This window comes from Ruminococcus sp. HUN007 (assembly GCF_000712055.1).
GTDB lineage: Bacteria > Bacillota > Clostridia > Oscillospirales > Ruminococcaceae > HUN007.
On record NZ_JOOA01000002.1, the window covers coordinates 2249193 to 2364535 of the forward strand.

General features: G+C 42.7%; 102 protein-coding genes, 1 tRNA gene and 1 riboswitch (2 of these 104 cut by a window edge). Of the genes, 90 read left to right on the plus strand and 13 right to left on the minus strand.

Features of this window, described 5'->3' with window-relative positions:
- A protein-coding gene (locus CC97_RS19020; protein WP_156036919.1) for a helix-turn-helix domain-containing protein crosses the window boundary here: on the plus strand, positions 1 to 500 show its 3' portion. It extends 427 nt beyond the left edge of the window; 500 of the gene's 927 nt are visible here — the last part of the coding sequence; its start codon lies beyond the left edge, outside the window; its stop codon occupies positions 498 to 500.
- Between the two features lie 309 nt (positions 501 to 809).
- Here the strand turns inward: CC97_RS19020 and CC97_RS19025 are convergent, their stop codons facing one another.
- Together CC97_RS19025 and metG are read right to left on the minus strand one after the other, a co-directional pair.
- Entirely contained in the window at positions 810 to 1322 is a 513-nt protein-coding gene (locus CC97_RS19025) for a hypothetical protein (RefSeq protein ID WP_049962925.1), read from the minus strand.
- Positions 1323 to 1407: 85 nt separating this feature from the next.
- Positions 1408 to 3351, minus strand: a complete 1944-nt coding sequence (gene metG, locus CC97_RS14085) for a methionine--tRNA ligase (protein ID WP_044975634.1) — start codon at positions 3349 to 3351, stop codon at positions 1408 to 1410.
- A 324-nt stretch (positions 3352 to 3675) separates the two neighbouring features.
- On the opposite strand from metG, the gene CC97_RS14090 reads away from it, so the two are divergent.
- The 19 genes from CC97_RS14090 to secF all read left to right on the plus strand — a co-directional run bounded on the left by CC97_RS14090 (position 3676) and on the right by secF (position 23302).
- Positions 3676 to 4542 (plus strand): hypothetical protein, encoded by an 867-nt coding sequence (locus CC97_RS14090; RefSeq protein WP_044975635.1) that lies wholly within the window; start codon positions 3676 to 3678, stop codon positions 4540 to 4542.
- Between the two features lie 413 nt (positions 4543 to 4955).
- Positions 4956 to 6017: a hypothetical protein gene (locus tag CC97_RS20300; RefSeq protein WP_049962926.1), complete on the plus strand. Its 1062-nt coding sequence runs from the start codon at positions 4956 to 4958 to the stop codon at positions 6015 to 6017.
- 135 nt (positions 6018 to 6152) lie between these two features.
- Complete coding sequence (locus CC97_RS21375; protein ID WP_278245335.1) at positions 6153 to 6587, plus strand: RsmE family RNA methyltransferase; 435 nt, start codon at positions 6153 to 6155, stop codon at positions 6585 to 6587.
- Positions 6484 to 6876, plus strand: coding sequence for an RsmE family RNA methyltransferase (locus CC97_RS21380; protein ID WP_278245336.1), 393 nt, complete (start codon positions 6484 to 6486; stop codon positions 6874 to 6876). The genes CC97_RS21375 and CC97_RS21380 overlap by 104 nt, the downstream gene beginning before the upstream one ends.
- Before the next feature lie 189 nt (positions 6877 to 7065).
- Positions 7066 to 7407, plus strand: a complete 342-nt coding sequence (locus tag CC97_RS14105; RefSeq protein ID WP_197021869.1) for a hypothetical protein — start codon at positions 7066 to 7068, stop codon at positions 7405 to 7407.
- A 94-nt stretch (positions 7408 to 7501) separates the two neighbouring features.
- A complete protein-coding gene (gene recA, locus CC97_RS14110) occupies positions 7502 to 8677 on the plus strand; it encodes a recombinase RecA (protein WP_044975637.1) in 1176 nt (391 codons plus the stop codon).
- Positions 8674 to 9297: a regulatory protein RecX gene (locus tag CC97_RS14115; protein WP_044975638.1), complete on the plus strand. Its 624-nt coding sequence runs from the start codon at positions 8674 to 8676 to the stop codon at positions 9295 to 9297. The genes recA and CC97_RS14115 overlap by 4 nt, the downstream gene beginning before the upstream one ends.
- Before the next feature lie 101 nt (positions 9298 to 9398).
- Complete coding sequence (gene rimO / locus CC97_RS14120) at positions 9399 to 10742, plus strand: 30S ribosomal protein S12 methylthiotransferase RimO (RefSeq protein ID WP_044975641.1); 1344 nt, start codon at positions 9399 to 9401, stop codon at positions 10740 to 10742.
- On the plus strand, positions 10726 to 11274 hold the full coding sequence (pgsA, locus tag CC97_RS14125; RefSeq protein ID WP_044975642.1) for a CDP-diacylglycerol--glycerol-3-phosphate 3-phosphatidyltransferase: 549 nt from the start codon (positions 10726 to 10728) through the stop codon (positions 11272 to 11274). The genes rimO and pgsA overlap by 17 nt, the downstream gene beginning before the upstream one ends.
- 88 nt (positions 11275 to 11362) lie before the next feature.
- Complete coding sequence (gene cysS / locus CC97_RS14130) at positions 11363 to 12757, plus strand: cysteine--tRNA ligase (RefSeq protein ID WP_044975644.1); 1395 nt, start codon at positions 11363 to 11365, stop codon at positions 12755 to 12757.
- Between the two features lie 19 nt (positions 12758 to 12776).
- Entirely contained in the window at positions 12777 to 13625 is an 849-nt protein-coding gene (locus tag CC97_RS14135; RefSeq protein WP_049962927.1) for a peptidylprolyl isomerase, read from the plus strand.
- 327 nt (positions 13626 to 13952) lie between these two features.
- Positions 13953 to 14726: a peptidylprolyl isomerase gene (locus tag CC97_RS14140; RefSeq protein ID WP_278245337.1), complete on the plus strand. Its 774-nt coding sequence runs from the start codon at positions 13953 to 13955 to the stop codon at positions 14724 to 14726.
- A gap of 41 nt (positions 14727 to 14767) precedes the next feature.
- Positions 14768 to 16054 carry a UDP-N-acetylglucosamine 1-carboxyvinyltransferase gene (locus tag CC97_RS14145; protein ID WP_044975646.1) on the plus strand — a complete coding sequence of 429 codons (1287 nt, stop codon included), beginning with the start codon at positions 14768 to 14770 and terminating at the stop codon, positions 16052 to 16054.
- Positions 16055 to 16076: 22 nt separating this feature from the next.
- Complete coding sequence (locus CC97_RS14150) at positions 16077 to 16859, plus strand: MBL fold metallo-hydrolase (protein WP_044975647.1); 783 nt, start codon at positions 16077 to 16079, stop codon at positions 16857 to 16859.
- Position 16860: 1 nt separating this feature from the next.
- A complete protein-coding gene (rlmH, locus tag CC97_RS14155) occupies positions 16861 to 17337 on the plus strand; it encodes a 23S rRNA (pseudouridine(1915)-N(3))-methyltransferase RlmH (protein ID WP_044975649.1) in 477 nt (158 codons plus the stop codon).
- 158 nt (positions 17338 to 17495) lie between these two features.
- Positions 17496 to 19250, plus strand: a complete 1755-nt coding sequence (locus tag CC97_RS14160) for a dockerin type I domain-containing protein (protein ID WP_044975651.1) — start codon at positions 17496 to 17498, stop codon at positions 19248 to 19250.
- Between the two features lie 180 nt (positions 19251 to 19430).
- A complete protein-coding gene (gene purB / locus CC97_RS14165; RefSeq protein WP_044975653.1) occupies positions 19431 to 20861 on the plus strand; it encodes an adenylosuccinate lyase in 1431 nt (476 codons plus the stop codon).
- A gap of 78 nt (positions 20862 to 20939) precedes the next feature.
- Positions 20940 to 22349, plus strand: a complete 1410-nt coding sequence (locus CC97_RS14170; RefSeq protein ID WP_044975655.1) for a SecD/SecF family protein translocase subunit — start codon at positions 20940 to 20942, stop codon at positions 22347 to 22349.
- Positions 22346 to 23302: a protein translocase subunit SecF gene (gene secF, locus CC97_RS14175; protein ID WP_044975656.1), complete on the plus strand. Its 957-nt coding sequence runs from the start codon at positions 22346 to 22348 to the stop codon at positions 23300 to 23302. Before CC97_RS14170 ends, secF begins: the two co-directional genes overlap by 4 nt.
- Positions 23303 to 23385: 83 nt before the next feature.
- On the opposite strand, the gene CC97_RS14180 is transcribed toward secF, so the two are convergent.
- Positions 23386 to 23940 carry an alpha/beta hydrolase gene (locus CC97_RS14180; RefSeq protein WP_049962928.1) on the minus strand — a complete coding sequence of 185 codons (555 nt, stop codon included), beginning with the start codon at positions 23938 to 23940 and terminating at the stop codon, positions 23386 to 23388.
- A 217-nt stretch (positions 23941 to 24157) separates the two neighbouring features.
- Between CC97_RS14180 and CC97_RS14185 the strand changes: the two genes are divergently transcribed.
- The 39 genes from CC97_RS14185 (at position 24158) to CC97_RS14385 (ending at position 67455) form a co-directional block, all read left to right on the plus strand.
- Entirely contained in the window at positions 24158 to 24448 is a 291-nt protein-coding gene (locus tag CC97_RS14185; RefSeq protein WP_044975658.1) for a hypothetical protein, read from the plus strand.
- A gap of 20 nt (positions 24449 to 24468) precedes the next feature.
- Positions 24469 to 25383 carry an ATP-binding cassette domain-containing protein gene (locus CC97_RS14190; protein ID WP_044975660.1) on the plus strand — a complete coding sequence of 305 codons (915 nt, stop codon included), beginning with the start codon at positions 24469 to 24471 and terminating at the stop codon, positions 25381 to 25383.
- Positions 25367 to 26122, plus strand: coding sequence for a hypothetical protein (locus CC97_RS14195; protein WP_156036920.1), 756 nt, complete (start codon positions 25367 to 25369; stop codon positions 26120 to 26122). The genes CC97_RS14190 and CC97_RS14195 overlap by 17 nt, the downstream gene beginning before the upstream one ends.
- Before the next feature lie 77 nt (positions 26123 to 26199).
- Positions 26200 to 27006 carry a sugar phosphate isomerase/epimerase gene (locus CC97_RS14200; RefSeq protein ID WP_044975664.1) on the plus strand — a complete coding sequence of 269 codons (807 nt, stop codon included), beginning with the start codon at positions 26200 to 26202 and terminating at the stop codon, positions 27004 to 27006.
- The gene (gene nrdR, locus CC97_RS14205) at positions 27003 to 27449 is read left to right on the plus strand and encodes a transcriptional regulator NrdR (RefSeq protein WP_044975666.1); all 447 of its coding nucleotides are present in this window, start codon (positions 27003 to 27005) and stop codon (positions 27447 to 27449) included. The genes CC97_RS14200 and nrdR overlap by 4 nt, the downstream gene beginning before the upstream one ends.
- 395 nt (positions 27450 to 27844) lie before the next feature.
- Entirely contained in the window at positions 27845 to 28096 is a 252-nt protein-coding gene (locus CC97_RS14210; protein WP_044975667.1) for a hypothetical protein, read from the plus strand.
- 183 nt (positions 28097 to 28279) lie between these two features.
- Positions 28280 to 29287 (plus strand): aldose 1-epimerase, encoded by a 1008-nt coding sequence (locus tag CC97_RS14215; RefSeq protein ID WP_044975669.1) that lies wholly within the window; start codon positions 28280 to 28282, stop codon positions 29285 to 29287.
- Positions 29288 to 29469: 182 nt separating this feature from the next.
- The gene (locus tag CC97_RS14220) at positions 29470 to 31950 is read left to right on the plus strand and encodes a glycosyl transferase (RefSeq protein ID WP_044975670.1); all 2481 of its coding nucleotides are present in this window, start codon (positions 29470 to 29472) and stop codon (positions 31948 to 31950) included.
- A gap of 438 nt (positions 31951 to 32388) precedes the next feature.
- A complete protein-coding gene (locus CC97_RS14225; RefSeq protein ID WP_044975672.1) occupies positions 32389 to 33453 on the plus strand; it encodes a hypothetical protein in 1065 nt (354 codons plus the stop codon).
- Positions 33450 to 34697 (plus strand): CpaF family protein, encoded by a 1248-nt coding sequence (locus CC97_RS14230; protein WP_044975674.1) that lies wholly within the window; start codon positions 33450 to 33452, stop codon positions 34695 to 34697. The genes CC97_RS14225 and CC97_RS14230 overlap by 4 nt, the downstream gene beginning before the upstream one ends.
- Before the next feature lies 1 nt (position 34698).
- On the plus strand, positions 34699 to 35481 hold the full coding sequence (locus CC97_RS14235; protein WP_044975676.1) for a hypothetical protein: 783 nt from the start codon (positions 34699 to 34701) through the stop codon (positions 35479 to 35481).
- 9 nt (positions 35482 to 35490) lie between these two features.
- Positions 35491 to 36360: a type II secretion system F family protein gene (locus tag CC97_RS14240; protein ID WP_044975677.1), complete on the plus strand. Its 870-nt coding sequence runs from the start codon at positions 35491 to 35493 to the stop codon at positions 36358 to 36360.
- A 140-nt stretch (positions 36361 to 36500) separates the two neighbouring features.
- Complete coding sequence (locus CC97_RS14245; RefSeq protein WP_044975679.1) at positions 36501 to 36752, plus strand: Flp1 family type IVb pilin; 252 nt, start codon at positions 36501 to 36503, stop codon at positions 36750 to 36752.
- Positions 36736 to 37425: a TadE family protein gene (locus tag CC97_RS14250; RefSeq protein WP_197021870.1), complete on the plus strand. Its 690-nt coding sequence runs from the start codon at positions 36736 to 36738 to the stop codon at positions 37423 to 37425. The genes CC97_RS14245 and CC97_RS14250 overlap by 17 nt, the downstream gene beginning before the upstream one ends.
- The gene (locus CC97_RS14255; RefSeq protein ID WP_044975684.1) at positions 37422 to 38573 is read left to right on the plus strand and encodes a hypothetical protein; all 1152 of its coding nucleotides are present in this window, start codon (positions 37422 to 37424) and stop codon (positions 38571 to 38573) included. The genes CC97_RS14250 and CC97_RS14255 overlap by 4 nt, the downstream gene beginning before the upstream one ends.
- Positions 38574 to 38586: 13 nt before the next feature.
- Positions 38587 to 39225: an A24 family peptidase gene (locus tag CC97_RS19035; RefSeq protein ID WP_049962929.1), complete on the plus strand. Its 639-nt coding sequence runs from the start codon at positions 38587 to 38589 to the stop codon at positions 39223 to 39225.
- 10 nt (positions 39226 to 39235) lie between these two features.
- Complete coding sequence (locus CC97_RS14265; RefSeq protein WP_044975686.1) at positions 39236 to 40351, plus strand: WG repeat-containing protein; 1116 nt, start codon at positions 39236 to 39238, stop codon at positions 40349 to 40351.
- A gap of 193 nt (positions 40352 to 40544) precedes the next feature.
- A complete protein-coding gene (locus tag CC97_RS14270; RefSeq protein WP_156036922.1) occupies positions 40545 to 40856 on the plus strand; it encodes a BrnA antitoxin family protein in 312 nt (103 codons plus the stop codon).
- Between the two features lie 275 nt (positions 40857 to 41131).
- Positions 41132 to 42898: a hypothetical protein gene (locus CC97_RS14275; protein WP_044975690.1), complete on the plus strand. Its 1767-nt coding sequence runs from the start codon at positions 41132 to 41134 to the stop codon at positions 42896 to 42898.
- Between the two features lie 355 nt (positions 42899 to 43253).
- A complete protein-coding gene (locus CC97_RS14285; RefSeq protein WP_044975694.1) occupies positions 43254 to 44858 on the plus strand; it encodes a histidine kinase N-terminal 7TM domain-containing protein in 1605 nt (534 codons plus the stop codon).
- Positions 44855 to 45502, plus strand: a complete 648-nt coding sequence (locus CC97_RS14290; protein WP_044975695.1) for a response regulator transcription factor — start codon at positions 44855 to 44857, stop codon at positions 45500 to 45502. The genes CC97_RS14285 and CC97_RS14290 overlap by 4 nt, the downstream gene beginning before the upstream one ends.
- A 364-nt stretch (positions 45503 to 45866) precedes the next feature.
- On the plus strand, positions 45867 to 46991 hold the full coding sequence (locus CC97_RS14295) for a cysteine desulfurase family protein (protein ID WP_044975697.1): 1125 nt from the start codon (positions 45867 to 45869) through the stop codon (positions 46989 to 46991).
- A 106-nt stretch (positions 46992 to 47097) separates the two neighbouring features.
- Positions 47098 to 48270 (plus strand): tRNA uracil 4-sulfurtransferase ThiI, encoded by a 1173-nt coding sequence (gene thiI / locus CC97_RS14300; protein WP_044975699.1) that lies wholly within the window; start codon positions 47098 to 47100, stop codon positions 48268 to 48270.
- Between the two features lie 261 nt (positions 48271 to 48531).
- On the plus strand, positions 48532 to 49557 hold the full coding sequence (gene srtB / locus CC97_RS14305) for a class B sortase (RefSeq protein WP_044975700.1): 1026 nt from the start codon (positions 48532 to 48534) through the stop codon (positions 49555 to 49557).
- A 19-nt stretch (positions 49558 to 49576) separates the two neighbouring features.
- Positions 49577 to 50434 carry a class B sortase gene (locus tag CC97_RS14310; protein WP_044975702.1) on the plus strand — a complete coding sequence of 286 codons (858 nt, stop codon included), beginning with the start codon at positions 49577 to 49579 and terminating at the stop codon, positions 50432 to 50434.
- A 57-nt stretch (positions 50435 to 50491) separates the two neighbouring features.
- Positions 50492 to 51853, plus strand: a complete 1362-nt coding sequence (locus CC97_RS14315; protein WP_156036923.1) for a SpoIID/LytB domain-containing protein — start codon at positions 50492 to 50494, stop codon at positions 51851 to 51853.
- A gap of 153 nt (positions 51854 to 52006) precedes the next feature.
- Positions 52007 to 53308 carry a thymidine phosphorylase gene (locus CC97_RS14320; RefSeq protein ID WP_044975705.1) on the plus strand — a complete coding sequence of 434 codons (1302 nt, stop codon included), beginning with the start codon at positions 52007 to 52009 and terminating at the stop codon, positions 53306 to 53308.
- A gap of 145 nt (positions 53309 to 53453) precedes the next feature.
- Positions 53454 to 53906: a zinc ribbon domain-containing protein gene (locus tag CC97_RS14325; RefSeq protein ID WP_044975706.1), complete on the plus strand. Its 453-nt coding sequence runs from the start codon at positions 53454 to 53456 to the stop codon at positions 53904 to 53906.
- A gap of 42 nt (positions 53907 to 53948) precedes the next feature.
- Positions 53949 to 54068, plus strand: a riboswitch (FMN riboswitch).
- A gap of 97 nt (positions 54069 to 54165) precedes the next feature.
- The gene (ribD, locus tag CC97_RS14335; RefSeq protein WP_278245339.1) at positions 54166 to 55263 is read left to right on the plus strand and encodes a bifunctional diaminohydroxyphosphoribosylaminopyrimidine deaminase/5-amino-6-(5-phosphoribosylamino)uracil reductase RibD; all 1098 of its coding nucleotides are present in this window, start codon (positions 54166 to 54168) and stop codon (positions 55261 to 55263) included.
- A gap of 1 nt (position 55264) precedes the next feature.
- Positions 55265 to 55930, plus strand: coding sequence for a riboflavin synthase (ribE, locus tag CC97_RS14340; protein ID WP_044975709.1), 666 nt, complete (start codon positions 55265 to 55267; stop codon positions 55928 to 55930).
- 172 nt (positions 55931 to 56102) lie between these two features.
- Positions 56103 to 57302 (plus strand): bifunctional 3,4-dihydroxy-2-butanone-4-phosphate synthase/GTP cyclohydrolase II, encoded by a 1200-nt coding sequence (locus tag CC97_RS14345; RefSeq protein WP_044975710.1) that lies wholly within the window; start codon positions 56103 to 56105, stop codon positions 57300 to 57302.
- Positions 57303 to 57407: 105 nt separating this feature from the next.
- Positions 57408 to 57869 (plus strand): 6,7-dimethyl-8-ribityllumazine synthase, encoded by a 462-nt coding sequence (gene ribE, locus CC97_RS14350; RefSeq protein WP_044975711.1) that lies wholly within the window; start codon positions 57408 to 57410, stop codon positions 57867 to 57869.
- A 598-nt stretch (positions 57870 to 58467) separates the two neighbouring features.
- A complete protein-coding gene (locus tag CC97_RS14355) occupies positions 58468 to 60024 on the plus strand; it encodes a transposase (protein ID WP_044973606.1) in 1557 nt (518 codons plus the stop codon).
- A gap of 103 nt (positions 60025 to 60127) precedes the next feature.
- A complete protein-coding gene (locus tag CC97_RS14360) occupies positions 60128 to 61252 on the plus strand; it encodes a type II secretion system F family protein (protein ID WP_049962930.1) in 1125 nt (374 codons plus the stop codon).
- Between the two features lie 63 nt (positions 61253 to 61315).
- On the plus strand, positions 61316 to 62989 hold the full coding sequence (pilM, locus tag CC97_RS14365) for a pilus assembly protein PilM (protein WP_049962931.1): 1674 nt from the start codon (positions 61316 to 61318) through the stop codon (positions 62987 to 62989).
- Entirely contained in the window at positions 62989 to 63747 is a 759-nt protein-coding gene (locus CC97_RS14370; protein WP_044975713.1) for a hypothetical protein, read from the plus strand. Before pilM ends, CC97_RS14370 begins: the two co-directional genes overlap by 1 nt.
- Before the next feature lie 70 nt (positions 63748 to 63817).
- On the plus strand, positions 63818 to 66058 hold the full coding sequence (locus CC97_RS14375; RefSeq protein WP_044975715.1) for a hypothetical protein: 2241 nt from the start codon (positions 63818 to 63820) through the stop codon (positions 66056 to 66058).
- Between the two features lie 14 nt (positions 66059 to 66072).
- Positions 66073 to 66435, plus strand: coding sequence for a prepilin-type N-terminal cleavage/methylation domain-containing protein (locus tag CC97_RS14380; RefSeq protein WP_044975716.1), 363 nt, complete (start codon positions 66073 to 66075; stop codon positions 66433 to 66435).
- A gap of 21 nt (positions 66436 to 66456) precedes the next feature.
- Positions 66457 to 67455: a type II secretion system protein gene (locus CC97_RS14385; RefSeq protein ID WP_044975718.1), complete on the plus strand. Its 999-nt coding sequence runs from the start codon at positions 66457 to 66459 to the stop codon at positions 67453 to 67455.
- A 58-nt stretch (positions 67456 to 67513) separates the two neighbouring features.
- Here CC97_RS14385 and CC97_RS14390 read toward each other — a convergent pair whose 3' ends face one another.
- Positions 67514 to 68374 carry an A24 family peptidase gene (locus CC97_RS14390; protein ID WP_044975720.1) on the minus strand — a complete coding sequence of 287 codons (861 nt, stop codon included), beginning with the start codon at positions 68372 to 68374 and terminating at the stop codon, positions 67514 to 67516.
- 95 nt (positions 68375 to 68469) lie between these two features.
- Between CC97_RS14390 and CC97_RS14395 the strand changes: the two genes are divergently transcribed.
- Together CC97_RS14395 and CC97_RS14400 are read left to right on the plus strand one after the other, a co-directional pair.
- Positions 68470 to 70140 carry a GspE/PulE family protein gene (locus CC97_RS14395; RefSeq protein WP_044975721.1) on the plus strand — a complete coding sequence of 557 codons (1671 nt, stop codon included), beginning with the start codon at positions 68470 to 68472 and terminating at the stop codon, positions 70138 to 70140.
- Between the two features lie 23 nt (positions 70141 to 70163).
- Entirely contained in the window at positions 70164 to 71234 is a 1071-nt protein-coding gene (locus CC97_RS14400) for a type IV pilus twitching motility protein PilT (RefSeq protein WP_081850135.1), read from the plus strand.
- Between the two features lie 80 nt (positions 71235 to 71314).
- On the opposite strand, the gene CC97_RS20700 is transcribed toward CC97_RS14400, so the two are convergent.
- Together CC97_RS20700 and CC97_RS14405 are read right to left on the minus strand one after the other, a co-directional pair.
- Entirely contained in the window at positions 71315 to 71797 is a 483-nt protein-coding gene (locus tag CC97_RS20700; protein WP_207641353.1) for a DUF234 domain-containing protein, read from the minus strand.
- Positions 71719 to 72720: an ATP-binding protein gene (locus CC97_RS14405; protein WP_207641351.1), complete on the minus strand. Its 1002-nt coding sequence runs from the start codon at positions 72718 to 72720 to the stop codon at positions 71719 to 71721. The genes CC97_RS20700 and CC97_RS14405 overlap by 79 nt, the downstream gene beginning before the upstream one ends.
- A 261-nt stretch (positions 72721 to 72981) precedes the next feature.
- On the opposite strand from CC97_RS14405, the gene CC97_RS21385 reads away from it, so the two are divergent.
- The 22 genes from CC97_RS21385 (at position 72982) to CC97_RS14515 (ending at position 99646) form a co-directional block, all read left to right on the plus strand.
- Positions 72982 to 73488, plus strand: coding sequence for a prepilin-type N-terminal cleavage/methylation domain-containing protein (locus CC97_RS21385; RefSeq protein ID WP_049962932.1), 507 nt, complete (start codon positions 72982 to 72984; stop codon positions 73486 to 73488).
- A 244-nt stretch (positions 73489 to 73732) separates the two neighbouring features.
- Positions 73733 to 74224, plus strand: a complete 492-nt coding sequence (locus CC97_RS21390) for a type II secretion system protein (RefSeq protein WP_049962933.1) — start codon at positions 73733 to 73735, stop codon at positions 74222 to 74224.
- Between the two features lie 311 nt (positions 74225 to 74535).
- Complete coding sequence (locus CC97_RS14420) at positions 74536 to 74856, plus strand: DUF4258 domain-containing protein (protein WP_044975723.1); 321 nt, start codon at positions 74536 to 74538, stop codon at positions 74854 to 74856.
- The gene (locus CC97_RS14425; protein ID WP_044975725.1) at positions 74853 to 75083 is read left to right on the plus strand and encodes a type II toxin-antitoxin system MqsA family antitoxin; all 231 of its coding nucleotides are present in this window, start codon (positions 74853 to 74855) and stop codon (positions 75081 to 75083) included. Before CC97_RS14420 ends, CC97_RS14425 begins: the two co-directional genes overlap by 4 nt.
- A gap of 357 nt (positions 75084 to 75440) precedes the next feature.
- Positions 75441 to 75884, plus strand: coding sequence for a prepilin-type N-terminal cleavage/methylation domain-containing protein (locus CC97_RS21395; RefSeq protein ID WP_049962934.1), 444 nt, complete (start codon positions 75441 to 75443; stop codon positions 75882 to 75884).
- Positions 75885 to 76054: 170 nt separating this feature from the next.
- The gene (locus CC97_RS14435) at positions 76055 to 78439 is read left to right on the plus strand and encodes a YfhO family protein (RefSeq protein WP_278245358.1); all 2385 of its coding nucleotides are present in this window, start codon (positions 76055 to 76057) and stop codon (positions 78437 to 78439) included.
- Between the two features lie 608 nt (positions 78440 to 79047).
- Entirely contained in the window at positions 79048 to 80328 is a 1281-nt protein-coding gene (locus CC97_RS14440; protein ID WP_156036925.1) for a hypothetical protein, read from the plus strand.
- A gap of 96 nt (positions 80329 to 80424) precedes the next feature.
- Entirely contained in the window at positions 80425 to 82251 is a 1827-nt protein-coding gene (locus tag CC97_RS14445; protein ID WP_044975729.1) for a sulfatase-like hydrolase/transferase, read from the plus strand.
- A gap of 22 nt (positions 82252 to 82273) precedes the next feature.
- Complete coding sequence (locus tag CC97_RS14450; RefSeq protein ID WP_044975731.1) at positions 82274 to 82537, plus strand: hypothetical protein; 264 nt, start codon at positions 82274 to 82276, stop codon at positions 82535 to 82537.
- 5 nt (positions 82538 to 82542) lie between these two features.
- Positions 82543 to 83403, plus strand: a complete 861-nt coding sequence (yidC, locus tag CC97_RS19055) for a membrane protein insertase YidC (RefSeq protein WP_049962935.1) — start codon at positions 82543 to 82545, stop codon at positions 83401 to 83403.
- A complete protein-coding gene (locus CC97_RS14460) occupies positions 83400 to 84578 on the plus strand; it encodes a CDP-glycerol glycerophosphotransferase family protein (protein ID WP_044975733.1) in 1179 nt (392 codons plus the stop codon). The genes yidC and CC97_RS14460 overlap by 4 nt, the downstream gene beginning before the upstream one ends.
- Before the next feature lie 287 nt (positions 84579 to 84865).
- Positions 84866 to 85504 (plus strand): phosphocholine cytidylyltransferase family protein, encoded by a 639-nt coding sequence (locus CC97_RS21605; protein ID WP_347493704.1) that lies wholly within the window; start codon positions 84866 to 84868, stop codon positions 85502 to 85504.
- Positions 85497 to 86681, plus strand: coding sequence for a histidinol-phosphate transaminase (locus CC97_RS14465; protein WP_347493706.1), 1185 nt, complete (start codon positions 85497 to 85499; stop codon positions 86679 to 86681). The genes CC97_RS21605 and CC97_RS14465 overlap by 8 nt, the downstream gene beginning before the upstream one ends.
- A 2-nt stretch (positions 86682 to 86683) precedes the next feature.
- Positions 86684 to 87769, plus strand: coding sequence for an NAD/NADP-dependent octopine/nopaline dehydrogenase family protein (locus CC97_RS19735; protein ID WP_081850137.1), 1086 nt, complete (start codon positions 86684 to 86686; stop codon positions 87767 to 87769).
- 225 nt (positions 87770 to 87994) lie between these two features.
- The gene (locus tag CC97_RS14475) at positions 87995 to 91090 is read left to right on the plus strand and encodes a leucine-rich repeat protein (protein WP_044975735.1); all 3096 of its coding nucleotides are present in this window, start codon (positions 87995 to 87997) and stop codon (positions 91088 to 91090) included.
- A gap of 199 nt (positions 91091 to 91289) precedes the next feature.
- Complete coding sequence (rfbB, locus tag CC97_RS14480) at positions 91290 to 92318, plus strand: dTDP-glucose 4,6-dehydratase (RefSeq protein ID WP_044975737.1); 1029 nt, start codon at positions 91290 to 91292, stop codon at positions 92316 to 92318.
- A 319-nt stretch (positions 92319 to 92637) separates the two neighbouring features.
- On the plus strand, positions 92638 to 93696 hold the full coding sequence (locus CC97_RS14485) for an ATP-binding protein (RefSeq protein WP_081850138.1): 1059 nt from the start codon (positions 92638 to 92640) through the stop codon (positions 93694 to 93696).
- Positions 93696 to 94361, plus strand: a complete 666-nt coding sequence (locus CC97_RS14490) for a DUF3226 domain-containing protein (RefSeq protein ID WP_044975741.1) — start codon at positions 93696 to 93698, stop codon at positions 94359 to 94361. The genes CC97_RS14485 and CC97_RS14490 overlap by 1 nt, the downstream gene beginning before the upstream one ends.
- A 211-nt stretch (positions 94362 to 94572) precedes the next feature.
- Complete coding sequence (locus CC97_RS14495) at positions 94573 to 95940, plus strand: AAA family ATPase (RefSeq protein ID WP_049962936.1); 1368 nt, start codon at positions 94573 to 94575, stop codon at positions 95938 to 95940.
- Between the two features lie 276 nt (positions 95941 to 96216).
- Positions 96217 to 96762 (plus strand): rubrerythrin, encoded by a 546-nt coding sequence (rbr, locus tag CC97_RS14500; protein ID WP_044975742.1) that lies wholly within the window; start codon positions 96217 to 96219, stop codon positions 96760 to 96762.
- A gap of 286 nt (positions 96763 to 97048) precedes the next feature.
- Positions 97049 to 98809: a CAP domain-containing protein gene (locus tag CC97_RS14505; protein ID WP_044975744.1), complete on the plus strand. Its 1761-nt coding sequence runs from the start codon at positions 97049 to 97051 to the stop codon at positions 98807 to 98809.
- Between the two features lie 648 nt (positions 98810 to 99457).
- Positions 99458 to 99646, plus strand: coding sequence for a hypothetical protein (locus CC97_RS14515; RefSeq protein WP_044975747.1), 189 nt, complete (start codon positions 99458 to 99460; stop codon positions 99644 to 99646).
- Positions 99647 to 99712: 66 nt separating this feature from the next.
- On the opposite strand, the gene CC97_RS14520 is transcribed toward CC97_RS14515, so the two are convergent.
- From CC97_RS14520 to istA, 3 genes are read right to left on the minus strand one after another with little or no spacing between them, the layout of a single operon-like run.
- Positions 99713 to 99907, minus strand: a complete 195-nt coding sequence (locus tag CC97_RS14520; RefSeq protein WP_044975748.1) for a mobility-associated LCxxNW protein — start codon at positions 99905 to 99907, stop codon at positions 99713 to 99715.
- Entirely contained in the window at positions 99900 to 100682 is a 783-nt protein-coding gene (istB, locus tag CC97_RS14525) for an IS21-like element helper ATPase IstB (RefSeq protein WP_044974684.1), read from the minus strand. The genes CC97_RS14520 and istB overlap by 8 nt, the downstream gene beginning before the upstream one ends.
- A complete protein-coding gene (gene istA / locus CC97_RS14530) occupies positions 100682 to 102220 on the minus strand; it encodes an IS21 family transposase (protein WP_044975750.1) in 1539 nt (512 codons plus the stop codon). The genes istB and istA overlap by 1 nt, the downstream gene beginning before the upstream one ends.
- A 154-nt stretch (positions 102221 to 102374) precedes the next feature.
- On the opposite strand from istA, the gene CC97_RS14535 reads away from it, so the two are divergent.
- Entirely contained in the window at positions 102375 to 103676 is a 1302-nt protein-coding gene (locus CC97_RS14535; RefSeq protein WP_044975752.1) for a leucine-rich repeat protein, read from the plus strand.
- Between the two features lie 176 nt (positions 103677 to 103852).
- On the opposite strand, the gene CC97_RS14540 is transcribed toward CC97_RS14535, so the two are convergent.
- A complete protein-coding gene (locus CC97_RS14540) occupies positions 103853 to 104206 on the minus strand; it encodes a helix-turn-helix transcriptional regulator (protein ID WP_044975753.1) in 354 nt (117 codons plus the stop codon).
- Positions 104207 to 104475: 269 nt separating this feature from the next.
- Here CC97_RS14540 and CC97_RS14545 point away from each other — a divergent pair, with 269 nt between their 5' ends.
- Positions 104476 to 106107, plus strand: a complete 1632-nt coding sequence (locus CC97_RS14545) for a S41 family peptidase (protein ID WP_044975755.1) — start codon at positions 104476 to 104478, stop codon at positions 106105 to 106107.
- A 44-nt stretch (positions 106108 to 106151) separates the two neighbouring features.
- On the opposite strand, the gene CC97_RS14550 is transcribed toward CC97_RS14545, so the two are convergent.
- From CC97_RS14550 to CC97_RS14560, 3 genes are all read right to left on the minus strand, one after another.
- A complete protein-coding gene (locus CC97_RS14550; protein WP_347493713.1) occupies positions 106152 to 106868 on the minus strand; it encodes an aquaporin in 717 nt (238 codons plus the stop codon).
- A gap of 230 nt (positions 106869 to 107098) precedes the next feature.
- Positions 107099 to 108919 carry a dockerin type I domain-containing protein gene (locus tag CC97_RS14555; RefSeq protein ID WP_156036928.1) on the minus strand — a complete coding sequence of 607 codons (1821 nt, stop codon included), beginning with the start codon at positions 108917 to 108919 and terminating at the stop codon, positions 107099 to 107101.
- Between the two features lie 298 nt (positions 108920 to 109217).
- Positions 109218 to 109301 (minus strand) — tRNA-Leu (locus CC97_RS14560).
- 314 nt (positions 109302 to 109615) lie between these two features.
- Between CC97_RS14560 and CC97_RS14565 the strand changes: the two genes are divergently transcribed.
- The 5 genes from CC97_RS14565 to CC97_RS14585 form a co-directional block, all read left to right on the plus strand.
- On the plus strand, positions 109616 to 110989 hold the full coding sequence (locus tag CC97_RS14565; RefSeq protein WP_242848177.1) for an exopolysaccharide biosynthesis polyprenyl glycosylphosphotransferase: 1374 nt from the start codon (positions 109616 to 109618) through the stop codon (positions 110987 to 110989).
- A gap of 90 nt (positions 110990 to 111079) precedes the next feature.
- The gene (locus CC97_RS14570) at positions 111080 to 112156 is read left to right on the plus strand and encodes a mannose-1-phosphate guanylyltransferase (protein WP_044975757.1); all 1077 of its coding nucleotides are present in this window, start codon (positions 111080 to 111082) and stop codon (positions 112154 to 112156) included.
- A 186-nt stretch (positions 112157 to 112342) separates the two neighbouring features.
- On the plus strand, positions 112343 to 113377 hold the full coding sequence (gene gmd, locus CC97_RS14575) for a GDP-mannose 4,6-dehydratase (RefSeq protein WP_044975759.1): 1035 nt from the start codon (positions 112343 to 112345) through the stop codon (positions 113375 to 113377).
- Between the two features lies 1 nt (position 113378).
- Entirely contained in the window at positions 113379 to 114527 is a 1149-nt protein-coding gene (locus CC97_RS14580; protein WP_044975761.1) for a glycosyltransferase family 1 protein, read from the plus strand.
- Positions 114524 to 115343, plus strand: the 5' portion of a protein-coding gene (locus CC97_RS14585) for a glycosyltransferase (protein ID WP_044975763.1). It continues 296 nt past the right edge of the window; 820 of the gene's 1116 nt are visible here — the first part of the coding sequence; it begins with the start codon at positions 114524 to 114526; its stop codon lies off the right edge, out of view. Before CC97_RS14580 ends, CC97_RS14585 begins: the two co-directional genes overlap by 4 nt.

The window sequence follows — 115343 nt, forward strand, 5'->3', positions numbered from 1 at the left end:
TGCTTCTTATATCGGCCGGCCTGATATACGGAACTTACAGGTCGGTACAGAAAACAGCTGACCCGAAAGTGTCCGGAGCAATAATGTGCAGCGCATTCGTTTTTCAGGCTCTGGAACGCCTGATCACCTGTATATCGACACGTAAAATGAGCATTGCTCCGGCTTCGCTTGTTCTTCTGGGTATATCACTGTTTGGCATAGCAGCCACAGCTGACTTCTTTTTCATAAGAAAGCATGCCAATCCTGTTTTGTTTTATATAGCAGCCGGCATTTCCTTTGCATTTGAATTCGCAACGGTTTTCAAATGCCTTTTCGGACTTGCAGATATAGCAGTAAATCGTGATGCGGCTATTTATCTGGCCATTTATAATTCAGCTTTTTCGTCAGCAGCTTTTTCGATGCTTTTCTGCCTCGGAATAGTACAGGCAAAGCTGATAATGAGAAAGAGAAAACTCAGCCTCAGACAGGCGGCCGGAAAAGTATCAGAGTCTGCAGTATAAAGGGAAACGCTGATTTATTCATAAATCAGCGTGGGGCTCCGGGGCGAAGCCCCGCAAATCCCACCTCCGGAAATCCGGCGAAGCCGGATTTCCGATATAATCAGTGTTTTCAAAGAATTACATGATCGGGACAATAAAGTGTGGAATAAAAGTCTGAATATAAGGAAAATCTGATTTTTCTGAAGCTGGAACTGCGGGATTCTGCTTTGTAAATATATAAGTTTTTCAGGTAAAAATAAAGGCTGTGCGGCGGGTGCCGTACAGCCTTTTAACATCTTCTTTAAATTCTGTTGAAAACAGAACTTATAATTATTCAGCCTTGTTTTCTTCAGCCTTTGGTTCTTCCTTCTTAACTGTTGAAACAACCTTTTCAGCAGCTGCTGAAACAGTGCCTGTTACCTGATCTGCGATCTTGTCGATAGCTGCGATAGCGATATCTGACTTCTTCATTGCTGAGAAACCTAAAAGGATAAAGAATACCTTTTCGATGATGTAAATGCAGTTTCTTAAGCATGAAACGAGCGGTGAGATGAACGGGATGCTGAATGAGCCGTAGCTGCTTGAATTGAAGATTCTTAAGAAATCACCGATCATGCTTGTAAGATCAGGAAGGATTCCCAAGAGAGATGATGCGATTGCAAGAACTACATCGAGTGCGAAAGCCTTGACAGCTGTTCTCTTGAGCCAGTCGTTCTTTTCAAAGAAGAAAACGTAAGCTGCAAGAAGGAGAAACGGTGTCTGTCCGCCTACGAGAATTGTGAAATAGAGAGCTGCCCCCATGAGCCCAACAGGTATGCCGAGAGATGTTTTTTCGTTGTTCATTTTTCTAACTCCTTTAAAATAATAATGTTATATTAATACCGTGAAAACGCCGGGTCAGAGTTTTCACCGGAATATTAACCGCTGATTATCTGATCTTGCTGCCGCAAGGAACAGAGTCGTCCACGAAGATGACCTTTGCGCTGCCGTCAGGCATATCTGAACAGCAGATCATACCGTTGCTTTCAACACCGCAGAGTACTGCAGGTTTGAGGTTTGCAACCAGTATTACCTTTTTGCCGATGAGGTCTTCAGGGCTGTACCACTGTGCAATACCTGAAACGACCTGTCGTCCGCCCATGCCGTCGTCGAGCTGTGAGCAGAGAAGCTTCTTGGACTTCTTTACCTTTTCGCACTTAACGATCTTTGCTACACGAAGATCTGATTTGAAGAACTCGCCGATCTCAATCTGAGGTGCGAGAGGTTCGGCTTCGATCTCAGGTTCTGCCGGAGCAGGAGCGTTCTGTCTTATAAGTGCGTTGAGCTCTTCGATCTCCTTGTCAACGTCGATACGCGGGAAGAGTGCTTCGCCTCTGTGAACTGTAACGTCTGCAGGAAGAACGCCGAACTTTGCAGCGTTTTCGTAGGAAACATCGCTTTCTGAAGCACCGATCTGCTTCCATACTTCCGGCATTGTTGTTGGCATGAATGCGCTGAGGAGTGTGGTCGAGATCCTGATTGCTTCGAGAAGGTTGTAAAGAACGCAGGCGAGTCTTGGCTTGTTTGCCTCATCCTTTGCGAGTACCCACGGAGCTGTTTCGTCGATGTATTTGTTTGCACGTGAGATAACTGTGAAGATCTCAGCGAGTGCGTTGTTTATCTGTGTGTGTTCAACGAATTCGTCAACCTTTGCACGGAGGCCTTCAGCCATGCTGATTAGTTCGTCGTCGAATTCGCCGGACTGTTTTTCCTTCGGAAGTGTACCGCCGAAGTACTTTTCAACCATTGCAACTGTTCTTGAAACGAGGTTGCCAAGTCCGTTTGCAAGGTCGGAATTTATGCGGTTTATCATGATCTCGTTTGAGAATGAGCTGTCCGCACCGAGAGCCATCTCACGGAGAATGTGGTAACGGATCGCATCTGCACCGTATCTTTCGCCGAGAACGAAAGGATCAACCACGTTGCCGAGTGACTTGCTCATCTTCTGGCCGTTGAATGTGATCCAGCCGTGAACAGCAAGGTGCTTAGGAAGCGGAAGGTCGAGAGCCATGAGCATTGCCGGCCAGATGATAGCGTGGAATCGCATAATGTCCTTTGCAACCATGTGAACGTCTGCAGGCCAGAATTTTTCGTAGTCCTTATGTGCTGTGTTGCCGTATCCGAGAGCGGAAATATAGTTTGAAAGAGCGTCGATCCAAACGTAAACAACATGCTTGTCGTCAAAGGTTACAGGAATGCCCCACTTGAATGTGGTTCTTGAAACGCAGAGGTCTTCTAGACCCGGCTTGATGAAGTTGTTTACAAGCTCTGTAGCTCGTGTCTTAGGTCTTAAGTAGTCAGTTTCTGTAAGAAGCTTTTCGATACGTTCAGCGAAAGGCGACATTTTGAAGAAGTAAGCTTCTTCCTTTGCTTCAGTGACTTCACGGCCGCAGTCAGGACACTTGCCGTCTTTAAGCTGTGATTCTGTCCAGAAGCTTTCGCATGGAGTACAGTATTTGCCTGAATATTCGCCCTTGTAGATATATCCCTTGTCGTAGAGAGCCTTGAATATCTTCTGTACTGTTTCGATGTGGTAGTCGTCAGTTGTACGGATGTATCTGTCGTAGCTTATGTTCATGTAGCTCCAGAGCTTCTTGAAAGTTTCTACGATCTCATCGACGTATTCCTTAGGTGTAACGCCCTTTTCAGCAGCTTTCTGTTCTATTTTAAGACCGTGTTCGTCAGTTCCTGTGAGGAACATTACATCGTAACCCTGCATTCGCTTGTAACGCGCGATGGAGTCGCAGGCTACAGTTGTATAGCAGTGTCCTATATGCGGATTTCCAGACGGATAATATATAGGAGTAGTGATGTAAAACGGTTTATTTGGCATATGATCTCCTCCGTAAAATATAGTATAACTTTAATTATAACCTATTATTGCGTGTTTGTCAAAAGAAATATATCAGTTCGTTTCTTTAGGGAAACACTGATTAAACCGGAAATCCGGCTTTGCCGGATTTCCGAAGGTGGGATTTGCGGGGCTTCGCCCCGGAGCCCCGCGCTGATTTATGAATAAATCAGCGTTTCCTTAGGTCCGGCGGGGGGTAAATGATGTTTCTGATTTGATCAGTGTTTTCTTATTTGTATTGCTATTTTCCGTGAATTAATATATAATAGAATAAGATAATTTTTATTTTATAGGGAAGTGAATGATATGTTTGCACAGCTATTCGGCTACTATTTACTTGACAAGAACATTATTTCGACCGATCAGCTCAATGAGGCACTGGTGAACAAGAACATATACAAGGAACGTCTGGGTTCGCTGTTTGTTGAGTCGGGATACATGACAAACGAGCAGGTCGAGTACATTCACAGCGAGCAGAAAAGATTCGACAAGAACATGGGCGACCTTGCAGTTTTCCTCGGATTTCTTTCAAGGGCACAGATGGAGGAACTGCTCGGAAAGCAGAACAACGGGGATATTGCCCTTGCAGATGCGCTTCTGAACAAGGGTTACATTACAAAGACTGAATACGATAATCTTTTGAAGGCGTACAGACAGGAACTTGGACTTACGAGCGAGGTCGATTCCCGTAATGACCTGAAACGTGATATAATTTCTATCTACAATCTCGATGAGATGAAAAATTCGGACACCTACGCCGATTATGCATCGCTTTTCGTGCGTAATTCTGTCCGCTTCGTTGGCGATGACTTTGCGTTCACGAGTTTCAATCCTGTAAAGGACACAGAACAGGAATGCATGATCATGCAGGATATCAAGGGCCCTGATTCGCTCCGCACGGCTATCTGCGGAAGCCAGAAGGCGTTCAACGCATTTGCGGCAAGATGTGCCGGAAAGGACACTTTCGACTGCTCCAACAGGGACGTTGCCAACTTCCTTAATCTCCAGAACGGCCTTTACGCAGCCAACGTTTTCGCCTCGGATAGCTCAAAGCTTTCCCTTGGAAAGATCGGTTATTCGCAGGACGAACTTATCGGTACCGAGAAGGACAAGCTCATAATCCCGCTTTCATTTACCTTCGGAAAGATATATATTTATATCTTCAAGATGTAATCAATGTAAATGACGTGTAAACTCTGATGGGAATTATACAAATTTATGTACATCAGACAATTAATATTTGACACAGTTGACGAATCATACAAATCTGATATTATGACTTGACTTATCGGAAATTATCCGTTATAATAATTACAGTGTTAAGTTAATATTCGTTGTTAAAGTTAACACTCGTTTTGTTGTCTCCTTTCTTTTGTTCTACACATATTTATTTATCTCTTCTTATCTTTGCAGGGCACCGTTGTCCTGCATTTTTTATATCCTGAGGAAGCACTGATTTACTCATAAATCAGTGCAGGGGTGCGGGGCGAAGCCCCGTTTTCTCTCTTCCTGCAAATCCGGAGAAGCCGGATTTGCGATTAAATCAGTGTTTCCTTAACGAAATTTTTAATAAGTCGGTGAAAAAATTGAAACGCATTTCAGAACTGAAATCAATTCCTGCATTACTTCTTGCATTTTCTCTTGCTCTTACTTCCTGCGGAAGGAGGACTGTAAACATTGATGACGAGCTTCCTGAGCTTCCGCCTCCGGTGGGCGCTGAAACCAGTGCTCCGGCAGTAACAGCTCCGGTTCAGGCCGAAACGCAGGCAACTACACAGGCTCCGATGCCGGCGAAGGACGAACCGCTGCTCCGAAGGGGGATATGGTATTCCTACAGCGAACACGGTTCCTGCTACTACTGTTTCTACGGCGACAAATACAAGGATTCAGGCTGTGTCATCAGTCTTGAGGACGGTATAATTACGCCGTTCAAGTACTATGTTTATTCAGAAGCAGGCGATGAGGACAGTAACGCTGATGAAGATGACGGTACTGATGAAGAGTATTACGGGGACGAGCCTGAAGAAGAATCTGATGAGACTGAAGATGACGATGATGTTTCAGAGGATGATGCTCCGGAAGAAGATGAAGCTTCAGATGACGGAGAAGGTACTGAGGACGGTTCAGAAGACGAAGAGTCCGGCGAAGACAGTACCGGAGAAGATGACGAAGAAGAGGAAGAAGAGGAGTACAGATACGGCGAAAACTACAAGCCGGATGTGGTGTACATCTTCAACATCGGTGATGCCTACAAAGATACAACTATTGAGGCAGTGATCATAGACCGCGACCATATAGACTTTGACGTGAACCGCACGTACACGGAACATCTCGAATATTATGCTGATATAAGCTACAACCAGCTTGCTTTCTATACAAACGGTGAACTTGTCGATTTTGCAAAGCATTATTATGCCAAAAGCATAGACAGACCGAACATGGCATACGTTCTGGATGCAAAGATAAAGGAACTTCCTGCTTCGGAACTTCAGATCACTCTTACACGAATGGTCACAAACAGAGAAACGGAGGAAATCGAAACAGTTGTCTGCGACTCCTATACTATAAACCGTATTACTGCAAAGGGAACAGATTCAAAGGGAAATGAAGTGGATATAAGCCATCTGCAGAATGAACCGGGAGTATAAAAAAATATTGCAAAAACTGCCGTTATGAGTTATAATTGAATTACGGAAATACTTCGGGTCGAAGTTTTCGGGAAATTTTCCCGGACTCCCGGAATTATCGCTGTTTCCGGTAATCATGATACGGAGAAACATACCATGCCACGATTTTTTGTAGACAGTATAACAGATGAAAAATATGCCTGTATCACGGGGGAGGATGCCCGTCATATAAGCCGTTCACTTCGCATGAAGAAGGAAGATGCACTTACTGTCACCTGCGGCGGTATCGATTATTCCTGTGTTATTAAAGAAATATCCGACGAAATGGTCTCGCTTGAGGTCCTTTTCTTCAATAAATGCAAGTCCGAACCGGGCATTGACCTTACGCTTTTTCAGGCTGTTCCGAAGCTTGACAAGCTGGAGTTCATAATCCAGAAGTCAGTCGAACTGGGCGTGAACCGGATCGTGCCGGTACTTACAAGGCGGTGTGTTTCAAGGCCGACCGAAAAGGATTTTGCGAAAAAAACTCATCCGCTATCAGAAAATAGCGCTGGAAGCGGCCAAACAGTCCGGAAGGGGCATTATTCCTGAAGTCACACCAATGATAAACTTCGGGGAAGCGCTTGAACAGATGAAGAAGACCGATGTGCCTCTGATGCTTTACGAACAGGGAGGCGTCCGCTTTTCCGAAGCGGGACTGAAAAATACCGGAACGGTTTCGGTGCTCATCGGAAGCGAAGGCGGTTTCGATGAATCGGAGGTTCTTAAGGCAGATGAAGCCGGTATAAAGCGCATCTGGCTCGGCGACCGTATTCTCCGGTGTGAAACAGCACCGCTGGTCGCAGTTTCATTAACAATGTTTCTTACAGGTAACCTGTAAACGATACAGTGAAAGTCAGAAAAATCTGAGCTTCACATAAAAAAATCAGCAGCCCTGCACATTTGCGGACATGCTTTCCTGCAGTGCGTAAGGGCCGGACAGCGAACTGCAGTCAAATGCAGTTTACGAGACGGTGGACTGCAGAGCTCCGTCGGTCAGTACTCTATCTGCAGAGAATGGAGAAAGATTATGAAACACACTTTATTAGGGATTATTGCAGCAGCTGTATCAGTTACAGCAGCTATTATCGCGGTAGTAGCAATCAAGAACTATTCAGACAGAAAGAAAGCTCTTGAAGACGATGATTTCGACGATGATTACGATTATGATGACGACTGCGGCTGCGACTATGACGAATGTGACTACGACGAATATGATTTCGACGAGGATTTCTCATGCGAAGATGAGTGCGATATTGATGATTTCGAAGACGGCAAGGATCTTGACGACCTTCTCGACGAAGAAGATGCAGCAGATGCGGCAGACGAAGCAGCAAAGGCTTCTGAAGAAAAGAAAAACGACAGCAAGTGATATCTGTAACTAACTTGCTTTAAAGGGAAGACAGGGCATGATCTTTGTCCTGTCTTAAATTTTGGAAATTAATATTATTTTTACGGAGGAAAAAATGGCAAAAGAAATAAAGAAAAAGACACTCGGGGTACCTGTCGGCAATGATGAAAAGCAGAAAGCTCTTGAAATGGCTATCGCCCAGATTGAAAAGACATACGGCGCAGGTGCGGTAATGCGTCTTGGTCAGACCAAGGCACTTGATGTTGAAGCTATTCCTACAGGTTCAATGACACTTGACATGGCACTCGGTATCGGCGGTGTTCCGAGAGGACGTATCGTCGAGATCTACGGACCTGAAAGTTCCGGTAAGACAACAGTTGCACTTCACGTTGTTGCTGAAGCTCAGAAAATGGGCGGAAACGCTGCGTTTATCGACGTTGAGCACGCACTTGATCCTGTTTATGCAAGCGCTCTCGGAGTCGACATAGACAATCTTCTTGTTTCACAGCCGGACAGCGGTGAACAGGCCCTTGAAATTGCTGAAGCTCTCGTTCGTTCAGGTGCTATTGACATTCTCGTTCTCGACTCAGTTGCAGCTATGACTACAAAGGCCGAGATCGACGGCGAAATGGGCGATCTTCACGTAGGTCAGCTTGCAAGACTCATGTCACAGGCTATGAGAAAGCTCACTTCAGTTATCTCGAAGTCAAACTGTGTTGCCATTTTCATCAACCAGGTACGTGAAAAGATCGGTGTAATGTACGGAAATCCTGAAACAACACCGGGCGGACGTGCTCTCAAGTTCTATTCATCAGTACGAATCGAAGTAAGAAAGGGCGAAACACTCAAGAACGGTACCGAGGTTATCGGTGCGCGTACAAAGTGTAAGGTCGTTAAGAACAAGGTAGCTCCTCCGTTCAAGGAATGTGAATTCGACATCATGTACGGTCAGGGTATTTCAAGAGTAGGTGAAGTCCTCGACCTTGCTGTTGAACTCGATATTGTCAAGAAGGGCGGCGCATGGTTCAGCTACAACGAAACAAAGCTCGGCCAGGGACGTGACAACGCCAAGGAAGTTCTTAAGAACGATACAGCTTTAAGACTCGAGATCGAGGAAAAGATAAAGGAAAATGCTCAGAAGCTCGCGGCTGCTACCGTTAAGGCAAAGGCTGAGGCAAAGCTTGCGGAAGCTGCAAAGGCAGCATCACAGGCTGCGGCAGCAAAGGATGACGTTTCCGTAAGTGCGGACGATGACTTCGAGGAATTCGCTCCTGCCGGTGCTGACGAGTGATAATAAATTCTGTCACAAAATATAAGGGTACGACTTATGAGGTGGTCACAGACGGTAATAAGATATATCTCCACCGTGACATAGTTGCCGATTTCGGTTTAAGACCCGGAGCGGAGATTAGTACGGAAAAGTACGGTGAAATGCTTCTTGCCTCGGACAGAAGAAGAGCCACTGAACGTGCGCTCTACCTTCTTGACTATCGTGACTACTCGTACGTTGAGCTTTTCAGGAAGCTTCGTGAAAACTACGACGAGGACATCTGCTACTACGCAGTTGACAAGCTTGTTTCCCTTGGTATGATAAATGACCGCCGTTACGCGGAAAATCTGGCCCGGAAATACATTGAAGTAAAGAAATTCGGCGCTTACCGTGCGTCGCGCGAGATGTATCAGAAGGGCCTCGACCGTGAACTGGTGGATGAGGTCTTAAGTGCCTATGAAGACGGTACCAGGGAACGTATATGTGAAATAATCAGAAAAAAATATTCCGGAAGTCTTGATGACCGCGACAAGGTCAGAAAGATGAAAAATGCGCTTGTCCGTCAGGGTTACAGCTTCGATGATATCAACGCGGCTGTGAAGATGATGGACTGTGAGGACGATGATGAATCGTATTACTGATAAAGCACGGATATTTAAACATCACGGCATTCTGCTGTGGAAAACGTCTGCAGAGTCAGGCACAGACAGTAAACAATAAAAAATAAAGGTGGTATTCCAGCATGCCTGTAAAAATCGGTATGGTATCCCTCGGCTGTTCCAAAAACCTTGTTGACAGTGAAAGGATGCTCTATAAGGTCCGTGAACGCGGATATGAGATAGTTACAGACCCGGCGAAAGCAAATGTGGTCATTGTCAACACCTGTGGTTTTATAAAAGAAGCCAAGGAAGAGGCGATCGAAACTATCCTTGAACTTGCAAAACTCAAGGAAGAGGGTACGGTAAAGAAAATAATCGCTACAGGATGTCTTGTCCAGAGATACAAGGAAGAATTTGAAGCGGAGTTTACAAACGAGGTGGATGCCGTTGCAGGCATCGGTTCCGAGGACGAGATCCTCAGCCTTATTGACAAGGTCCTTGCCAACGAACATGTCGTTGAGTTCAAGGACAAGCTTCTTCTCGAATGTACAGGAAAGCGAATAATTACGACACTTCCGTTCTTTACATATTTAAAGATCGCTGAAGGATGCAGCAACTGCTGCAGTTACTGTGCTATCCCGATGATAAGAGGAAAATACCGCAGTGTTCCTATGGAAGATGTCCTTGAGGAAGCAAAATGGCTTGCGGAAAACGGTATCACCGAGATCATTGTGGTTGCGCAGGATTCAACACGCTACGGTGAAGATCTTTACGGAAAATCAAGACTTCCTGAGCTTCTGCGCGAACTCTGTAAAATAGACGGACTTAAGTGGATAAGAGTTCTTTACAGTTATCCTGAACGCATTACTGACGAGCTTATCGACGTGATCGCGTCAGAGCCTAAGATCGTTAAATATATGGACATACCGATACAGCACAGCGACGAAAAGATACTTAAGGCTATGGGACGCGGCGGTTCGGAAGCCGAACTCCGTGCGCTCTTTAAAAAGCTTCGTGAGAAGATAGACGGACTGGTAATAAGAACAACTCTTATCACCGGTTTTCCGGGCGAGACCGAGGAGCAGTTCAATTCAATGGCTGAATTCATCAAGGACATGGAATTTGACAAGCTCGGCTGTTTCCCGTATTCAGAAGAAGAAGGCACAAAGGCTGCCACAATGCCTGATCAGGTGGATGAAGAGATCCGTCAGCACCGTGCCGAGATCATAATGGAACAGCAGCAGCTCATAAGCGAGCAGAAAAATCTCCGCATGATCGGAAAAACTGTTGAAGCAGTGGTCGAGGGCTTTGACCAGTGGGCTGAATGCTATTTCGGAAGAACCGCAGGGGATGCTCCTGACATTGACGGAAAGATATTCTTTGACTGTGACCACAAGCTGGAAATAGGACAGTTTGTTAATGTACACGTAAATGAATCACTGGACTACGATCTGATGGGAGAGGTGACAGATGAACCTGCCGAATAAACTTACGCTTTTAAGAGCGATACTTGTACCGTTTTTCATTCTGTTTTTCTATCTGGAACAGGTTCCGGGAAATTATATTATAGCATTTGTTATATTCGCTGTGGCGTCATTTACCGATTTTCTTGACGGACACATCGCAAGAAAGCAGGGACTTGTGACCACTTTCGGTAAATTCCTTGACCCGCTTGCAGACAAGGTCCTCGTTGTATCAGCGCTCTGCTGCTTTACGGAAAAGGGACTTATGTCAGCTATCCCGCTTATCATCATAGTTGCAAGGGAATTCATGGTATCAGGACTCCGTCTTGTTACTGCAAATGAAGGAGTTGTCGTGGCTGCCGGCATATGGGGCAAGCTCAAGACAGCGTTTACAATGGTTGCAATCGTAGCTATCCTTCTTTTCTGCTGTGCAGGAGTTACTGAAAAGTTTGAAGTCATTTCAGATGTACTTATCTGGATCTCGACAGCGCTGACTGTGATTTCCGGCGGAGTATACCTTAAGGGTTACTGGAAATACATTGACACAGATAAATAATACAGTTCAATACACATGACGGAGTTTTCAGATATCCGTTCTCTGACACGGTTTCTTAAATGTACTTACACGAGGAGGAATAATTATCATGTTGCTCTACAACACGATGACAAGAAAAAAAGAAGAATTCAGACCGCTTACCGACGGAGTCGTTAATATCTATGCCTGCGGACCAACGGTTTACAACTACATCCACATAGGAAACGCGAGACCTATCTGTTCTTTCGATGTTCTCAGAAGATACCTTAAGTACCGCGGCTATCAGGTAAAGTACGTTCAGAACTTTACTGACGTTGATGACAAGATCATTAAGAAGGCAAACGAGGAAGGCGTTGAATCCATCGAGATCTCAGAAAAGTACATTGCCGAGTACAAGAAGGATGCTCACGGCCTTAACGTTATGGATGCAGACGTTCATCCGAAGGTAACAGAGAGCATGGATATCATCATCGATATCGTAAAAACTCTCGTTGACAAGGGATTTGCCTATGAGTCAAACGGCGACGTTTACTTCAGAACATCAAAATTCCCTGAATACGGCAAGCTCTCAAAAATGCCTATAGATGAGCTTAAGGCAGGCGCAAGAATAGATGTAAGCGAACACAAGGAAGATCCTCTTGACTTTGCAGTATGGAAGGCTGCCAAGCCGGGCGAACCGTACTGGGATTCTCCGTGGGGCAAGGGCAGACCGGGCTGGCATATCGAGTGCTCGGCAATGTCACGTTTCCACATCGGAAATACTCTTGACATCCACTGCGGCGGACAGGATCTTATCTTCCCGCATCACGAAAATGAAATAGCACAGAGCGAGGCTGCTACAGGAAGTCCGCTTGCAAATTACTGGATGCACAACGGCTATATCAACGTTGACAACCAGAAGATGTCCAAGTCACTCGGCAACTTCTTCACAGCACGTGAAGTGGCTGAAAAGTACGGCTACGAAGTTGTACGCTACATGATGGTACAGGCACATTACAGAAGCCCTATCAACTACTGCGTTGAACTTCTTGAATCATGCAAGGCGTCTCTTGAAAGACTTTACAACTGCCGCAATACTCTTGACAGTGCGATTGCAGTTGCAAAGAGCGGTGAAGTAAGCGCTGAAGCAAAGGCTCTTTTCGATAAAAGAAGAGAACAGTTCATTGCGGCTATGGACGACGACCTAAACACAGCCGATGCTATAACAGCTGTTTTCGAACTTGTACGTGATCTTAACACGATGTCTGCTGACAGCAGCACATCAAAGGAACAGCTCGAAGCCGGTGCGGCAGTATTTGATGAGCTTACAGGCGTACTCGGACTCCTTTACAACAGAAACAAGGAGGAAGAGATCCCGGCTGAGATCCTTGAGCTTGTCGAACAGAGAAAGACAGCAAGAAAGGAAAAGAATTTTGCTCTTGCAGACGAACTCCGTGACAGAATAGCTTCTCTTGGCTATATCGTTGAGGAAACAAGACAGGGCACTAAGATAAAGAAGAAGTGATAATGCAAAGGAGAGCGCAGTGAAAGGGAGTACAGGAAAAATTATAAAAACAGCCTTTATAGCGATGATAGTGCTGACGGCATCGATGATTGCTGCAACTGTTGTAAACATCTCGAAACTCGAAGGAAATATGGCACTGTCAGGAAAAGAGATATTGATTCAGAAAGATACTCTTGAAGGCAGAATCGCCGATGATGCGACGGTAGCAGTCATTTCAACAAGTCTCGGTGATATGGCAGCGGAACTGTATCCGCAGTGCGCGCCTGAAACGGTTGCAAATTTCAGAAAGCTTGCCGATTCAGGATACTATAAGGAAACTTTTGTTTATTCAGTGAACCATGGCCTGAATGCCGGTCTCGGAAGCAAATTCTCGGACGGAACATTTCCGAAGGAATATGACGAAAGCATTGAAAAGACAGAACCTGAGATCACAAAGGATCTTTGGCCGTTAAAGGGTGCGCTGCTTTCAGCAGGTCTTACTCAGGGCACATTATGGAGAGGTCAGATAACCTACAGCGGAAGCCGGTTCATTATCCCGGGATCCATAGACTTTGAAGAAGAGGACACAAAGAAAACTCTGGATTCATATCTTAATCTTTCTGACGAGGATAAGCAGAGCAATCCTGAAGCCTTTGAAGTTACCCAAAACCTTATTGATATGTTCCGGAAATACGGCGGCACTCCGAATGTTTCACAGCAGATAACTGTTTTCGGACAGATTTTTGACGGCTGGGATGTACTCGACAGCATTCTGAATGTTCCGGTCGATGAAAATAAACTTTGTCCGTTATCCGAAATTGAAATAACTGATGTAAAAGTTATGACATATTCCGAGTATACTAAGAATCAGGCTAAGCCGGCTAAGTGAACGGGCGGACAGGATCCTGTTTTTCGGAAAACCAAAGCGGCGGGAATGATTTTACATTCACTGTAATAAAAGCACTGGTCTGCACAGATCAGTGCTTTTTCTTTGTTTGTATATGCGCAAAACAAAGTGCTTCCGATAGTGTAAAGTTATACGACTTTACAAAAATGACAGTCTTTTAAAAATTGACTTTACAAATTTACAGTATTGTAGTATAATAAAAGTTGCACACTGAGTTAATAGATACTGTATCATCACAGTGCCTTTTTTGTGCATATAACGGATGACTCTAAAAACGGTTCATCCCTGATAATTCTTAGGAGTATTATTATGATAATGAAGAAGTTTCCTGTTAAAGCTGCTGCCGTAATACTTGCGACAGCATTATTTGCGGCCTCTCTCGGAGGGTGCGGAAAGAAATCGCCGGGCTATACAATGTACAGCGGCAGTTCAAAAGCAGAAACCTATGATATTAACGGAAGCAATGTATCCTACACAGACATTGCCAACTACACTCAGCCTGAAAAAGGTGAAGAGATAGTTGTAATGACAATAAAGGACAAGGGAACAGTTAAGTTCAAGCTTTTCCCTGATCTTCTTCCGCGTGCATGTGCAAACTTTGTCGGCCATGTTGTAAACGAGGATTATAACGGACTTTCATTCCACCGTGTCATTGCTGATTTCATGATTCAGGGCGGAGACCCGCAGGGCAACGGACAGGGCGGAGAAAGTATATGGGGAGGCAGATTTGACGGTGGTACCACCGATTATCTCTGCAATGTCAAGGGGGCTCTTGCGTACGCAAACAGCGGCTCTACAAGTACCGACGGAAGCCAGTTCTACATTGTTGTAGGACAGAAATTCACTGACGGAGAAGTATTTGAAAAATACAAGGCACCGAATTTCAATTACACTGAAACAGCGCGAAACGCTTATTTCACAGAAGGCGGTGCACCGTGGCTTGACGGCGGTTACACAGTATTCGGACAGGTCATCGAAGGAATGGAAATAGTTGAAGACATTTGCAATAACACAGTTGTCGATTCCCAGGATAAACCACTTGATGATGTAATTATCGAAAAAGCTGAAGTAGTAAGCTACTGATCAGAGAACCCAGTAAGTAAAAAGTTTAAGGGGAGAAAATTTTGGACAAGTTTGTTGTAAAAGGCGGAAACAGACTGCATGGTGATATTTACGTCAGTGGTGCCAAGAATGCAGCGGTGGCAATAATTCCTGCGGTTATCCTTTCGGATGAGCCTTGTACTCTTGAAAACGTCCCTGATATCAGCGACGTTTCCATAGGTTTAAAAATACTCAGGGAAATGGGCGCAAAGGTTGAGATGGTTGACAAAACTACATTCACCATCGATGCCACACATCTTATGAATTCAGAAGTTCCGTATGACATGGCCCGCAAGATGCGTGCATCCTACTACTTTTTAGGTGCCTGTCTCGGAAAATTCAATAAAGCAATGGTTTCAATGCCGGGCGGCTGCCCTCTTGGCGACAGACCGATCGACATGCACCTCAAGGCGTTTGAGACGCTCGGTGCAAAAGTCGGTATTGTAAACGGAGTTGTCAACGTTGAAACAGATCATCTTTACGGCGGACACATCTACTTTGACAAGGTATCCGTAGGTGCAACCATGAATGCCATTCTTGCAGCTGCAAGAGCTGATGGTCTCACCATAATCGAAAACGCTGCAAGAGAACCTCACATAGTTGACCTTGCAAACTTCCTCAACTCAATGGGGGCTGACATCATGGGCGCCGGTACTGACGTCATCAAGATCCGCGGCGTTAAGTATCTCAGAGGAACTACCTACTCAATAGTTCCGGATCAGATCGAAGCCGGTACATACATGATCGCTGCAGCGGCAACACACGGCGACGTTATGATCCGCAATGTTATTCCTAAGCATCTTGAGTCCATCACAGCAAAGCTTATCAAGATAGGCGTTAATGTAGAGGAGTTTGATGATGCTGTACGTGTATGGACATCACGTCCTCTTGTAAAGACCAACATCAAGACAAGTCCTCATCCGGGATTCCCGACAGACATGCAGCCTCAGATCGCAACTCTTCTCACACTTGTTGACGGACCGAGTCTTGTTACCGAGACTATCTGGGACAGCCGTTTCGCTTATGTTGAGGAGCTCAGAAGAATGGGTGCCAACATCACTATTGACGGCAAGGTTGCAATCATCGAAGGCACAGGAAGCCTTAAGGGCGCTCCGGTCAAGGCATGTGACTTAAGAGCCGGTGCTGCGCTTATCATAGCAGGTCTTGCTGCTGAAGGCGTTACCGAGATAGAAGACATTCACCATATTGAACGCGGATACGAGAACATGGACGGAAAGCTCAGAGGAATCGGAGCTGACATTGAAAAAAGATATTTTCCGGAGGAAAATGCAGCAGTAAAGAGCTCATGATCCCGACCGATAGAGGTAAATTATGAATGCTATTTATCCTTTGTTCAGTTCAAGCAAGGGAAATGCAATATTTATAGGAAACAGCCAGAGGGGAATACTTATTGACTGCGGTGTTTCATACAAACGCCTTGAGGCGGCTATGAAACGGTGCGGTCTTGATATTTCCGCAGTTAAGGCTGTTTTTATTACGCATGAGCACGGAGATCACATCAAGGGTCTGCCGGTGCTCACCAAAAAACAGTCTGTTAAGGTCTATGCTCAGTCGATGATCCTGAGAAAACTGTTTACAGACAATCTGATACACGAAAATTCACAGGCTCTGGAGATAAATATATCGGCAGAGCTTTTTGATATGAAGGTAACAGCCTTCGATACACCGCACGATGCACTTCAGAGCTGCGGATACCGTGTGGATTTTGCTGACGGTTCCTCATGTGCCGTTTGCACTGATCTCGGATGCGTGACTGAAGCAGTCGATGCTGCAGTTCTCGGCGTGGGAACGGTACTTCTCGAGTCCAATTACGACGAGGATATGATGCTTTTCGGAAGATATCCGCGGCAGCTCAAGCAGAGGATATGCTCCGAAAGAGGACATCTTTCAAATGACGCAAGTTCCGATCAGGCGTTCAGACTCGTCAGACACGGAACGAAGAACCTGATCCTGGGACATCTCAGCGAAGAAAATAACACGCCCGAGCTTGCCGAGAGTGCGGTCACAGGCAGACTTTCGGGATTTGTACGGGACCGTGACTATTTTCTCATGGTTGCAAAACCGGAAACGACCGGAGACATGGTGGTGATCTGACATGATGAACATAAACCTCATAGCAGTCGGTAAACTCAAGGAAGATTATCTTCGTGCAGCCTCTGCGGAATATTCCAAGAGGCTTCAGGCGTTCTGCACACTTAAGATCACTGAGATCGATGAATGCAGGCTGTCAGACCGTCCGTCCGGTACAGAAATAAAAAACGCCCTTGAGACCGAGGCAAAGAGCATCATGAAGCATGCGCGCGGATTCATTGTACCGATGTGTATTGAGGGCAGGCAGATAAAAAGCGAAGCTCTTTCGGAAAAATTCGAAAACATTGCACTTTCAGGATGCAGTGAGATCTCATTTATTATAGGAAGCTCGTACGGCTTGGCTGATTCGGTTAAGAATGCCGGTTCGTTCAGACTTTCCATGTCCGAAATGACATTTCCGCATCAGCTTGCAAGGATCATGCTTCTGGAACAGATCTACAGAGCTTTTATGATCCAGGCAGGAAAAAGTTATCATAAATAGTATCTTATCAGCACAGCCATAGACAACGACTGTGCATTTTTTGTATTCACCGGGAAAACGGGAAGAAGTCCTGCACGCTTCCACCCTCCGGAGTCCGCCGGATCAGGACTGCCGGTCTGATCAGTGTTTTCCTTAATTTAAAAAAGGGGTTATCGAGTATGAAAAAAACAAAAAGAATACTTTCACTTCTCCTGTCCGCAGCAGCCGGACTTTCGTTTGCCGGGGCACCGTACGGTCAGCCGGTATCTGCAGCGGACGTTTATACAGGGTACGATACGGCTCGTATCGACAGTCTTGTAAGTGAATTTGAAAAGATTCTTGAAAAGGAAAAAATAACTCCTGAAATGCCTGAATGCTATGACCGTATAATACATGAGGCGGATTACGCCTACTATCAGCTTGTTCTGTCCAAGGTGCAGTATTCAGAGGAACAGACCAGCGAAAATTTCAGTGAATACAGTGCAATGTCAGCAACATGCCGTTATGTGACCGGCAGGATAGCTGATGTGATGAGAAAGGCACTTGTCTCACCGCACGCGGAATACGTGATCACTTTAATGAATGAAGGGTATATCAGCGCAAATACCGATTTTAAAGTAAGAAAAGCCGAGGAAGACGATGAGATCCTTGACAAGAGAAATGCGCTTGTGCAGAAATACATCGAAACACTTTCCGGAACAGCGTCGGAGCGGGAAAAGGAACTTGCCTGTGCAGAGATATATCTTGATCTTGTAAAACATTACAACAGTCTCATCGTTACCGAAGGCTGCAGCTATATCGACTATGCGTATCAGCTGTACTACAGGGACTATTCACCGAAGGATATAGCAGTGCTCAATGATACAGCGGCAAACTGCCTCGGAGATGCCTACAGGAAACTTGTTGAACATGCGTCGCAGTCATACCGTAAAGATGCTGCCGAACAGGTCTTTGACGACAACTTCGATATAGTATCACAGTTTGCAAACCGGGTATCCGATGATCTGCGTGAATCTGCCGAGATGGTCACAGAACGCGATCTTTACAGAACAGGAACTCTGACGAACAGTGAAGCGGTTTCATATACCACCAAGCTCAATTACATCAGATCGGCTGTGATATATCAGTGTGTCAGGGGCGATACCAAGGATCTTGCTGTGACTACCCATGAATTCGGACATTTCAATGCGCTCAGACAGGATGAAACACCGTACCTGTATATACACGGCAGCAATCTGGATATTGCTGAGGTGCAGTCGCAGGGTCTTGAGGTACTGTATACGGATTTCTACGACTCCATATACGGCCTGAATGACGAATATTTCCGCATGAACGAGGCTGCTTCAATGCTTGTTGCAGTAGCGGGAGGATTTCAGGGCAATGAGTTCGAGAACTATGTTTTTGAACATGCTGACAGTATGACTCCGCAGGATGTTATTGACAAGTACAATGAACTGGCTGCGAAGTATCAGCTTTACAAAGTGCCGTTCTATCAGGTCTCGCATTTTTTCCAGATGCCGGGATATTATATAAGCTATGCTGTTTCAGCTCTTGCTGCTCTTGATCTCTGGAATGTAATGTACAGCGACTTTGACAAGGCAGCCGATATGTACACAAAAATCTCTCATGTTTCTATTTACGACGGGACCGGTTTCTCGAATGCGCTTGCTGAATCAGGATTTGACAATGTCCTGACAGAGGAATTCATGACCGGAAATCTGAATGATCTTGTTGACCGTCTTACCGACGGACTCGTTTACGGTGATGCTGACCGGAACGGAACGGTAGGTACAGCAGATCTTCTCTATCTCGTGGCAAGGATAATATCCGCGTCGCCGTGCAGCGAAGATGACCTTAAGAGCTGCGACCTGAGCGGCGACGGCACCGTGAATGCAAAAGATCTTCTGAAACTGAAGCGGATCATTGCATCGTAAGGTTTTCAACATGTTTTTTAACTTTTCAACAATACAGCATGTGGACAAATGTGAAAAACGTAAGTTTGCCGTCACTTAGAAAAATTACGGCCTGAAACCTTGATTATTCCGTGCGGATATGCTACAATTAAAATACTAGTGTAAAAATAAATCTTTTGAAAGCATAAAGGAGTTTTTCTGATGACCAACAGTTATGAAAGTCCGTTCTGCACACGTTATGCAAGTAAGGAAATGCAGTTCGTTTTTTCCGCAGACAAGAAATTCACTACCTGGAGAAAGCTCTGGGTCGCTCTTGCAAGAGCTGAAATGAAACTTGGTCTTCCTGTCACTGAAAAGCAGGTTGCGGAACTTGAGGCAAATATCGATAACATTGACTATGCGGCAGCAAAGGAACGTGAAAAGGTATGCCGCCACGATGTAATGTCACACGTTTATGCTTACGGTCTTGTATGTCCGGAAGCCAAGGGCATCATCCATCTCGGTGCTACTTCATGCTATGTAGGTGACAACACAGACGTTATCATCATGCGTGATGCTCTTGAAATAGTTCACAGAAAGCTTGTTACAGTAATTTCACAGCTTTCAAAGTTTGCTGATCAGTACAAGGATATGCCTGCTCTCGCATATACACATCTTCAGCCGGCACAGCTTACAACAGTAGGCAAGCGCGCAACTCTCTGGATCAATGAATTCCTCATGGATCTCGAAGAGATCGAATACAGAATAAAGAACTTAAAGCTTCTGGGCTCAAAGGGCACAACAGGTACCCAGGCTTCTTTCGTTGAACTTTTTGAAGGCGACAGTGAAAAAATCAAGAAGCTCGAGGCTATGATCGCTGAAGAAATGGGATTTGACGGCGTCGTTCCTGTTTCAGGTCAGACCTATTCAAGAAAGGTAGACTCACAGATAATCGCAACACTCAGCGGCCTTGCACAGTCTGCAAGCAAGTTCTCAAACGACATGCGTATCCTCCAGAGCTTTAAGGAAATGGAGGAACCGTTCGAAAAGGGACAGATCGGCTCGTCAGCTATGGCTTACAAGAGAAATCCTATGCGCTGCGAAAGAATAACTTCTCTTGCACGTTACCTTATAATAGACAGCTTAAACCCTGCATTCACAGCAGGTACACAGTGGTTCGAAAGAACACTCGATGACAGTGCAAACAAGAGAATTTCCGTTGCTGAAGGTTTCCTGGCAGCAGATGCTATCCTCAACATCCTCATCAACGTAACAAGTTCACTCGTTGTTTACCCTAAGATCATCCGCCGCAGAATTATGGCTGAACTTCCGTTCATGGCTACAGAAAATATCATGATGAATGCCGTTAAGAAGGGCGGAGACAGACAGGCTCTCCACGAAAGAATACGTGAATATTCAATGGTTGCCGGAAAGCATGTCAAGGAAGAAGGCCTTGAGAACGACCTCTGTGACATGATCCTTAAGGATGAAATGTTCATGATCACAAAGGAAGAACTTGACGCGATCCTTAAGCCTGAGAACTTCACAGGACGCAGTTCTGAACAGGTTACGGAATTTATCGAAACATGTGTAAAGCCTGTACTCGATGCACATTCAGATGAAACAGGCGAAACAGCAGAGATCAACGTCTGATTTTTGCCTGACAGTACAGACAGGTCACACGCGCTTGCGTCGGTGATCTTTAAATAATAAAAAAACGGAGGAAAAAAAGTGAAGAATATTAAAAAACCCGTTTTCTTTATTGTATTCCTGCTTATCATCGGATTTTCCTACACCGCTATCTTCGGTTTCAAATACCAGTACGGTGATATTGCAAAAACGTACATTAAAGATGTTTCGGGCATAAGACTCGGTATAGACATTCAGGGTGGTGTCGACGTAACTTTCACACCGGCTGACGGCTATGATGCCACAGAAGAACAGCTCGATTCCGTAAAGGAAGTAATGAAAGTCCGTCTTGCCTCACTCGGTATATCAGACAGCAACGTTTACGTTGACAACTCAAATGACCGTATAATAGTTCGTTTCCCATGGCAGTCATCCGAAACAGACTTCGATCCTGAAGCTGCTGTTAAGGAACTCGGCGGTACTGCAATGCTCACATTCCGTGAAGGAACAGATTCAACTACTGATGAAAACGGCGAGACCGTTCCGTCAGGTACACTCATCCTTAACGGTGATGACGTTGAAAGTGCAACAGCCATGTATCAGAAGAAAGAAGACGGCAACTACGAATACGTCGTTTCACTCAAGCTCGGTTCTGAAGGCGCTAAAAAGTTCTCTGACGCTACAGGCAGACTTTATCAGGACAAGGGCCAGATCTCAATCTGGATGGATAACAGCCTTATTTCTGCACCTGCTGTTCAGGCACACATCACAACAGGTGAAGCCATCATTTCAGGAAGCTTCGAGACATTTGAAGACGCCAAGGCTCTTGCAGACAAGATCAACTCAGGTGCTCTTCCGTTCTCACTTACAACATCAAGCTTCTCAACTATCTCACCTACACTCGGTTCAGGTGCTCTTAAGGCAATGATCCTCGGCGGTCTCATCGCTTTCGGCTTCATTGCTCTCTACATGATCATCCTCTACAGACTTCCGGGTTTTGTTGCCGTTATCGGTCTTATCGGTCAGGTAACATTCACTCTGGCAGCTATTTCAGGTTACTTCAGCTTCATGAACAGCTCAACACTTACTATCCCTGGTATTGCAGGTATCATCCTTTCCATCGGTATGGGCGTTGACGCTAACATCATCACAGCTGAACGTATAAAGGAAGAACTCCGCAGCGGCAAAAGACTCAATACTGCTCTTGAATCAGGTTACAAGAGAGCTTTCTCCGCTATCTTCGACGGAAACCTCACACTCATCCTTATCGCGATTATCCTCATGGGTGCTTTCGGTGTTCCGGACAGCCTCTTTGCAAAAATGCTCAGCTTCATATTCAGATGGTTCGGTACAACTACTGAAGGTACCATCTATTCATTCGGCTTCACTCTTACTGTCGGTGCTATCCTTAACTTCGTTATGGGTGTATGGGCTTCAAGACTCATGCTCGGCTCACTTTCAAAGTTCAGCATCTTCAAGAACAGAAAGCTTTACGGAGGTCCTGAAAAATGAGTAAGACACAAAAATCACCTAATGCCGGAACAGGTGCAGATATCAAACGCCTTAATTTTACCGGACACAGAAAGATATTCTACGCTATCTCACTCGTGCTCATCGCGATAGCCGTTGTGGTTACATTCCTCGGCGTTGACGTTGCCATCGAGTTCAAGGGCGGTACAATGATCACATACTCATTTGCAGGCGAAATTAATGATGCAGATGCAGAAAAGAAGGTCGAGGAACTCACCGGTGCGAACGTAACTGTTCAGCAGGGTGAAATGTTCCAGAGCGACAGAAAGAAGCTTTCAATCTCATTCGTTTCAAATGAAGGTTTTACTGCTGAAAAGCAGACAGCACTTACTTCTTCTCTTCAGGAAGCATACAAGGACAACGACCTTCAGATCCTTGACTCAACAGACGTTGCAGCTTCATCAGGACGCAACTTTTTCATCAAGTGTATCGTAGCCGTTATCTTCTCAGCTATAGTTCTCATCATCTACATCTCACTCCGATTCAAGAGAATGAGCGGATGGTCATCAGGTATATGTGCAGTTCTTGCACTTCTTCACGATATTATCGCTACATACGCTGCTTTCGTTCTCATGGGATTCCAGATCAACTCAAACTTCATCGCCGTTGTTCTTACCATCCTCGGCAGCTCCATCAACGATACAATCGTTGTTTACGACAGAATCAGAGAAAACAGAAAGCTCATGCCGTCAGTAGAGATCCACGATCTTGTTAATATAAGCACAACACAGTCAATGACACGTTCATTCAGAACAACGATCACAACAGTTGCTACAATGATTATCATTTCGATCGTTGCTTACATGCGCGGCGTAACATCGATCCTCAGCTTCTCCATCCCGATAAGCGTAGGTATGATCGTTGGTACCTATTCATCCCTCTGCCTCGCGCCAAGCCTCTGGGTTTCAATGCAGAAGGCAAAGAAGAGTGCATAAGATTTTTATTAAGTATAACACAAAAAAGGCAGGCCGAACGGCCTGCCTTTTTTGATAATGCGCCGCCGGCGCACGTTTTTATTTCATATCAGCTCTGTAAGCGTTTTTACGAAGCTCTGCATGATCGAGAGATCAGTTAATGCATCACCGGTTTCAAGCGAATGGTTTGCATTTTCGTAGGTGTAGAGCTTATAGTCGTTTCCGAGAGTTTTCATGTATTCGTTTGTGACTGATGAGTCGAGCCACGGATCTGCAAGGCCGTGGAATATGGCACCTTTGCATCCGCCGAGAAGTTTCAGGGTGTCCTCTACCGGTGTCATGGATATGTGGTAAACATCATTCAGTTTATGAGCGGATGTGTATTCGGCGGCGAGAACGGAACCGAGACTTTTGCCGGCGAAAACGACTTTTTCATATCCCGAAAAATCTGTTCCTTCAAGCTCTGCCCACACCTGATCGTGTGCCATTCCGTATGCACGGCTCATTGATTCTCTGTCGCCGCGTGTAACGTGCGGAAGATCTGTGTATCTGACCTCTTTTATCTCATATCCGGCTGCCTTCAGTACCTTTTTGGTGTAGTAAAACAGCGGTTTGTCCGAGTGGTATCCTATTCCCGGGAACAGTACTGCAAGTTTCATTCTGATTCATTCCTTTACTTTAATTTGTAATATATTATAGCACAGAATGGATATTACTACAAGCTAAATAAGAAAATGGTCAGATAATTAGAGTGATTTATGTTGAAAAATATCATTTTTAATATTATAATAAATACATTGAAGATGGTATTAAAGTGCTTTGATTTCACGACAAATCATATATCTGTTAAGTAACTCATTGCGGGAGCATTATAAAGTGAATAAGAATATAATTATCAAACTCATAAATGATTTTATTTCTGCTGAAATGTCTGATGAAAATATATTGAAATTTAGAAATGAGTATGACAATCTGATGGATAATAGCAGAGAATCATTATTTTTAGAGTTAGGTACTGATCAATACAATATATTGGATGATATATATATGTTACTCGAGATGTATGAAGAAGACGATATGATCAGAAAGAACGATAAACATTGTATTAACAAAGAGACTTTATATTCACATGTTTTAGATAAGTATCAGGAGTTTTGTGGATTTTAAGGCGATTAGGGGAGATTACTATGGATTATTTTATAGAAACAAACGAACTTACAAAAAACTACAGGGGCAAAACCGCTGTGGATAAGGTTTCGCTTCATGTGAAAAAGGGCGAAATATACGGCCTTATCGGCAAAAACGGTGCCGGAAAGACCACGTGCATGAAAATGCTGGCCGGACTTGTACGCCCTGACGGCGGTGATATAATCAAACACCCCGGCAAAGGCAGTATACTTAAAACGGGCTGCCTTATTGAAAATCCGGGTCTTTACTACGACATGACAGCAGCCGGGAACCTTAAGTGCAAGTGCCTGCTCGAAGGATGCTGGAGTAAGGAGTATGCCGATTCGCTGCTCCGGTTTGCCGACATTGCAGACACCGGAAAAAAGAAGGCCAGTCAGTTTTCACTCGGAATGAAGCAGAGACTCGGTATCGCCATGGCTCTGGCCGGAGACCCTGAGTTTCTCATACTCGACGAACCGATAAACGGACTCGATCCGCAGGGAATACTGCAGATGCGTAATCTTTTTACAAAGCTCCGTGACGAGAAAAAAGTGACTATCATGATATCGAGCCACATATTAAGCGAGCTTGACAAGGTGGCCGATACGGTCGGTATAATCAATAACGGAAAGCTCATCAGAGAGGTGGACGAGGAGCTCCTCAGACTCGGTGCCTGTCTCGAAATAACCACACCGGATGCAGAAAAGGCAGCCGAAGCGTTAAGGAAATCCTTCAGCAATGAAATAAAGACGGCCGGTGACCGGACAATACAGGTGTTCGGAGCGGAAACCGAGGACGAGGTCATCGCGATAAATAAATGCGTGGCTGAAAGCGCGGGACTTATCGGATCGAAACGAACCGGTTCCGATCTTGAATCGGTTTATATTGATATTATGGATGAAAACGGGGTGAAGACAGATGACGGGATTAATTAAAATGTATCTGTACAGGATGTCACGTTCGGTCGGACTTGTGATATCTCTGTTCCTTTGCTGCCTGTGCGTGTTCCTCCCCGCAATCGAGCAGAAGATACCGATACTCAGTATGTTTATTGAAAATAATACGATTACAGTTTCATCTGCAGCACTGCACGTTCTCTCTCAGGGTTTGCCGTGTGCAGTCTGCGCGATATATCTTTCCGCATTGTTCTCGGCCGACCATGCCAACGGATTTATCAAGAATATAATTCCGTCCGTTAGAAGAAAGAGCGCCATCTTCTTTGCACGTACAGCGGTCACATTACTGTTCTTTACGGTCATATATCTGCTTGTATGTACTCTTTCATATCTCTTCTACGGAGTAATAAAAGGACGACCTGTCGGTCTTGACGCCGTTTATATTAAAATGTTTATCCTTGTTTATTTTATGTCGGTGGCATTTCTTATGCTCATAAACACCATGACGATCTTTACAAGGGGAATGGTCATGTCAGTAATATTTGCCATCTCGTCCATGACAGGTTTCACGACAGTTCCGGTGGCAGTAGGCGAAGCGGTAGTCTTCATGTCTGATCCGAGACACGAAGCCGTCGCCTATACCTATCTCGTTTCATACATGATGAAGAGCATCCCGGATGAATTTAACACCGCCAGAGCACTCGGCATGAGCGCGGTGTACATCATCGTTTCTGTGGCAGCAAGCCTGTTTGTACTTAACATGAGGGATGAGAAATAAAAAAACCGCCTTGTCATACAGGGCGGTTTTATGTTATAATTATATGAAAAGACAAAATAAAGGAGCCTGAATCATCAATGACAGCTGGGTCATCAACTGCCTGCCTTTATCCGGAACTGCTTGAAGAAGCACTGGCTGAACTCGTGAACAACGGTATAAAAACTACCGAAATATTTGTAAATACGCACTGTGAAGTCGCTCCGGAGTTTACTGAAATACTTGGAAGTATCCTTTCGCAGAGCGGGGCTGAATGCATTGCATATCATCCGTATACCTGTCCGATCGAACCAATGATGTTCTTTTCCGGTTACAGCCGCCGTGTGAAGGATATGCTCGATTACCATAAATATTATTTCGAAGCTATGAACCGCCTTGGAGCACGCATCTTCGTTCTTCACGGAAATATGAACGTAGTTGCGGTAGATGAGGATTTCTATTTTGAGATCTTTTCCGAGCTTGCCGCTGCAGCAGCGCCTTACGGCATAACCGTTGCACAGGAAAACGTAGCCCGGTGCCAGAGTCACAGCCTCGATTTTCTGAGAAATATGTCTGAAACGCTTGGCGACAGCGCGAAGTTCGTGCTCGATATCAAGCAGGCAGTACGTTCACAGGAGGATCCGTTCGAGATAGTAAGGACTCTTGGAAATAAAATAATTCACGTTCACATGAGCGACAACGATTCTGCATCCGACTGTCTTGCTCCCGGATCAGGCTCATTTGACATATACGGACTCCTGAAGGAGCTGTATCTCAGAGGATTTGACGGTGCGGTTATCACGGAACTTTACAGAAAAAACTTCGGCAGTGTTTCCGATCTTGTTGAAAGCTGCCGTTACATAGAAAATATCATAAACCGAATAGAAAGCGAGATAATCAGACCATGAAATGCCCATACTGCGGATGCGCGGATACCAAAGTCCTCGACTCCCGTTCACTTGAAAAGAAAAAAAGAAGAAGACGTGAGTGCCCGAGCTGTTTAAAAAGGTTTACAACATATGAGATCCTCGACACACCGCTTCTTATGGTTAAAAAGAAGGACGGATCCTTCGAGCCGTTTGACAAGAACAAGCTTATCAAGGGCATCTACAGCGCAATCAAGAAACGCCCGGTAAGCGTTGAAGATGTCACAAAGATCGTAAGCGACATAGAGACATCGTTTGCCAACGACATGAAGAATCAGATCACCACGACCGAAATAGGCGACATCGTCCTCGAAAAGATGAAGGACCTTGACGCAATAGCCTACATCAGGTTTGCATCGGTTTACAAGGAGTTTACCGACAAGGAAAGTTTCATAAAGATAATTTCAGAACTTGATACGAAGTAAAAAGGTTACTGCCGCAAAAGTGGTCTCTTTTGATTTGATTCGGCCGAATAAGCGGTGCAAAAAGACAATGTTTCACAATTTATTTCATCAAAATTATCGATAATCTGTATTTTTCGATGAATTTAAAATTAATTCAAATTTCTATGGATTTTCTGTGAAATTTATGCTATTATATTTCTATAAATTATTATATAGAAACACCGGATAAAAGGTGATTTCGTAAAAAATAATAATTGGGTAAAACAAAATATAGGAGGTACGTAGTATGGACGGTATTTATAATTCACTTCAGATGGAAGACATTACAGATCAGTATGATCCGGCAGAGATGGAACAGCAGAAAGGTATGGCTATTGTAGCGTTCCTTTTTTGAAATTCTGTTTTTCCTTCCGGTAATGTCAAACAAGGATTCAGCTTACGCAAAGACGGTTGCAAACCAGGCACTTACTATTGCAGCAGCTAATATTGTAACAAATATCCTTAAGTTAATCGTTGCTAAGATCCCGATTCTCGGTGGTATCTTAGGTCTTGTTTTATCACTTGTTACACTTGCGCTTGTTGTTCTTTGTGTCCTCAAGATCGTTGATGCTGTAAACGGCAAGATGAGAAAAATGCCATTCGGTTTCGAGATCAGCGCATTCAAGTGATTTGATATCATACAATTAAAATCGAAAACAACAGGCGGTCGGCTCAGGCCGCCTGTTTTGATGTTATAAAGGGAATTTTTACTGCCGGCTGTGCCAGGCTGTTTTTGTCGTCTGTTTCTGATCAGAGACTTCGGCAGACAGATGCACATGGCAGTATAATATATCAATGTAAAGGAGTTCGTCATGAACGAAGCAAGACTTATAAACTTTAACGGAACACCGTGTGTTGAGCTTACAGCAGGCGGTTACACAGCGCTCATCGCTTACGAGATCGGCTGTAATGTTATCAGACTCAGAAACACTGAACATTCAGTTGAATTTTTCAGATTCAATGCGGAAAATCCGGCTGAGACAATAATCAACTCACCTGAAGTATGGGGAATGCCTACTCTTTATTTTCCGAACAGACTTGCTGACGGTGTTCTTAAGACATCCGACGCTGAATATCACTGGCCGGTGAATGAAAAGAATCACTACAACAACCACATCCACGGCTTCCTCCACAAGAGAGTACACTCCGTTGAGGAATACAGTGCTGATGAGAACAGTGCATGGGTAAAGACAAAGTTCGTTTTCGACAGAAACGATGAGTTCTACCAGTACTTCCCGGTTGACTTCACAGCTGAATACACATTCACTCTTTCAGCTGACGGACTTAAGCAGGATATTAAGTTTACAAACAACTCTGAAAAGGTGCTTCCGATATCCATCGGTTCACACACAGCTATGCAGGCTCCGTTTGTTGACGGTGCAAAGCTTGCCGACATTCGTCTTCAGGTGCCGGCCATGATGCGCTGCGAACTCAACGAAAGATGCCTTCCTACAGAAGATCTTCTTGATCTTTCCGACTGGGATAAGGAATACGTCGACGGAACAAAGGTGCCGGTACTCCAGAACCTCGACAACGACATGTATGCGGCGGGCAGACTCGAGCTTGACGGAAAGCCGTTCAGCGGCATCATCGCCGAGGACCGTGCAAGCGGCATTAAGATCTGCTACGAAGTTTCCGAAGAATACCGCTTCTGGATCATCTGGAACGACCAGGGCTTCAACGGCTACTTCTGTCCGGAACCGATGACAGCAATGATCAACGCTCCGAACCTTTCACTCTCACCTTCCGTAAGCGGTTACAGAGAGATAATCAAGGGCCAGACATTCGAGTGTTCACAGCATTTCTTTGTTGCTCTCTGATAAGGTTTTACCGTAAACTGTAAATGATTCATATAGTGCAGGTCTTAAAATATCCGACTTGCACTATATTTTATTAAATCACTTGAAAAACAATAGAAAATATGATATAATCACTTTAACCGTTTTGATAAGTTTCACAAAACACAAAATGAAATAAAATATAATAAAAAAGGAGTTTTCTTATGAAATTCGGATTTTTCGATGACGCAAAAAGAGAATACGTTATCAATTCTCCAAGAACACCTTATCCGTGGATCAACTACCTCGGAACACAGGGATTCTTCTCACTGATCTCAAATACTGCAGGCGGCTACAGCTTCTACAAGGATGCCCGTCTCAGAAGAATAACAAGATACCGTTACAACAATGTCCCGATCGACATGGGCGGACGTTATTTCTATATCAACGACAACGGTACAGTATGGAATCCTGGCTGGTCACCTGTAAAGACAGAACTCGATTCATATGAATGCCGTCACGGTATGGGCTACACTGTTATCACAGGTAAGAAGAATGACCTTAAGGCTGAAGTTACTTTCTTCGTACCACAGAACTACGACGGTGAAGTTCAGCAGGTAGTTCTCACAAACGAAGGCTCTGCTGCAAAGTCATTCAAGCTCTTCTCATTTGCTGAATGGTGCTTATGGGATGCTCAGGACGACTGCACAAACTTCCAGAGAAACTTCTCAACAGGCCGTGTTGAAGTAGACGGCTCAGTTATCTACCACAAGACAGAATACAGAGACAGACGTGACCACTATGCTTTCTACTCAGTAAATGACAGCATTGACGGTTACGATACAGACCGTGACTCATTCATCGGTCTCTACAACGGATTTAACAATCCTGAAGCAGTTATGGCAGGCAAGGCTACAGATTCATTCGCTGACGGCTGGTCACCAATCGCTTCACACTACAAGGAGATCACTCTCGCTCCTGGCGAAAGCAAGACTCTTATCTTCATCCTTGGCTACGTTGAAATGCCAGCAGACCAGAAGTTTGAAGCTGACGGCAAGACAATCAACAAGGTAAAGGCAAAGGCTATGATTGAAAAGTTCAGCACACCTGAAAAGGTTGCTGCAGGACTTGCAGAACTCAAGTCTACATGGGATGCACTCCTCGGAATCCTCAACGTAAATACTCCTGACGACAAGGTTGACCGTATGGTAAACATCTGGAACCAGTATCAGTGTATGGTTACATTCAACCTTTCACGTTCAGCTTCATACTTTGAATCAGGTATCGGCCGTGGTATGGGATTCAGAGATTCAAACCAGGATATCCTTGGTTTCGTTCACCAGATCCCGGACCGTGCAAGGGAAAGAATCATCGACATCGCTTCAACACAGCTTCCTGACGGCGGATGCTATCACCAGTATCAGCCTCTTACAAAGAAGGGCAACTCAGACATCGGCGGCGACTTCTCAGACGATCCGCTCTGGATGATCCTTTCAGTATCAGCATACATCAAGGAAACAGGCGACTGGAGCATCCTCGATGAAATGGTACCTTACGACAACGACGCATCAAAGGCTAAGCCGATGCTCGACCACCTCAAGGTTTCATTCTACCACATCGTAGAAAACCTCGGCCCTCACGGACTCCCGCTCGCAATGCGTGCTGACTGGAACGACTGTATCAACCTCTCATGCTACTCAGACACACCGGGCGAAAGCTTCCAGACATACACAAACCCTAAGTTTGCAGCTGAAGGCGGCTACTCAAAGGTAGCTGAATCAGTAATGGTTGCAACACTCTTCACATACACAGGCCCTAACTACGTTGCTATCCTCAAGCACCTCGGAAAGAACGACGAAGCTGCTGCAGCTCAGGCAGAGATCGACAAGATGAAGAAGAACATCATGGAATCTGCATGGGACGGCAACTGGTTCCTCAGAGCATACGACGCAAACGGAAAGAAGATGGGTTCAAAGGAATGTGAAGAAGGCCAGATCTTCATCGAACCACAGGGCTTCGCAATTATGTCCGAGATCGGTAAGGATCAGGGCGCTGACAAGAAGACTCTTGCAGCTATCGACGAAAGACTCAACACAAAGTTCGGTCTCGTACTCAACAACCCTGCATTCACAAAGTACTACATCGAATACGGCGAAATTTCAACATATCCGGGCGGATACAAGGAAAATGCCGGTATCTTCACACATAACAACGCATGGATCATCTGTGCTGCTGCATACGCAGGCGAAGGTGATCAGGCATTCAAGTACTATTCAGAGATCGCTCCTGCATTCACTGAAGAAACTTCAGATATCCACAAGACTGAACCATACGTTTACGGACAGATGGTCGGCGGTAAGGACGCAGGCGCAGACATCGGCAGACCAGGCAAGAACTTCGGCCAGGGCAAGAACTCATGGCTTACAGGTACAGCTGCATGGAACATGGTAGCTATCTCACAGTACATCCTCGGTGTACAGCCTGACTTCGACGGTCTCAGAATCGATCCTTCCATCCCTGCTGCATGGGACGGCTTCAAGGTTACAAGAAAGTACCGCGGCGCTGAATACGCTGTAACTATCAAGAACCCTTCACACGTTTGCAAGGGCGTTAAGAGCGTTACTGTAGACGGCAAGGCTGTTGAAGGCAACATTCTCCCTGTATTTGACGGCGGCGTTCACAACGTTGAAGTTATAATGGGTTAATAAACTGCGTTGATTTAATCCCCACCCCCCTGCCCCCCTCCCGGAGGGAGGGGGGGAGACGGAGCGTTCACCCGTTCAGAAGATGGGGCGTTCATACTCTTTGGAGTATGAGGAAAATAAAACTCGGTTGGTTTTTAATTAAAATAGAAAAATTTCCCGGAATGGTTTATGACTGTTCCGGGAAATTTTTTTGCTTTTTAGATGTAAATAAAAGGAAATGAAATGTTAAAATATAACAGAAAAATGGAAACTGTTAGGAGAAAAAATACCTCTTAGGGCGAAACTATTACCTCTTAGGGCGAAACTATTGAAATTCACTTCCCAATGCTTTATACTGATATATGTGATCAGGAAGTAAAAAAATACATTACCCAAAGACAAAATGTAACGAATATTCTGGTCGGCACAAGGAAAATTAACTGGCAGGATGTGAACAGAATGATAAAAATCAAAGTTGGTCTGATAGACGATGACAAAATTTATCTTGAACGCTTTACAAGGTTGATGAGTGAAAAACACGGCAGTCAGATAGAGCTCTTTTCATTTACCGATCCGGAGAAAGTTTCTGATTCGGTACAGAAAAACGGAATAAATGTTCTGGTTGCCTCCGGAGACAGTTTCACGTGTGCGGATGATCTTTCCGGTCAGTGCGGATTTGCTTATTTCACGGAATCGGCTGAGATCGATACGATAGACGGAAGAAAAACGATATTTCGTTATCAGAATTCCGACGGTCTCTACAGAGCGCTTCTGGGGCTTTATTCCGAAAAGGTAAAGGACGGCGTAAGCTACCGTGCCGGTGCGGAGAGAGCGAAAATAAGTCTTTTCGTTCCTGAGTGTGAAGGTGCGGGCGCTTCCACGGCAGCGGCGGCAATGGCCGAGTACAGCGCTTCAGAGGGAAAGAAAACACTGTTTCTGAATCTCAGACAGTTCGGAGGTACCGAGGAGCTGTTTACAGCACCGGGTGAAACGAGTTTTACCGATGTCATCTTCGCCCTGAAAAGCAGAAAGGCAAATATCATGAAGCTCGAAAGCATTGTAAGAAAGAGCGCTGAAGGAGTTTTCTTCTTCGGGAACTGCCGTAACCCGCTTGACAGCACCGAGCTGAGCCGCGAGGAACTTTCCTCCCTGATAGATACGCTCGAAGGCAGCTGCGGCTATGACAGAATAGTGATAGTAAGCGACTTCTTCCTTTCAGAAAAGCTTTCACTGCTGCTTGGCAGAGCTGATGACGTGATAATCGTTTCGGGAGACACACCGCTTTCAGAACAGAGAATACTTCAGAAACGGGCGGTTATCGACGGACTTGAAAAACGCGAAATGAGCGGACTGAAGGAAAAGATCAGAATACTGTTCAACAAGTCGGCAAAAACTCTTCAGCTCGGCATACCGGTCATGGGAGTTATTCCTGATACGGGAAGCGGAAGAACGCGTGATATAGTAAAGCGTATGACTGACACCGGCGTGTTCCGGTGCTTGTGCAGAGAGGAGGCACCTGTATGACGGCTGTCAGCAAAAGCACCGACCTTCAGGAACTTGAAAAGGAACTTAAGGCTTACGTCAGGGAGCACTTCGTTCTTACCGATCTTTCCGACGAGGAGCTTTTTGAAAAGGTGAAGGAACTGGTGATGAAACGCACCGCCGATATCGCTCTTACGGTAAGCGGCATGGTGAGCCTTACGGAAAGCGTGTACAGCTCAATCAGAGGCTTCGGCATCCTCGACATGATAATGAAGGATGATACGGTAACCGAGGTCATGATAAACGGCTGTGACAGCATCTGGATCGAAAAGAAAGGCCGTCTGCAGAAACTCCCCAGGAGTTTCGAAAGCGAAGCGGTCCTGGAGGATACCATACAGCGTATAGTTTCCAGAGCGGGACGTGAAGTCAATCAGGCAAATCCGATAGTGGACACAAGGCTTCCGGACGGCTCCCGAGTAAACGTCGTACTTCCTCCGGTATCGGTCGACGGTCCTGTGGTTACCATCAGAAAATTCTCGGTAAACCATATGACCATGGAAACTCTTATCGGGCTTGGATCACTGACTGCAGAGGTCGCAGATGTGCTCAGACAGTTTGTCCGGGCCGGCTACAACATCTTCATAAGCGGCGGTACGGGATCGGGGAAAACCACCTTTCTCAATGCTCTTTCCGATTACATTCCCGCCGGTGAACGTGTTATAACCATCGAGGATTCTGCAGAACTGCAGATCACCGGAGTTGAGAATCTGGTCAGGCTGGAAACGAGAAATGCAAACACTTCCGGTTCCGGCGAGATCCAGATACGCGACCTGATAAAATCCTCGCTCAGAATGAGACCCGAGAGGATAATCGTCGGCGAGGTACGAGGTGCGGAGGCGCTGGACATGCTGACAGCAATGAACACGGGCCACGACGGATCACTTTCCACGGGACACGCCAACTCGGCTGCGGATATGCTCACCCGACTTGAGACCATGGTCCTTTCCGGCACGGAGCTTCCGCTGCCTGCGATACGAAACCAGATAGCCTCTGCTATCGATATCGTGGTACATCTTTCGAGAATGAGGGATCATACGCGAAAGGTCACTGAAATATCTGAACTTACAGGCGTAAAGGACGGAATGATAACCGTTAATCCGCTGTATGTTTTTGAGGAGGATGAGAAAAGCACACTGAATGAAGTGCACGGTTCCTTAAAAAGAACGGAAAATGCATTTGAATCATATGAAAAGCTTCGCCGAAGCGGTATAAACATGGAGGTATAGAATGAAAAGCAGAAAATACAAGGAAAACAGAGGCCTTACCGGAAGGGGCACGGATTATTCAGTATACAGAATGACTCCGGTGCAGGCTGCCGCTTCAGCGGCGGCGGGAGGGGCAGGAGGGGCACTTGCGTTCAGCATCTTCTTTGGTGCAGGTATTCCTGCGGCTGCAGCTGCCGCGGCAGGTGCGGCAGCCGGAGTGAAATACGGCACGAAATTCTTCAAGGAAAGAAGAAACAGCGAGCTTACGATGCAGTTTAAGGACCTTCTTGAATCGATCGCTTCATCGCTGTCGGCCGGTCAGAACATACCATGTTCCATTGAGTCGGCGCTGACAGACCTGAAGCAGATATACGGAGACAAGTCGCTTATCGTAAAGGAGACATCCGCAATAGCGGACGGTATGAGAAACAATCTTAATCCTGAGGAACTTTTCGGGGACTTTGCTTTAAGAAGCGGTCAGAAAGATATCCGCACCTTTGCCGAGACGTTCAGCGTCTGCAACAGGAGCGGGGGAAATATGAGAGATGTTATAATCAGAACGACAAGGATACTGAGTGAGAAAATGCAGACTGAAAAGGAAATAAGCGTTATTGCATCAAAGGGGCGTAATCAGCTCTGGCTTATGACGGTAATGCCGTTCATAATAATACCGATGCTTAAGACTCTCGGTGAAGACGGTGTATCCGGAAACAACATCATTACGGTGGTCGTTAAGGCAGTAGGAGCGGTGATCATCGCCGGAGCAGTCTTTGCCGGCAAACGGATAACCGATATCAGAATGTAGGAGACAGTAATGAAAACAGATCCTTTGTTTATAATGGCGGCGGCAGGATCGCTTCTGACGCTGCTCTGGACAGCGCTTTTTATAAAGGGCTTCGGTAAATACAGGGAGATAACCTCAGTAAAGGCTGCAAGGGAACTTAAGCTTAACGGTATTTTTCATACGGGTTTCGAACTCATGAAGCTTTTAAAGATAAATACCGGAAGCGGAAAATTTGCGGAAAAGAGAAGCAATGCTGCCGAGATCTACGGCGAACGCTACGCTGGCTTTTACACCTACCTTTTTACCGGGGCGCAGATAAGCTACGCTTTCCTTGGCTTACCGGTCTCGCTTCTTGCGGGAGCGGCAGCCGGAAGCACAGCGACAGGACTTGCCGGTTGCGCGGCGTCGCTTATTCTGCTTGTGATTTACGATTATGATGTTAAAAAGAAGGTGAACGCAAGGCACGATGCCGTAATGTGTGAGCTTCCGGACATAATCATGAGGCTTACACTTCTTCTCAATGCAGGAATGGTCCTTCGTGATGCCTGGAATACGATTGCTGAATCGTCGGATACGGAGCTCGGAAAGGAGATGAGAAAAACGGGTTCGGACATACGTAACGGAATGTCTGAAACTGAGGCTTTCGAAGCATTCGCAGGAAGATGCCGTACCCGTGAGATAAGAAAATTTGCAGGTTCTCTTGTACAGAACCTGAAGAAAGGCAGCGCCGGACTTTCCGCCTGCCTTGAGGAACTCGCTGATGAACAGTGGGAGGAAAAGAAAAATTACGTTAAAAAGAAGGCCGCCGCGTCGGAACAGACTCTTCTGTTCCCGATGTTGATGATCTTCGTGGCGATCATTCTTATGATAATCGTTCCCGTGTTCACAAATATGATGTGACGGGAATAGAAAAGCTGGTTTATTCATGAACCGGCGGGACACGGGCGAACCCCTGCAGATCCCCTTTCCGCAGATCCGGCTGATCCGGATCTGCGACCAGAAATTTAAAAACAATTTTTATTAACAAGGAGTAATTTATTATGAAAAACTTATTTGCAGACAAGATGGACAGAATGACAGACGTAATGGCAAACAGAGCAGCAGCTGCAGTTCTTGCGGCAAAAAGAGGCGTGAACGGTTTCCTTTATGAAGAGGACGGTGAGACCAATCTCGTTGCTATTCTGCTCATAATCATTGTAACGGTAGCTCTGGTTGCGATATTCAAGACAAGAATTACTGCACTTGTAAATACGCTTTTTGATAAGCTTGAAAAGAGTGCTAAGGGTATCTGATCGCTTTTTCCGGAGCGAAAAAGGATCAGTTCAGGTCATCGAAGCGGCGCTTGTGTATCCGGTGGTGATATTCACAGTCGTGACACTCATCTACATGGGAATGTACATCTACGATGTGTCGCTTCTTAATGACAGAGCAAGGATGGCAGCGGTCACCGCAGCGAAGACAGTGACATTCACGGGCTACGATGAGCTTGGTGATGTGTATTCCTCGCTGGAGCTGGATCCGAAAGCTCCTGCTCCGGACAGAGCACATGTGGACAAATACTATTCTGAATCAAGTCCGTACCGTTATTTTGTAAACGGAAAAGCTGATGACAGGTTTGCAGCAAAGGTATGTGATTATGCATCAGACGGACTGTTCCGCGGAACAGGGGTGACCTGTACAGTGGATGTGAGGCGTAAACTTTTCGACAGGGAAGTTGTTGTAACTGTTGAAAAGGACGTAAGCCTTCCGGGCATTCTGAGACTGTCCGGCGTAAGGACCGGCAGAAAGATGACAGCTACGGCTTCAGCGGTCACATCAGATCCGGCGGAATTTGTGAGAAATACTGATCTTGTTATGGACGCAGCATCATTTATCGGAAACAAAACCGGCATAAACGGTAAACTTGCAGGCGTACGTACCAGGATCTCGGAAGCACTTGGAAAGTTAAAGGCGGGCAGTAAATGAAAAAGAAAAAGCATCCTGCAGGATCGATAACTATTGAGGCGTCTCTGGCACTTGCGTTTTTTATTTTCGGTTATCTTGCCATACTGTCGCTTGTTTATGCAGTCAGAACTGAAAGCACGGTACAGTATGGAATTGACCGTGCCGCATCTGAAATAGCTCGTTATTCGTACACGGCTGAGCGGCTGTCGCTTACGCAGTATGTGACGCAGGCGGGTATGACGGCAGGCGAGATCATCGACAATATCGAAGGATTTCAGAATATCGCCGGGGGCACGGTATCAGGCGACGGATCAGGCGTGACACTTGCGGAAATGGCAAACCAGCTGACCGGAAATGCCACCATAAGCGGTTTAGCGGGAGATCCCCTGTTCCGTTCGGTATTTGCAGGATGTGTGGCAGGAAGCAAGGCGGAAGCCGATAAGTATTTTAAGAATATGGCCGGTATAACTACCGATGACATCGACTTTCATTATTCATCGGTGCTGCGGGACGGAAAAACTGTTGAAATAGTTGCCGTCTACAAAGTAAAGCTTAAGACATACGGGCTTTTCGGCAAAAAAGGCCTTTCTCTTACCATGAAAAATACAGCCTGTGCAGGTGCGTGGCTTGCGGGAAATAAAAAATCACAGCAGCAACAGCAGCAGAACACGCCTTCTGCTCCGTCAAAATGGAGCCTCAGCGCATTTAAACGAGGACAGGCGTGGGTGTCTGAGATAAAATCGGAGCACGCCAAGGCAGCTGTAAAGAGCGGAAAGGGTGTCGACATCTGTGAAAACGGAACGTATACCATGATCGGTTCGGTGAACATCTTCATGCCTTCCTATTCCGACTGTTCAAAGGAAGGCTCCTCTGATCCGGCTGATTACAGCATAAAGGAAGCCGCTTTTTCGAAGGCTGTCAGCGGTTACGCATCGCAGCTGAAGAAATCGGTAAAGGAAAAAAGGGGAGAACTTCAGTTTGAAAACGGTACTGCAGTTCCTGACCAGGGCAAAAATGCAAAGCTTGCGCTGATAATAGTCGTTCCGGCTGAGGGAGCTGCTTCAGCCTCTGCAAAGGACGTGCTTGACAAAACTGCGGACAAGATGAGGAAAAACGGCGTTGAAGTTCACTACGAATTTCGTGAAAGTGCTTTCTACACGGAAAAATAGGAAAGGAAGAAATATGAAGGAGATCATTACAGGAGGAGCTCTTGCTCTCGTTTCAGCGGTGCTGTTCGCATTATTCAGTCCCGTGACAGAAAAGGAAAAACAGAAGAAGGACGGAAGAAAGAGATTTTTATTATCACTGCCTGTCTATATAATTACTGATATCATTTCAGCATTCATAGCCAGAGGTGCGGGTGTGAATCTGCCTGAAGCGGTCAGCCTTATACTGGCTGCCAACTTTATCTTCCTTCTGGGAGCTATTGATCTTAAACACAGAAGAATACCTAATGCGTATGTGGGAGCTGCGCTGGTCTTCAGGACGGTTTTCATTTTCGCGCAGGGCATTGCGGAACATGATCTTGCCAGCGTTACCATTTGTTCAATCTGTGGATTTGCAGCCGGCGGACTTATAACGGGTCTTGCCTACGTGATATCACATAAGGGTATCGGCTCAGGAGACGTCAAGATGTTTGCAGTCATCGGATATTTTGCAGGCGGAGTTGCCGTGATCGATATTCTCGTTTATTCAACGCTTTTCTGCTGCATATGTGGAATAGTGCTTCTCGTCACAAAAAAGTGCGGTAAAAAAGACAGCATACCTATGGCGCCTTTTGCCTATGCGGGTACAATGCTCTACATCATTGCAGGAATGTAAGGAGGACACTGTGAAAAAGATCGGAAACGCGGTTTATCCGCTTGCGCTCATCATGCTCATGTCACTTGCGTGGATGAATGTATGTACATCGGGCGAAAAGGACGAAAAACTGTTTGATGAATACTTTTCAAATGCTCAGATGAATGAAGAAAAGCAGGCATATATAACAGCGGCTGAATGGTATGTGAAAGCTGCTGAGATAAAGCCGGATGAAGATACACTGCTTCTTGCGGCTGAAAATTTCAGAAAGTGCGACGAAAATGATATGTTCCTCCGCTGCTGCCGCAGAGCCGCGGAATGTGAGGACTGTACCGCAAAGCCGTGGGTGCTTGCCGGACGTTATTATCTTGACAACGATAAGGCGGCCGAGGCGGCAAAGCTCTTTTCTGAAATGCCTGAGTCATGCAGGAACGATGAGACGGAAGAGCTTATGGCCGAGGCGTCCGGATGTTTCCACACCTGCTACAGAACTTTTAACGATGCAAAGCCGTTCCACGGTAAATATTTTGCAGCATGTGAAGGTGAACTCTGGGGACTTGCGGATGCAGAGGGTCAGTTCTTCATTGCTCCTGAGTACGATGCGGTCGGCGCCTACGATCCTGAGGAGGATCTGGTGCCTGTCTGCAGCGGAGGTATCTGGAAATTCGTCAACGAATACGGCCAGACCAGATTCGCTCTTTCAAAGGAATACACCCTGCTCGGTTCCTTCGGCGACGGACTTGCTCCGTTCTGCCGTGACGGAAAGTACGGTTACACCGATCTCGATTACAACGAAAGCAGCGAACGTTTTGAATATGCCGGTTCATTTTCAGGCGGAGTTGCCGCAGTCAAGAAGGACGGCAGCTGGTACCTTGTAAACAGTGATCTTGTTCCTGCAACGAACGAAAAATATGACGAGATTATCCTTGACGAATACGGTTTCTGCGCACACGAAGGCGTAACAGAGGCCGTGAAGGGCGGAAAGACAGTTTTCCTCGATAAAAACGGCAGCGAAGTACCTGAAAAGAAAATGTTCTCATGCGGCCTTGCACCGGTATCCGCCGGCTTCGGCGAGGGATATGAAAACGAAAAAGGAGATATTGTAATAGATGCATATTTTGAAAAAAACCACACCTTTTTCCCCTGACGGCTGTGCACTTGTAAAAGAAGACGGCGTCTGGAAGGTCATTACACTCGATATTTACAGATAAAAGGAGTCCGGCTGCGCCTGCAGCCGGATATTTTATATGATGAAATGTAACACAAATTGTATTCAAAAAAGTATTGTAATTTGTAAAACAATATGATATTATAGAATTGACAGGAAAGGAGAATGTATTATGATTATTCGAAGGGAAATTGATCTGAATGAACCGCTGAGTGAAGAACAGAAACATATGCTTGAAGCATTGAAAACAAGACCGGTGCGCCCCGATGAAGACTGTCCTGAGCTGACGGAAGAACAGATCAGTCAGCTTGCAAGGGTGTCTGAGCAGCGGCGTGAAGACCGAAGAAAGCAGACAGTTACTCTGAGACTTTCTCCGCAGGCACTGAAAACTGCAAAATCTCTTGGCAAAGGATATACATCTGTGCTTAGCCGGATACTTGAAAGTGCACTGACAGACGCAGAACTTATAAAACATTATCTGTAAGAAAACGCTGATCAATTCATAAATCAGCGTGGGGTACGGGGCGAAGCCCCGCAAGCTCCCCATCCGAAAATACGGCGAAGCCGTATTTTCGATTAAATCAGTGTATACTAAGAAAAATGAAGAGGTGTCATATGTAACGGGTTATCAGGTTACATATGTCACCTTATTTTATTACAAATGACATCTATCCTTAAAGCAGGGGGCGGTGTATAATATAGTCAGGATCATACAGGAGATACAGGGCAGAGACCCTGTTAATAAACGAGGTGATAAGTATGTTTGGTGATTTACTGATAATGCTTCTTATAGTCTGGCTGGCGCTTCCTCTCGGACTTATACCGGCGGTAATCGTACTTGCCGTTAAAAACTCAAAGCTTAGGAAGATGCTTTCCGGTGAGGCTGTTCCATACGGACTCTCCGAAAACATACCTGTAAAGGAACGCAAACCGTTAAGTTTCAGTGTGCTTCTGGTAGTCGGTGTACTGTTCGTTATCATCTCCGGTATCGTATTTGCGACATCGGGCTGGAACTACATGAGCGGAACCGTAAAGACAGTCATGATACTTTCCATGAGTGCTGTTTTCTTTGCAGCATGTGCAGTTTCCGAAAAGAAATTCCATCTTGACAGAACAGGATTTGCATTCTATCTTCTCGGCGGAATATTCCTGCCTGTATCCGTTGTCGGAATAGCATATTTCAGACTGCTCGGACCGTGGTTCATGTTCTCTCCGTCTTCTGCTCACTATGTATTCCTTACAATGATGGCAGTAACATTACCGGTTCTCATTTTCGCACAGTATCACTACAGGGGATCGGCTGTTGTCCGCTATATTTTTTCAACCGCCTTCGCAGTCGAATACACAGGATTTTCGCTTGCCTTTACCGAAAGTATTTACGGACAGGATTTTGAAGATGTAACTCTTATGGCAGTTCTTCTCGGTATAGGATATCTTGTTTTTGCTGCCGTTCCTGCCCTCAGATGTGTTACTGCCCAGTTTATCTTTACAGCCTCACTGCTGTACTGCTCAGCCGGTCTGGTCAGAGGTTCCGCAGCCGCTGCGGTATGCGGCCTTGCATGTACAGTTATATCACTGATGATAAACCGTAAGGCGTACAGTACACTCAGTATCATCAGCTTCCCGGTAATGACAGCAGCTCTTGTAAATGTACTTACCGCTGAAATAAAGGATGAGCAGGGATACCGTGAAGATATGGCTTTCATCGGTGTCACAATGGCAGTCCTTGCTGTACTTACATTTGTTTTCAGTGCGTCATTCCTCAGAAATATCCGCCTTCCGGAAGTGTTAAGAAGAGGGGATAAGTCTGAACAGACAGGCATCGACTCCGTCAAGCTCAAGTGGCTTGAAAGAGCATGCGGTACTGCGATTACAGTATTTTTCTTCGCAGGCTGGATCGAACTCGATTACGATTACGGAGAAACAGAATATCTTGTCTTCGGCTTCATTACTGCTGCATATTTTGCCCTGAAAGCGTTTGAGCATCACATCCGTGACACAGGACGTGAAACTGACAGAAACTTTGCCTTAAGCCTTATCGGTGTGACAGCCGCGTTTACATGCTTTCGCTTTGAAGCTCCTGAAATTATCGAAGCCGAATTCTACTGTGCATCGTCACTGCTTGCGACAATTCCTCTGATATTCATCTGGAAAAACCGCAGAAATATCACCGGATGGATCGTGTACATCCACACAGCCGTTGTTCTCGGGATTCTTATGCTCCACGCCTGGGATGAGGGAGAACTTATAAACGCAGTCATCCTCATCGGAGTGTGCACACTCATGGCAGTTTTCTCATTTATCAGAAGAGCAAAGAAATGGTTCATAATCTCAGCTATAGCATCTGTTCTGGTCGCTTTACAGCTGACAGGCGAACTGTTCATGATCTCATGGTGGGTATACCTCCTTGCAGTCGGCCTCATTCTTATCATTTACGCTGCAGTCAATGAATACTACCGCCAGAAGGGTGAAGAAAATCCTTTAAAGTCAGGGTTCCGCGAGTTTGCCGACAAAGTGTGGAAGTGACAAATGTCACTCTTATTTGATGACATTTGACACTAACGTATTTAAGCCCTCTGTGCTATAATATTATCAGAGGCTTAGAGAAATATAGCAGATATAAAGAACAAAAGAAAAGAGCACAAAAGTAAAATATAAATAAATATTTGCGGAACAAAATATTATAAAGGGCGGAGAACTTTATGTTCTCCGTTTTTTTCTTGGAAAACGCTGATTTATGGATAAATCAGCGTGGGGCACGGGGCGAAACCCCGCAATATCACCTCCCGGAAATCCGGCGAAGCAGTATTTCCGGTTTGATCAGCGTTTCCCTTGAAAAATACAGGATTAACGTGTATAATAGAAAATGGAGGCACCCGTAATGATCAACTTTGTCTATGTACTGCTTCACGTCATTGCACTTGTGGGAATGACTACGAGTATCGTATGGCTTGCACTGCGTGCAAAAAAAGAAAAAGGCAAATATGTTTTCATGCTCTGTCAGACCCTCATCATGATCTGGACGGCCTCACAGCTGTGTGATCTTGTTGCAGTGAATGCTGATCAGCTGTTCATAGGATACATGATTGGAAACATAGGTGTGAATTTTATCGGTGCAGCATGGTTCCATTTTGCTTCGCTTTACCGTCTGGAGAAAAGACATCTGCCGGTATGGCCGCTTTACTGCATAGGCGGTTTTAATTTCATTGCAGCAGCGACCAATCCGATACACCATCACTATTATCCTGTCTTTACGATGAAGTCAGTTACGCATGATTTCCTTTTCTACGGAAACGTGTTCTATACATACCTCTGTATCCTTGCGGGCATGATAATAATCTACCGCAGATCTTTCATAGAAAAGAGATTTTCGCGCAGGCAGGCTATTCTTGTGGCACTTTCCGTTATAGTGCCTACATGCCTGAATATCTCATACATTGCAGGCGCGTTTCCGGACCGTTTCGATCCGACTCCGTTCGGCTTCGGCATCACGAGCATCTGCATACTGCTTGCGGTGTACAAGTACGACTTCCTTGATGTAAACTACATGACATTTCCGAAAATCTTCAGAAATGTTCCGGGTGGTATCATCGTTGCTGACGCGCTCAGCAGCATCACCTACATCAATGATACGGCCAGGGATTATCTCGGTGAGATAAATTCTGCCGGCGACATCTACGCAGCGGTCTCCGATGCTGATTTTGCTGAAAAAAGAAATGAGGCTTTCAGCGAGGCTGAAGTGAATATCGGCGCCAGAAGACTCAACATTAAAAGATACAATCATTATGACGGCAAAGCTGTTATGTCATCTGCCTTCATCATTACCGATGTTTCAAAATACCACGAGCTTATAGAGAAAACAAGAAAGCTCAATGCGGCCAACGAAGAGATCGCAGTTGAAAGGGAACGCAACCGTATCGCACAGGAAGTGCATGACACGGCCGGTCACACCATGACTCTGATCAACTCGGCGGCAAATATACTTAAAATAAAATATCCTGAACTTCCTGAGGAAGCGAAGGAATATATAAACGACATCTCCCGCGAAGCCACAGCCGGCATATCCACGCTTCGAATGGCTATAAACAACATGAAGCATCAGTCGTACACAAGTATTACTGACGGTATAAGAACACTGGCTGACAGCGTCAAGGGGATCGAATGTGAATTATGTGTACAGGGCGAAGAAACAGAAGACTATCTTTTCTGTGCAGTGGCAGTATGTGACTCGTGCCGTGAATCCATCACGAACAGTCTCAGATATTCCGGCGCTGACAGAATAGACATCGTTGTCAAATTCCTTGAGCAGTCCCTCGAGGTATATATCTTTGACAACGGCTGCGGATGCAGCGGGATACACGAAGGAAACGGACTTTCGGGTATCGTCAACCGAATAAAGGAAATTGGCGGGGTAGTCTCATTTAAATCCAGTGAGGGCAATGGGTTTACCACTGCCATAAAGATTCCACTGGGGGAGAAAGTGTGATAAAAATAATAATTGCTGATGATCTCAGCATGCTCAGACAGGGAATACAGGTAGTCCTGGAAACCGACAGCGAGATAAAGGTCTGCGCTCTCGCATCAAACGGACGCGAGGCTTTTGAACTGTGCAAGGAACATAATCCGGATGTCGTGCTCATGGATATGCGCATGCCGGAATTTGACGGCGCATACGGCACACGTCTTATAAAGGAAAATTATCCCGAAACGAAGGTGCTCGTGCTCACGACCTTCGATGACGATGAAACTGTCACCGAGGCGATGGGATGCGGTGCAGACGGATACATCCTGAAGGAAATGGAAAGCGAGAAGATAATTCAGGCGGTAAAGGCCGTAAGCAGCGGCATTAAAGTTTTCGGCGCAAACGTATACAGCGGCATCCAGAAGAAGATCACCGAAAGCCCGAAGCCGGAACATAATACGGAAAACGAGGCAATCGCTGAACTTTCACCGCGCGAACGCGAGATAATGGTCCTCATCGCCGAAGGCCTCGACAACAAGAACATCGCTGCAAAGCTTTTCCTTGCCGAAGGCACAGTAAGAAACAACATTTCACGTATGCTCGACAAACTCGGCCTCAAAGACCGCACCCAGCTTGCAGTGTATGCTGTAAAAAATAATATAGTATAAAAGTCAGGTCATCTCCGCGGAGATGACCTTTTTACGTAAAAAGGAGCAATCCTTCCTTCGGAATGATTGCTGTTTTTTATAATCTGGATTATAATTTTTTTTAAATTTTTAAGGTGAGTGCAAAATTTTTTCTGTTTACAGGTATTTATTCGTATAAGTATATATAGTATTTGAATCGGAAATGTGGTATAATAACTATATCTGCGGAAAATTCCGCAAAAGGAGCTCTGATCAATTAATAAATCAGCGATGAGAACGGGGTGCAGCCACTCAGTTTTCCCACTCCGGCATCCGGCGAAGCCGTATTGCTGGCCAGATCAGTGTTTCCTCGATATGAATAAATTAAAAGGGTGAATTCTGATCCATGATATATTTTGATAACGCTGCCACCACAAAGCCGGCAAAGACCGTTGCCGAAACGGTTTATAAGTGCCTTGAAGACAACTTCGGAAATCCGTCGTCGCTTCATGCGCTGGGGCTGAAGGCGGAGCAGACCATGACTGCGGCACGAAAGAATATCGCTGATGCTCTCGGTGTTCCGGCAGAGACAGTGTATTTTACTTCCGGCGCTACCGAAAGCAGCAATCTTGCAGTTCGCGGAGCTGCCGGAACATACGGCCGCAGGAAGAAGAAAGTCATTACAACTACAGTTGAACATTCATCTGTAAAGGAAGCCTTTAACCGTCTTGAAGAAGAAGGCTTCGAAGTCATAAGGATAAGTCCTCGTGACGGAGCGTTTGATCCTGCGGACTTTATCAGAGCAGCAGATGAAAGTACCTGCCTTATAAGCATGATGCTCGTAAACAACGAAACCGGTGCTGTCCTTCCGGTAAAGAAAGTGTTTACAGAAATAAAGCGCAGATTCCCTGATATCATCACTCACTGTGACGCAGTTCAGGCGTTTATGAAAATACCCGTAAAACCGAACGACCTTAAAGCAGATCTCATTTCCATGAGTGCCCACAAGATCTACGGTCCGAAGGGCGTCGGTGCTCTTTACGTAAAGAAGGGCGTCAGACTTTTAAAACAGAACCTTGGCGGCAGGCAGGAGAACAATATGCGCGGCGGTACCGAAGCCGTTCCGCTTATAGCAGGTTTCGGTGAGGCTGTTTCACTTCTTGCCGGAACAATGGCAGAAAGAACTGAAAAACTCGAAGCACTCAGAAAATATCTTACGGAAAAGATAAGCGCAATGGACGGCGTGGTTCTTAATTCCCGTGAAGACGCTGTACCATATATAGTAAACATTTCGGTAAAAGGCATCCGTTCCGAGATAATCCTCCACTTCCTTGAAGAGAAGGAGATCTACATTTCAAGCGGATCAGCCTGCTCGAAGGGAGCCAAGAGCGGCGTCCTCGGTGAGTTCGGTATAAGACCGGAACTCGAGGACAGTGCTTTAAGAATAAGCTTCTGCCATGAAAACACGGAAGCGGAAATAGATGAATTCATAAACGCGCTTGAAGAAGCACAGAAACGACTCAGAAGATAAATACCGGAAGTTTCGTCAGTATCCTGTCAGGTCGTTCTGACGACCGGCAGCGGATGAAGCGTAACCGCTTAACAGAAGTATTATACATTATAAAGGAGTATTCCGAATGAAAGAACTCATACTCGCCAAATACGGCGAAATCGCCCTCAAGGGGCTCAACAAGAACACATTTGAAAATCTTCTTATCAAGAATATGAAAAGAAGACTTGATCCGCTTGGAAAGTTTCACGTTACCAAGATGCAGTCCACTATCTATGTGGAATCTGAAGACGGAAGCGTTGATGCGGATACAATACTTGAAAAGCTTAAGACCGTTTTCGGTATTGCAGCGCTCTGCAAGGCCGGAGTAATGGAAAAGGATTTTGAAAAGATCGCCGAAGGAACTTTCGAATATCTTGAAGATGTCCTTACATACGCACGTACATTCAAGGTAGAGGCAAAGCGCGCCGACAAGCACTTCCCGATGAAATCTCCTGAAATATGCATGGAACTCGGCGGAAGGATACTTGAAAAATTTCCTCACCTTACAGTTGATGTAAAGAATCCTGATGTAACTGTTACAGTCGAGATCCGTGACACCAACGCTTACGTACACGCTGTAAGGATCCAGGGCGCAGGCGGACTCCCTGTCGGAAGCTCAGGAAATGCAATGCTTCTCATTTCAGGCGGTATCGACAGTCCGGTTGCAGGCTACATGATGGCAAAGCGCGGTATTCACGTAAGTGCCGTTCACTTCATCAGCCCGCCGTACACATCCGAGCGTGCCCGTATAAAGGTAGAGCAGCTCTGCGAAAAGATAACAGCCTACTGCGGCGACATCGCATTCTTCTGCGTACCTTTTACCGAAATACAGGAAGCTATCAAGGACAACTGCCCTGAGGAGTACTTTACTATTATAATGCGAAGACTCATGATGGAGATCGCACAGCGCCTCAGCGAGCGTGAGAAGTGCCTCGCTCTTATAACAGGTGAAAGTGTTGGCCAGGTCGCAAGCCAGACCCTCAGTGCCATTGCCTGCACAGATGCCGTATGCCGCATGCCGGTGTTCAGACCGCTTATCGGTATGGACAAGACTGAAATAATTGAAATTTCGAGAAAAATAGACACCTTTGACATTTCAATACAGCCTTATGAGGACTGCTGCACGGTATTCACGCCAAAGCACCCGAAGACAAAACCAACAGTTGAGGAGATCGAAAAAGCACAGAATTCGTTCGATTTCTCCAAAATGGTAGAAAAAGCTGTTGCAGAGACTGAGATAAAGATCATCAGACACTGAGACTTGTTCACAATCTGTTAATAAAATACATCAATTTCGTTCATTTATATTGCGCATGTTTTATATAAATGAGCCCGAATGTTCATGAAAGTTTGTGGAAACGCTAAAGATTCAGCTCGAAAACTTGACAAAGGAGTTCTCAGAATGCTAAAATGAGTATCACTGAACGAAAAGCATGATTATTTTCGGTCAGTGATGATCATACGGAAACGGGATTTGTCACAGGATTCAGAGCTGCTGGATTACAGGAGAGATAACATAATGAGCAGATCAGCTGTTCGGACTAACAGGAAAAACAGATTTTCCTACAGTGATGTCTTAAAAAATATTTTCCCGTGGAAAGGTGATCCTGTCAGGGAAGTGATTAGAAAGATAGTCTTTCTGATAGCTATAATCGTTTTCGGTATATGCGCCTTTCTGATATTCAATTACTACTACGACAACTACAAGAGCAGGCATCTCTACAACGAGATCGCGAAAGAAGTTCCTGCCCTTGAGGAAATCGCAGAGGAAACTCAGAAACCGGAGTACGCTGAAGAAGAGATGCTTCCTTACATGGAAACACTCGTCGCTATGAATCCGGATACAGTAGGATACATCCAGATACCGGACAAAAACGGAAGCTGCGAGGACAGCGGCGTTGATTATCCTATAGTGCAGAAACGCGATGAATGGGAAAGGGACTTCTACCTTAACCATAACTTCCGCGGTGAGCCGGCCAGTGCAGGTACTTTCTATCTTGACTACAGAAATGTTCTCACATCAAGGGAACGTTCAGGAAACCTCATCGTCTACGGACACGAGATGAGCGACGGAAGCATGTTCGGAAAACTCAAGAACTATGTGGTTGATTCATACTTCTACGAGGAACATCCGCTTGTACTGCTTTCATCACTTTATGAAGTTTCAACATACAAGATCTTCGGATATTACTACGCAGACGGCGGCGACGGAGAGTGTGATTTCTATTACACAGACAAAATAGATTTCGGATCAGAAGATGAATTCTACGATTATGTCAACCAGATCAAAATGCGTGCGTGGGCAGAAAACGGCGTCGATGTAAAATACGGCGATGAGCTCCTCACACTTTCGACCTGTGCGACTAATGCATATCATGATGCGCGCTTTGTTGTTGCTGCACGAAAGGTAAGACCGGGCGAAGACAAATACGCCGGAACCGAATACAGCAAAACACGCGACAATCCTCTCATGCCTCGTGAATGGTACAAGGCAAAGGGCGAGGAACCTCATTTCGACGACACAGATTTTGTGCCTTACGGATAAGAAAGGCAGACTTCTATTTATGGATAAAAAAAAGAAAACTATTATTGCTGTAAGCGCAGCGGCAGCGGCCTTTGCGGTAGCAGCAGGAGTATTTCTTCTCACAAGAAAGCCTCCTGAGCAGCCAGTTGAGGTAGTTCAGGAAACAACAGAGGCTTCAACAGCACCGGTAACAGCACCGGTAACTGAAGCTGAAACGGAGCCGGTAACAACTTTTCCTCCGTTTTCAAACGGTCTCTGTCTGAAGGCTCAGGAATACAGAGAGATCAACTCCGATACAGTCGGCTGGATAAGGATCAGCGGTACAGTCATCGACTATCCGATAACCCAGACAGGCGACAACGACTACTACATCGACAGGGATTTTTACAGAAATCCTGATCCGGCAGGCTGGGTATTCATGGATTACCGCTGCGGGATCCGTTCCGACTACTTTACGGACAACACTCTTCTTTACGGTCATAACATGGCGTCAGGCGTTATGTTCAGTGACCTCAAGAACTATGAACGATACGCTGACTTCTATGAACGAAATCCTATTGTGGAAGTAAGTTCACTGACGACAGATTATCAGTATAAAATTTTTGCGTTTATGCCTTGCAACGGTGTTCACGGTTCAGACTTCGAGTTCTGGAACTACATTTTCTTCTCAAGGGAAAAGGAACCGGAGTGGACTCTCAGGGAATACCTTTCAAAGATAGACGAGAAATCACTTATCACGACCAATGTTGATCTTCGTGAAGATGACAAATATCTCGCACTTTCAACATGTTACGGCGGTGACACCACCGATCCGACACGTTTTGTCGTTCTGGCAAGAATGGTAAGACCGGGTGAAGATCCGTACGAAGGAACAACAGGAAGCGTAAGACGTTACTGATCCCTTTCAGGATAAGTGAAATTTAATAACCCCGTGCGGGGTTCGAATGGAGTTTTTATGAAAGAACAATTACCACTAAAGCGAATATTTATCGGGCTTGTTACAAGCGTGACAGCAGGTGTTGCAGTTACAGCAGCAGGCACGGTAGATAAAACGGTACTGGTTCATCCTGAAAAAGCTTCTTCCTCTTACGTTGTAAAGAGTGAAGCTTCTGCAGATAACATTTACAGTGCCGATGCCTCAGTTGTAGCGCTCAATCATGAAGAAACTAATAACAGCACAGCAAAGCTTACAGACCTTACTACAGTTTCATCGAGTGCATTCAAAGCAGCCGCAGCAGAAATTGAAGAACCAGAGGTTTCTGAAACAACAGCTGCAGAGGAGTCACAGGAAGAATACGAAGCAGAGGAATGGTGGAAAGCAGACCTTTCCGATTACAGCGAGAATCTTGAAAAGGAAGACCTCGTTCCTATTGAAACAACTGCCGAAGTGGCAGATGAAGAGGAATCAGATTCCGATTCTGAAGAATTTTACGACGATGAAGATGAACAGTTCGCTGAACAGACTTCAGGCGATCCGAGAGTCATCAGGGAAGCATCAGATGCTCCTCAGTCAGGCGTTTCAGTCGGCGCAGCGGAAATAAGACTTCCGTCAGAACTTACACCGAATACGGTATACTTTACAAGCTACGGTTTCGGACACGGTATAGGAATGAGCCAGAACGGTGCAAATTACTATGCAAAGTACGGTGGTTACGATTATCTTCAGATACTTGACCACTACTATCCGGGAACATCAGTTCAGTATAATCCGGGTGCGGAAAATGAAACAATTACTGTAAGGGGTATTTCAGGAAGCGTTGTCGACATTATCTCAATGGTGTGCAATGCGGAAATAGGCTCTTCGTTTGAAACAGAAGCCATCAAGGCACAGGCGGTTGCAGCTTACACATTCGTTAAGCACGCAGGCGGCAGCACAAGCGGTATGGCTATCAAGGCAGGTCCTGACCAGAAGATAGTCGATGCAGTACGTTCAGTGCTCGGTCAGGCAGTTTACTACAACGGTGACTATGCACTTACAATGTTCTGCGCATCAAGCGGCGGTGCAACAGCGTCGAACAAGGACATCATTATTGACGACCTTCCTTATTTAAGATCAGTTGTTTCCGAATATGATGCACAGTACGATCCGCACTACGGCGAAATGTCATCAATGAGTGTTGACACACTTCGCTACAGGATCCAGAATGCATACGGCATCTATCTTTCATCAGCATACAGCCAGTGGATCCAGCCGGTAATAGGTGACGGCGGATACGTTTCAAAGGTATGCATCGACGGACAGAAGACCGTCAACGGATACGATTTCGCAAGAGTTATCGGACTCAGAACACCTAAGTTCTCAGTTTACTGTAACTGATAGTAAAGGAAATACAGAAGATCAGCTTTTCTGAAACTGAATTTCAGTTTTCAGAAAGGCTTTTTCTATTTGTGTTTGTGTGGTATAATTGTAATATAGAATTGGGTGCAGGGCGAAGCCGGAGTACCGATGTGAACAAGGGGGGCATTAACTATGAATATGTACGAGATCATCTTAAAGTCAAAGCACGGAGAAAAGCTGTCCGACGAGGAAATAAAGTGGCTTGTAAAGGGATATGTTGACGGCAGCATACCGGATTATCAGGTATCTGCCTGGCTTATGGCGGTGAATTTGAATTCCATGACAGACGAGGAAACGCTCTGTCTTACAATGGCAATGAAAGACTCAGGGGGAACAGTTGATCTTTCGGGAGTGGACGGCGTCACGGTGGACAAGCACAGCACAGGCGGTGTCGGTGACAAGACAAGCCTCATTATCGGACCGATTGCTGCAGCATGCGGCGTCAGGGTTCCTAAAATGTCCGGAAAGGGTCTCGGTCACACCGGCGGTACTATCGACAAGCTCGAAAGCATACCGGGCTGCAGTACAAACCTTGGATTTGACGAATTTATCGCTCTTGTAAACCGAACCGGATTTTCTATCGTTTCACAAAGCGGCAATCTTGTGCCTGCCGACAAGAAGCTGTACGCCCTCAGAGACGCTACAGCGACTGTGGACAGCATTCCGCTTATATGTTCAAGTATCATGAGCAAGAAGCTTGCGATGGGCGCAGACTGCATCCTGCTCGACGTCAAGACAGGCAGCGGTGCTTTCATGAAGACAGCGGAAGATGCAGAAAAGCTCGCATCGCTCATGGTCCGCACGGGTGTGAACGCCGGAAAGAAGTGCATGGCAGTTATAACTGATATGGATATCCCGCTTGGTAAAGCTGTCGGCAACTCACTTGAAGTGATCGAGGCAGTCGAGGTCCTTAAGGGCAGTGCGAAGGGAAGACTGTACGACCTGTGCATCGAGCTTGCAGCCGACATGATCATGATGGCCGGAAAAGGTACAAAGGAAGAGTGCGAAAAACTTGCTGAAGAAGCAGTTTCATCCGGAAGGGCGCTTGATGTTTTTGCTCAGTCGATAGCCGGTCAGGGCGGTGACGTTTCATTCATCGATAACTACGACCTTCTCGGAAAAGCCGCGACAGAATATGAAGTTCTCAGCCCGTCCGAAGGATATATTACCGGTATCAACAGCGAGGAGATAGGTCTGGTTTCCCTCGAACTCGGAGCCGGCCGCAGAACCAAGGAAAGCGCCATTGACTACACTGCCGGTGTAATACTCGAAAAGGAATACGGTGATTTCGTTAAAAAGGGTGATAAGCTCTTCACACTTTACACATCCGGAAAGTGTGACCTCAAATCCATAGCGGACAAGGCTGTCGCTGCAGTGACGTTCTCATCTGTTCAGCCGCCGCACAGAGACTGTGTAATTAAAGTTATAAGTTAATAAGCAGGACCGGCGCATAATTTAATGAATAACTTACGCAAAATATATTGACATTGACTTAAAAAAAGTTTAAAATTATATTTAAGGATTATTTTTAACCGGATACCCGTCTGGTGATCAAATATAACTACAGGAGGATGAAAAAATGGGATTTTTAGAAAAAGTAGGCGGATTCGCTGGCAAGGCAGGAGAAAAGATTTCAAAGGCTGCAACAGGTGCAGCTGACAAGTCAAAGCTTCTCGCTGAAAAGGCAAAGCTCAAGAGCCACATCAGCACAGAAAACTCAAACATCAGCAAGGCTTACACAGAGCTTGGCAAAAAGTATTTTGAAATATTCGGTCAGAATCCGGCAGAGGATTTTGCTGAAATAGTAGGTAAGATCAACGATGCTAACGCACACATCGCTGAACTCCAGCAGCAGCTCGCAGCACTCGACGTTGAAACAACATGTCCTAAGTGCGGAGCTTCTATCAGAAAGGATCAGCAGTTCTGTCAGGCATGCGGCGCAAAGATGGAAAGCTTTGTTGACGTGGAACCTGAAGATGTTTCAGTAGTTGTTGAAGCTGATGAAACTGCATCAGAAGATACTGAGATCTGAGTTTCCCTTGACTAAGTGAAATAAATATGTTAAACTGATATTATAAAGCTTCAGGGTAGTGTGTGATTCATGACCGGCGGTAAAGTCCGCGAACCTCTTTGAAGAGGCCGATCCGGTGAAATTCCGGGACCGACGGTAAAGTCCGGATGAAAGAAGCAGCAGTTTTATGTGGCCTGAACGGCCGCAGATATGCATAGTTTTTCAGAGTACCCTGTAAAAAGCAGGGTACTTTTATTTTTTTACGAAAAGAGTGTTTGCCTTGTCAGAACATGAAAAATATATGAAAATGGCAGTCGAACTTGCTAAGGGCGGCACCGGTTTTGTTTCTCCGAATCCTCTTGTGGGAGCAGTTGTCGTGAAGAACGGCCGCATTATCGGCTGCGGCTATCACCGGAAATACGGCGAGCTTCACGCTGAAAGGAATGCGTTTGCAGCCTGCACCGAAAGTGCTGAAGGCGCAGACCTTTACGTAACGCTTGAACCGTGCTGTCATTACGGCAAAACCCCGCCGTGTACCGAGGCAGTCATCGAAAACGGTATTAAGCGTGTTTTCATCGGCTCACCGGATCCTAATCCGAAGGTTGCCGGAAACGGAGTTGCCATACTGCGCAAGCACGGCATCGAAGTTATTGAAGGCGTCCTTAGGGAAGAGTGCGATGCGCTCAACGACATCTTCTTCCACTACATCACAACCGGTACGCCTTACGTTATTCTCAAGTATGCCATGACGGCAGACGGTAAGATCGCAACACATACCGGTGCGTCGAAGTGGATCACATCTGAGGAATCGCGTGATCATGTTCAGCATACCAGAAAACGTGTTTCGGCTGTTATGACCGGGATCGGCACCGTACTTGCGGACGATCCGCTTCTTACCTGCAGGCTTGAAGATGCCGGCGTACATTCACGTGTCATCTGCGACAGCCGGCTGCGCATACCGGCCGACAGCCGGATAATGAAAACAGCATCATCCGTACCGACCTACATTGCCACAGTAAGTGACGATGCCGAAAAGAAGGAGGTTCTCGAAAATCTCGGGGCGGTAATAATAAAAACTCCTTCCGCGGACGGAAAGGTCGATCTTGAATATCTCATGAAACAGCTTGCTTCGGAATACAGAATCGACAGCATCCTGCTCGAAGGGGGAGCCGAACTTGCATGCAGCGCTCTTGAAGCGGGTATTGTAAACAAGCTTCAGGTCTACATCGCACCGAAGATATTCGGCGGTGCAACAGCCAGATCTGCCGTCGGCGGTATCGGCGTTGACTATCCGGATAAGGCCTTCATGCTCTCCGATCCGGTAATAAGCACTATCGGCAGTGACATTCTCATTGAATACAGCGTCGGGGGTGAGTAGCTTGTTTACGGGTATAATTGAAGAAAAGGGAACAGTGGCAAACGTTAAAAAGGGAAACGTGTCATCCCGTATCACCTTCAGGGCTTCCGTTGTGCTTGAAGACATTCACGAGGGCGACAGTATTGCCGTGAACGGTGTGTGCCTTACCGCTACTGATATTACGGCAGACACATTTACTGCCGACGTCATGGCCGAGACCATGCGCCGAAGTTCCCTCGGATCCCTGCGTGCAGGCGACGAGGTCAACATGGAACGCGCCATGCTCTGCGGCGGCAGGTTCGGCGGGCACATCGTTTCCGGACATATTGACGGTACAGGAACAATCGCTTCCATGAAGCGCGAGGAAAATGCCGTCTGGGTGAAAATTTCTGCTGACAGTTCACTGCTCCGCTACATAGTCGAAAAAGGATCCGTTGCTCTCGACGGAATCAGTCTTACAGTAGCGGCAGTTACCGACAGTAATTTCAGTGTGTCCGTCATTCCCCATACAGGATCTGAGACCACACTTCTTTCAAAAAAGCCGGGTGACCGGGTAAATATTGAATGCGATATGATAGGAAAATATGTAGAAAAACTTTTAGGATCAAACCAGGTTGAAACCGGACAGGTGGTTGACAACAAAACCGGTATTACCTCAGAATTCCTTGCCCGGAACGGTTTCATGTGATGGTTGTAAACCTCTTTTCATGAACGAAAATCCGGTTTACAACCTTACGGATTCAACCTCCTGCAACCCGTTTCCTCTGCCAAAGCCGGCTCCGTGCTGCGCTTAAGTGAGGACACGGGAAACAGCAGATCAAATTATGATAATCTATTTACGAAAGGAAAATCACTCATAAATGTTTAACTACAATACTATCGATGAAGCACTCGAAGAACTTCGTGCCGGAAAAATAATTCTTGTTACCGATGATGCTGACAGGGAAAATGAAGGCGATTTCATCTGTGCAGCGCAGTTCGCCACACAGGCTAACGTCAATTTTATGGCTACCCACGGAAAAGGCCTTATCTGTATGCCGATGAGCCATGAATACACTTCAAAGCTCGGCCTTTCACAGATGGTGAAGAACAATACGGATAATCACTGTACGGCTTTTACGGTTTCCATTGACCATAAGGATACCACGACCGGTATTTCGGCAGCTGAGCGTTCAGTTACTGCAATGAAATGTACCGACGATGACGCCAGACCGCAGGACTTCCGCAGACCGGGACACATGTTTCCTCTTGAAGCAAGACCGGGCGGCGTTCTCGAAAGGAACGGCCATACCGAGGCGACTGTCGATCTTCTCCGTCTTGCCGGCCTTAAGCAGGTAGGCCTCTGCTGCGAGATAATGGCTGAAGACGGAACTATGCTCCGTCAGGAGGGCCTTCAGAAGCTTGCTGTCGAGTACGGGATCAAGTTCATCACAATAGCTGATCTTCAGGCGTACAGAAAAAGATACGACATTTTCATGGAGCACATTTCCGAGGCAAAACTCCCGACAAAGTACGGCGATTTCGAAATTCACGGCTTCATGAACAGCATAACCGGCGAGCATCACATTGCACTCGTTACAGGCGATGTCGCTGACGGATCTCCGGTACTCTGCCGTGTGCACTCCGAGTGCCTTACCGGCGATGTTTTCGGATCAAAGCGATGCGACTGCGGCCAGCAGCTTGAAGCGGCAATGAAAAAGGTAGCAGAGGAAGGCCGCGGAATCATCCTCTACCTTCGTCAGGAAGGAAGAGGCATCGGCCTTATCAACAAGATCAAAGCCTACGCTCTTCAGGAACAGGGCCTCGACACCGTCGACGCCAACATCCGTCTCGGGTTCCCGGCCGATATGCGTGACTACAGCTGCGGTGCCCAGATGCTTAAATACTTCGGTGTTTCAAAGCTCAGACTTATGACCAACAACCCGCTTAAAATAGCCGATCTTTCCGACTACGGAATAGAAATATCAGAGCGTGTACCTCTTCAGATGGAATCCAATCCGATCGATGAATTTTACCTGAAAACCAAGGAAAAGCGCATGGGACATATGTTTACCTACTAAGGAAACCTGATTATAAACAGTAAGCACCATGACCGGAGACTGAACACTACGGTCTGTATTAAAAGAAAATACACTATACATGATCAAACAGGAGGATAATAAAAAATGAATGTTATCGAAGGAAGTTTTGTCAATGAAGACGTGAGAATAGCCATTGTTGCTTCACGTTTCAATGAATTCATCACATCAAAGCTCATTGGCGGTGCCGAGGATGCGCTTTTACGCCATGACATCGATCCTGAAAATATCGATCTCGCATGGGTGCCGGGTGCTTTCGAGATCCCGCTGGTAGCAAAGAAACTCGCCGACAGCCGCCGCTACGATGCAGTCATCTGTGTGGGCGCTGTTATAAGAGGATCAACATCGCACTACGACTACGTGTGCAGCGAAGTTTCCAAGGGAATAGCTCAGGCGTCACTCAGCAGCGGAATTCCGGTGCTTTTCGGTGTTCTGACAACTGACAATATCGAACAGGCTATCGAACGTGCTGGCACAAAAGCAGGCAACAAGGGTTACGACTGTGCAATGTCAGCACTTGAAATGATCTCACTTCTCAGAAAGATCTGATAAATGCGTATTCCGCGCAAATTACAGAGAAAATTATGCCGGATTCCGTAAATACGCGAATTTGCAGTGCCTGTATGAAGCGAAAACTACATTATAAATAGTACTGATGTACAATTAGTCCGGGACTGTACCGTTACAGTCCCTTTTACTTTTTTTGTACGCTGTGGTGTTATGCACAAAAACAGGCAACATAAATGAAATGTATCATAAATTTATAGTACATTTGTAGGTTTCAACCTAAAGTGTGCTAAAAAAATAAGCCATGCAAGCCATATAAAAGAAAAATATGTATCATTAATACATAAATGTCACTGTCATTTTGTCAAGCCTGTGCCTATATAATTTGTATTGGTGCATTTTTATAAATCTGTACCATGTATTTATATGAAATACACAATTGAAATTAAGACACTATGATGATATAATAATCCTGAGTTCCCGGGTTTTTCTTAGTCTACATCACAGGATTGTAGTTACAAGCGCATGATAATTCACGCAGATACGTAATTTATTTGAATATCCACTTGATTTCTGACATGAAAAATGATATAATGTAGATATAATAAATTTAGTCTACATCATTTGCTGTGAGGGAATCATGTATATAAACTATAATATCGTAAACGGTAAAGAATATGGAACAGTGACTGCATCTGTTCGAAAAGGAAAAAGTGTTTCAAAAGGCAAACAAATATATCTCGGAAGAGTAATAGACAAGGAAAATGGTATATTCAAAAATCGTGAAAGAGGGTTGTTTAAATACGATCTTGCAACAGATTCATACAGTTCTGTTTCAGCAGATTTTGAAGAGCCAAAAGACCAGCGAAAAACAAAGTATCAAAAACGTCCAGTTCTGATAGTATCTTTCGGAGATATATATTTACTTGATTCATTCATGAACAAAAGTGGAATTATGTCAGCAGTGAATGCAATCAATTATAAAAATCAGGATACCCTTCATGCGCTGGTTGCTTACTACATATTAACAACATACTCCAACTGTCATGCAGAAGACTGGTGGGAACTTACATATGCCAGATATCTTTATCCTAAAGCACAGATGGCATCTCAGAGAATAAGCGATGCACTCGCTGATATAGGCAGTGAAGATGCTAAGCGCCACTTCTTCAAGGAATACTTTAAGTTTCTTTCCTTAAAAAAAGACGCAGATGAATCAAATGAAATTGATGACGGTATACTTATTGATAGTTCAGGGCTTCCAAATTCTATACATTTTCCATTAACCGCCGTAAGCAATCATAACGGAATAATCAGTGAGGAACTGAGGCTCATTTACGTTGTTCAGCAGCACACTGGAATGCCGTTGTTTTTCAGATATGTTGCAGGTAATGTTATCGATGTAAGTACAATAACAAGAACTATAGCTGAACTAAAAGCGAATGGCATAAATACCAAATTTGCGATTCTTGATGCCGGATATTATACAGGAGTAAATGCCGATGCACTTCTTGATTCAGGAATTTCTTTTATGGCTCGAATGAAAAGTAATTTCAAGGTGTACAAACGAATCGTAAGTGAACATCTTAATAATCTGATGATTAAGGAAAATGCAGTGATATTCAACAAACGACTTATCTATATCAAATGCGTTCCATGTGAAATAGGTCAGAAAGAAAATCGTAAAGCATACGCTTTCCTGTGTAAGGATATGACGGCATACAATGAAGGACAGAAAAATGCTATTGCAAGAGCTGAAGATGAAAGTCTTACAGCATCAGATATTTATGATGATTTACAAAGGCAAGGAGTATTTGTGATTGTATCAACCAGAAAAGTTGCAGTCGAAAAAATACTGCCTCTTTATTATATGCGTGATCAGGTTGAAAAAATATTTGAGCTATGCAAACAGGGAGGTAAAATACTTCCGATTAACGTAGAGTCAGAAGCAACATTACGTGGGCATTTGATGTTGACTTTTATTGCAACTGTTGTACTTAAAATGATGAGTGACAAGCTAAGAAATACTGCCTTGACAACTGAATCTGTGTTTATGAATTTACATGAACAGCATGCCATCGTGTATGACAAGGAATTTGTAACAACAGAACCGATTAAGAAAATGAACGATGCATACAAGGCTTTTAAAATTCAATGTCCTGTTTCTATAAAACGTCTGCTTGATAATGTAGACTAAAAAATTCTCGGGAACTTAGGATAATATTATTAGAGTAGTGTGTCTATTTGTGCTCTTTAGTTTGAAAAAACTATAAACTATAAAATAATTCGGAGGTGGTTTAATGAGTATGATTTCAAATGCCGGCTTAAACACATCAAAGTCTGGCGGAATGAATACTTCAGAGGAAAACAAGTCGATCCACAAGTTCAATACCAAAGAAATCTCGTTTAACTGTCGTCAGCTCAGTGCGATGCTTTCTTCCGGATTGACACTGGTTAAGGCTCTTGACATCCTCAGCAAAGAGCAGGAAACGGAAAAGGCCAGAAAGATCTGGCAGGAGATCTACGAAAACGTTCAGAAAGGTGAATCGTTCTCGAGCTCACTTGAAGCCCAGGGAGATGCCTTCCCTCAGTTCATGAAGAGTATGGTCAACGCCGGTGAAAGTTCCGGTCAGATGGACGTTATCATGAAGAGACTTGAAACTCATTATGATAAGGAAAACAAGATGAACAACACTATAAAGGGTGCACTTATCTATCCTATTATTCTTCTTATCCTTTGTATAGCCGTAACAATACTTATCTTTACGGTCATCATCCCTGTTCTCAGACCACTGTTCGGTGATGATCCTAAAAACCTTAACATCATTGCTCAGTTCCTTCTCAAAGGAAACGAGATATTCCTCAAGTACTGGTATCTTATCATTGCAATTGTTACAATAATAGTTGCAGGTATCATTTATGCACTCAAGGTACCGTCTATCAGATACAAAATAGACATGTACAAGATCACAGCACCTAAGATCGGACCTCTCATGGTCAAGATCTACACAGCGCGTTTTGCAAGAACACTTTCATCACTCTACTCAAGCGGTATTCCGATGGTTGAATGTCTCCAGCGTTCTTCAGACGTACTTAATAATGTATACATCACTGACAAGTTCAAGCAGGTCATCGATGAAGTAAAACAGGGTGAACCGCTTTCAGCAGCGATCACAAGAACCGAGATTTTTGAATCAATGTTCTGTTCGATCATCTTCGTCGGTGAGGAAGCCGGCGCTCTTGATGACATCCTCGAAAAGTCAGCTGACTACTATGATGAAGAAGCTGACTCGGCAGTACAGAGACTCGTTTCTCTCCTTGAACCGGTTATGATCATTTTCCTTGGCGTTATCGTTGGTCTTCTTCTTGCAGGTGTTTATCCGGCAATTTACGAATCACTCGGCGGTCTCGAAAATGTAGGCTAAAATCTGTAACGGATTTAATATTCTATTCGCAAAAAGTAATTTACACAGAGAGGTGGAAATTTAATGCTATCGTTTGATATAACAGATAGAAACATACGTATTATCAGAGGCGCTGAAAACAAGAACAAGATAAACATCAGTTCTGCAGCAACTCTCAACATTGATGAGGACATTATAGTAAACGGTCACGTAAAGGACGTTCCGAGACTTGCTACTATAATGAACCAGAAAATCAAGCAGAACAGAATGATGGACAAGGAAGCAATCGTCAGCATCTCTTCCAACATGACGATCTTCAAGGAACTCACAGTGCACAGTGCACAGAAAGAATCAGAATTCACGAAGGCTGTAAAGTCAGAAATGCAGGCTAAGGTCGGCATCGACGATTCATACGCTATCTCCTATTCAATAGTAGGAACAGGTGAAGACAGCGGTATGGTAACAGTACTTGCAACTGCCTGCCCTACAGAAGTTATCGACTCATACAAGCGAGTATTCTCAATGCTCGGCATCTCACTCCGTTCAGTTATCATCGGCTGTAACTGTATTACAAAGGTTCTCCTTTCCGATGAAAAGAACCGTTCCAAGATGCCTCTTCTCGCAGTACAGATAGACGGAAGCTTCATTTCACTCAACATTTACGAAAACAATCAGCTTTCATTCTCACGTTTCGCATCTATCGATGCTGCAGACTATGATAACAGCTCCGACTACGTTTACGAAGCAGTTAATGAAAACATCTTCCGTATGCTTCAGTTCCACAGAAGCAGAAACGCAGGAGATCCTATCAGAAACGTTGTCCTCTACGGTGACACCAAGGAATATATGCGTATTGCCAAGGATCTCGAACAGATGGATATCAATACAACTGTTATTTCCGTTCCTAAGAATGTAAAGGGCTATCAGAACCTCGACTTTGCACTCTACGCAAATGCTATCGGTGCTATGTTCCCTCGTAACAGACAGACTGAAAAGATCAACCTTCTCGAATTCGGCGGATCAACTGCAATGGTTATGGATAAGGTTAAGTCTGACAGCACATTCAACCTTATCTTTGCGGGTGCCTTTCTTGGTACAATTGTTCTCATGGGCGTTATTACAGGAGCTCTTGCTATCAGAGACGCTGCTATCAAGAGCGACATTAAGAAAATGAACGATTATCTAAATGCTCCTTCAACAATTGAAGCTCTTGCAAAGCGTGATCAGAGACTCGAACTTCAGAAGCAGGTTAAGGAATACAAGAGAACAGCTACTCTTGCTTCCGATGCACTTTCTTCACAGCCGTTTATCTCAAGTGAAGTTTATACTACTATTGAAAAGACAATAGAAGAAACTATTTCACAGGCTAAGGTAGCAGGTCTTTCATTCAATCCTAAGGATAATGGCAAGGACAAATTCAAGATTGAAGTGCTTGATTATAACGAAGGTCAGATAAAATTAGGCTTTACAACATTAGCCGATAAGGCTGATCCGGCAATGACTTTTGCAACACTTCTTGCAGAAAACCTTGAAAAGAAGGATTACTTTGAAAATATTTCTTTCTCCGGTTACGATATGATTGAAGGACAAGAAAATATTCCACAGATAGCAGGTCAGCCAGATCCTTCCGCACTCAACAAGGATCAGAAGGGACAGAAAGTTGAAATGACGATCGATCTTAAGAGCCCTGTAAAGTATGAGAATTTCGGTTCTTATGTACCGGATTCAAAGGCTGAGGAAACGGAGGATAAGAAGTAATGAAATTAAGTTACAGAGAAAAAGTAGGCCTTTTAATAGTCGTTATATTAGCTGTTGTTATTGTTTTTATAGCATGGCCGATTAAAATCATAAAAGGCAATATAAAGAATCACAAAGAAGAACAGGCTAAGATTAAAGTTACATACGAGGATACTCAGAGAAAAATCGACGAGATTCCTGTAATTGAAGGTAATATCAAAGCTGTTTATGAAGGTTCAAAGGATCTTTCTTCAAAGTTTGTTGAGCACATGAGCAATGTTGAAGTTGCAAAGTATTTTGAAACACTTCTTAACAAGGCTCCGTACAAAAAAGCAGGCAAAAATGATCTTGAGATCAAAGGCGCATTAAAAATCAATGATGCTGAAACAGCAGAAATTCCGTTCTATTACTATGTTCCGGATGTAATAACATATCCAATCCTTGAAAAAGCAGATACAAATGGTGATCTTCTTGAAAAGAAGGATTCAAAGCTTTATGAAAAGGCTATGAATGCTGTCAGAATGGAAGAATTAGAAGAACAGGAAATCGAAGTAAGAACAGTAACTGTACCTATGAGATTTACTAAGGAAGCTCTTCTCAAACTTGAAGATGAACTCAAAGACAACGAAACAGGTATTCGTATTTCTTCTGTAAAGGTTGATGACTATACATTCGGCTACATAACAGAATTACCTGAAGATAAGGGATATTCTGAAGGTGAAGTTGTATTTACATTCTACACAATGCAGAAGATAGAAGAACCTGACTTCAGCAAATAATAAATCCAGGGAGATTGTCGGAAAGCAGTCTCCCTATAAATGTAAATTTTGAAGAAAGGTGGAGTTAATTATGAGCACAGAAACAAAAAGTGTTAAGTCCAAACGGTTTAAAGGTTCTGTGTTGTTTACAACCCTTGTTGTCATGATCCTCATACTCCTTATTATGCTGTCAGCTATTGGCCTGGCAGGCATGGCAAGTAAGCGCGCATATTCCACTTGGTATGATAATCAGACAAAGTATACAGCTCAGGATCTGGTTGATAATGTTATTGAGTTACTTGGCCCTAAAAGTACTGACGATGATATGAAAGCTCTTGGTCAGTCTATAGTAGATAGTCTTGGAACTAAAAAATCGTCTGTTTCACTTGATGTTACTGCTAATGGTTCTAAGACCATTCCAGGTTACGGAACAGTAAATTCACTGACATTTACATATGTTGCTGATAACAGATCTGATTTCACGATGTCAGTTCAAGATGGCAATAAACATGAAAATGAGAAAATAATAAAAGTATCTGCATCAGTAACTATGGGTGGAGAGACATCTACATATTCTACTTATGTTGTAGGTAATAAACTTGGAAAAAGCACAGACTCTAACGGCGGTGGTTTTATTGCTACCGGAAGTCTTAAGTCTGGAGACTATTCACAGGATGGTCCTGGTACTATTGGTCGTATGTATGCCGGTATCGAAGTACCTGATGCCAGCAAATACCGTGGTGGTGCAGCCAACGATTCAATTTTTGGCGGCGACGTTTTTCTTAATATGAAAACTTTTGAGATGAAGGAAAGCGGAACAAAGATTTTCTTAGGTAGAAATGATCCTGAAAGCGGTTATTACAGTGGTATGAGAGTTACTGGCGATGTTCATATCGACCATGCTCTTGTTGTTGATGTTATTTCCAATTATCCTCCAGCTTATCTGACAGATACAACAGCCGAAAAGTTTTACAATGCTCCGTATTTATATATAGACGGCAAACTCGACGGAGGTAAAGGACTGAAGGTTTCCGGACTGGATCCTGATGCCGGAAAAAAAGGAATGCTCAATCTCTATTGTAATCAGCTTGATTTAAACAGTAATGCTGAACTGAGCGGTAATATTAATCTTATGATCATGGGTGAAAACCTTGATAATAAAATTAACGTTAGTGGTTCTAATTTAACAGACTGGGCAAGTCAGGTACTTGGCGGAAGCGGCACATCCAATCTAAAAACCGGCAGTCTTTACTGTAAAGGAAACTTTACCAAGGAAGGAAATGGTTTAACTATAAACGGTGACCTTTGCGTTTTAGGTGATTTAACAATAGCATCCGGTGATATAGACGTTAAGGGCAAGGTCTTTGTAGGCGGAACTATTAATGACGATACTAAGATCAAGACTGCAACAGTAAAGGAAAGCGGTCTTGGAAAATCATTAGATACATTTAAAAATCAGTTGAACACTAAAGATTCAGCCGTAGCTGCAAATTTTAACACTGCGTTCACAACAGAAGAAAGCGGTAAGAGCTATATTCAGACACTTGATAACATCAAGAGAATGATCAGAACTTCAGAAGGTAAATTTGTAGGCGTTGAAGAAACATCTGGTTATAGTGGTCCGGATAATTACGATGGTACATCTGATACTATAACATCATCATGTAACTGGACAGCGGCTTCTCATCTTGAGGAGGAAGTTTCTAAAACTATTTACATTAATCCTCCGGATGGGGAAGATCTTTGGATCAATATCAAGTCTGATCTTGGCGGAATTAATTATAAGACAATTATAGTTGACGATTCCGGAACAGGTAAAGTTAAGTTTTTTGTAGAAAAATCAGGAACCGGAAGAAATCTTAATTTTAAAGGAACAAAAATCATGACAAAAACATATTATGATTATATGTTTGGTTCAAAGAAAAATGATAAACTTGTATTTTCTTCATACCCGGGCGGTAATCTTGTTCCTCACATTTTTATGTTCTCACCTTCTGATTCTGTAGTAAATATCTATGGTACCAATGAATTTATGTATACCGGGGATATCGTAATGCCAAAAGGAAAGTTCAGGGCTGAAGCGGTAAATACAGAAAAGGAAATGGAATATACATATTATATGTATAAATCAGGCTCAACAGAAAAGCTTAATCCGATAGTAGTGTCAGGAAAAAGAAAAATTGCCTATATAGGTTCGCTTGAAGTTGAAGATATAGACGTTGATAACAAATACGGATATTTTTACGTTGATGATCCACCGGTTGCTGATGAAGATCCGGGAGATACTGATGACTATACATGGACTGCAGTGGAAGGTTATTCCACATACTAAAAGGAGGGGTAAGAATGAAAAAACAAAAAAAATTATCCCTTAAGGGTATGACGCTTATGGAGATTATTATAGCTATTGCAGTAATGGCTATTATGTCAATGATAGTTGTAGTGGCAGGTGTAAGTGCTGTTCATAATCTTAGAGTTGCACATAGAGTATCTGAAAAGAACGCAGTACAGTCGCCTTTTGCTTCAGCAAAGCTTGGCGATGAAACTGACAAAAAAAATATTGATATTAATCTTCAGGTAACTGGTGGTGGCAGATCGGCTGATTTGACGGTAGATTCTTACGAAGTTAAACAGGGCGAAACAGTTGGTGACAGAGTAGGAAATTACAGGTATTTTGTAAATCCAACACCGCCTGCTCCAGGCCCGTGATAAAAGGGGTGTACTTTATAAATGAATAAAAAGAAAAGACTTAAAGGTTTCACCCTCATCGAAATGATCATAGTTGTAGCAATCTTCGGTATGATTATGGCTGTTGTACTTAGTTTTCTTGATCCGGTTAGAAAAGTATACAACAACACTTACAATGAGGCTGACACACAGGCAATAAGTGAAAATATGCGTCGCTACGTAGGTGATCATATTCAGTATGCAGACAGAATGTGGCTGTATACTAATATGTCACTGGGCGCGGATGATTCAACTGAATCTGCTGCAATAGTAAATGAAATAAATGAATTCAGAAAAAATTATTATTTCGTTGCAGGTGAGGTTGAACCTGATGATCATTCAGGAAAAATAACTACAGAACGAATTTATCCATATTCTAAATTTAAGAACGATATAGAAATTTTTGTTTTGCATATTAACAATCCAGCAATGGACCTTTCTACTGTAACATCAATTCCAGCTGCAAGTCATCCGGGAACTATTACGTTGTCAAGATATAAAGGTGTAACTTCTACTTCACCTGAGGATGTTCGCGAATGGTCTTCAGAAACTGACTATTACGATGACTATGCTTTTGATATTTCTCTTCAGACTGCAGTCAAGGATGAAACAAACGGAGATTATAAGTATCTTGACCTTGTTGATGTACTTGACGGGGCTGTTGATCCGACAAACCTCGCAATGGGTATCAAGATGTACAGAAGAACCCGTGATAAATCAAATCCAGCTAATGTTCTGATAAGTGATACTATGACAAACAGAACAATCACTTTTAAACTTAAGAATTTGTTCTTCAAGCATGCAGGCGGTAATTCAAATGAGATTATTGAGTTTGCTGATGTTGGAGGAAAAAAGATATCGAACGTAGAAAGAAGAAGATTTGAATGGTTTGACAGTGACACTTCAAGAGCACAGGCCAAAACACCTACTTCGGATTTCAGATCATCTAAAGATATTTACTATATCTTTACCAAAGCACCATCTATTGAAAACGTTGTGTGATTATATTAGAAAAGGCAGTCCTTGCACTGCAAAGACTGCCTTAATTTTTAATGCTTATTTATCTTAAAAGCATTGAGTAAACCTCAGGTGCTTTTAACATATTTAAGTACCAGTCAATCATCTGATTGCCGAACAGGGAACCGAATACAAGTCCGATTGCTAAATACGGACCGAAAGCAAGTTTTGATTCTTTACCTTTGGCTTTGCTGATAATACCAACAATGGCTGCAGTAAAGATACCAATCAATGCTGAGGCACAAATGCATTTAGGACCGATAAGAAGTCCCGAAACAAGCATCAGAAAAGTATCACCAAGTTCTATTCCTCTGAAGTCTTCACCGTATTTCTTCTTGATAAAAATACGTGAAACTTCACCGATAATAAAGAACGGAACGCTTATTGCTAGAGCACCGATTATTCTTTGTGGAATGGTGATAGTGTGACCGAAGATCACATCAAGAACAGCTAAGATAATGATAAGGGCAAGCTGACTCGGGTAGATCTCCATTGTATCGTAGTCGATAAAACCGATGACGATAAGAACGGAAAAGAAAAGTGCAATAAGAATCGCATGAACCGGGTAGTTCATGACATCAATAAATGTCAGAGCTAACATATATAAAAACCAGTTCAGACTTTCGACAAGTGGATAACGCTTCGAGATCGGTTCTTTGCAGTTTCTGCATTTACCTTTAAGAACAAGCCAGCTGAAGACAGGAACGTTATCATAAAAGCGGATCTTGGCACCGCATTTAGGACAGTGGGAACTCCTCTTTACAAGAGAACGTTCAGCCGGATCCTCAAGTGGGAGACGGTAAATACAGACGTTTAGGAAACTGCCAATACACAGTCCAAAAAATGAAATGATGATATACGCTATAAAGTAAGCGGGTATATCAAGAAATCGAAAATAGATCATGATCTATCCTCCTATATTATAAAATTTTATATCATCATTCTAACATAAAAGACTACATTATTCAAGAAATTTTTTTAAGGAGTTGAAGGCCGGTTATGAGAAACATACCAATAGGTCAGTATCTTGTTGAACAGAACATGATTTCAAACGAGCAGCTTGAAAGAGTTCTTTTCGCACAGCGTGAATCACAGGGATCAAAACGTTTCGGTGAAGTTATCGTTGACATGGGCTATATGTCCGAAATCAAATTTGCACAGGCACTTGCAGGAAAACTTAAGGTACCTTATGTTGACCTTGCAACATTCAAGATCGATGACGAAGCAGTAAGCAAGATTCCGGAATCACTTGCGAAAAAGCACACAGTTATCGCTATTGACATCGTAGGTAAGAGACTTACAGTAGCTACTGACGATCCTATCAACTTTAATATCCTCGAAGATATTAAGGTAATCACTGGTATGGATACTATTCCAGTACTTGCTACACGTTCTTCCATCAACAAGGCTATTGGTGAAAAGTACACAATGGCAAACATCGACAGCGTTAATGAGAGCCTCAGCCAGTTCGGTACTGAGCAGCTCAATGACGAAGAGTCGAAGGAAAGAGTTGAAAGCGCTCCTATCGTTAAGCTTGCTACTACAATCGTAGAAAACTCATTCCGAGCAGAAGCTACCGATATTCATATCGAACCATTCAAGACATTTACAAGAATCCGTATCCGTGTAAACGGTGACCTTATCGAGCTCATGAGCGTTTCAAGCGCAGTTCAGAATGCTCTTGCTACACGTATCAAGCTCATTTCCGGTATGAACATCGCTGAAAAGCGTATACCTCAGGATGGTCGTTTCTCACAGGTCGTTGACGGTACAGAACTTGATGTCCGTGTATCTTCACTTCCTACAGTAAACGGCGAAAAGATAGTTATCCGAATTCTTTCAACCGGTCAGATTGCTCTTCGTAAGATCACTGACCTTGGTATGAATGATTACAACTACAAGATGTTCGAAAGCATGCTCAAGTGTCCGCACGGCGTTATGCTCGTAACAGGTCCTACTGGTTCCGGTAAAACAACAACTCTTTACGCTGCTCTTGGTGAGATCGCTAAGCCGCACGTAAACGTTGTAACAGTTGAAGACCCTGTCGAAAAGAATATCGAAGGTATCAACCAGTGTCAGGTTAATACGAAGGCCGGCATGACATTCTCAGCAGCTCTTCGTTCTATCCTCCGTCAGGACCCTGATATCGTAATGATCGGTGAAATGCGTGACTCTGAAACTGCGGATATCGCGATCAGAGCTGCTATCACAGGTCACTTAGTTCTTTCAACACTTCATACAAACGACGCTGCTTCTACAATCGTTCGTCTTATCGATATGGGTGTTGCACCTTACATGGTTGCTACATCACTCATCGGCGTTGTTGCACAGCGACTTGTTAAAGTTATCTGCCCTAAGTGCCGCAGACCAAGAATGTCAACAGATGAAGAAAACCAGCTCATGCACATTGATCATTCTGTTCAGATATACGATGCAGTTGGCTGCCCTGAGTGTAACAACACTGGTTACAAGGGAAGAACTGCTATTCATGAAATTATTCACTGTACATCAGGTATTTCAACACTTATCGCTGAAAGTGCCGGCAAGGAACAGCTCGAAGAAGCTGCCAAGAGAAACGGTACAAAACTTCTCCGTGATAACGTTGCAGAACTCGTACAGCAGGGTAGAACTACTATCGACGAACTTGTTCGTGTTACTTATTCTGTATAATATCAAACGGAGGTTTGTAGAAAATGCTAATAGATATTGATAAGATACTTGATGAAGCCAGAGTACTTGGCTGCTCTGACTTACATTTCACATTCGGCATGCAGCCGGTAGTCAGACTTAACGGTAATCTCAGAAAGCTTAGTTCATATGATCTTATGGACGAGGAAGCTATTTCAGATATCGCTCACAAGATTTGTCCTGACGAACTCCGCGACAGACTTAACAAGCACCTTGACTGTGACTTCTCATATGTAACAAAGAGAGGCTACCGTCACAGAGTTAACGTATTCCGTCAGAGATATCATACTGCTATCGCTCTTCGTCTTCTCAGAAACGATATCCCTACTCTCGAGGATCTCGGACTTCCTCCGATCCTTGCAGACTTCGCTATGAGACCAAGAGGACTCGTGCTCATCACAGGTCCTACAGGTTCAGGTAAGTCAACATCACTCGCAGCTATGCTTGACTACGCTAACCTTAACAAGAGCGCTCACATCATCACAATCGAAGACCCTATCGAATACGTTCACGAACACAAGAGATGTATGGTAAACCAGCGTGAGATCGGTCCTGACGTTCCTGACTTCGCAGGCGCGCTCCGTTCAGCTCTCCGTGAAGACCCGGATATCATCCTCGTAGGTGAAATGCGTGACCTGGAGACAGTTACAGCTGCGGTAACAGCAGCCGAAACTGGTCACCTGGTTCTTTCAACACTTCATACAACATCTGCCGCTGATACTATTAACCGTATCATCGACGTTTATCCTGAATACCAGCAGTCTCAGATCAGAACACAGCTTGCTAACGTTCTCGTTGGTATCATGGCTCAGACACTTATTCCTAAGGCTGACGGCAAGGGCCGTATAGCAGCAATGGAAATCCTCAACGTTACTGACGCCGTATCAGCAATGATCCGTGACAACAAGGTTCACCTCATTCAGTCTGCTATCCAGACAGGTAAGCAGTTCGGCATGATGTGTCTCGACCAGGAGCTCGCTCGTATGGTAAGAATGGGCATCATTCACGAAGGAGATGCGCTCGACAAGTGCCAGGATAAGATAGAATTCTATCGTTTCCTTAACTCAGGCGACTAATTCACAGACTAATGAATTAAAGTTTGTCATAAACCAAAAATCAGATCCATGGAACGGTTAGTTTCATGGATCTGATTTTTTTAAAGATTAAAAAGGTCAGCAGGCTCAACCAGGATTATATTTGTACTGGTTTGAGCTTTTTCTTTTATCCATTCAGTGTATCCGCCTTTGCTGAAAAAGTAAAAGTATCTTTCACGGATATTGCTGAAGTTATCGGCAGTAGCGCACAGATCGTCATATTCTTTCTTGTCAAGCGGTGAATTTTTATACTTGCATTCGCAGAAAATTGCTTGTTTATCTCCTTTGCCAAGCAAAAGAATATCGCAGTCATCCTGTTTTTTTAGTTTGTTGTTCGTTCCCCACCACTTGCCGATTTGATGCGGAATAAAAGGAAGTTTCTTTAATTTGGCAAGTCGTATCATATACTGTTTGCATATGTTTTCAAAAATAATTCCCATGTAATCATTGAAAGATTCAGGAGCAGTTATTTCATCAGCCGCAGCTTCTTCACCGATAAGCTCATAATAGCTTTTTTCTGTAAAAAAATAAAGCGATACCAGAATGAGAAGAAATTATCGCTGATCGTGTATAAAGTTTTACGTGAACTTTCATCTTCACCGCAAGGAGTGTTACGGCTTATAAGTTTCAGATCAATAAGTGTTTTCAAATATTTACTGCATTTTGAAGCATCTTCGTGTATCTTTGTTGTTATGTCGTTCATCCGACTTGCTCCGTTTGCAATAGCTTCAAAAATGCTGTTATACACGGCTGGGTCTCGTAGTTCCATCTTTAAAAGTGATTGTGGTTCCTCAGTCAGAAAGGCGCCAGTACGGAGTATGTTGGCCGCTATATTATTGCGTATAGATTTGTCAGCATCAAAAGCCTGCAGGTAGCAAGGGATGCCGCCTAGAATTCCGTATGCGGCAAGTTTGTCTTCTGCAGTGTAGTTTTTAAAAAATTCAGCACTGTCCACATAATCGAATGGAAGCAGTTCAAGCTGTGAGGTTGAACGACCGTAAAGCGGACTTTTGTATCCCATTACATCGTTCTCCATAAAGCTTACACTTGAACCGCATAGAATAAGAAATATATTTTTATTACTCCATTTGTGGTCAATAGTGTGTTGAAGAATACTCTTAACACTAGGATTCTCTGATGCAATAAACGGAAATTCGTCGATTATAATAGTTGTATGTTTTTCAGAAGATTTATGATCAATATATTCGAATGCAATCTGCCAGCTGTCAAAACTACTAAAGCTGTGACCTTCAAAGAAGAACTGAACGGTTTTAGAAAAATCCTGAAGATTAAGAAAATCGCTTTTTTCCTGAGCGGAGAAGAAAATAATCTCTTTGTTTTTGCTGAATTCTTTCAACAAAGAAGTTTTTCCGACACGCCTTCGTCCGAAAAGAACAAGAAATTCAAATTTTCCGGATGTGTTTAAAGAATCAAGCAGCTGTAATTCGTTTTTACGACCTATAAACATTCAGATTACCGCCTTTCTGTTGTATTAAAAATAGTTTGTCAGAACTTTGAAAAAAACTAATTTAGTGAATTACGATTATTATACTCCTGATTCACTAAATTGTCAATAGCTGTGTAAGTGTTATAATTACATTATTGATGCAATAAGTAAAATAGATATATGAAATTAGTGTACAAAAGCAATTGATAATGTTGATAAAATATGATACAATTATCTTAAGGATTTGATGACGCTTTATAGCATAATAGGGGAGGGATTTTCGTGAAAAAAATAAAAGGTTTTACGCTGATTGAATTAATAGTTGTCATAGCCATTATCGGGGTACTTGCAGCTATACTTGTTCCGGCAATGATGGGATGGGTTAAAAAGTCGCGCATAACAACCTATAACAATAATGCCAGCGAGATTTGTACTCAGCTGCAGATTGTCATGACTGATCTTGACCGTTCAGGTGATGGCTTTATAGCAGGTGAATGTATACTTGAATACGATAGTTCGAAACCTTCAGATAAGTTTGAGGTAACTTACGGCGGTACTCTTACGCAGAATATGAAAGATGCACTTGCTAAGATCAATGATAATCTTACAGATATGTCAAACTCGAAGTGGGCTGCCAGAATAAATGACAGTACGATTGAAGCAGTTATATTTTCTTCGAATAATTATAAGGACGTTGGCGGATTTCCGTATCAGAATACCAAGGATATAAAAATTTCAGGAAAGTCTAAGAGTGATTTACTTGATTGTGCTGAATCCGGTTGGAGTTGATATGTAGATTGAATATTTCCTCTTTAAGTGTATGTGCAAAAGAATCTAAATGCATAAATTATGGTACAGTATTTTATCATTCATGTATGTAATAAACAAACCAAATTGTACCATGTACCGAAATTATTGACTTTACAGAATACCGGTGCTATAATTTAATCAATTAGAAACCAGTTATACGGGGATAAAGTGTTTCTGATTGTGTAGTATGTAGTGTCAAAAAATAAGAAAGGGGAAATAAAAAATGAAAAGATTTAAGGGATTTACGCTTATCGAACTTATCGTGGTTATTGCTATCATAGGTGTACTTGCGGCTATTCTCGTTCCTGCAATGATGGGATGGGTAATGAAGTCAAGGGTAGCTACCTATAACAATAACGCAAGTGAGATTTGTACCCAGCTTCAGATTGTCATGACAGATCTTGATAAAGACGGTAGTGCCAATCTTACCGGAGACTGTACACTTTTCTTTGATGGAACCGATTATGTTCTTCAAGGTGCCACACTTGAACCTGAAACAGAAGCTGCATTAAAAGCTGCAGACAGAGAGCTTACTGATATGTCTCATGCGAAGTGGGCAGCAAGACTTAAGGACAGTCAGGTGCGCGCAGTTATATTTACCAATAATGACTATAAGAATGTTGGCGGTTTTCCGATTCAGTGTACCAAGGAATACGATACAACTGGTAAAGACGAATCAGTTTTCCTGGATTGCGCCGTAAACGGATGGAACTAATATTGATTAACTATTAACATAATACTTTTACTCCACCGTGTATCCCCACGGTGGTCTTTTTTTACTTATAGCTATTGACAAATATATAATTTTCGTCTAAACTAAAGTTATTCTTTGAGTGGACCTGATTTTTGCTGAAAGGAGACTTGCAAATGAATTTTAAGGTTGGTGTCGGAAAAACCGATTTTGAAGCACTCAGAAAATCTGGAAATTATTATGTCGATGTTATGATTGAAAAATACTGAATAATATATTATAATAATAGAAGTAGGAAGAGAAATAAAAATCGAATCAATCGAAGGAGTAGAAAAGTGATTGACATTGAAAAGTTACGAATATATGATGAAGAGGATAATATCTATGTAACTGAACACGCCTCAGAAAGATTTCGACAGCGTGGAATAAAAATCAAAGATATCAGAGTAGCTATTCATAATGGTGAGATTATTGAGCAATATCCGGAAGATTATCCTTTTCCAAGTTGTTTGATATATGGTAATGATTCAAACGATAATCCCATACATGTTTGTATGAGTGATGAAGGAACATCAAGTAGAATTATAACAGCGTACCATCCTGATTTGAAGAACTGGAATGAAGATTTAAAAACAAGAAAGGAGAATAAACAATGAGATGTTTACTTTGTAAAGCTGATTCTTTGGTAAAATCCCAGAATACATATTTCGCCCAACTCGATAATTGCTATGTTATTATCGAAAATGTTCCGTGCTACAAATGTGCTCAGTGTGGTGAAGTGGTTTATTCTGCTTCGGTTATGGAGAAAATAGAAGAGATTCTGGATAAGGTTCAGAATATCGCCAGCAAGATCTTTATTATGGATTATACCAAGGCAGCCTAATGTTACTCTTTGGTATGATGAATATGTACCCGTTCAGGCAGTAAAGGATAAACAAAAACATCCTTTACTGCCTGATTTTGTCCGCTGTTAACCATGAATAATAATGCACGAATTATATAGATTATATAAAACAGAAGAAACTTAATCGTTTAAGTTTTGGATATTTTGAATAAGTATACAATCTTCCATTTTGGGCTTTCAATTTCGTTGACAAACAAAAAACATGGTGCTATAATATGAACATAAGGTACAGAGAGGAACGCACAGAGCTCCAGGACGTCATGGAAAATCTGATTCTCTCAGTACAATATCGAACGTTTAAAAAACGGCTTATTATATTTTAGGAGGAAATTTAAAATGAAAAAGAATTACAAAGGTTTTACACTTATCGAACTTATCGTTGTTATCGCTATCATCGGTGTTCTCGCAGCTATCCTTGTTCCAGCTATGATGGGTTGGGTAAGAAAGGCTGCTATCAACTCAGCTAACGCTAATGCTAAGTCAGTTTTCACAGCTGCTCAGACAATTTGTCAGGAACATGAAACAAGAGGATGCGCAGATGTTACTGGTAAGTCTGACATTGAAGATGAAGTAGATGCTTCATTAAATGGTGCTACAGCTGGTTATGACTGGGATATAACAGTTGATCAGAATATCGTTACAGCAGCAGCTACTATTACAAACGGCTGGCAGGGTGGTTACCCGAATCCATGCCCGAATACAGTAACAACTAAGCAGTCTCTTGGAACTGCTTTAGCAAATGCTGCAAGCGGTAACACAGCTTCAACTTGGGGTAAATAATTATATTGGTTTATCATAAATCTGAATAGTTAAAATCGGAGGACAGAACTAATACTTCTGTCCTCTTTGTGTTTTAACACGATTCATAATAACGCACTGAATAAATTAATGAGAGGCTGGTATTTATTAAAACAACATATTCCTTAAAAACTTTTTTCAGAATCTTTTTCATCAGTTTCATTTCAATGCTCATCATTCTTATCCCCAACACGATAACAAATCATGGCTTTTTTCTGTATGCAGGCGACTATGCGTTTCAGGAGATCCCATTTTATTATCATGCATCTGATTACGTTAAAAATAATACAATAGGATGGGACTGGCAGACTGATCTTGGATCTGATTTTCTGACCTCATACGGTTTTTACCTGATTGGCAGCGTTTTTTTCTGGATCGTTTCAAGATTATCCGGAATGACAGTGGTTTATGCGATGCCTGTAATGCTTGCCTTTAAAACAGCAGTTGGCGCGCTGGGTGCTTATTTATATATTTCCCGTTACGTGAAAAAAGAAGAAGCTGTTTTTATCGGGGCGTATATGTATGCGTTTTCCGGATTTCAAATGACAAGTCTTGTGTTTAACCATTTTCATGATGTTACTGCTCTGTTTCCTTTTCTGCTTTTATCTTTTGACCTTCTTGTTACAGAGAATAAAAAAGTGTTCTTTGCGATTATGGTTGCAGTCACAGCAGCTACTAATTATTTTTTCTTTTTTGGAATAGCTGTTTTTGTAATTATTTATTATGTGGTCAGATGTACCGTGAAAGATTTCATCTTTTCCATAAAAAATTTTTTCAACATAGTTCTGGAGGCAATTATAGGTGTTTCATGTGCGGCAATAATACTTGTTCCTACAGTTTTATTACTTCATTCATCAGAAAGAGTAGGTGAAACATTATACGGTGTTGATCTTGTTTCATATAATGACAATACTATAATTCCGAAAATACTTCAGAGCTTATTCCTTATTCCTGATCCTTCTTCAGGAGGAATGCTTTTTAAATCTCAGGACAATACACATAACTGGGCTTCAATTTCGTTATATCTGCCACTGTTTACGATAACAGGTGTTGCCGCTTTTCTGAAAACAAACAAAAAAAGCTGGGTTTCCTGCATTTTAAAAGTGTGCATTATAATTGCTTTAGTACCTGGACTTAACAGCATCTTTTCAATGTTTAATTCTTCTTACTATGCCAGATGGTATTACATGCCTGTCCTTATAATGTGTCTTGCGACTGCTAAATCACTGGAGTCTGGCTATGATTTAAGCATTGGTATAAAAACAGAAGCTGCAGCCCTGGTCATACTTGCCGTTATTTTTTGTCTGCCTAATAAAGTGATCAAACAATCAGAACGTCTTAGTGTTGCTTTAGGAAAAAAAGAAAACATAGAAACGGAGATAAAGTGGTTTAAGTTTTCTGATACACCTGTATTGTTCTGGCAGTGCATGGCTTTTTCAGTGATTTTTCTGCTTGTAATTTTTGTTTATGAACATGAACGAAAAAAACCTGGGACTTTAAAGAAAATATCGGCAGTGCTGGTTGCTTTAAACATTATAAATTTCATAATTTTCATAAACAGTACCATATCGGAAACAAGGTTTGACTCAGAAGAAGTTCACGATTCTTTCATTGCATACGAACCGCAGATAAATGATGATGATATTTACAGAATAGCGCATGCTTCCTCTAACAGCAATGTTAATTATGGTATGGTCTGGGATTATATGAATGCAGGTTGTTTTAACAGTGTTGAGGCAAATGAAATAAATGACTTTTATTATAATGTTAAAGGAATTAAGCGAAATATGATGAGCAGCTATGAGAGTGAAGACTATCCAGCGTACAGTTTGCTTTCTGTTAAGTATATTTTTAATCTGAGTACTGGTGATGATCTGAATGTTGAGATAAAACCGGTAAAGCTTCCAGGCTGTTCGCTTTATGATAAACAGCAGTGCTATTATATTTATAAGAACGATTGTTACATTCCTTTCGGTTTCATGTATGATTACTGCATTGATGACAAAACGCTTGAAGGATATCTGGATGAAAACATTACTGAAAATAAATATCAGTACAAACAATTCGCTATGCTTCGTGCTCTTGTTCTTGATAATGAAGATATTGATGAATACAGAGATTATATTAAGCCTTTGCCGGCTTCAATGCTTGAGGATCTTGACGAAGAAACTTATTATTCGGACTGTGAAGACAGAAGATCAGAGTCCTGTTCCTCGTTTGAGTACGATTCAAAGGGCTATCATGCTCAAATAAACACTGACAGAAAAGGACTGGTGTTCTTTAGTGTTCCGTGCTCAGAAGGCTGGAACGCAAAAGTAAACGGGGCTGACGTAAAAGTAATAAAGGCTCATTACGGACTTACTGCCGTAACGGTTGAACCTGGAGAAAACGATATAGAGTTTTTCTATGAAACTCCCGGACTTGCAGAAGGGAAAAAGATTTCTTTTGTGTCGCTGTCAGTGCTCGTAATCTATTCCTTAGCAGTTGTTATTCAATACAGGAGAAGAGAAACTGTCAGAAAAGCTGCAGAAGTGTGATGAATGATGCGTTTGCCTGAAGTTGCACTATTTACTGAAATATGATATAATATAACAGACCGGAAGATTGTAATAAGACATTCTTCCGGTCGGTACTTTTTTTTGAAATTAAGTATAAGCAGGAGAAACAGCTGATGAGTGAGAAAAAGATTGAACAAAATAAAACAGTATATTTTATAATTCTATTTGTAATAATTTTTCTCCAGCTGGGAAGAATTATTTACGGATTTGTGTATCTTAAGGAAGATTTCCATTCCGACGAAATGTGGAGCTTCGGCCTTTCTAATAGTTATTACGAACCGTTTGTTTATCAGAATGCGGATCATACAGATAAAATTAATTACAAGAGCTGGTTTTCATCTGAAGTAATGCGCGACTATCTGACAGTTGATACTGAACATCGCTTTTCCTACGGTTCGGTCTATTACAATCAGGTGCATGATTATCATCCTCCTTTTTATTATTTTATACTGCACACCATCTGTTCTTTCTTCCCTGGAAAGTTTTCACCATGGTTTAGTTTTGTAATAAATATTTTTGCATTTATTTGTACAGACTTCTTTCTGTATAAGCTTATTAATGAAATATCTCGATCAGAAATAACAGCATTGATTGGATGTGCATTTTACGGTTTTTCAATGGGTGCGTTTAATACATTTGAATTTGTCCGTATCTACTCGCTGGCTACAATGATATCTGTTTTGTATTTATATTATCATGCAAAACTATACCATTCAGACAAAATAAAGAAAAATATGATTATAATATTCTTTATTACCTTGACTGGTTGTCTGACTCATCACTTTTTTGTTCCTTTCGCTGGTTGTGTATCAGTATGTTTCTGTATTTATTATCTTATCAGGAAAAGATATAAGAGTTTTTTTGCATACTCATTTACCATGGTAGGTTCTGTAGCAGCTTCAGTAATATTATTCCCGGCTACAATTGCTCATTTTTTTTCTGATCAGACACAGGATGCTAAGTATCCGTTCATTTGGCAGTTTAAATTAACTCTGAACTGTATGCTTAAAGAATTGTTTGGAGTTTCTGTTTCAGTTATGAAAATGCATTCCTATACTGCTGATCTGATAGTAGCAGCATGTATATGTGTGTTGATTATACCATTACTTTTTCTTTTTAGGAAAGAAGTATGGTTTCGTAATTTTATTTCTTTTTTGAAAAAGTATTTTTTAAAAGCTGTTGCTAAGATTAAAAATACGGATCTTATGATCATATCTATACTGGTTTCTGTATTTGGAATGATACTTCTGACAGCACTAACTGTCTCATACATTTTTATGGAAAAACAAACTGATCGTTATATTTTCATTGTTTTTCCTGGTGCGATTGCAGCTTTTACAGTTATAATCAATTCCATTTTTAAATGTATAAAAAAACAGGCCGTTGCTAATTTTATACTTGCCGTACTCTGTACTGTTTTTTGTGTCATGTCAAACCTGTATGGTCCTGATAATTATATTTTTACCAAGGAGGATGGTGCGGTTTCGGTACAGAAAACAATAAAAGATTCAGATTGTGTTTTCATCAGCGATGATTTTTGGCTTCTGACATGTTTTACAAGATTATCAATGGAGTCAGATTATCTGTATGCAATTACAGGTGAAAATTTGAAAAATGACATAGCCGATATTTCTGATCCTCCGTCTGATGACAGTGATCTCTATTATTTTGTTGATGAAAATTCACTTTATGTTGAATATGATACAGAATCAATGAAGTGGCCGGTACGCGGAATGGGAAAAGATCAGTCTGAAAAGCTGACCAAAACTCAGCTTGAAAGTGAACTTTATGAAAAATACTCAATGTGCGAGTATATTGGATTTGACAATGTTTTCAGAAGAAAATTCCTTATTTATAAAGTGAAATGATAAAGGAAAAGGCTGTGAATTAGTGGTTAATAACAAAGATTATATATTTAATAAATAGCATTAGATGCTAAAACTTTATTAGTCAAGGAGTCAGAAATGAATGTGATGAATGAAAATAAAAAAAAATCAAACTTTCTAACCAAAATCGATAAAGCAGGTTTGACAAAAAATACTTTGATCAGTCTGGCTGTCACATTGATTTTCTGCGTGATTACACCGATAGATGTGATCCTTATTAATCAGAATAATTTTAGCGTGAGTTATTCAGAAATGATTTCATGTATTGTGCTGCCTGCAATTTTAGTGCTTTTTGTTTGCTTCATGCTTATGAATGTACTATATACTATAAATCGAAAAATTTATGAAATATTTAAGATGTTGATTCTTTGTGTTACTGTTTCTTTTTATTGTCAGGAATTGTTTATGAATGGGAAAATGGTCAGAAGTGATCTTGGGACGACAATAGGAAATATAACATACGTAGAGGAATCGTTGAATGTATTGATACATTTTATAATGATTTTTTTCCCAACCGTTTTGCTTTCGTATTATCTTTTTGCTCAAAGCTCAAAAAACGAAACGGATGTTTTTGCTCATATTGATCATAAGTTTATAAAAAACAAATTACCTGTTATTATTATGGGTTGTATTTTAATAATGAAATCAGTTGGTTTGGTTTCTGATTTTGTAAACTTTAATCCGGAAAAATATGATAGTAAAGGAAACTCAAATGGAAGATTTTTTTCTTACGAACCAACAGTTTCTTTTTCAAAGGAAAATAATATTTATGTTTTTATAATGGACAGGTTTGACAGCTTCTGGTGTGATGAGTTCTTGGAGACATATCCGGAAGTAAAAGATGAGCTTGAAGGATTTACGTTTTATCAGAACAATATTTCTGCTTACACAAATACATTTCCGTCTATCACGAACATGTTTACACATATTGATTATGACGGCTCAGAATGGTATGAATATTTTGATAAAGCGTGGAGTGGCGAAAATGTATTTTCTGTTTTAAACAATAATGAATACAAGGTCAATCTAATTCTTGATGAAAGCGCTACATATGGTTCTTCTTCACGTTTGTCACCATTTTGCGATAATACCATGGTTCCTGAAGATCTTGAAAGAGAGATCGATGAAAAGAAATTAAGGGAGATCATTTTTAAACTGTCTTTTTTACGAATGGTTCCTTATACTTTCAAATACAGACTGGATAATGCGCTGAGTGATATAATGAACCAGACTTATATTGTGTACAGATCAGAAGATCTTGATAAAATCCATATGGGGAAAGTTGGACTTAAATCTGATGAGAAGATATATGATTATACAGAAAAAGCTTCATTTAACGCTTATTCCGAAAATAAAGTCGTTACCGCTATTCATTTAAACGGTGCTCATGATACTAATAAAGCATTGAATCAAAAAATTGTTTTTTCAAATAATGGTGATAATATATATAAGACAATAAGAGCCAATTTTGAAACAGTATTAAGATATATAAGAGCCTCAAAAGATCTTGGAGTATATGATAATACGACGTTTATAATTCTTGGAGACCATGCCAGAGCACCAGAATCATATTATGACAACAATAACCAAAATAAATTAAAAAAACCGCTTGTTACAGCACTTTTAGTAAAACCTCCGCACACTAGTCAGTTTGAATTTAAAACAGATGATAAAAGCCAGTTGTCTAATACAATGTTGTTTGCAAGTATACTTGAATATGCAGGAATTGATCATAGTAAATATGGCGACTCGTTTAACGATATTATAAAATCAAAAAAAGATGTGCCACGCAAATTCCATACCTATCTTTGGCATGGAGTAGGAAAGGTAGATTCACTTCATGAATATGTAGTAAATGGTGATGCACGTGATTTTTCAAATTGGGAATTAGCAGATACTAATTGATAAATAATTGGAGGATAAAATAATGATTGAAATAAGTTTTGGTATAACAAGAATGTGTTCTGACACAGTTGCATACATCGACCCTGCAACGACAAGCTATTTTATTCAGATAATCACAGGTGTTGTAATCGCTGTCGGTACATTTGCCGGAATCTTCTGGAGCAAACTCAGAAGAAAGTTCAAGAAGAATAAAAATGACGAACCGACACCGGTTAGTAAGAATAATAAAGGAAAAGGCGGGGTTATCACCGCAGACGATCTTATGTCTGACGATGATGACAAGTAAATGATATGTCTCGAATAATTGATTTTCTTATCGGCCTGCTCGGACATATAATGAGTTTTTGCTATGGGCTTACCGGTAATTATGGATTAAGTATAATACTTTTTACGCTTATTACCAAGCTTTTTCTTTTTCCAATCGGTCTTCTTACTCAGAAAAACGCTATAAGAATGGCACAGCTTCAGCCTGAACTTGATCAGCTGAGGATGAAGTATGTTGACGATAAGGATAAATTTGCAGATGCACAGCTTGAACTATACAAGAAATATAAGTACAATCCTTTCCTTGATGTTCTTCCGCTTTGTCTTCAGATACCGCTTGTACTCGGGCTGATTGGTGTTGTTTACCGTCCTCTGAATTTTATTCTTCATCTTGATGAGCAGGTTATAAGCACTCTGAAAGAGCGGCTTTTTGCATTGACTGGCGAAACTGATGCAGGTAATCTGTATCAGATGAAGATAATTGAAGCAGTTCGTACAGGGGCTGTATCTCCTGAAGGTATATCTGAGGAAGCTGTAAACAGAATAATGAACTTCAGCATGTTTTTTGCTGGTATCGATCTTGGACGAGTACCTTATCAGCATATTTTGGATCCTGTAATGATAGTGGCGGTTTTTGCAGGAATTAGTGCTGCTCTTTTATGTTTTGCTCAGAACAAGATCAATGTGCTGCAAATGGCACAAGGTAAAACGAATAAGATTCTCACAACATTGTTTATGGTTTCTTTTTCTTTATACTTTGCAATGATCGTACCGGGCAGTATTGGACTATACTGGATTGCCGGGAATCTTTTTGCTATACCTGTAATGTTACTGACCAATACAGTTCTCCCTCCCAAAAAAATATGTGGATTACGAGCGCTTACTTGAACTTAAAGCTCTTCGTCAGAAGAAAGATCAGGAATACAGAAAATACAGCAAACGCGAAAAAGAAGATTACAGGCGCTTTTTCGCAAACGGAAAAAAAACAGCTTATGGTCTATTCTGAACAGAATGGCTTTTACAAATACTTTTCCGGAATAATAGACTATATCTGTGAACATTCTGATATAGTTATTCATTATGTAACAAGCGATCCTGATGATCTGATATTTAAGGATGAACGTGAGCAGATAAAAGCGTACTATGTAGCAAGTGACCGTTATCTGATACCGTTGTTTATGAAACTTGATGCCGATATGTGTCTGATGACTATGCCTGATCTTGAGAAGTATCATATCAAACGTTCAAGAGTTCGTGACGATGTGGAATATGTCTTTGTATGTCATGGAATAGGGAGCATCACTACTTATCGCCGTGGAGCACTTGACTGGTTTGATACGGTGCTTTGTCCTAATGCTGATCAGGAAAAAGAAATACGTGCTTACGAAAAACTGTACGGAACTCCGGAGAAACTTCTGGTTGAAACAGGATATCCGTTGATTGATCAAATGATCAGGGAATATCAGAATACAGAACATGAAAAACATGATGTTCCTCAGATAATCATTGCTCCTTCTTGGCAGAAGGACAATATAATTGATATGTGCCTTGAAGAACTTCTGGACGGACTTTTAAAATCTGGTTTTCAGATTATAGTGCGTCCTCATCCGCAGCAGGTAAGACACGAACCAGAACGTTTTGAAATGCTGAAAACAAGGTATAATGATTATGGTAATGTTGAAATCGAAACTGATTTTTCCAAAAACAGAAATGTTTTTGAATCGGATATTCTGATAACAGACTGGTCAGGTATTGCGTTTGAGTATGCCTTTGTAACCAGAAAGCCGGTTGTTTATATTGATACACCGATGAAGGTTATGAACAATGATTATGAGCAGATAGGTATTGAACCGCTTAATAAAACTATCAGAACATCTATTGGTGAAGTTATTCCTGTTGAACAGGTATCTGAAGCCAGGCAGATAATTGAAAAAATGATTGATTCAAAAGATTATTATGAAGAAAAGATAACGCAAGAACTTGAGAAACACTTGTACAATGTCGGTCGAAGCAGTGAAATTAGTGGAAGGTATATTATCAAGGCACTGAAAAAAAGAATATAGTAAAATGCGAATAAAACATGTTTTATTCATACTATTATCGTGATAATTATGACTTTGTGTCTGCATGTTAAAAGAATAAAAGGCTAAGGAAACGCTGATTTATTCATAAATCAGCGTGGGGCACGGGGCGAAGCCCCGCAATCTCTCCACCCGGAAATACGGCTAAGCCGTATTTCCGTTTTAATCAGTGTTTCCTTAAATATTCTGTTTATTCTTGTGTATAAATAAAATTAAAAGGAAAGTATCTCATTTTAACTAGGTTGTTATGAGTATACGCGGTGTTTTTTATGCAAGCAATTATATTAGCAGCAGGAATGGGAAAAAGACTTAAAGAATTAACGCAGAATAACACGAAGTGTATGGTTAAAGTTAATGGTGTTACTCTAATTGATCGTATGCTTCATCAGATTGAGGAACAGAAAGTTTCTCGTATTATTATTGTCGTTGGGTATGAAGGTCAGAAACTGATTGATTACATTAGTACACTCGGCATTAAAACGCCTATTGAGTATATAAACAATCCAATCTATGACAAGACTAATAACATTTATTCTCTTGCTCTTGCAAAAGACTGGCTTTGTAAGGAAGATACTTTGCTTTTTGAATCAGATCTTATCTTTGAGGACAGTGTACTTGAGGCACTTGTTTCTGATCCAAGAGATACACTTGCTTTAGTTGATAAATATGAAAGCTGGATGGACGGAACATGTGTCAAGCTTTCTGATGATGACAGTATTGAGGCATTTGTTCCGGGAAAGAAGTTTAAGTTTAATGAAATAAAAGAATATTATAAAACTGTAAACCTTTATAAATTCAGTAAACATTTTTCAGAAACTCATTATGTACCGTTTCTTGATGCATATCAAGCTGCATTAGGTGAAAATGAGTATTATGAACAGGTTTTTACGAGTTATTACAATGCTTGATACTCCAGTAATAAAAGCTAAGCGTCTTAACGGACAAAAATGGTACGAAATTGATGACATACAGGATCTTGATATTGCAGAATCAATTTTTACGCCTGATGACGATGAACGTGTAAAATTAATGCAGGGACGTTATGGCGGATACTGGCGTTATCCTAAACTTCTTGATTTTTGTTATCTTGTAAATCCATATTTTCCACCTGCAAAGCTGAAGGACGAACTTCGAGCAAGCTTTGATACGTTATTAACAGAATACCCTTCAGGAATGAGAGTAAATTCCCTTCTTGCTGCCAAGAACTTTAGTGTTCGTCAGGAAAACATACTTGTCGGTAATGGCGCTGCTGAACTGATTAAGTCCTTAATGGGATTTCTTAGCGGTAAAGTTGGTTTTATCAGACCTACATTTGATGAATATCCAAATAGATACAGCAAGGAAAACTCTATTGATTTTACACCTGCTAATTCAGATTATTCATATACAGCTGATGATTTGATTGCTTATTTTGGCGATAAAGATATCAGGAATCTGATTGTGGTTAATCCAGATAATCCAAGTGGTAACTATATTCCGAAAGCAGATTTGCTCAAATTAATTGCATGGTCAAAAAATAAAGGAATATCCCTTGTTATTGATGAATCATTTGTTGATTTCGCTGATGAACCTGATAATACGCTTATTGATCAGGTTATACTATCAAATAATCCTCATCTTTTTGTTATGAAGTCTATTTCAAAATCATATGGTGTTCCAGGTCTTCGTTTAGGTGTTTTAGCATCTGGTAATACTGATGTCATTTCATCAATGAAAAAGGACGTAGCTATATGGAATATTAATTCCTTTGGTGAATTCTATATGCAAATAGAAGAAAAGTATAGGAATGATTATGCATCAGCACTTGTACAGATACGTAATGAGAGAAGCAGATTTGAAAACCTTCTCGCAACAGTTAAGGGTGTAAGAGTTATTCACTCTCAGGCGAATTTTGTGATGGTTGAACTTGACGAAACTATCTCTCCGAAGGCTTTACTGAAGACTCTGTTAATCAAGCATGAAGTTCTTATCAAGGAATTAACGACTAAGACAAACGGACGTAACTATCTTCGTCTTGCTGTAAGAAATTCTGAAGACAATGATCGACTGATAAATGCTATGAAGGAAGAACTTGGAGAAATATAAAAATGAGGATAACTATAGTTGGTGGTGGAAATATAGGCACACAGTTTGCAGTACATTGTGCTGAAAAATGTCATGATGTAATTGTATATACATCTGCACCCGATTTATATGATGGTTGTTTGAACATAGTTGATGAGAATGGAATTACTACTCATCAAGGTATAATTCATCAGGCAACAAATGATCCGAAAATAGCTTTTTCTAATGCCGAAGTAATTATTATTACTTTTCCTGCAATGATGATGAACGATATAGCAAATTTAATATTTGAATTTGCGGATAAAAATTCAATCATTGGAGTTGTTCCGGGAAATGGAGGAAGCGAGTGTGCATTTAAAAAATGCATAGAAAGAGGAAATGTTTTCTTTGGCATCGAAAGAGTACCTGCTATTGCAAGACTTATTTCAAAGGGCAAAACTGTTAAATCTACTGGATATAGAAATGAACTTCATGTTGCATCTATTCCAAAGAGTGAAGTGGATAAATGCTGTAAGTTAGTACAAGATATATTTGAAATCCCATGTTTACCGATTCCGAATTATCTCAATCTTACGTTAACACCTTCTAATCCTATACTTCATACAACAAGGCTTCGCACAATTTTTAAAGATTATTACAAAGGAAAGGTTTATTCTTCACTTCCGTTGTTTTATGAGGAATGGGACGATGAGTCTTCTAAATTGTTATTTGCGTGTGATAATGAAGTTCAGATGCTTTGTCAAGTATTTCCTGAATTTCAATTAGAATATGTTAAGTCTTTGCGTGAGCACTATGAAAGTCCTACAATCGAATCAATGACAAAGAAAATTTCAAGTATCCAGGCTTTTAAGGGATTAAAGACACCCGCTGTTTCTGTAGAAGGTGGATTTGTTCCGGATTTTCATTCGAGATATTTTACAGCTGATTTTTCATATGGACTTACAATAATAAAACAAATTGCAGATTTGTCAGAAGTTGAAACCCCATGTATTGATTCTGTCCTTACCTGGTATAAAAAAATTGCTGTTGAGAAAAATGAGTTCCGCTTCTTAGATTATGGAATCTCATCTTTAAGTGATATAAAGCAGTTTTATTTAAATAAGGGGTGAGCTGTTGAAAAAAATGGTGATTGTTTATTCAGCCTAATAAGTTTAATAACTTACTGATTATTTTTACAATTAATATTTAATTTTCGTGATATGTTTCTTATGACGGAAAAGTTGATAGTTAGTTGTGAAGATTTGCAGAATTTTATCTGATTTATTGACATCATGATGATATAGGTGTAATATATATTTATACATTTTTTTGATAAAATAAAGGGGGATTTTTCAATGAAACTAACAAAAAAGATTATGTCCGGAGTTACAGCGCTGCTGCTTGTTTGCGGTATGGCAGGTGTAACAGGTACTGACTTTATCGGTATTAATGACAGCAGTGTAATAGTCAGCGCTGCTGATCTGGAGTCTGGCGATTTCACTTATAAACTTGATAAGGAAGGAAAAAATGTTACTATCACCGGTTACAAAAACACTGGAGTAACTTCTCTTGAGATTCCTGGTGTGATCGATGAAAAGCCGGTCGTTGAAATCGGTTCAGGTGCTTTTTCAAAGTGTACAGCACTCAGCGATGTAAAGATTCCGGCATCCGTTGTTTCTATAGGTAACACAGCATTCAGTAATACGGCAGTGGGCAGTGTTACTCTTCCGGCAGGGGTTAAACTCGGTACAGGTATTTTTTCAAACTGTAAGTATCTTCTTGAGGCTGTTATTGAAGACGGTGTAACTGAGATTCCGGCTTCAACTTTCAGCAAGTGTACAATGCTTTCATCAGTTTCTATGCCGTCAAGTGTTGAAACAATAGGTAAAAGCGCTTTTCAGGGCTGTTCTAATCTTAAGAAGACTGGTATCGGTTCAGGGGTAAAGACGATCGATGCATCTGCTTATGCTGACTGTTCATCACTTGAATCATTCACAGCTCCTGCAGGGCTTGAAACACTCGGCGATTCTGCATTCAAGAATGGTGTTCAGCTTGCTGAAATAAAACTCAATGATAAACTTAAAAAAATCGGAGTCAGTGCTTTTGAAGGCTGTACTACTGTAACTGAAATAACAATTCCTGCTTCAGTTGAAGAAGTGGGCAAGGGCGCTTTCAAGGGCTGTTCTTCACTTGATAAGCTTCTTGTCAACAGCACGGTGCTTACAATACCTGAATCGCTCTGCGAAAACGATTCAAGCCTTTTATGCTTTGTCGTACCAAAGGAAATCACCAAGATCGACAAGAATGCATTCAAAGGCTGTAAGAACCTTCTTTACGTGCAGGTAGACAAGGACACTGCTCTTGCTGATATAGCTGAAGGCGCTTTCCAGAACTGTACTGCATTACGCGGACTCGGTACAGAAAATGCTGACGGTATCGTTCAGAAAATCAAGGAAGACAAGCTTGATATCATAGTTGGTATCGAATCTCCTGCATCTCTGAATTCAATTGGGAAGAATGCATTCAGCGGATGCTCAAATCTTACTTATGTGAACCTCAATAAGGTATCCGTACTTGGTACAGGCTGCTTCAGCAACTGTATCAGTATGACGAATGTAACGATTCCTGAAAGTATTACCAGTATTCCTGAAAGTGCTTTCTCAGGCTGTTCTGTACTTAAGGACCTTAAGCTTAACTGCAGTAAGCTTGAAACAATAGGAAAGAGCGCCTTTGCTAAATGCGTATCGCTTCCGTCTGTAACCATGCCTGATGCTGTTCAGAGTATTGGTGAAAGTGCTTTTTCAGGCGATGAGGCTCTTGTATCTGTTAAACTTGGTTCCGGACTTAAAAATATTGGTAAATCAGCATTTACCAAGTGTACTTCACTTAAGGAAATTTCGATTCCTGATGCAGTAACAGCAGTTGAGGACGGCGCATTCAGTAGCTGTACTTCACTCGAAAAGGTGAAATTCCCTTCAAATCCGAAGTTTATTGTTATAAATAAGAGCACTTTTGCAGGATGTACGGCTCTTGACAATGTTACAATTCCGGATTCAGTACTTGGTATTGATCAGGCTGCTTTCCAGGGCTGTGCATCACTTTCAAAGATAGAACTTTCTGATAATGTTACAGGTATAGGCGGAAGTGCTTTCGAAGCTTGTACTTCTCTTGCTTCTGTAAAACTCGGTAAAAGAACAGACGGACTTGGAGCCAAAGCTTTTGCTAAGTGTACCAGTCTTACCTCTATCGACATTCCTGACACTGTCAAGATACTTGGCGATGAAAAGGGTAACGGCAGCGTATTTGATGGCTGTACTTCACTTGAAACAGCAAATATCGGCGCCGGAAGTGCAATAACCAAGATGGGTTCATCTACGTTTGCAAACTGTTCATCACTGAAAACTGTAAATATGCCGTCCGGTCTTACCGATATGGGTAAATCAGTTTTCAAGAACTGTACAGTAATAAATGACATTACAATACCGGCCGGAGTACTTGAACTTCCTGCTGAGACATTCTCAGGCTGCTCAGAACTTACAAAGGTAACGCTTCCTGATCTTTACAAGATAGGCGACAGTGCATTCCTGAAGTGTATTTCACTTGAGAATATGCCTGTTCCGGCAACTGTAAATGAAATTGGCAAGAGTGCATTCAACGGCTGTACTGCTCTCAGAACAGTAGATTTCGGTAAGGTGCTTCAGACAATAGGTGACAGTGCTTTCAGCGGCTGTACATCACTTGTTGGTTCAGATCCGAAGGCTGAAGATGAGAAAAACTATCTCTTTATCCCTGAAAGTGTAAATACTATCAATGCGAATGCGTTTAAGGGCTGCTCTGTTCTTTCAAATGTTAAGTTTGCGATTAATCCTGACAATGATTACACAAGCGAGTCAACAAAGAACAAGTATATCAAGAGCATTGGAGGTACAGCTTTTTCAGGTACTAATCTCCCTGGAATCGAACTTCCGGACAGCATAACTCTTATCGGTAAAAATGCATTTGGATATGACAGTAAGGGAAAAGCGGTTGAGGGCTTTACTCTGGTATGCGCCAATAAGGAAAATGCTGCAGTTGTAAAGTATGCAGGAACTCAGTTTGCGGTTTCCGATAAAGCTTCTGATATTCCTGAACCTAACGCAACAGCCAAGCCGACAACAACACCGAAGCCTACATCTTCGCCGAAGACACCGTCAACACCAGCTACGTCGGCTACCGCTACTCCGACAGCAGCACCTGGCAGCATTATTTACGGTGATATAAACGGCAACGGATTGGTTGATATAACTGATCTTTCATCACTTGCGATCAAACTGGTTGACAAGCAGACTTTCACTGCTGATGAAACAAAGAGAGCAGACGTTGACGGAGACGGTAAGGTTACGATTCTGGACCTTGCTACTGTCAGACAGTTCGTATCACACGTAATCGATAAGCTCGGACCTAATAAATAATGTTTTCGGCTGTATTTTTAAGCTGAAAGATTTTAGCAGAGAATTTCAGTTCTCGGTTCTCAATTGAATTTTGGATAATATATCAGGCTGCGGATAACAATATTGTCTGCAGCCTGAATTTATGCTGATGCTATAAAAGAACTGTTTTTAAGGAAGAAGTTTTTTGCGGTTGACAAAGGTGTAATGCAGGGAGGGTAATATGACCGTAATAGTAACAGGAGGAGCCGGTTTCATCGGCTCAAATTTCGTATTCCATATGCTGAATACATATCCGGATTACAGGATCATCTGTCTGGACAAACTCACATATGCAGGCAATCTCTCCACGCTTGAACCGGTGATGAATAACCCGGATTTCCGTTTCGTAAAACTTGACATCTGTGACCGGGAAGGAGTGAACAGACTTTTTGAGGAAGAACGTCCTGATATAGTAGTGAACTTCGCTGCAGAATCACACGTTGATCGTTCGATTGAGAATCCGGAGATATTTCTACAGACCAATATCCTCGGTACACAGGTGCTTATGGATGCCTGCAGGAAGTATGGCATCAAACGCTATCACCAGGTAAGCACGGATGAGGTTTACGGTGATCTGCCGCTTGACAGACCGGATCTTTTCTTTACTGAAGAGACGCCTATTCATACAAGCAGTCCGTATTCAAGTTCCAAAGCGGGAGCAGATCTGCTGGTTATGGCGTATAACAGGACTTATGGCTTGCCGGTAACGATATCGCGCTGCTCAAATAACTACGGGCCGTATCATTTCCCGGAAAAACTTATTCCGCTTATGATAGTAAATGCGCTTGCAGACAAGCCTCTGCCTGTATACGGTGAAGGACTTAACGTTCGCGACTGGCTTTATGTTGAAGATCACTGCCGTGCAATCGACCTCATCATCCACAGAGGCAGAAACGGTGAAGTCTATAACGTCGGCGGTCACAATGAAATGAGAAATATTGATATTGTTAAGCTTATATGTAAGGAACTCGGTAAACCTGAAAGCCTCATCACACATGTAGAAGACAGAAAAGGCCACGACATGCGTTATGCAATTGATCCGACAAAGATCCATAATGAACTCGGCTGGCTTCCTGAAACGAAGTTTGAAGACGGAATAAAGAAAACTATCCGATGGTATCTCGATAACAGGGAATGGTGGGAGGCTATTATTTCAGGTGAATACCAGAATTACTATGAAAAGATTTATGGTAGTCGTGCACGGCATTAACATGAACTGTATCAGATGAATGCAGGAATTTTAGCTTTGATATTGTATTGTAAACTTAAACGAGTTGTAATACAAATCATGGTCATAAATAAGAAGCAGAATGAAATTACTTGAATAGAGTTTCACATAATGATATAATTATTATATACTCGCATGTGTTATAGTAAAAGAAAAATATATTTTTCTTTTACTATTAGCCGATATGCAGGGAGCAAACGTAGTTTGCGGATCTGCAAGGCAATATAAATGAATTAATTATAGTGAACGTATAAATCTTTTATGCGTTCACTATAATATAAGCTAATGAAAGGGCTTTCTTATGATTAATAAGATTTCAATTGATAATTTCAGGGGACTTAAACATATTGATATTGATGGAATGAATAGAATTTCTTTGATATCAGGAAAAAATAATGTTGGAAAGAGCTCTGTGCTGGAAGCAGTTTTTCTTTATATGTATCATACATCAAATAACTCATTTACGGCCTTAAACAGACTTAGAGGTTCTTTGAGTGGAGATATTTTTAATATCTGGGAGCCAATGTTTTTTAATATGGATATGGATGCATCACTGAGTATCAGAGTCTGCAAAGATTCCGGTGCATCAGAACTCCAGTATAAAAAAGATATGGATTATTTACCACAGAGCATGAATAGCGTTCCTGAAGAACTGTTGGTTCCTTTTCGCGCTTCGGCAAAAGACAATTATTCATTGTCTTTCACTTTTAAAAACGGAGAGTATTCTGAGAAAGGACATTTCTTTGCAAATGCAGACGGTGTTCTGAGACAGATGAGTACTAATTTGCCAGGAAATGAATTGCAGGGAACGACTTCAACTGGTTTTATAAATTCACTTGTGGTAAGAGCTGAAGACGATGTTATTGACAGCGTCGGGAAACTGGAGTTAGACGGTAACAAAAATGCGATGATAGAAATTATGCGTGAACTTGATCCTATGATCGAAGATGTAGTAACTGTTTCAAGAAAAAACATATCACGTTTGCATGTACGTATAGGACAGAAATGGATTCCTTTGCAGTATGCGGGAGATGGAGTGATGAAACTTCTGCATATATGTTTATCCATTATGGAAAGACCAGACGGATTACTGCTGATAGATGAAATAGAAACAGGTTTTCATTATTCTATGTATGCACCGCTTTGGAGAATTATTGATAAAATCAGTAAAAAGTACAATTGCCAGATTATCGCAACGACGCACAGCTATGAAATGATATCTGCTTTAAATGAGAACAATTATGAATCTGATGACTTTGTTTACTACAGGCTTGGCAGAAGCAGTGAAGGTGTGAATGCTTATAGATATGACAGTTCAATGCTTGATAGTGCACTGAATTCCGAGATGGAGGTGCGCTGATGGCTGTCGTTCATAACAAGATAAGGAAGAATTATATTATTCTGTGCGAAGGAAAGGATACAGAGAATTTTCTGATTCAGTATCTCAATTCAGAGCCGCTTAAAATAGAGAAGCGGTTTAGTGAAGATATTCAGACGTTTGATTTTGGCGGTATAAATCAGTTGACGATGTTTATGAGAACTCTTATGAATATGGAGGGCTTTGATAAAGTTGATCGTCTTCTGGTGATTCGTGATGCAGAAACAAATGTGGAACAGGCTGAAATTATGGTCAGAAATTCTTTTTTCGAGTGTGGTTTATCTGTTCCGGACAGTTGCTGCAGTTGGAATAAAACCAGTAACCTTCATACGGCATATCTGTTATTGCCGTCATGTGATAATAAGCCTGTGCCTGGTGCATTAGAGGATCTGTGCTGGGATATCATATCAGATAAAGATGCGGAACGAATTAAGAATGATATTGAAAAGTTTACTGATAAAATAAAATCTGAGTATGGCAGAATTGTTTCTCATGAGCATAAAAGCAAACTGCATACTTATTTTTCTGTGAATGATGATCTTGTTTCACTGAAAGTTGGTGAAGCAGCACGTTCAGGAGCGTTTGACTGGAATAGTGCAAGACTGGAGTTGTTAAAACAATTGATTCATGAAGGCTTTTTTACTTAATATAAATCAGGCGATTATTATCAATGCATAACAGGTTGTGAACGACATAAGAACTCATCTTTATGTTTTCATGAATAAAAAACAATCAATATCAGGGAGGAAAAAAGACAGGTATTCGAAAAGAGTGAAGTAAAGGTATGGGAATGCCGCAACTGCGGACACATAATCGTTGGCACAAAGGCACCGGAATCTCAGAAAGGAGAGAAATTTAATGGCCAGCAGAACCAGAAAAGATATTGTAGTTGGAATAGATAATTATGATGACCTTATAAATGAAAACGGATATTACGTGGATAAAACCGAGCTGCTTTATGATTTACTGACTGGTTCAAAGAAAAAAGTTTCTCTTTTTACACGTCCGCGTCGTTTTGGAAAAACACTTACCATGAGCATGATGGAAAGCTTTTTTGATATTGGAAAGAACAGTTCTGAAGTTTTCAGGGAAAGAAATATTTTTCTGAATCATCCGGAATTCTGCGCTGAATGGATGAATCAGTACCCGACTTTATTTGTTTCTTTTAAAGATATTGAGGGGCTTACCTTTGAAACAGCACTGAAAAAACTCAAGGCTGTAATAGCTGATCTTTGCAAGGAGCATGAGTATCTTGCAAAGGCGCCGGAAGTCAATGTTGCTGATGCTGAAATATTTCAGAGGTTAATGTTCAAGAACGGTGATATAGAAGAAGTTCAGAATTCACTTAAAACACTCATGCGGATGATGTATGCAGTTTACAGAAAACCGGTTATTCTTCTGATAGATGAGTACGACGTTCCGCTTGCCAAAGCTGCTGCATCCAGAAATAAGGAATTTTACGCACAAATGCTTGACGTGATCCGCGGACTTATGAGTATTTCAGTAAAAACCAATGATTTTCTGAAATTTTCAGTGATCACAGGATGCCTTAGGATCTCAAAAGAAAGTATTTTTACAGGCGTCAATAATTTTGCGTGTTATTCTGTTACAAGTATGAAATACAGTCAGTATTTTGGATTTACTGCATCAGAAGTTCAGAGACTTCTTGAAGCATTTGGAATGTCCGATAAATACGAAGTACTGAAAAAGTGGTATGATGGATATATTTTTGGAAACACTGAGGTTTTCTGTCCGTGGGATGTGGTCAGTTACATTGATTCTGCCATGGAGATCGACGGTGATGAAATACCTGAACCTGAGAATTTCTGGGCTGATACAAGCTCCAATACACTTCTGAACGATTTTATTAATCATTCAGAAATAGATGCCTCAGCAAAGTTTGAGATTCTTCTTAACGGAGGAACTATTACTGAAGAAATAACAAATGAACTGACCTATGACAGTCTTGCTGATTCTGAACGTAATCTCTGGAGCGTTCTATTAATGACGGGATATGTTTCAAGTGCAGAAAAATGCACCAGGAAAGCTGTAAAGCTTCGAATTCCGAATGCAGAAATAGCTGAACTTTTCCGGGATGCAGTCGTAAGAAAATTTGAAAAAACACTTGATGATTCAAAAGTGGACGCTTTTGTAACGGCCATGTGGAATGAGGATACCGTTACTGCTTCTGGAATTCAAACGATCGAAAAAGAAAGAAGATCTTGATTCGGACTGTGATGAGGCCATCGGTCAGATTCTGAAAAATGGTTATGACAGGCTGATCCCTGAGGGCTATGAAAAACAAATCGTTTATGGAGTCGCTTTCTTCGGAAAAACAGCCAGAGTAAAAATTCTGAAAAGATAGTTATTGTACCCTGATAAAAATTGGCGAACGAATAACGGCCGATTTTGCTATTGCCTAACTGCCGTAAAAATGATATACTTAAAGTGACATATAAACCATTTTACATTCATCATATTTTTATCAGGGAGGAAAACCAGATGGAAAAATCAAATCGTTACGCAGGCACACAGACAGAAAAGAACCTTGAAGCTGCATTTGCCGGTGAATCACAGGCACGCAACAAGTACACATACTTTGCATCAAAGGCAAAGAAGGAAGGCTTCGAGCAGATCGCTGCACTGTTTTTAAAGACCGCTGACAACGAAAAGGAACACGCTAAGATGTGGTTCAAGGAGCTTAACGGAATAGGTTCAACTGCAGAAAACCTTGAAGAAGCAGCCAACGGCGAAAATTACGAATGGACAGATATGTACGAAGGTTTCGCCAAAACTGCTGAAGAGGAAGGCTTCCCGGAACTCGCAGCAAAGTTCAGAATGGTCGGCGCTATCGAAAAGCATCACGAAGAACGCTATCGTGCACTTCTTAAGAATGTTGAAATGCAGCAGGTGTTTGAAAAGAGTGAAGTAAAGGTATGGGAATGCCGCAACTGCGGACACATAATCGTTGGCACAAAGGCTCCGGAAGTATGTCCTGTATGTGCTCATCCGCAGAGCTATTTTGAAGTACACGCTGAGAATTACTGATAGAACTTAAAGCGCTGATTTGTTCACTGATAAGCTGAGAAACGCGGCTAAAACCTGTAGTTTCTCAGCTTTAAATCCGGTTTGCCGGATATCTGAACGAATCAGCGCTTTTTAAAATGGTGTAATATATACATCTGAAAACTACAAAACATAATCAGCTTTTTGCACATTTCCAATTGACAGAACTCTGCAAAACCTGTATAATTTAATATATAAGTAAACGTTTTTATCTTAGGAAACAGTTTGGCAGGCCATTGTTTCCGAGGCTTTGTTGAGGTGGATTGGATTGAATAATCGTAAAAGTTTATTTGCATGTGTTCTCGCTGGTATTTTATCATGTTCCTACAGCCTGACTGCTTCTGCCGATAGTTTTGTAAACGGCGGACAGCTTAAGAGAGGGCTTCTTCTTAAGGAAAGGAATAACCGTAATTATCATATTTCCGACTACAATACCAATAATGACAATGTAGTCAATGTGCTTGACCTTTGCCGTGTGAAATCCGGTGTGATAGGCGAAGATAAGCCTGAAATGCAGAATATTAATATAAACTGTACCGGACCGTGGATCAGTGACGACAAGTCACAGTTAACTGTTCCGGTTTACATAAGCGGCAATGTGCTCGGCGTTTCTTCTGTTTCATTCCGTGTTGTATACAACAACTGGAATTTTACTCTGTCTGATGTTTATTCGTCGGCAAATGCTGAAGTGTCATTTTCCAAGGCGACTGATCTGGTTCAGTATATAGCACCAGGCGCTCGGAATATGACAAATGAAGGATATTTCGTTTATCTCGTGTTTGATGTTTCACCGTCAGTTCCGAATGCTGTTCATGATATTGAACTTGATGAGATTCAGGCGGCAATGACTGATAAAAACGGTGAAATCAAAGAAATTTCCAAAGAAGAATGCAATATCGATTCGATCCTTTCATTTGAGTTCTTCCGTGAGGAACCTGTTGTAACTACTGTTACAGAACCAGTTATTACAACAGTTACTACAGAACAGGTAACTACAGCAGCGACTACTGTTACAACGGTGCCGGTTACAACAGTTACTAAGGCTGAAACAAAAGCTGCACCGCCTAAGAGTGACGAGCTGAGCTTCTATATGGATAACGCTGTGCTCGACGGTGACGGCAGACACCTTAAAGTACCTGTTTATATGAACGGAAACAAAGAAGGTATCTGTAACTTTAATACTGTAGTCAAATTCGACAGAAACAAGTTCTCGCTTACTGGTATAGAACGCGGAGAATTCGAAGGATGGGGCTATGTTGCAGGAAACGGTGACAATGCAGTTTTCAATACGAATAATAACGCTAATATCAAAGCGAACAGCGGCGTTATTGCCTATCTTAACTTTGAAGTAAAGGGCGGGGCTGATCAGAACACTTATCGTTTTGAACTCACTGATATAAAGGCATCAAAGTCTGAAAACTGGAATCAGAAAAATATTGATAAATGCCGTAAGAATTCAGAAGTTTATGAATTCAAGTTTGACGGCAGTGCGGCTGTAACGACTACGGTACCGCAGATCACCACTGCAGTTACGACAACAATTACAGAACCGTCTGTGACTACAACGGTTACTACTGTAACGACTGCTGTAAAGGTAACGCAGCCGCCGGTAACTACACCGACAAAAACAGTTCAGGATGATTACCCGTATGAGGTTGAACAGGTTAAGTCCGAGATTGCAGACCTGATTAATGCCGACCGTGCTGCTGCCGGCAAACAGACTCTTGTAATTAACAAGAGACTTTGTGCTGCTGCGGATAAGTTTTCGGAAGATCTCGTACAAAACTGGGGCAATGCTAATTCCAACATGTTATACCCACTGTTCAGAGAATACGGTGTTGACGTACAGTTCGAGTCTCATGTATATGCAGCACAGGCTCCGACTGCAGCGCGTGTAAAGGCCGTTGTTGACAGAACTAAGTTAAGTTCGTTTGATTCTTCAAGCTATAATACTATCGGAATTGGACATGTATACGTTGAAGGATCAAGATACGGACATTACTGGACGGTTATTGTTGCTAAAGTATAACCTCTGAAAACTTTTTAATAAGATAATTTGGATTTCTATTATCAAAATATAATAAAGTCCGACAGGATCCCGTGTATATACTTTACGCGGGATCCTGTGCATTTATCACCCGTTCTCTTTTTTCTTTGGTTTGAATAATCAGCAATTTCTTAGGGAAAATATACATTAATCAAATATATTGATATTAATATATTGATATGATATAATAATTGCATTATTATTGTATATGCCGGAATATAAACCGCAACGACACGGACTTGGAACCGCACCTTGCCGGACCTAGAACCGCACTTTGCCGGGCGAAAACCGCACCGGTTTCAGATCAAGGACAATCCATTCTTCACGCTCTGCATAAGTGAGCTTTTATGCCGCAAAAGCCGCTTGACAGTGAGTATGAGTGTGGTAGGCTGGTGGCCAGGCAGCAGCCCTCGTGGCTGCCTGCCTGTGCTGCCGGACTACCGCCGCTCATAGAGGCTTGCTGTCAAGTGGACTGTGGAATAAATGCGAACGGACTGGACGAACACCACGAAGAGTACATAATAAAGTAGTACGGTGCGGTTCTTCTCCGGCAGCGTGCGGTCGATACTCCGTGCAGGTGCGGTTCTGGTGCCGGCATATACAATTATATTTATAAAAAGGAGACAAAACATGAACTACAGAAAAACACTCGCTGTTTTAACAGCACTTGCAGCCTGCGCATCAGTTACGGCGATGCCTGCAGGAGTGCAGAACAATGATAACACAAGCATATTTGCAGTGAAAGCTGCAGAAGTGGATATTCCGCTTAGCGAGTGCACCTGTACCGGAAATTCAGAGCAGGTGATGACGATGAATTAGAGCACCCTTTTCCGGAGCACTGAGCAAGTGAATCCGGTCAAGAGTGCAGTAGGTAAATCGACTCAGTTAAATTTCAGGATAGTCAATACCATTTTCTTTGAGAAGATTAGCAAGAACTTCAATGTAGTCATAGAGTTTCTGTATTTCGATCCAGTTGCCATGGCAAAGCTCATCTGCTTCTTTAAGTTCATGACGAGTAATCTGATAGTCTATCCATTTGAGGCATTTATGATTCTTGCTGAACGCACAGTAATCATTCATGTTCTGAATCCTCCTTTGCAGAAGATTTTAAACCATGACGTTCTCTCATGGATACATCTCCTTCTATCATAATTTCATATGAATTATGAACAATACGGTCAATGATAGCTTCGCAAAGGGTTGCATCACATTCATCACCGATACGGGAGTACCAGCCAGAAGGTTCAAACTGTGTACAGAAAATTACAGACCCTTTAATACTGCGGGCTTCGATGATCTCCAGCAATTCTCTTGCCTGACTTGTTGTCAAAGGGGTAAGAAGAAATTCATCAAGTATGAGCAGATCTATCTTCTGATAGTTCTTAATCACCTTAGAGTATGTTCCTTCTCCACGAGCAACTGCAAGTTCATTAAGCAAATCAGGAAGCCTGATGTATCTGACTTTAATAAAATTTCTGCAAGCAGCAATTCCTAAAGCACAGGCAATATATGTTTTTCCATTACCAGAAGCACCTTTTATGATTATGTGGTGACTGTCTGTTATGTACCTGCAAGTTGAAAGTGCGATTATCTCACCTTTGTTGAGGTTTCGGTCAGCGTGGTATTCGATATCTTCAATGCATGCATTGGGATATCTGAATTCAGCGTGGCGGACGAGTTTATCAAGCCTGGTATTTCTTCTTTTTTCCCATTCTTTATCAACTAACATTCCCAATCTGTCTTCAAACGAAAGTCCTTCAAAATGTTCCGGATTTGCGCACTGATTCTCGAAAGCCTCAGCCATTGCAGAAAGGCGAATCTCACGCAGTTTACTGATAGTAGCCTGTTTAACCATTACTTTGCACCTCCATTGTAGTAAGCGGCGCCTCTTGTAATGCCATATGAACCGCTTTCTTTTCTGGATTTAGGCTGTTCAGTTTTTACTGTATCCTGACCATTTTTAAGAATGGTTGTAATATTTTTAAGACTTGGTTTAGGCGTATATGACAAAGCTTTTGCACATGAGCTTTCCAGTCTGTGCGTCGAATATTTGTCTGCAAGCTTCATAAGCGAAGCACATGCTTTGTAACCTTGTTTTTCTTCTTTATGCATTGTTAAGAATGTCTTAACCACAAGAAGAGTACAGGTACCGATATTTTCGGCCCACTTAATAAAGCTTTCTGAATTGTATTCAAGAAATTTACGATGATTTTCCGGCATATGTTCAGGGATATATACAGGATCTTTTTCATATCGTCTTCGAACGTGCGAAGCTATTCTGTTTCCCTGATAGAACACTTCAACACAGTTTTCAGTTGATCTGATATCGACCTTTTTTCCGATGTACTCATATGGTACTGAATACTTGCAGTTTCCTACAGTAATCAGGTAATCCGGCTGTATCTTTGCTGATGACCATACTGCTGTTTCATATGGTTCATTTGGAAGAGGGATAAGATATTCTTTTTCTTCTTCAAGAAATGCCGATAAACGACTTCCTTTTTTCTTTTGAAAATTTCTTGAATTGAATTCAGCAAGTTTTTCTCTGATAGCATAATTAAGTTCATCAAATGAAAAAAACTTTCTGTTTCTGAGTGCTGCCAGAATCCAGGTCTCAACGACCTTTACTGAGCCTTCTGCGCTTGGTTTGTCCTTGGGCTTAACAGGACGTGCAGGGATTACAGCTGTTCCGTAATGCTCAGCCATCTCATGATATGAGCGATTCAGGATCAATTCGCTTCTTGTATTCTTGATAACTCCGGTTTTAAGGTTATCCGGAACAAGAATTCTTGTAGAACCACCGAAGAAATTGTAGGCGTGGACGTGCGCTTCTATCCAGTTATGAGATTTCATATCCGGAAATGCTTCAACATAGCTGTACATACTACAGCTCAGAGTAGCTACAAAAACATATGCGGGTACTTCAACTCCAAGTGCTGCATCCATTACAGGAATGGTGTCGCCAACCCAGTCAACCTCAAGGACTTCTCCAGGTTTATGCTTAATACGAAGAGTTGCCTTGGTTGTGGCCGCGAAAGAGCGATACTTATCGCAGAACTGTGTTCTCTGGTACGGAATGCTGTGTTCTTGTTCGCATTTTTCACAGTATTCAGCCCAAAGAAGAGTAAGTGTAACTCCAGGCTTTGCAAGTTCATTGTGAATGAATTCAAAGTCAGGGAGCTTATACCCTTCATTATTTCCGCGTTCCGGATAGAACATTCTTTCAATTTTGTGATTTGAAAGATCTTCAGGAAGCGGCCAGGACAGTTCATGAGTTTCAGAAAGCTTAATGACAGCAGCTACTGTATTTCTTGAACTTCCTACGTTAACAGCTATTGCTGCGTTACTGAAATTTTCACTTTTCAGTTTGATGATTTCACGATAATTTACCATGATTATCGTCCTCCATAATGTATTTATTTACACAGTAGAATGTGTATAAATATATTATGGGGACTGCACTTGATTTCCGTCAATACATGCTCTGAATTTTCGTCATTGGCTGCTCTATTTCAGCGTCAAGGGGTGCTCTAAATTTCCGTCACAAGTGCACTGGGCGTCCGGAATATCCACAGAAGCAGCAAAACTTGAAGAAGGATCTCTTGGTGACAAGGTAGGTTTTGTTATCTATGACAACGGCGAGATGGTGATAACCGGATCCGGTGCTATTACCCAAACGGCTGAGGACATCAAAAACAAAGAAAGCGTTACTTCAGTTGTGTTCAAGGATGACGCTGCGGGCGGAGTTACAGAAATCGGTGAAGCAGCTTTTTACGGAATGGTAAATCTTAAAGCTGTTACACTTCCGAAGTCTTTAAAAACTATCGGAAACATCGCATTTGCCGGATGCAGAAAGCTTTCGGATATAACGATCCCTGAAACCGCAGAAAGCATAGGCGCACAGGCTTTTGCGTATACTGCGTTAAAAGAGATAACAGTACCTGATTCGGTAAAGATTCTTGGCGAAAAAGCATTTGAAGGATGTGCAGGCCTTGAAAAGGCGCAGATAGGCCGTGGAGTAAAGCAGGCCGTACCGGGACTTTTTAAGGACTGTAAAGCACTTACAGAACTTACGATCCCGGATTTTGAAACAGAAAAAGCAGATTACGGTGAATATGGAGAAGGTCCGAAAGTTGCAGTAAAGGACATGTTCAACGTTATCGATCCTCTGAATACGGAGTGCAGTGTAAGCAAAATAACGATTCTCGACGGAGCCGAAAAAATCTCTCCGTATGAGTTCAGCGGCATGAGTTCACTTAAAGAGGTAGTTATTCCTGATACGGTCACAGCGATATCGGAAGCAGCCTTTTCACGCTGTGTTTCGATTGAAAGGATCGTTCTTCCGGCAGGTGTTAAGTCAATAGGATCAGCGGCATTTGCCGGATGTGTGAAACTCTCTGATATAGTTATCCCTGCTGGAACAGATACCATAGAAGGATTTACTTTTGCAGCCTGCGAAAAGATTTCGGAAATATCTCTTCCGGAAGGAACAAAGACTGTAGGTACTCAGGCTTTTGCTCACTGCTACGGGCTCACAGACATCTACATCCCTGCTTCTGTAAAGAAAATAGATGAAAAAGTCTTTGAGGAAGACAGACTTAAGGATATCTGGTTCGGCGGAAGCGAAGCTGAGTGGAAAGCAGCTGCCGGTGAATATGCAGGCAGTGAAGATCTTAAGAAAGTAACAGTACACTTTGATTCAGTTTCCTTAAAATATACAAAGGAAGAAGCCGAAAAGCTCAGAGGCTGCGGCGACGTTGACGGCAGCGGAAAAGTGGATCTGACAGATCTCAGCATGATCTCACTTTACAACATCGGCGATTATGATCTTTCCGGGGATCAGAACTAATCTTTGCCGACCTTGATAAAGACGGCAAAGTAACTCTCGCCGACCTTGCGACCCTCAGAATGGCACTCAGCCATAAGATAGAATTGAGTGATCTGACCAAGTAATATCCTGCATAATAACAAAAAACAACCCACCGAACATATATTTACTTCGGTGGGTTGATCGTTTTATATGAACTATTTATCTTCTTCAGCCAGTTCCATGATATACACCTGGACTCTGAGTTTTTGTTTTAACGACAAATTCTGATATGCCTCCAGAATCTGATCGTTTCCAAAGATATTCTGGGATTCGACCTGGTGCCCGAGAACTGAAATGTCTGTCGAAAAATCCTCGGATTCATCAAGTATATATTCAACCGGAACATCAAGAACTTTTGAAATGTCGATCAGCTTTTCAATCGGCGGGGATGAATTGTTGTTTTTCCATGCGGAAACGGTAGATGCGGGAACACCGATGCTGTCAGCGAGACTCTTCTGGGAAATATGCTTTTTGTCCAGTATCATAAACAGCTTTTGCGATATAGTCATGAATTATCACTCCTTGTGTTGAAATGTTATAAAAGATATATGGATTTCAGAACGAAAAAAATCATTGACAAGATCAATCGGGCATATTATAATAAAAATTACTACGTGAATGATTAATCGTTTGTAATAATGATTATATCATTTTTGATGTGAATTTACAAGATACATACTGACATATTCTTTCGATGCTCTGAAAAATATGATGAAATAATGACACGCTCAGAAAAAGTCACGAAAGCACAGAAAAAAGTCCGGGTGATAACCAACCAATGAACAAAAAACTGATCTCTGCACTCATAGTTGCCGTGGCGGTACCTGTGATCGCATATTTTATAAGTGAAGATATACGGTGTATGCGCTATCTTAAGGAGCCGGATGAGATACGGCATAAGGAAGTGCGGTCCGTTGATATGTCCGAAAAGGACAGAATGAAAGATTTTGATACCCTCTGGAACGTAGTTTCGGAGGGCATTCCTGCTGTATATGCATATCCGGATGCTTTCGGATATGACATCAGAGAGTCGGAGGAACGTTACCGTGAGGCTGTCCGCAGTGCGGATGACAATACGGAATTTTTCTGTGTTATGCAGTCCGTGCTTAATGATGTTCCAAGTGCGCACACGGGATTCTTTTTTCCGGACTACAAGCTCATAACCGAATACAACTGCATGGCTTCGGAGATAGTGAAGACTGATCCGTATCTTCGCGATACCGCTGAACTGTGGTTTAAGGAGATGAGGCACTACGAACGAAAGAGCAGTGCGTATCAGTTTGACTACACCGACGGCGAATACTGTTTTTCGCCGGATGCATCAGAAGCGAAGTTTTCAGATGACCGGCGTGCATATGTGCTGAAGTCTGCAGGCGGAATGGAGCCTGATGAGTTCATCCGTAAATATCTTTCATCCTCACCGATCTGTTTTGATGACGGGCATCAGATCATGTACAGAAGAAATATCTATTTCAACGACAGCCGCGGCGAAAAGATCACTCTTGAACTTGAAAGAGAGGACGGATCTGTTACCAGTGCAGATGTATACTACGATCTGTGCGATGAGTATATGTTTGTCAATCAGCCGTATCTGCACGGGGTTTATGAAAAACCGGATGACATCATAGATATACACTATGCTGATGACTCCAAAAATATCGTTTATCTGCGCGTCGATGATCTCGGCAATGACCGCGGGAACGAACTCTACCAGAAGATACGAAAATACTGCGGAGGAGATGCGCCGGTAATACTCGATCTCCGGAACAACGGCGGCGGTACGATCGAGTACACCTCGGAGTATCTTTACGCACCGCTGTTTTCAGAATCCCTTGATGTACACGAAACGGAGTATATAATGAAGTCCTCAGGCAACAGGGATTTCTTCCGCGGTATATATTATTTCATGAACCTTAAGGTGTTCGGTATGAAAAAGCTTTCGAATGATGAGGCTGCAGATGTTTACGGCTGGCTGCGCGGCAGGAAGATGTTTTCGTACGATGTTGACATGAAATTTACGGGTAAAAGCGGGAACGATCCTTTTGTATGTGTGCTTGTGTCTGATAAGACAGCGTCTTCAGCGGATTATTTTGTCTCTGCAGTGAAACCTTTTGAAAATGTAATTGTCATCGGTGAAAACACGGCGGGCGAGAAGACCGGAGGACAGTTTATGGCGATGCTTCCGGAAAGCAGGCTCGTTTACTATTACAATGCTGCCGTCTGCTTTAACGATGACGGAACGGATAATTCACTTTACGGTACTGCACCGGAGATAAGCTGCAGGCAGAGCAAGGACGGATACATCATGCGCTGTGCCATGCTTGATGAGGGAAAAGATCCTTATCGTTTCGGAAACCGCCTGCTATGGGATGATGTACTGAAAAAAGCGTATGATATATGCAAAAAATAACGGCAGCCTTTTCAGACTGCCGTTTATGTGTTTACTGATGATTGTTATTTTTTACCTGCCGGTTTGCTGCTTTCAAGGAATTTGTATGTGCAGGCAGCAAGTGCTGAACCTACGAGCGGAGCGAGGATGAATACCCATAAGCATGCGAGCGGGTCAGTGTTTCCTTCAAGACCTGTGATAACTGCAGGGCCGAGGCTTCGTGCAGGGTTTACTGATGTACCTGTAAGGCCGATGCCGAAGATGTGTACAAGAGTAAGTGTAAGTCCGATAACAAGACCGCCGAATGAACCGTGGTTTGCTTTCTTTGAAGTAACTCCGAGAATAGTGAGAACGAATATGAAAGTAAGGATGATCTCGACTACAGCACCTGCAGCAGCGCTTCCGTTTACGCCGGCAAGACCGTTTGATCCGAATCCGCCTGTTTTGTCATTGACGCCGCCGAGTGAAAAAATAACAGCGAGAATACCTGATCCGGCGAAACTGCCGAGACACTGTGCGCAGACATATCCGAAAAATTCTGTAGGTGTCATTCCGCCTGTAAGAAGAACGCCGAGTGAAACAGCAGGGTTTATGTGACATCCTGAAATATTTCCGATGCAGTATGCCATACCTACAATTACGAGTCCGAATGCAAGAGCTGTGAGAATGTATCCTCCGCCGTTTTCAGCGTCACATCCGACAAGCATTGCGGTTCCGCATCCGAGAAGAACCAATACCATAGTTCCGATGAATTCGGCTATGTACTTTTTCATGTTTTCCATAATAACCTCCGTGATTTTGAGAAAATTTATATCCAGGAAAACACTGATTAAATCGGAAATCCGCCTTCGCCGGATTTCCGAAGGTGGGATGTGCAGGGCTTCGCCCCGGACCCCACGCTGATTTATTCATAAATCAGCGTTTCCCCTAGAATAATTGTACCATAGTCGCAGATGTAATTCAACATTTATTTAAAGTAAACATCAAATAATTTTAAAGAAACGCCGGGCGGTCACTTCTGAAGAATGCTCCTGAGCATTATAAAATCGATGATGTTGACTTTACCGTCGTCGTTCATGTCAGACAGAAGGAGACTTTTTTCCGGAAGTTCCAGCTGCGCGATAAGTTTTGCTGACAGCGCAACGAGATCGGCACCGGTGAGTGATCCGTCAAGGTTTACGTCGCCTTTTGTGTACTGCGGCTCAGCGGGCTCAGTTACTGCCGGCTCCGTTACAGGCGGTTCAGTTACTGCCGGTTCCGTTATCTCCGGTTCAGTGACCGCAGGCTCAGTAACGGAAGGTTCGGTGGCAGCCGGTTCCGTTATTTCCGGTTCCTTCGGCTTTTCCGGTGAAAGTGTGACTGTGCCTTCAGGAAAGGCGTTTACGGTAAGATCGTTGATGTAATATTCGATATTTGTATATCCTCCGCCGCAGTAGTCACCGTTTGTATCTCCCGCGTCGTTCGGATCAAGACCGCGCGCAAGCTCCCATTCGTCCGGCATGCCGTCACCATCCGTATCGGTTATTGTTTTCGTGAGCACCGGAGCAGGATAGCTGTACTTCGTGTCGCATTTTATCTGATACTGGTTCAGTTTCTGCTGCTGTGACGAGTCGGCCGTACCGTAGGAAGCCGTACCTGTGAGATATCCTGTACCTGTCTTTGTCTCGTTTGCGCACTGCTTGTCAACAGCCGTACGCTGATCAGGTGAGATGCCGTTTCCTGCAAAATTCACAACATGGTCATATGCAGCTTCCGCACTTTCAGTTTTCGTCGCTGTTGAGATGTTTTCACCATCGGAATCTATTGAAAATGCGAAACCGCTCTTAACGCTGTCCTTTGATATGCCGAGTCCGTCCTTTACGGTGATCCCGTTCCAGTTGTTGTAGGTGATATCCCCGTAAACTGAACCGTCCTTGTTGAGCATTCTGTTGCCGGCAAGATAGATCTTAAAATTCTGCGGACTTGTTGAGCTGTCCACGTTGACATATCGCTTGCCGCCGGTTGTGCCGTTGCCCATCTTAAGGGTGTTGCCGACGTAGTTGAGATGTCCTATGGTTCCGTAGGCTGTTTCGTAAGCCCAGTCGTATATGACGTTGTTTGTGAAATCGGCAGTCTTGGTTCCCGGCACCTTGCCGCGGAAATTTCTCGAAACATTGTGGACTATGAGATTGTGGTCAAATGTGAGATTGCCGTTGCCCATCATGATGCCGAAGCCGTGCAGCCCCTTGTCGTGACCGCCCCATGAATCAGCAGGACCGATGACGGAATACTGCACCGTGTAGTATTCGTTGTTCGAGTACAGTCCCCACTGTTCGTCGGTCGTCCAGCCCATTGAGCAGTGGTCGATTATCGAATGGGCACCCTTTGCACCGCCCCATGCGTCGTTGCCCTTGCTGGTGGATGCATACGGACCCGGACGCGAGCTTATGAAACGGCATATGATATTGTCGCCGCCCATTCCGAGCTTGTAGTTCTTAAGCGTTATGCCCGATCCGCCCGGAGCTGTCTGCCCTGCGATAGTCACACTGTCTGCGACTACTATATTTCCCTTGAGTTCTATTGTGCCGCTTACATCAAATACAACGATTCGGTTTGATTTGTTTACAGCCTCGCGGAATGAACCTTCGCCGCTGTCGTTGAGATTCGTTACGTGCACCACTTCACCGCCGCGTCCGCCGGTGGCATATTTTCCGCCTCCGACAGCCCCCGGAAAAGCCGGTATTTTATCTGCGGCATTTACCGCATTGTTTCCGGCCTGAAACCCGGAAACTCCCGATACGGCCATAACCATACCGGAAACAAGAGCCAGAGCTCTTTTTACATTAACTTTCATTACACATCCTCCTGACCGGTCAGTGCCCGTCCGGCACTGTATATTTGTAATAATTATAGCGTAGTTTCAGTGTATTTGCAATAGAAATGCACCATCGATGTTAGAATTGATTGTTTTCTGGTTACTATTCATGGGTTAGCCACAATTAAATCTTCTTATTAACTTCAAACGGGTGTCTCAGACTGAGGCACCCGTTTTGTGATAGTACGCCGTCAAGGCGTTCCATTTAAAAGTCAATATCGACGTTGCTTTTATAAAAAAACGGCAGACACCTTATCAGATGTCTGCCGATAAAAAATGCGGATAACAGGACTTGAACCTGCATGAACTTGCGTTCATATGGACCTGAACCATACGCGTCTGCCAGTTTCGCCATATCCGCATATGATGCTTTAAGCATCTTTAAAATTATATCATATATCATGATGCTTTGCAAGTGCTTTTTTTAAAATTTTTTTCATAATGCGTTAAGAAACATCGGGAAATGTAAAGTTCCACAAAAGACCACATGAAATTCTATTGACTTTTCCAAATTTATAGATATAATTAAATATATATGTGCCCGAAAATGGTGCTATTTTTTGCCAGAACTTTTGCGGCTCTTTATCAGCGCATATATCTGCGCTGAGCGCACAGATATGTGTATTAAGAAAACAGAGAATTTCAGTCCCTTCAATTAAGAGGTAGACATAATATATGCTTAAACATATGCCAAATTTAGAACCTTTTAAAAGGACACTGAACTGGCTTTCCTCCCTTTTCATAACCATACTTCTTACTGCATCGTTTGCTTATGTGTGGTACAACTGTTACTACACCGAGCTCGTTCTTCCGTTTTACCGGAAGGGCAACTGGATGGTTATCGGTATCTATCTGGTCATCGCCGTGATCTTCAATCAGGTCTACGGAAGCTACAAGGTAGGATATCTTCGTAAATCGGAGGCTTTTTATTCCCAGATCATTTCAGTGTTTGTGATCAACCTTATAACCTACTGTCAGATCAGCGTTATAGGGCGTGATTTTATGAATGTCATGCCGATGGTTTTTCTTACCTTCGCAGATCTTATAATAGTACTTGTCTGGACGATCGTCAGCGCGGCGCTGTATAAAACGTTTTTTCCGCCGCGGAGAATGATAATAGTATACGGAAGTCAGAAAGCCGGTAACCTCGTTCTCAAGATGAGCCGGAGAACGGATAAATATATCATCGCCGAATCAATAAAGGCGGATGAGGATATTGAGCTTATCAAGGAAAAGATGCTCGGATACGGTGCGGTCATAATGTACGACGTTCCTGACCATTTGCGAAACGTCCTTCTGAAATTCTGTTTCGACCATTCGCTCCGCGTGTACATGGCTCCGAAAATATCCGATATAATAGTAAGAGGCGCCCACGAGATCAATCTTTTCGACTCGCCGCTGCTTCTGTGCCGCAACAGCGGTCTTTCCTTTGAAGTAAGGGCTACCAAGAGAGTCATCGACTTTGTTCTGGCGATTGTTATACTGCCGTTTCTGCTTATTCCTATGGCGGCGGTCGCACTTGCGATCAAAATAGATGACGGCGGTCCGGTGATCTACAAACAGGAAAGACTTACGACACGCGGCAAGCGTTTCAACGTTTTGAAGTTCCGAAGCATGAAGGTGGATGCCGAAAAAGACGGCATTGCTGTTCTTGCAAAGGATCATGACTCCAGAATCACCAAAGTCGGTGCTTTTATAAGAAAATGCCGTCTCGACGAGCTTCCGCAGATATTCAATATAATCAAGGGCGACATGTCCTTCGTCGGTCCGCGTCCGGAACGTCCGGAGATAGCAGCCGAGTACGAAAAGGAGATGCCGGAATTCAGCTTCCGTCTCATCGTAAAGGCAGGACTTACAGGCTATGCACAGATAATGGGCAAGTACGACACAACGCCTTACGACAAGCTGAGAATGGATCTTATGTACATCGAAAAGTACAGCATAATGCTCGATTTCAAGATCATTCTAATGACGATAAAGACGATGATATTCCCGGGCGATACCAACGAGTCGGAAAATATCATAAAACCGAAATCAGACGATAATTAAACGACCGGACTGCGTGACTCTGTTACGTATCCTGTTCACTTCGGGCAAGGCATGAAACTAAACGAAATAACAGAAAAAGAGGTTTTTAAAGTGAAAATAACAGCAGTAATAATGGCAGGCGGCAAGGGCGAACGTTTCTGGCCTAAGAGCCGTACTTCTTACCCTAAGCAGTTCCTTTCGCTCACATCTGACGGTGAAACCATGATACAGAAGACAGTAAAGAGACTTCTTCCTATAGTAAGCATGGAGGACATATTCATAGTTACCAATGAGAACTATGTGTCCCTTATAAACGAACAGCTTCCTGACATTCCGCAGGAAAACATCCTCGCCGAGCCGGTAGCCAGAAACACTGCTCCGTGTATCGCTCTTGCGGCATCTGTTATCAGTAAGAAATATGATGATGCAGTCATGATGGTACTTCCGTCAGACCACCTCATCAGATACGAGGAATTCTACGTAGATACGCTCAAACGTGCGGCAAAGGTGGCACAGAAGGGCGAGAACCTTGTTACCATCGGCATCACACCGACCTATCCTGAAACAGGATACGGCTACATCAAGTTTATGAGCGCTGATGACGAGGAACTGGCAGGTGCGTATAAGGTAGATAAATTCGTTGAAAAGCCGTGTCTTGAAAAGGCAAAGGAATACTTGAACAGCGGTCGCTATCTCTGGAACAGCGGTATGTTTGTATGGAAGGTATCAACTATAATGGACAATTTCCATAAGTACCTTCCTGACATGTACGAAGGCTATCTGAAAATGAAGGAAGCAGCATTTACGGCAACTTTCCGCGAGACACTTGCAGAGTGCTTCGAAAACTTCAAGTCTGAATCAGTCGATTTCGGTATCATGGAAAAGGCTGAAAACATATACACACTTTCAGGAAGCTTCGGCTGGGATGATGTCGGAAGCTGGCTTGCACTTGAAAGAATAAACAAGACAGATGAGTGCGGAAACTACGTAACAGGTGATGTTATAAGCATCGACACCACAAAGAGTATCATCTGCGGAAACAAAAAGCTTATTGCAACTCTCGGTGTTGAGGATCTTATTGTTGTTGATACTGATGATGCTATGCTTATCTGCTCAAAGGATCACACACAGCAGGTGAAGAAGGTCATTGAGACGCTGAGGACATGCAACAGACGTGATCTTATTTAATCAGGGGTTATGGTTTGATTATATAAGTTAGTTGAATTTTATTATAGCAGGGCTTTGCGGTCGAGCGGTGCACTTCCTTCGGTCGCCTGCCCCTTCGCATATAAGTTGAATATTTTATAGCAGGGCTTTGCGGTCGCCCTGCACCTTCGCAGCACCGTTGCTGCGTGTGGAAGGAGTATTATATAAATGAAAAATGCACTGATCACTGGTATCACCGGGCAGGACGGTTCCTATCTTGCGGAACTGCTTCTTGAAAAGGGATACAGAGTTTACGGAATAATGAGAAGAAAGAGCGTTGTTGACTACGGCAACGTGGAACATATTAAGGATAAGATAAACTTCATCTATGCAGATATGACTGATGTTATCTCGCTCATTAATGCAATGAGGATTTCACAGGCTGATGAAGTCTACAATCTTGCGGCACAGTCATTTGTAGCTACAAGCTGGGAACAGCCGCTGGCTACTGCTGAGATCGATGCTGTGGGCGTTACGAACATGCTCGAGGCTATCAGAACAGTGAAGCCTTCATGCCGTTTCTATCAGGCCTCTACTTCCGAGATGTTCGGCCTCGTACAGGCTATCCCGCAGTGCGAGACAACACCGTTCTATCCGAGAAGTCCGTACGGCGTTGCAAAGCTTTACGGCCACTGGATCACAAAGAACTACCGTGAAAGCTACGGCCTCTTCACATGCTCAGGCATCCTTTTCAATCATGAATCGGAACGCCGCGGCAAGGAGTTCGTTACAAGAAAGATCACTGACGCAGTGGCAAGAATAAAGAACGGTCTTCAGGAATACGTTGAACTCGGCAACCTCGATTCAAAGAGGGACTGGGGCCACTCAAAGGACTACGTAAGAGCGATGTGGCTCATGCTTCAGCAGGACAAGCCGGATGACTACGTGGTTGCGACAAACGAAACAAGAACAGTTCGTGAATTCGTTGAGATAGCTTTCAGAACTGCCGGAATCGATATCGAATGGCAGGGTACAGGCGTAAACGAAGTCGGTATCAATAAGGCAAACGGCAAAACAGTCGTAAAGGTATCTGAAAAATTCTTCAGACCTGCTGAAGTTGACATCCTTCTCGGCAACCCTGAAAAGGCAGAAAAGACACTGGGCTGGACAAGAGAGATCTCATTTGCCGAGCTCGTTGAAAGAATGGTACGAAACGACCTTGCTCTTGTTGAAAAAGAGATAAAGATAAATAAGTTAAGCTGATATGAATATTTCCTTCGACGCACTTCCTCTTATTAGTGAAAATATGTCCGGGATTGGATACTGTGAAGCTGGTCTTGCGGGTGAGATGATACGTTCTCACCCTGAGGACAGCTTCACTTTTGATTATTTTTCACGTAAGGATCATGAAGTAAAAAGAAACAGGCTGAAAGCCTACATGCAGAAAAATGTGACACTTAATGAAGCGTGTTTTTCCGGATTTCTGTACCGGACGGTAATGAACATCATTCCGGTGCCGTACAGCCTTTTTTTCGGAAAGAAAGCGGATGTCACACATTTCTTCAACTATATAGTTCCTCCGTTCGTGCACGGAAAAAAGATAGTTACCATTCACGACATGGTAATAAGAGCGTATCCGGAGACGGTACGTTTCCGTACAAAGCAGCTTCTGCTTACCGGAATGAAGAAGTCCATGAAGCGTGCTGACGTGATAATCACTGACTCTGAGTTCAGCAAAAGCGAGATAACAAAATACTATCCGCAGTTTGCAGACAAGATCGAAGTGGTTTACTGCGGTGTTAATACGGAAAAATTCTATCATATAGATGATAAAGAACGTATAGAGAAAACGAAGACCTCACTCGGCATTGAAGGCGAGTACTTCCTCTATCTCGGAACGATCGAACCGCGAAAGAATCTTGAACGTCTTATTGAAGCCTACGGCATTCTTAAGGCAGAACACGGTGACGTTCCGAAACTCGTCATGGCAGGCGGCAAGGGCTGGCTCAACAGCGGTATCTACAGCAAAGTTGAGTCACTCGGTCTTAAGGATGATGTTATCTTCACAAAATATATTCCGGATGAGGATATCTGTCCGCTGATGAACGGAGCTACAGCCTTTGTGTTTCCGTCCATCTACGAAGGATTCGGTATGCCGCCTCTTGAAGCGATGGCATGCGGTGTTCCGGTGGTATCCAGCACGGAGGCTTCACTTCCTGAAGTTGTAGGCGACTGTGCGGTAATGGTCGATGCCTATTCACCTGAGTCCATTGCCGAAGGTATGTATAAAATATGGTCTGACAAAGAGCTGTCGACTGATCTCAGCCGCCGCGGTATGGAACGTGCGGCGGATTTCACCTGGCATAAATTTTCAGAAAAGCTCCATGACATCTACAAGGCGGTACTTTCATGAAGGTGCTGCAGGTAAACAAGCTCTACACTCCGCACATCGGCGGTATAGAGCGCGTGATACAGGACATATCGGAAGGACTTAACGACAGGTATGACATTCAGGTGCTGGTATGCCAGCCGAAGGGAAAGGCCTCCGATGAAGTTATAAACGGCGTAAGGGTGCACCGTTCCGGAAGTTTCGGAACGTACTTTTCCATGCCGGTATCATTCTCATTTATTTCAGATTTTAAAAAGATGTCCCGTGATGCGGACATCGTTCACGTCCATCTTCCGTTTCCGCTCGGCGACCTTGCCTGTCTTCTTTCAGGGTACAAAGGCAAAGTGGTTATCAGCTGGCACAGCGATATAGTAAAGCAGAAAAAACTCATGACTCTCTATAAGCCGGTTATGAACGCATTCCTCAAAAGAGCGGACAGGATCTTCGTAGCGACTGAAGGACACGTAAAGGGTTCGGCATATCTTAAGCCTTACAGCAATAAGTGCGTCGTTGTTCCTTACGGTATAGATACTGAAAGTTACGAAAAGGCGGAAGCAAAACCGTTTTTAACTGAAAAGCTTAATAATAAAACCAGTAAAAAGCTCATGTTCACAGGCCGTCTTGTTTACTACAAGGGTATCGATGTTCTTATAAGAGCACTTAAAGATACAGAAGACAGTGAACTTTTTATTGCCGGTGAAGGTGTGCTTAAAGAGTCCCTTGAAACCGAAGTACGTGACGGTGGTTTAACAGACCGTGTTCATTTCCTCGGCCGTCTGTCAGACGACGATCTTAAGGCAGCTTTCCGTGACTGCGACATCTTTATCCTTCCGTCAGTGG

What these genes read in the sequence shown, in the direction of transcription:
- CC97_RS19025 (WP_049962925.1), bottom strand. Translation starts at nt 1,322, where the DNA reads ATGAACAACGAAAAAACATCTCTCGGCATACCTGTTGGGCTCATGGGG.
- metG (WP_044975634.1), bottom strand. Translation starts at nt 3,351, where the DNA reads ATGCCAAATAAACCGTTTTACATCACTACTCCTATATATTATCCGTCT.
- CC97_RS14090 (WP_044975635.1), top strand. Translation starts at nt 3,676, where the DNA reads ATGTTTGCACAGCTATTCGGCTACTATTTACTTGACAAGAACATTATT.
- CC97_RS21375 (WP_278245335.1), top strand. Translation starts at nt 6,153, where the DNA reads ATGCCACGATTTTTTGTAGACAGTATAACAGATGAAAAATATGCCTGT.
- CC97_RS14105 (WP_197021869.1), top strand. Translation starts at nt 7,066, where the DNA reads ATGAAACACACTTTATTAGGGATTATTGCAGCAGCTGTATCAGTTACA.
- recA (WP_044975637.1), top strand. Translation starts at nt 7,502, where the DNA reads ATGGCAAAAGAAATAAAGAAAAAGACACTCGGGGTACCTGTCGGCAAT.
- rimO (WP_044975641.1), top strand. Translation starts at nt 9,399, where the DNA reads ATGCCTGTAAAAATCGGTATGGTATCCCTCGGCTGTTCCAAAAACCTT.
- pgsA (WP_044975642.1), top strand. Translation starts at nt 10,726, where the DNA reads ATGAACCTGCCGAATAAACTTACGCTTTTAAGAGCGATACTTGTACCG.
- cysS (WP_044975644.1), top strand. Translation starts at nt 11,363, where the DNA reads ATGTTGCTCTACAACACGATGACAAGAAAAAAAGAAGAATTCAGACCG.
- CC97_RS14140 (WP_278245337.1), top strand. Translation starts at nt 13,953, where the DNA reads ATGATAATGAAGAAGTTTCCTGTTAAAGCTGCTGCCGTAATACTTGCG.
- CC97_RS14150 (WP_044975647.1), top strand. Translation starts at nt 16,077, where the DNA reads ATGAATGCTATTTATCCTTTGTTCAGTTCAAGCAAGGGAAATGCAATA.
- rlmH (WP_044975649.1), top strand. Translation starts at nt 16,861, where the DNA reads ATGATGAACATAAACCTCATAGCAGTCGGTAAACTCAAGGAAGATTAT.
- CC97_RS14160 (WP_044975651.1), top strand. Translation starts at nt 17,496, where the DNA reads ATGAAAAAAACAAAAAGAATACTTTCACTTCTCCTGTCCGCAGCAGCC.
- purB (WP_044975653.1), top strand. Translation starts at nt 19,431, where the DNA reads ATGACCAACAGTTATGAAAGTCCGTTCTGCACACGTTATGCAAGTAAG.
- secF (WP_044975656.1), top strand. Translation starts at nt 22,346, where the DNA reads ATGAGTAAGACACAAAAATCACCTAATGCCGGAACAGGTGCAGATATC.
- CC97_RS14180 (WP_049962928.1), bottom strand. Translation starts at nt 23,940, where the DNA reads ATGAAACTTGCAGTACTGTTCCCGGGAATAGGATACCACTCGGACAAA.
- CC97_RS14190 (WP_044975660.1), top strand. Translation starts at nt 24,469, where the DNA reads ATGGATTATTTTATAGAAACAAACGAACTTACAAAAAACTACAGGGGC.
- CC97_RS14195 (WP_156036920.1), top strand. Translation starts at nt 25,367, where the DNA reads ATGACGGGATTAATTAAAATGTATCTGTACAGGATGTCACGTTCGGTC.
- CC97_RS14200 (WP_044975664.1), top strand. Translation starts at nt 26,200, where the DNA reads ATGACAGCTGGGTCATCAACTGCCTGCCTTTATCCGGAACTGCTTGAA.
- nrdR (WP_044975666.1), top strand. Translation starts at nt 27,003, where the DNA reads ATGAAATGCCCATACTGCGGATGCGCGGATACCAAAGTCCTCGACTCC.
- CC97_RS14210 (WP_044975667.1), top strand. Translation starts at nt 27,845, where the DNA reads ATGTCAAACAAGGATTCAGCTTACGCAAAGACGGTTGCAAACCAGGCA.
- CC97_RS14215 (WP_044975669.1), top strand. Translation starts at nt 28,280, where the DNA reads ATGAACGAAGCAAGACTTATAAACTTTAACGGAACACCGTGTGTTGAG.
- CC97_RS14220 (WP_044975670.1), top strand. Translation starts at nt 29,470, where the DNA reads ATGAAATTCGGATTTTTCGATGACGCAAAAAGAGAATACGTTATCAAT.
- CC97_RS14225 (WP_044975672.1), top strand. Translation starts at nt 32,389, where the DNA reads ATGATAAAAATCAAAGTTGGTCTGATAGACGATGACAAAATTTATCTT.
- CC97_RS14230 (WP_044975674.1), top strand. Translation starts at nt 33,450, where the DNA reads ATGACGGCTGTCAGCAAAAGCACCGACCTTCAGGAACTTGAAAAGGAA.
- CC97_RS14235 (WP_044975676.1), top strand. Translation starts at nt 34,699, where the DNA reads ATGAAAAGCAGAAAATACAAGGAAAACAGAGGCCTTACCGGAAGGGGC.
- CC97_RS14240 (WP_044975677.1), top strand. Translation starts at nt 35,491, where the DNA reads ATGAAAACAGATCCTTTGTTTATAATGGCGGCGGCAGGATCGCTTCTG.
- CC97_RS14245 (WP_044975679.1), top strand. Translation starts at nt 36,501, where the DNA reads ATGAAAAACTTATTTGCAGACAAGATGGACAGAATGACAGACGTAATG.
- CC97_RS14255 (WP_044975684.1), top strand. Translation starts at nt 37,422, where the DNA reads ATGAAAAAGAAAAAGCATCCTGCAGGATCGATAACTATTGAGGCGTCT.
- CC97_RS19035 (WP_049962929.1), top strand. Translation starts at nt 38,587, where the DNA reads ATGAAGGAGATCATTACAGGAGGAGCTCTTGCTCTCGTTTCAGCGGTG.
- CC97_RS14270 (WP_156036922.1), top strand. Translation starts at nt 40,545, where the DNA reads ATGATTATTCGAAGGGAAATTGATCTGAATGAACCGCTGAGTGAAGAA.
- CC97_RS14275 (WP_044975690.1), top strand. Translation starts at nt 41,132, where the DNA reads ATGTTTGGTGATTTACTGATAATGCTTCTTATAGTCTGGCTGGCGCTT.
- CC97_RS14285 (WP_044975694.1), top strand. Translation starts at nt 43,254, where the DNA reads ATGATCAACTTTGTCTATGTACTGCTTCACGTCATTGCACTTGTGGGA.
- CC97_RS14295 (WP_044975697.1), top strand. Translation starts at nt 45,867, where the DNA reads ATGATATATTTTGATAACGCTGCCACCACAAAGCCGGCAAAGACCGTT.
- thiI (WP_044975699.1), top strand. Translation starts at nt 47,098, where the DNA reads ATGAAAGAACTCATACTCGCCAAATACGGCGAAATCGCCCTCAAGGGG.
- srtB (WP_044975700.1), top strand. Translation starts at nt 48,532, where the DNA reads ATGAGCAGATCAGCTGTTCGGACTAACAGGAAAAACAGATTTTCCTAC.
- CC97_RS14310 (WP_044975702.1), top strand. Translation starts at nt 49,577, where the DNA reads ATGGATAAAAAAAAGAAAACTATTATTGCTGTAAGCGCAGCGGCAGCG.
- CC97_RS14315 (WP_156036923.1), top strand. Translation starts at nt 50,492, where the DNA reads ATGAAAGAACAATTACCACTAAAGCGAATATTTATCGGGCTTGTTACA.
- CC97_RS14320 (WP_044975705.1), top strand. Translation starts at nt 52,007, where the DNA reads ATGAATATGTACGAGATCATCTTAAAGTCAAAGCACGGAGAAAAGCTG.
- CC97_RS14325 (WP_044975706.1), top strand. Translation starts at nt 53,454, where the DNA reads ATGGGATTTTTAGAAAAAGTAGGCGGATTCGCTGGCAAGGCAGGAGAA.
- CC97_RS14345 (WP_044975710.1), top strand. Translation starts at nt 56,103, where the DNA reads ATGTTTAACTACAATACTATCGATGAAGCACTCGAAGAACTTCGTGCC.
- ribE (WP_044975711.1), top strand. Translation starts at nt 57,408, where the DNA reads ATGAATGTTATCGAAGGAAGTTTTGTCAATGAAGACGTGAGAATAGCC.
- CC97_RS14355 (WP_044973606.1), top strand. Translation starts at nt 58,468, where the DNA reads ATGTATATAAACTATAATATCGTAAACGGTAAAGAATATGGAACAGTG.
- CC97_RS14360 (WP_049962930.1), top strand. Translation starts at nt 60,128, where the DNA reads ATGAGTATGATTTCAAATGCCGGCTTAAACACATCAAAGTCTGGCGGA.
- pilM (WP_049962931.1), top strand. Translation starts at nt 61,316, where the DNA reads ATGCTATCGTTTGATATAACAGATAGAAACATACGTATTATCAGAGGC.
- CC97_RS14370 (WP_044975713.1), top strand. Translation starts at nt 62,989, where the DNA reads ATGAAATTAAGTTACAGAGAAAAAGTAGGCCTTTTAATAGTCGTTATA.
- CC97_RS14375 (WP_044975715.1), top strand. Translation starts at nt 63,818, where the DNA reads ATGAGCACAGAAACAAAAAGTGTTAAGTCCAAACGGTTTAAAGGTTCT.
- CC97_RS14380 (WP_044975716.1), top strand. Translation starts at nt 66,073, where the DNA reads ATGAAAAAACAAAAAAAATTATCCCTTAAGGGTATGACGCTTATGGAG.
- CC97_RS14385 (WP_044975718.1), top strand. Translation starts at nt 66,457, where the DNA reads ATGAATAAAAAGAAAAGACTTAAAGGTTTCACCCTCATCGAAATGATC.
- CC97_RS14390 (WP_044975720.1), bottom strand. Translation starts at nt 68,374, where the DNA reads ATGATCTATTTTCGATTTCTTGATATACCCGCTTACTTTATAGCGTAT.
- CC97_RS14395 (WP_044975721.1), top strand. Translation starts at nt 68,470, where the DNA reads ATGAGAAACATACCAATAGGTCAGTATCTTGTTGAACAGAACATGATT.
- CC97_RS14400 (WP_081850135.1), top strand. Translation starts at nt 70,164, where the DNA reads ATGCTAATAGATATTGATAAGATACTTGATGAAGCCAGAGTACTTGGC.
- CC97_RS14405 (WP_207641351.1), bottom strand. Translation starts at nt 72,720, where the DNA reads ATGTTTATAGGTCGTAAAAACGAATTACAGCTGCTTGATTCTTTAAAC.
- CC97_RS21390 (WP_049962933.1), top strand. Translation starts at nt 73,733, where the DNA reads ATGAAAAGATTTAAGGGATTTACGCTTATCGAACTTATCGTGGTTATT.
- CC97_RS14425 (WP_044975725.1), top strand. Translation starts at nt 74,853, where the DNA reads ATGAGATGTTTACTTTGTAAAGCTGATTCTTTGGTAAAATCCCAGAAT.
- CC97_RS21395 (WP_049962934.1), top strand. Translation starts at nt 75,441, where the DNA reads ATGAAAAAGAATTACAAAGGTTTTACACTTATCGAACTTATCGTTGTT.
- CC97_RS14445 (WP_044975729.1), top strand. Translation starts at nt 80,425, where the DNA reads ATGAATGTGATGAATGAAAATAAAAAAAAATCAAACTTTCTAACCAAA.
- CC97_RS14450 (WP_044975731.1), top strand. Translation starts at nt 82,274, where the DNA reads ATGATTGAAATAAGTTTTGGTATAACAAGAATGTGTTCTGACACAGTT.
- yidC (WP_049962935.1), top strand. Translation starts at nt 82,543, where the DNA reads ATGTCTCGAATAATTGATTTTCTTATCGGCCTGCTCGGACATATAATG.
- CC97_RS21605 (WP_347493704.1), top strand. Translation starts at nt 84,866, where the DNA reads ATGCAAGCAATTATATTAGCAGCAGGAATGGGAAAAAGACTTAAAGAA.
- CC97_RS14465 (WP_347493706.1), top strand. Translation starts at nt 85,497, where the DNA reads ATGCTTGATACTCCAGTAATAAAAGCTAAGCGTCTTAACGGACAAAAA.
- CC97_RS19735 (WP_081850137.1), top strand. Translation starts at nt 86,684, where the DNA reads ATGAGGATAACTATAGTTGGTGGTGGAAATATAGGCACACAGTTTGCA.
- CC97_RS14475 (WP_044975735.1), top strand. Translation starts at nt 87,995, where the DNA reads ATGAAACTAACAAAAAAGATTATGTCCGGAGTTACAGCGCTGCTGCTT.
- rfbB (WP_044975737.1), top strand. Translation starts at nt 91,290, where the DNA reads ATGACCGTAATAGTAACAGGAGGAGCCGGTTTCATCGGCTCAAATTTC.
- CC97_RS14485 (WP_081850138.1), top strand. Translation starts at nt 92,638, where the DNA reads ATGATTAATAAGATTTCAATTGATAATTTCAGGGGACTTAAACATATT.
- CC97_RS14490 (WP_044975741.1), top strand. Translation starts at nt 93,696, where the DNA reads ATGGCTGTCGTTCATAACAAGATAAGGAAGAATTATATTATTCTGTGC.
- CC97_RS14495 (WP_049962936.1), top strand. Translation starts at nt 94,573, where the DNA reads ATGGCCAGCAGAACCAGAAAAGATATTGTAGTTGGAATAGATAATTAT.
- rbr (WP_044975742.1), top strand. Translation starts at nt 96,217, where the DNA reads ATGGAAAAATCAAATCGTTACGCAGGCACACAGACAGAAAAGAACCTT.
- CC97_RS14515 (WP_044975747.1), top strand. Translation starts at nt 99,458, where the DNA reads ATGAACTACAGAAAAACACTCGCTGTTTTAACAGCACTTGCAGCCTGC.
- CC97_RS14520 (WP_044975748.1), bottom strand. Translation starts at nt 99,907, where the DNA reads ATGAATGATTACTGTGCGTTCAGCAAGAATCATAAATGCCTCAAATGG.
- istB (WP_044974684.1), bottom strand. Translation starts at nt 100,682, where the DNA reads ATGGTTAAACAGGCTACTATCAGTAAACTGCGTGAGATTCGCCTTTCT.
- istA (WP_044975750.1), bottom strand. Translation starts at nt 102,220, where the DNA reads ATGGTAAATTATCGTGAAATCATCAAACTGAAAAGTGAAAATTTCAGT.
- CC97_RS14540 (WP_044975753.1), bottom strand. Translation starts at nt 104,206, where the DNA reads ATGACTATATCGCAAAAGCTGTTTATGATACTGGACAAAAAGCATATT.
- CC97_RS14545 (WP_044975755.1), top strand. Translation starts at nt 104,476, where the DNA reads ATGAACAAAAAACTGATCTCTGCACTCATAGTTGCCGTGGCGGTACCT.
- CC97_RS14550 (WP_347493713.1), bottom strand. Translation starts at nt 106,868, where the DNA reads ATGGAAAACATGAAAAAGTACATAGCCGAATTCATCGGAACTATGGTA.
- CC97_RS14555 (WP_156036928.1), bottom strand. Translation starts at nt 108,919, where the DNA reads ATGAAAGTTAATGTAAAAAGAGCTCTGGCTCTTGTTTCCGGTATGGTT.
- CC97_RS14565 (WP_242848177.1), top strand. Translation starts at nt 109,616, where the DNA reads ATGCTTAAACATATGCCAAATTTAGAACCTTTTAAAAGGACACTGAAC.
- gmd (WP_044975759.1), top strand. Translation starts at nt 112,343, where the DNA reads ATGAAAAATGCACTGATCACTGGTATCACCGGGCAGGACGGTTCCTAT.
- CC97_RS14580 (WP_044975761.1), top strand. Translation starts at nt 113,379, where the DNA reads ATGAATATTTCCTTCGACGCACTTCCTCTTATTAGTGAAAATATGTCC.